At 63.0% G+C, this 114,423-nt stretch carries 107 protein-coding genes and 2 pseudogenes (1 of these 109 only partly in view); 74 read left to right on the forward strand and 35 right to left on the reverse strand.

Annotation, left to right across the window (positions count from 1 at the left end; genetic code table 11):
- The 11 genes and pseudogenes from JQ586_RS09915 to pyc form a co-directional block, all read left to right on the forward strand.
- Positions 1-113, forward strand: a pseudogene (locus tag JQ586_RS09915) (carbohydrate ABC transporter permease); the annotation flags it as partial.
- Positions 110-307 (forward strand): hypothetical protein, encoded by a 198-nt coding sequence (locus JQ586_RS09920; protein ID WP_212394354.1) that lies wholly within the window; start codon positions 110-112, stop codon positions 305-307. The pseudogene JQ586_RS09915 and the gene JQ586_RS09920, both read left to right, overlap by 4 nt.
- A gap of 6 nt (positions 308-313) precedes the next feature.
- A complete protein-coding gene (locus JQ586_RS09925) occupies positions 314-1,411 on the forward strand; it encodes an ABC transporter ATP-binding protein (RefSeq protein WP_212394355.1) in 1,098 nt (365 codons plus the stop codon).
- Positions 1,404-2,426 carry an ABC transporter ATP-binding protein gene (locus JQ586_RS09930; protein WP_212394356.1) on the forward strand — a complete coding sequence of 341 codons (1,023 nt, stop codon included), beginning with the start codon at positions 1,404-1,406 and terminating at the stop codon, positions 2,424-2,426. Before JQ586_RS09925 ends, JQ586_RS09930 begins: the two co-directional genes overlap by 8 nt.
- Before the next feature lie 13 nt (positions 2,427-2,439).
- Entirely contained in the window at positions 2,440-3,063 is a 624-nt protein-coding gene (gene dhaL, locus JQ586_RS09935; RefSeq protein WP_212394357.1) for a dihydroxyacetone kinase subunit DhaL, read from the forward strand.
- A complete protein-coding gene (gene dhaM / locus JQ586_RS09940; protein WP_212394358.1) occupies positions 3,060-3,452 on the forward strand; it encodes a dihydroxyacetone kinase phosphoryl donor subunit DhaM in 393 nt (130 codons plus the stop codon). Before dhaL ends, dhaM begins: the two co-directional genes overlap by 4 nt.
- A 30-nt stretch (positions 3,453-3,482) precedes the next feature.
- The gene (locus tag JQ586_RS09945) at positions 3,483-3,791 is read left to right on the forward strand and encodes an HPr family phosphocarrier protein (protein WP_249147451.1); all 309 of its coding nucleotides are present in this window, start codon (positions 3,483-3,485) and stop codon (positions 3,789-3,791) included.
- Position 3,792: 1 nt separating this feature from the next.
- On the forward strand, positions 3,793-5,412 hold the full coding sequence (ptsP, locus tag JQ586_RS09950; protein WP_212394360.1) for a phosphoenolpyruvate--protein phosphotransferase: 1,620 nt from the start codon (positions 3,793-3,795) through the stop codon (positions 5,410-5,412).
- A complete protein-coding gene (locus tag JQ586_RS09955; protein WP_212394361.1) occupies positions 5,405-5,827 on the forward strand; it encodes a hypothetical protein in 423 nt (140 codons plus the stop codon). Before ptsP ends, JQ586_RS09955 begins: the two co-directional genes overlap by 8 nt.
- Before the next feature lie 21 nt (positions 5,828-5,848).
- A complete protein-coding gene (dhaK, locus tag JQ586_RS09960) occupies positions 5,849-6,832 on the forward strand; it encodes a dihydroxyacetone kinase subunit DhaK (protein WP_212394362.1) in 984 nt (327 codons plus the stop codon).
- Positions 6,833-7,009: 177 nt separating this feature from the next.
- Positions 7,010-10,471 (forward strand): pyruvate carboxylase, encoded by a 3,462-nt coding sequence (gene pyc / locus JQ586_RS09965; protein ID WP_212394363.1) that lies wholly within the window; start codon positions 7,010-7,012, stop codon positions 10,469-10,471.
- 172 nt (positions 10,472-10,643) lie between these two features.
- On the opposite strand, the gene JQ586_RS09970 is transcribed toward pyc, so the two are convergent.
- Positions 10,644-11,300 (reverse strand): CGNR zinc finger domain-containing protein, encoded by a 657-nt coding sequence (locus JQ586_RS09970; RefSeq protein WP_212394364.1) that lies wholly within the window; start codon positions 11,298-11,300, stop codon positions 10,644-10,646.
- 180 nt (positions 11,301-11,480) lie between these two features.
- Between JQ586_RS09970 and JQ586_RS09975 the strand changes: the two genes are divergently transcribed.
- Entirely contained in the window at positions 11,481-12,644 is a 1,164-nt protein-coding gene (locus tag JQ586_RS09975; protein WP_212394365.1) for a branched-chain amino acid ABC transporter substrate-binding protein, read from the forward strand.
- Positions 12,645-13,083: 439 nt separating this feature from the next.
- A complete protein-coding gene (locus tag JQ586_RS09980; protein WP_212394366.1) occupies positions 13,084-17,910 on the forward strand; it encodes an NAD-glutamate dehydrogenase in 4,827 nt (1,608 codons plus the stop codon).
- Between the two features lie 103 nt (positions 17,911-18,013).
- Here the strand turns inward: JQ586_RS09980 and JQ586_RS09985 are convergent, their stop codons facing one another.
- Positions 18,014-18,640: a TetR/AcrR family transcriptional regulator gene (locus tag JQ586_RS09985; protein ID WP_212394367.1), complete on the reverse strand. Its 627-nt coding sequence runs from the start codon at positions 18,638-18,640 to the stop codon at positions 18,014-18,016.
- A gap of 701 nt (positions 18,641-19,341) precedes the next feature.
- Here JQ586_RS09985 and JQ586_RS09990 point away from each other — a divergent pair.
- From JQ586_RS09990 to JQ586_RS10030, 9 genes are all read left to right on the forward strand, one after another.
- The gene (locus tag JQ586_RS09990; protein ID WP_212394368.1) at positions 19,342-19,725 is read left to right on the forward strand and encodes a poly(R)-hydroxyalkanoic acid synthase subunit PhaE; all 384 of its coding nucleotides are present in this window, start codon (positions 19,342-19,344) and stop codon (positions 19,723-19,725) included.
- A 10-nt stretch (positions 19,726-19,735) separates the two neighbouring features.
- A complete protein-coding gene (locus JQ586_RS09995; protein ID WP_212394369.1) occupies positions 19,736-20,815 on the forward strand; it encodes an alpha/beta hydrolase in 1,080 nt (359 codons plus the stop codon).
- On the forward strand, positions 20,812-21,402 hold the full coding sequence (locus JQ586_RS10000; protein ID WP_212394370.1) for a GNAT family N-acetyltransferase: 591 nt from the start codon (positions 20,812-20,814) through the stop codon (positions 21,400-21,402). The genes JQ586_RS09995 and JQ586_RS10000 overlap by 4 nt, the downstream gene beginning before the upstream one ends.
- 17 nt (positions 21,403-21,419) lie before the next feature.
- Positions 21,420-23,066 (forward strand): fatty acid--CoA ligase, encoded by a 1,647-nt coding sequence (locus tag JQ586_RS10005; RefSeq protein ID WP_212394371.1) that lies wholly within the window; start codon positions 21,420-21,422, stop codon positions 23,064-23,066.
- 71 nt (positions 23,067-23,137) lie between these two features.
- Positions 23,138-23,536 carry a phasin family protein gene (locus JQ586_RS10010; RefSeq protein WP_212394372.1) on the forward strand — a complete coding sequence of 133 codons (399 nt, stop codon included), beginning with the start codon at positions 23,138-23,140 and terminating at the stop codon, positions 23,534-23,536.
- 157 nt (positions 23,537-23,693) lie between these two features.
- Positions 23,694-24,455, forward strand: a complete 762-nt coding sequence (locus tag JQ586_RS10015) for an acetoacetate decarboxylase (protein ID WP_212394373.1) — start codon at positions 23,694-23,696, stop codon at positions 24,453-24,455.
- Between the two features lie 8 nt (positions 24,456-24,463).
- Positions 24,464-25,426, forward strand: a complete 963-nt coding sequence (locus tag JQ586_RS10020) for a 3-hydroxyacyl-CoA dehydrogenase NAD-binding domain-containing protein (protein ID WP_212394374.1) — start codon at positions 24,464-24,466, stop codon at positions 25,424-25,426.
- Positions 25,427-25,478: 52 nt separating this feature from the next.
- The gene (locus tag JQ586_RS10025; protein ID WP_212394375.1) at positions 25,479-26,681 is read left to right on the forward strand and encodes a CaiB/BaiF CoA-transferase family protein; all 1,203 of its coding nucleotides are present in this window, start codon (positions 25,479-25,481) and stop codon (positions 26,679-26,681) included.
- Positions 26,682-26,724: 43 nt separating this feature from the next.
- Entirely contained in the window at positions 26,725-27,501 is a 777-nt protein-coding gene (locus JQ586_RS10030; RefSeq protein ID WP_249147452.1) for an SDR family oxidoreductase, read from the forward strand.
- Between the two features lie 178 nt (positions 27,502-27,679).
- On the opposite strand, the gene JQ586_RS10035 is transcribed toward JQ586_RS10030, so the two are convergent.
- Complete coding sequence (locus JQ586_RS10035) at positions 27,680-29,020, reverse strand: MFS transporter (RefSeq protein WP_249147453.1); 1,341 nt, start codon at positions 29,018-29,020, stop codon at positions 27,680-27,682.
- Between the two features lie 1,300 nt (positions 29,021-30,320).
- Here JQ586_RS10035 and JQ586_RS41090 point away from each other — a divergent pair.
- From JQ586_RS41090 to JQ586_RS10090, 12 genes are all read left to right on the forward strand, one after another.
- The gene (locus JQ586_RS41090; RefSeq protein WP_283815431.1) at positions 30,321-30,449 is read left to right on the forward strand and encodes a hypothetical protein; all 129 of its coding nucleotides are present in this window, start codon (positions 30,321-30,323) and stop codon (positions 30,447-30,449) included.
- A gap of 156 nt (positions 30,450-30,605) precedes the next feature.
- Positions 30,606-30,926: a hypothetical protein gene (locus JQ586_RS10040; RefSeq protein WP_212394376.1), complete on the forward strand. Its 321-nt coding sequence runs from the start codon at positions 30,606-30,608 to the stop codon at positions 30,924-30,926.
- Positions 30,927-30,961: 35 nt separating this feature from the next.
- Positions 30,962-32,158 (forward strand): radical SAM protein, encoded by a 1,197-nt coding sequence (locus JQ586_RS10045; protein ID WP_212394377.1) that lies wholly within the window; start codon positions 30,962-30,964, stop codon positions 32,156-32,158.
- 183 nt (positions 32,159-32,341) lie between these two features.
- Positions 32,342-32,596 (forward strand): hypothetical protein, encoded by a 255-nt coding sequence (locus tag JQ586_RS10050; RefSeq protein WP_212394378.1) that lies wholly within the window; start codon positions 32,342-32,344, stop codon positions 32,594-32,596.
- 71 nt (positions 32,597-32,667) lie between these two features.
- Positions 32,668-33,951, forward strand: coding sequence for an ABC transporter substrate-binding protein (locus JQ586_RS10055; protein WP_212394379.1), 1,284 nt, complete (start codon positions 32,668-32,670; stop codon positions 33,949-33,951).
- A 58-nt stretch (positions 33,952-34,009) separates the two neighbouring features.
- Positions 34,010-34,876 (forward strand): ABC transporter permease subunit, encoded by an 867-nt coding sequence (locus tag JQ586_RS10060; RefSeq protein ID WP_212394380.1) that lies wholly within the window; start codon positions 34,010-34,012, stop codon positions 34,874-34,876.
- A 98-nt stretch (positions 34,877-34,974) separates the two neighbouring features.
- Positions 34,975-36,792, forward strand: a complete 1,818-nt coding sequence (locus tag JQ586_RS10065; RefSeq protein WP_212394381.1) for an ABC transporter permease subunit — start codon at positions 34,975-34,977, stop codon at positions 36,790-36,792.
- Entirely contained in the window at positions 36,785-37,483 is a 699-nt protein-coding gene (locus JQ586_RS10070) for an ABC transporter ATP-binding protein (protein WP_212394382.1), read from the forward strand. Before JQ586_RS10065 ends, JQ586_RS10070 begins: the two co-directional genes overlap by 8 nt.
- Positions 37,484-37,485: 2 nt before the next feature.
- Positions 37,486-37,644 carry a hypothetical protein gene (locus tag JQ586_RS10075; RefSeq protein ID WP_212394383.1) on the forward strand — a complete coding sequence of 53 codons (159 nt, stop codon included), beginning with the start codon at positions 37,486-37,488 and terminating at the stop codon, positions 37,642-37,644.
- Between the two features lie 2 nt (positions 37,645-37,646).
- Positions 37,647-38,996 (forward strand): amidase, encoded by a 1,350-nt coding sequence (locus tag JQ586_RS10080; protein WP_212394384.1) that lies wholly within the window; start codon positions 37,647-37,649, stop codon positions 38,994-38,996.
- 2 nt (positions 38,997-38,998) lie between these two features.
- On the forward strand, positions 38,999-40,120 hold the full coding sequence (locus tag JQ586_RS10085) for a transporter substrate-binding domain-containing protein (RefSeq protein ID WP_212394385.1): 1,122 nt from the start codon (positions 38,999-39,001) through the stop codon (positions 40,118-40,120).
- A gap of 8 nt (positions 40,121-40,128) precedes the next feature.
- Positions 40,129-40,728 (forward strand): ANTAR domain-containing response regulator, encoded by a 600-nt coding sequence (locus JQ586_RS10090; protein WP_212394386.1) that lies wholly within the window; start codon positions 40,129-40,131, stop codon positions 40,726-40,728.
- A gap of 99 nt (positions 40,729-40,827) precedes the next feature.
- Here JQ586_RS10090 and JQ586_RS10095 read toward each other — a convergent pair whose 3' ends face one another.
- Positions 40,828-41,328 carry a helix-turn-helix domain-containing protein gene (locus JQ586_RS10095; protein WP_212394387.1) on the reverse strand — a complete coding sequence of 167 codons (501 nt, stop codon included), beginning with the start codon at positions 41,326-41,328 and terminating at the stop codon, positions 40,828-40,830.
- A gap of 111 nt (positions 41,329-41,439) precedes the next feature.
- Here JQ586_RS10095 and JQ586_RS10100 point away from each other — a divergent pair, with 111 nt between their 5' ends.
- From JQ586_RS10100 to JQ586_RS10110, 3 genes are all read left to right on the forward strand, one after another.
- Positions 41,440-42,363 (forward strand): nitrilase family protein, encoded by a 924-nt coding sequence (locus JQ586_RS10100; protein WP_212394388.1) that lies wholly within the window; start codon positions 41,440-41,442, stop codon positions 42,361-42,363.
- Positions 42,364-42,451: 88 nt separating this feature from the next.
- Positions 42,452-42,844, forward strand: a complete 393-nt coding sequence (locus tag JQ586_RS10105; protein ID WP_212394389.1) for a tautomerase family protein — start codon at positions 42,452-42,454, stop codon at positions 42,842-42,844.
- Positions 42,831-44,198 (forward strand): amidase, encoded by a 1,368-nt coding sequence (locus tag JQ586_RS10110; protein WP_212394390.1) that lies wholly within the window; start codon positions 42,831-42,833, stop codon positions 44,196-44,198. The genes JQ586_RS10105 and JQ586_RS10110 overlap by 14 nt, the downstream gene beginning before the upstream one ends.
- A 53-nt stretch (positions 44,199-44,251) precedes the next feature.
- Here JQ586_RS10110 and pcaQ read toward each other — a convergent pair whose 3' ends face one another.
- Positions 44,252-45,229 (reverse strand): pca operon transcription factor PcaQ, encoded by a 978-nt coding sequence (gene pcaQ, locus JQ586_RS10115; protein ID WP_212394551.1) that lies wholly within the window; start codon positions 45,227-45,229, stop codon positions 44,252-44,254.
- Between the two features lie 88 nt (positions 45,230-45,317).
- On the opposite strand from pcaQ, the gene pcaC reads away from it, so the two are divergent.
- From pcaC to JQ586_RS10145, 6 genes are all read left to right on the forward strand, one after another.
- Positions 45,318-45,698, forward strand: a complete 381-nt coding sequence (gene pcaC / locus JQ586_RS10120) for a 4-carboxymuconolactone decarboxylase (protein WP_212394391.1) — start codon at positions 45,318-45,320, stop codon at positions 45,696-45,698.
- Positions 45,699-46,451 (forward strand): protocatechuate 3,4-dioxygenase subunit beta, encoded by a 753-nt coding sequence (pcaH, locus tag JQ586_RS10125; protein ID WP_212394392.1) that lies wholly within the window; start codon positions 45,699-45,701, stop codon positions 46,449-46,451. It begins immediately after the preceding gene.
- Positions 46,452-46,454: 3 nt separating this feature from the next.
- Positions 46,455-47,081: a protocatechuate 3,4-dioxygenase subunit alpha gene (gene pcaG / locus JQ586_RS10130; protein ID WP_212394393.1), complete on the forward strand. Its 627-nt coding sequence runs from the start codon at positions 46,455-46,457 to the stop codon at positions 47,079-47,081.
- Between the two features lie 50 nt (positions 47,082-47,131).
- Entirely contained in the window at positions 47,132-48,301 is a 1,170-nt protein-coding gene (pobA, locus tag JQ586_RS10135) for a 4-hydroxybenzoate 3-monooxygenase (protein ID WP_212394552.1), read from the forward strand.
- 49 nt (positions 48,302-48,350) lie between these two features.
- Positions 48,351-49,709: an MFS transporter gene (locus tag JQ586_RS10140; protein ID WP_212394394.1), complete on the forward strand. Its 1,359-nt coding sequence runs from the start codon at positions 48,351-48,353 to the stop codon at positions 49,707-49,709.
- Between the two features lie 63 nt (positions 49,710-49,772).
- A complete protein-coding gene (locus tag JQ586_RS10145; protein WP_212394395.1) occupies positions 49,773-50,600 on the forward strand; it encodes a 3-keto-5-aminohexanoate cleavage protein in 828 nt (275 codons plus the stop codon).
- A gap of 105 nt (positions 50,601-50,705) precedes the next feature.
- Here the strand turns inward: JQ586_RS10145 and JQ586_RS10150 are convergent, their stop codons facing one another.
- Complete coding sequence (locus JQ586_RS10150; RefSeq protein WP_212394396.1) at positions 50,706-51,233, reverse strand: YkgB family protein; 528 nt, start codon at positions 51,231-51,233, stop codon at positions 50,706-50,708.
- A gap of 437 nt (positions 51,234-51,670) precedes the next feature.
- Between JQ586_RS10150 and JQ586_RS10155 the strand changes: the two genes are divergently transcribed.
- Both JQ586_RS10155 and JQ586_RS10160 read left to right on the forward strand, forming a co-directional pair.
- Complete coding sequence (locus JQ586_RS10155; RefSeq protein ID WP_249147455.1) at positions 51,671-52,156, forward strand: response regulator transcription factor; 486 nt, start codon at positions 51,671-51,673, stop codon at positions 52,154-52,156.
- A 158-nt stretch (positions 52,157-52,314) separates the two neighbouring features.
- The gene (locus JQ586_RS10160; protein ID WP_212394397.1) at positions 52,315-52,800 is read left to right on the forward strand and encodes a sigma-70 family RNA polymerase sigma factor; all 486 of its coding nucleotides are present in this window, start codon (positions 52,315-52,317) and stop codon (positions 52,798-52,800) included.
- A gap of 75 nt (positions 52,801-52,875) precedes the next feature.
- Here JQ586_RS10160 and JQ586_RS10165 read toward each other — a convergent pair whose 3' ends face one another.
- The gene (locus JQ586_RS10165) at positions 52,876-53,601 is read right to left on the reverse strand and encodes an alpha/beta fold hydrolase (RefSeq protein WP_212394398.1); all 726 of its coding nucleotides are present in this window, start codon (positions 53,599-53,601) and stop codon (positions 52,876-52,878) included.
- A gap of 183 nt (positions 53,602-53,784) precedes the next feature.
- On the opposite strand from JQ586_RS10165, the gene JQ586_RS10170 reads away from it, so the two are divergent.
- From JQ586_RS10170 to JQ586_RS10195, 6 genes are all read left to right on the forward strand, one after another.
- Positions 53,785-54,444 (forward strand): ABATE domain-containing protein, encoded by a 660-nt coding sequence (locus JQ586_RS10170; protein WP_212394399.1) that lies wholly within the window; start codon positions 53,785-53,787, stop codon positions 54,442-54,444.
- Between the two features lie 492 nt (positions 54,445-54,936).
- Positions 54,937-56,580 carry an ATP-binding protein gene (locus JQ586_RS10175; protein WP_212394400.1) on the forward strand — a complete coding sequence of 548 codons (1,644 nt, stop codon included), beginning with the start codon at positions 54,937-54,939 and terminating at the stop codon, positions 56,578-56,580.
- A gap of 2 nt (positions 56,581-56,582) precedes the next feature.
- On the forward strand, positions 56,583-57,197 hold the full coding sequence (locus JQ586_RS10180; RefSeq protein ID WP_212394401.1) for a response regulator transcription factor: 615 nt from the start codon (positions 56,583-56,585) through the stop codon (positions 57,195-57,197).
- A gap of 207 nt (positions 57,198-57,404) precedes the next feature.
- Positions 57,405-58,391 carry a helix-turn-helix transcriptional regulator gene (locus tag JQ586_RS10185; RefSeq protein WP_249147456.1) on the forward strand — a complete coding sequence of 329 codons (987 nt, stop codon included), beginning with the start codon at positions 57,405-57,407 and terminating at the stop codon, positions 58,389-58,391.
- A gap of 186 nt (positions 58,392-58,577) precedes the next feature.
- Positions 58,578-59,438 carry an alpha/beta fold hydrolase gene (locus JQ586_RS10190; protein WP_212394402.1) on the forward strand — a complete coding sequence of 287 codons (861 nt, stop codon included), beginning with the start codon at positions 58,578-58,580 and terminating at the stop codon, positions 59,436-59,438.
- Positions 59,439-59,585: 147 nt separating this feature from the next.
- The gene (locus JQ586_RS10195) at positions 59,586-60,275 is read left to right on the forward strand and encodes a haloacid dehalogenase type II (protein ID WP_212394403.1); all 690 of its coding nucleotides are present in this window, start codon (positions 59,586-59,588) and stop codon (positions 60,273-60,275) included.
- Positions 60,276-60,325: 50 nt separating this feature from the next.
- Here JQ586_RS10195 and JQ586_RS10200 read toward each other — a convergent pair whose 3' ends face one another.
- Complete coding sequence (locus tag JQ586_RS10200; RefSeq protein WP_212394555.1) at positions 60,326-61,096, reverse strand: IclR family transcriptional regulator C-terminal domain-containing protein; 771 nt, start codon at positions 61,094-61,096, stop codon at positions 60,326-60,328.
- A 96-nt stretch (positions 61,097-61,192) separates the two neighbouring features.
- Here JQ586_RS10200 and JQ586_RS10205 point away from each other — a divergent pair, with 96 nt between their 5' ends.
- From JQ586_RS10205 to JQ586_RS10215, 3 genes are all read left to right on the forward strand, one after another.
- Positions 61,193-61,678 carry a MaoC family dehydratase N-terminal domain-containing protein gene (locus JQ586_RS10205; RefSeq protein WP_212394404.1) on the forward strand — a complete coding sequence of 162 codons (486 nt, stop codon included), beginning with the start codon at positions 61,193-61,195 and terminating at the stop codon, positions 61,676-61,678.
- Positions 61,679-61,691: 13 nt separating this feature from the next.
- Positions 61,692-62,141, forward strand: a complete 450-nt coding sequence (locus JQ586_RS10210) for a MaoC family dehydratase (protein ID WP_212394405.1) — start codon at positions 61,692-61,694, stop codon at positions 62,139-62,141.
- A gap of 912 nt (positions 62,142-63,053) precedes the next feature.
- Positions 63,054-64,622: a porin gene (locus tag JQ586_RS10215; protein ID WP_212394406.1), complete on the forward strand. Its 1,569-nt coding sequence runs from the start codon at positions 63,054-63,056 to the stop codon at positions 64,620-64,622.
- Between the two features lie 71 nt (positions 64,623-64,693).
- Here JQ586_RS10215 and JQ586_RS10220 read toward each other — a convergent pair whose 3' ends face one another.
- The 4 genes from JQ586_RS10220 to JQ586_RS10235 all read right to left on the reverse strand — a co-directional run bounded on the left by JQ586_RS10220 (position 64,694) and on the right by JQ586_RS10235 (position 68,321).
- Entirely contained in the window at positions 64,694-65,728 is a 1,035-nt protein-coding gene (locus tag JQ586_RS10220; RefSeq protein WP_212394407.1) for an LLM class flavin-dependent oxidoreductase, read from the reverse strand.
- Positions 65,729-65,935: 207 nt separating this feature from the next.
- A complete protein-coding gene (locus JQ586_RS10225) occupies positions 65,936-66,859 on the reverse strand; it encodes a glutathione S-transferase family protein (protein ID WP_212394408.1) in 924 nt (307 codons plus the stop codon).
- 101 nt (positions 66,860-66,960) lie between these two features.
- Positions 66,961-67,719, reverse strand: a complete 759-nt coding sequence (locus JQ586_RS10230) for an SDR family NAD(P)-dependent oxidoreductase (protein ID WP_212394409.1) — start codon at positions 67,717-67,719, stop codon at positions 66,961-66,963.
- A 38-nt stretch (positions 67,720-67,757) separates the two neighbouring features.
- Positions 67,758-68,321, reverse strand: a complete 564-nt coding sequence (locus JQ586_RS10235) for a TetR/AcrR family transcriptional regulator (RefSeq protein ID WP_212394410.1) — start codon at positions 68,319-68,321, stop codon at positions 67,758-67,760.
- A gap of 109 nt (positions 68,322-68,430) precedes the next feature.
- On the opposite strand from JQ586_RS10235, the gene JQ586_RS10240 reads away from it, so the two are divergent.
- Together JQ586_RS10240 and JQ586_RS10245 are read left to right on the forward strand one after the other, a co-directional pair.
- A complete protein-coding gene (locus JQ586_RS10240) occupies positions 68,431-69,219 on the forward strand; it encodes a crotonase/enoyl-CoA hydratase family protein (protein WP_212394411.1) in 789 nt (262 codons plus the stop codon).
- 172 nt (positions 69,220-69,391) lie between these two features.
- Positions 69,392-70,243: a division plane positioning ATPase MipZ gene (locus JQ586_RS10245; RefSeq protein ID WP_212394412.1), complete on the forward strand. Its 852-nt coding sequence runs from the start codon at positions 69,392-69,394 to the stop codon at positions 70,241-70,243.
- Positions 70,244-70,255: 12 nt separating this feature from the next.
- On the opposite strand, the gene JQ586_RS10250 is transcribed toward JQ586_RS10245, so the two are convergent.
- From JQ586_RS10250 to JQ586_RS10260, 3 genes are all read right to left on the reverse strand, one after another.
- Entirely contained in the window at positions 70,256-71,782 is a 1,527-nt protein-coding gene (locus JQ586_RS10250; RefSeq protein ID WP_312016947.1) for a hypothetical protein, read from the reverse strand.
- Positions 71,783-71,898: 116 nt separating this feature from the next.
- Positions 71,899-73,173 carry a SulP family inorganic anion transporter gene (locus JQ586_RS10255; RefSeq protein ID WP_212394413.1) on the reverse strand — a complete coding sequence of 425 codons (1,275 nt, stop codon included), beginning with the start codon at positions 73,171-73,173 and terminating at the stop codon, positions 71,899-71,901.
- Between the two features lie 120 nt (positions 73,174-73,293).
- Entirely contained in the window at positions 73,294-74,121 is an 828-nt protein-coding gene (locus tag JQ586_RS10260; RefSeq protein ID WP_212394414.1) for a CHAD domain-containing protein, read from the reverse strand.
- 373 nt (positions 74,122-74,494) lie between these two features.
- On the opposite strand from JQ586_RS10260, the gene JQ586_RS10265 reads away from it, so the two are divergent.
- The 3 genes from JQ586_RS10265 (at position 74,495) to JQ586_RS10275 (ending at position 76,682) form a co-directional block, all read left to right on the forward strand.
- A complete protein-coding gene (locus tag JQ586_RS10265; protein WP_212394415.1) occupies positions 74,495-74,929 on the forward strand; it encodes a MarR family winged helix-turn-helix transcriptional regulator in 435 nt (144 codons plus the stop codon).
- A 20-nt stretch (positions 74,930-74,949) separates the two neighbouring features.
- Positions 74,950-75,720: an enoyl-CoA hydratase-related protein gene (locus tag JQ586_RS10270; RefSeq protein WP_212394416.1), complete on the forward strand. Its 771-nt coding sequence runs from the start codon at positions 74,950-74,952 to the stop codon at positions 75,718-75,720.
- Between the two features lie 95 nt (positions 75,721-75,815).
- A complete protein-coding gene (locus tag JQ586_RS10275; RefSeq protein WP_212394417.1) occupies positions 75,816-76,682 on the forward strand; it encodes an aldose 1-epimerase family protein in 867 nt (288 codons plus the stop codon).
- Between the two features lie 39 nt (positions 76,683-76,721).
- On the opposite strand, the gene JQ586_RS10280 is transcribed toward JQ586_RS10275, so the two are convergent.
- The gene (locus tag JQ586_RS10280; RefSeq protein WP_212394418.1) at positions 76,722-76,925 is read right to left on the reverse strand and encodes a hypothetical protein; all 204 of its coding nucleotides are present in this window, start codon (positions 76,923-76,925) and stop codon (positions 76,722-76,724) included.
- A 101-nt stretch (positions 76,926-77,026) separates the two neighbouring features.
- Entirely contained in the window at positions 77,027-77,761 is a 735-nt protein-coding gene (locus JQ586_RS10285) for an SDR family NAD(P)-dependent oxidoreductase (protein ID WP_212394419.1), read from the reverse strand.
- A gap of 238 nt (positions 77,762-77,999) precedes the next feature.
- On the opposite strand from JQ586_RS10285, the gene JQ586_RS10290 reads away from it, so the two are divergent.
- The 3 genes from JQ586_RS10290 to JQ586_RS10300 all read left to right on the forward strand — a co-directional run bounded on the left by JQ586_RS10290 (position 78,000) and on the right by JQ586_RS10300 (position 80,625).
- A complete protein-coding gene (locus JQ586_RS10290; protein ID WP_212394420.1) occupies positions 78,000-78,413 on the forward strand; it encodes a DUF3830 family protein in 414 nt (137 codons plus the stop codon).
- A gap of 1 nt (position 78,414) precedes the next feature.
- The gene (gene puuE, locus JQ586_RS10295) at positions 78,415-79,353 is read left to right on the forward strand and encodes an allantoinase PuuE (protein ID WP_212394421.1); all 939 of its coding nucleotides are present in this window, start codon (positions 78,415-78,417) and stop codon (positions 79,351-79,353) included.
- A gap of 123 nt (positions 79,354-79,476) precedes the next feature.
- On the forward strand, positions 79,477-80,625 hold the full coding sequence (locus JQ586_RS10300) for a mechanosensitive ion channel family protein (RefSeq protein WP_212394422.1): 1,149 nt from the start codon (positions 79,477-79,479) through the stop codon (positions 80,623-80,625).
- A gap of 13 nt (positions 80,626-80,638) precedes the next feature.
- On the opposite strand, the gene JQ586_RS10305 is transcribed toward JQ586_RS10300, so the two are convergent.
- Genes JQ586_RS10305 through JQ586_RS10325 form a run of 5 tightly spaced genes read right to left on the reverse strand, consistent with a single transcriptional unit; the run spans position 80,639 to position 86,011 of the window.
- On the reverse strand, positions 80,639-82,171 hold the full coding sequence (locus JQ586_RS10305; protein ID WP_212394423.1) for an ABC transporter ATP-binding protein: 1,533 nt from the start codon (positions 82,169-82,171) through the stop codon (positions 80,639-80,641).
- Positions 82,168-82,851, reverse strand: a complete 684-nt coding sequence (locus JQ586_RS10310) for a cysteine hydrolase family protein (RefSeq protein WP_212394424.1) — start codon at positions 82,849-82,851, stop codon at positions 82,168-82,170. Before JQ586_RS10310 ends, JQ586_RS10305 begins: the two co-directional genes overlap by 4 nt.
- Positions 82,852-82,867: 16 nt before the next feature.
- On the reverse strand, positions 82,868-83,794 hold the full coding sequence (locus JQ586_RS10315) for an ABC transporter permease (protein WP_212394425.1): 927 nt from the start codon (positions 83,792-83,794) through the stop codon (positions 82,868-82,870).
- A 1-nt stretch (position 83,795) separates the two neighbouring features.
- Positions 83,796-84,881: an ABC transporter permease gene (locus tag JQ586_RS10320; protein ID WP_249147467.1), complete on the reverse strand. Its 1,086-nt coding sequence runs from the start codon at positions 84,879-84,881 to the stop codon at positions 83,796-83,798.
- Positions 84,882-84,901: 20 nt separating this feature from the next.
- Positions 84,902-86,011: a BMP family ABC transporter substrate-binding protein gene (locus JQ586_RS10325; protein WP_212394427.1), complete on the reverse strand. Its 1,110-nt coding sequence runs from the start codon at positions 86,009-86,011 to the stop codon at positions 84,902-84,904.
- Positions 86,012-86,407: 396 nt separating this feature from the next.
- Between JQ586_RS10325 and JQ586_RS10330 the strand changes: the two genes are divergently transcribed.
- From JQ586_RS10330 to JQ586_RS10345, 4 genes are all read left to right on the forward strand, one after another.
- Positions 86,408-87,673, forward strand: coding sequence for an allantoate amidohydrolase (locus tag JQ586_RS10330; RefSeq protein WP_212394557.1), 1,266 nt, complete (start codon positions 86,408-86,410; stop codon positions 87,671-87,673).
- Between the two features lie 213 nt (positions 87,674-87,886).
- Complete coding sequence (locus tag JQ586_RS10335; RefSeq protein ID WP_212394428.1) at positions 87,887-88,294, forward strand: hypothetical protein; 408 nt, start codon at positions 87,887-87,889, stop codon at positions 88,292-88,294.
- A 158-nt stretch (positions 88,295-88,452) separates the two neighbouring features.
- On the forward strand, positions 88,453-89,691 hold the full coding sequence (locus JQ586_RS10340) for a PAS domain-containing sensor histidine kinase (RefSeq protein ID WP_212394429.1): 1,239 nt from the start codon (positions 88,453-88,455) through the stop codon (positions 89,689-89,691).
- 148 nt (positions 89,692-89,839) lie between these two features.
- Positions 89,840-90,061, forward strand: a complete 222-nt coding sequence (locus JQ586_RS10345) for a hypothetical protein (protein WP_212394430.1) — start codon at positions 89,840-89,842, stop codon at positions 90,059-90,061.
- Here the strand turns inward: JQ586_RS10345 and JQ586_RS10350 are convergent.
- Positions 90,009-90,980, reverse strand: a complete 972-nt coding sequence (locus JQ586_RS10350; RefSeq protein ID WP_212394431.1) for a LysR family transcriptional regulator — start codon at positions 90,978-90,980, stop codon at positions 90,009-90,011. The two genes, JQ586_RS10345 and JQ586_RS10350, sit on opposite strands and share 53 nt — an antisense overlap.
- Before the next feature lie 86 nt (positions 90,981-91,066).
- On the opposite strand from JQ586_RS10350, the gene JQ586_RS10355 reads away from it, so the two are divergent.
- The 3 genes from JQ586_RS10355 (at position 91,067) to JQ586_RS10365 (ending at position 94,714) form a co-directional block, all read left to right on the forward strand.
- Positions 91,067-92,137: a putative sulfate exporter family transporter gene (locus JQ586_RS10355; RefSeq protein WP_212394432.1), complete on the forward strand. Its 1,071-nt coding sequence runs from the start codon at positions 91,067-91,069 to the stop codon at positions 92,135-92,137.
- A gap of 210 nt (positions 92,138-92,347) precedes the next feature.
- Positions 92,348-93,040 carry a cysteine hydrolase family protein gene (locus JQ586_RS10360; protein ID WP_212394433.1) on the forward strand — a complete coding sequence of 231 codons (693 nt, stop codon included), beginning with the start codon at positions 92,348-92,350 and terminating at the stop codon, positions 93,038-93,040.
- Positions 93,041-93,067: 27 nt separating this feature from the next.
- On the forward strand, positions 93,068-94,714 hold the full coding sequence (locus JQ586_RS10365) for a regulator (protein ID WP_212394434.1): 1,647 nt from the start codon (positions 93,068-93,070) through the stop codon (positions 94,712-94,714).
- A gap of 32 nt (positions 94,715-94,746) precedes the next feature.
- Here the strand turns inward: JQ586_RS10365 and kynU are convergent, their stop codons facing one another.
- Together kynU and kynA are read right to left on the reverse strand one after the other, a co-directional pair.
- On the reverse strand, positions 94,747-96,012 hold the full coding sequence (kynU, locus tag JQ586_RS10370) for a kynureninase (protein WP_212394435.1): 1,266 nt from the start codon (positions 96,010-96,012) through the stop codon (positions 94,747-94,749).
- 31 nt (positions 96,013-96,043) lie between these two features.
- Positions 96,044-96,880: a tryptophan 2,3-dioxygenase gene (gene kynA / locus JQ586_RS10375; protein WP_212394436.1), complete on the reverse strand. Its 837-nt coding sequence runs from the start codon at positions 96,878-96,880 to the stop codon at positions 96,044-96,046.
- Between the two features lie 262 nt (positions 96,881-97,142).
- On the opposite strand from kynA, the gene JQ586_RS10380 reads away from it, so the two are divergent.
- Positions 97,143-97,994, forward strand: coding sequence for an alpha/beta hydrolase (locus tag JQ586_RS10380; RefSeq protein ID WP_212394437.1), 852 nt, complete (start codon positions 97,143-97,145; stop codon positions 97,992-97,994).
- Between the two features lie 8 nt (positions 97,995-98,002).
- On the opposite strand, the gene JQ586_RS10385 is transcribed toward JQ586_RS10380, so the two are convergent.
- The 4 genes from JQ586_RS10385 to JQ586_RS10400 form a co-directional block, all read right to left on the reverse strand.
- Positions 98,003-98,827, reverse strand: coding sequence for a carbohydrate ABC transporter permease (locus tag JQ586_RS10385; protein ID WP_212394438.1), 825 nt, complete (start codon positions 98,825-98,827; stop codon positions 98,003-98,005).
- Positions 98,824-99,753 (reverse strand): carbohydrate ABC transporter permease, encoded by a 930-nt coding sequence (locus JQ586_RS10390; protein WP_409334484.1) that lies wholly within the window; start codon positions 99,751-99,753, stop codon positions 98,824-98,826. The genes JQ586_RS10385 and JQ586_RS10390 overlap by 4 nt, the downstream gene beginning before the upstream one ends.
- A 5-nt stretch (positions 99,754-99,758) precedes the next feature.
- On the reverse strand, positions 99,759-101,084 hold the full coding sequence (locus JQ586_RS10395; protein ID WP_212394440.1) for a sugar ABC transporter substrate-binding protein: 1,326 nt from the start codon (positions 101,082-101,084) through the stop codon (positions 99,759-99,761).
- Positions 101,085-101,290: 206 nt separating this feature from the next.
- Complete coding sequence (locus JQ586_RS10400; protein WP_212394441.1) at positions 101,291-102,145, reverse strand: VOC family protein; 855 nt, start codon at positions 102,143-102,145, stop codon at positions 101,291-101,293.
- Between the two features lie 73 nt (positions 102,146-102,218).
- On the opposite strand from JQ586_RS10400, the pseudogene JQ586_RS10405 reads away from it, so the two are divergent.
- Together JQ586_RS10405 and JQ586_RS10410 are read left to right on the forward strand one after the other, a co-directional pair.
- Positions 102,219-103,521, forward strand: a pseudogene (locus tag JQ586_RS10405) (NAD(P)/FAD-dependent oxidoreductase).
- A gap of 195 nt (positions 103,522-103,716) precedes the next feature.
- The gene (locus JQ586_RS10410; RefSeq protein WP_212394558.1) at positions 103,717-104,904 is read left to right on the forward strand and encodes a 6-phosphofructokinase; all 1,188 of its coding nucleotides are present in this window, start codon (positions 103,717-103,719) and stop codon (positions 104,902-104,904) included.
- 135 nt (positions 104,905-105,039) lie between these two features.
- On the opposite strand, the gene JQ586_RS10415 is transcribed toward JQ586_RS10410, so the two are convergent.
- The 4 genes from JQ586_RS10415 to JQ586_RS10430 all read right to left on the reverse strand — a co-directional run bounded on the left by JQ586_RS10415 (position 105,040) and on the right by JQ586_RS10430 (position 110,213).
- Positions 105,040-106,665, reverse strand: coding sequence for an ABC transporter ATP-binding protein (locus JQ586_RS10415; protein WP_212394442.1), 1,626 nt, complete (start codon positions 106,663-106,665; stop codon positions 105,040-105,042).
- Positions 106,662-107,492, reverse strand: coding sequence for an ABC transporter permease (locus tag JQ586_RS10420; RefSeq protein ID WP_212394443.1), 831 nt, complete (start codon positions 107,490-107,492; stop codon positions 106,662-106,664). The genes JQ586_RS10415 and JQ586_RS10420 overlap by 4 nt, the downstream gene beginning before the upstream one ends.
- On the reverse strand, positions 107,492-108,472 hold the full coding sequence (locus JQ586_RS10425; protein WP_212394444.1) for an ABC transporter permease: 981 nt from the start codon (positions 108,470-108,472) through the stop codon (positions 107,492-107,494). Before JQ586_RS10425 ends, JQ586_RS10420 begins: the two co-directional genes overlap by 1 nt.
- 127 nt (positions 108,473-108,599) lie before the next feature.
- Positions 108,600-110,213 carry an ABC transporter substrate-binding protein gene (locus JQ586_RS10430; RefSeq protein ID WP_212394445.1) on the reverse strand — a complete coding sequence of 538 codons (1,614 nt, stop codon included), beginning with the start codon at positions 110,211-110,213 and terminating at the stop codon, positions 108,600-108,602.
- A gap of 435 nt (positions 110,214-110,648) precedes the next feature.
- On the opposite strand from JQ586_RS10430, the gene JQ586_RS10435 reads away from it, so the two are divergent.
- The gene (locus tag JQ586_RS10435) at positions 110,649-110,948 is read left to right on the forward strand and encodes an HU family DNA-binding protein (RefSeq protein ID WP_066510502.1); all 300 of its coding nucleotides are present in this window, start codon (positions 110,649-110,651) and stop codon (positions 110,946-110,948) included.
- A 73-nt stretch (positions 110,949-111,021) separates the two neighbouring features.
- Here JQ586_RS10435 and JQ586_RS10440 read toward each other — a convergent pair whose 3' ends face one another.
- Both JQ586_RS10440 and JQ586_RS10445 read right to left on the reverse strand, forming a co-directional pair.
- A complete protein-coding gene (locus tag JQ586_RS10440; RefSeq protein WP_212394446.1) occupies positions 111,022-111,801 on the reverse strand; it encodes an SDR family oxidoreductase in 780 nt (259 codons plus the stop codon).
- Positions 111,802-112,089: 288 nt separating this feature from the next.
- Entirely contained in the window at positions 112,090-113,076 is a 987-nt protein-coding gene (locus tag JQ586_RS10445; protein WP_212394447.1) for an ABC transporter substrate-binding protein, read from the reverse strand.
- Positions 113,077-113,548: 472 nt separating this feature from the next.
- Here JQ586_RS10445 and JQ586_RS10450 point away from each other — a divergent pair, with 472 nt between their 5' ends.
- Positions 113,549-114,423 carry the 5' portion of an ABC transporter substrate-binding protein gene (locus tag JQ586_RS10450; RefSeq protein WP_212394448.1) on the forward strand. 220 nt of this gene lie beyond the right edge of the window, so 875 of the gene's 1,095 nt are visible here — the first part of the coding sequence; it begins with the start codon at positions 113,549-113,551; the stop codon falls past the right edge of the window.

Below are 114,423 nucleotides of genomic sequence, written 5' to 3' on the forward strand. Positions count from 1 at the left end.
GGCCGGCGGTTGCCGCCGCAACCACCCTGTTCGTCGTCCCGATCGTCATGTTCACCGTGCTGCTACGCAAGCATCTGCTGCGCGGCATCACATTCGGAGCTGTCCGCAAATGACCGACGTATCAATCCCCAGTGGGCTATCACGCTGGTTCCGTCGCGGCCGCTGGGAGGCGGTTGCCATGACCCTGATCGGGGGCGGCATCGTCATGCTGGTGCAGCCCTGGTCCATCGATCTGTACAGCTATTCCTTCGTCACGATTTTAGGCGGCACGCTGGGCTACACCGTCGTTAGCCATTTTCCGGAGTAGCGGTCGATGGCACAGATTCGCGTTGAAAACCTGCGGAAATCCTTCGACCAGTTTACAGCTGTCCAGGGCTCCAACTTCACCATCCCCGATGGTGCCTTTTTTGCGCTGCTGGGTCCGTCCGGCTGCGGCAAGACCACGACCTTGCGCATGATCGCCGGTCTCGAATTGCCGACCGAGGGCAAGATCCTGCTCGACGACGAGGACGTCACCTTTCGCCGTGCCGCCGCGCGCGACATCGCCTTCGTGTTTCAGCTCTTTGCGCTCTACCCCCATTTCAATGTCGCAGAGAACATCGCTTTCCCGCTGAAGTGCCAGGGCATGAGCCGACGGGAAATTGGCGAGCGGGTGCAGGAGACGGCCCGGATGTTGCGGATCGAGCACTTGCTGTCGAGCAAGACCTCGAAGCTCTCGGGTGGCGACCGCCAACGCGTCGCGCTTGGACGCGCCATGGTGCGGCGGCCGAAGGCTTTCCTGATGGACGAGCCACTCGGGGCGCTCGACGCCGAGTTTCGTCATCTGATGTGCGGCGAGCTGCGCGACCTGCATGATCGCATCAAGGCGACCACGGTCTACGTCACCCACGACCAGCTCGAGGCGATGTCGATGGCCGACCAGATCGCGATCATGAACAGGGGCCGCGTCGAGCAGATCGGCGCGCCGCAGGAGGTCTATGACCGGCCCGCCAGCATGTTCGTCGCTGATTTCATCGGCTCGCCTTCGATGAACTTCCTGCGCTTTGAGGGCGGTCTGCGATCCGGCGATCGTGCAATTCGACTCGAGGACGCGAATGTTGCGGTACCCGAGGTTCGCGAGGATCGCGCAAGTGGGCCGCTCGTGCTGGGGGTGCGTCCGGAGCACGTTCGCTTTTCCGACGGTGCACAGGTGCGCGGAAAAGTGTTCGGCGCGGAATATCTCGGCACCACCCAGATTGTCACGGTCGACACGGCGCATGGGCGGGTGGCGGCACGATTGCCGTCCGCTGCAACTGTGCGGATCGGCGAGGCGGTCGGCCTTGAGTTCCAGTCCGAAAGGCTGACGCTGTTCGATGCGGGCAGTGGACTGGCGATACGCAGCGCAAACGAAGGGACCGTCCGTCATGTCTGACGTCATGCTCCGCAACATCAGCAAGCGTTTCGGCGCGGTCGAAGCCGTTCGTGAGCTGTCGCTGGCCGTCAATGACGGTGAATTTCTGGTGCTGCTCGGGCCGAGCGGCGCCGGCAAGACCACGACACTGCGGCTGATCACCGGGCTTGAACGCCCCGATACCGGGTCGGTGATGATCAGTGGGCGCGACGTCACGCAGGACCCTCCCGGATCCAGGGACATCGCCTTTGTGTTTCAGCAATACTCGCTGTATCCGCATTTGACGGTCTTCGACAACCTGGCATTTCCGCTGCGCTCTCCGGCGCGGCGGGTGGCGGAGCCGATCATCCGCAAGCGCGTCGAGCAGACCGCGGAACTGCTGCACATCGCGGGCAAGTTGAACAATCGCGCCACCCGGCTGTCCGGTGGCGAAATGCAACGGGTAGCGATCGGTCGCGCGCTGGTGCGCGATCCCTCAATCTATTTGATGGACGAGCCGCTGTCGTCGCTGGACGCGAAGCTGCGGGCCGAGCTTCGGCTTGAGCTCAAGCGGATCCAGCTCGAGGTCGGTGCAACAATCCTCTACGTGACCCACGATCAGGTCGAGGCCATGACGATGGCCAGCCGCATCGGCGTGATGAAGGACGGTCGGCTCCTGCAGGTCGGCACGCCGCGGGAGATGTACGAGAATCCCTCCAGCAGCTACGTCGCCTCGCGGCTCGGCACGCCCCAGATCAATCTGCTTCCAGCCAGCCTTATGTCCGATATCCCGCTCCCGCGCGGGACCCAAACGGTGGGCATCCGCACCGAACACTTGCAGATCGCAGCCCGCAACGGCGGACGGTTGATCGGTCGCGTGAACCGGGTCGAGCATTTGGGTGAGCAGAATCATGTCCACCTGGACTACAGGGGCCAGATGCTCGTGACGCTGGCAGATCCGCACCAACCGTTGCAGTCCGGACAGGAAGTCGAAATGCGGCTGACCAATCCGCTGTATTTCGACGCTGCGGGACAACGTTTGGACGCGATGGTTTAGAGAGGATAGTTCGATGTCGCTGCATCCCGAGACATTCAAGACGTTGCTGAGGTCTGCTGCAGAGCAGGTCATCGCCAGCGCGCCGGAGCTGACGAGCCTGGATCAGGCGATCGGTGACGGCGACCACGGGACCAACATGAAGCGTGGCTTCGAAGCCGTGCTCGGCAAGCTCGATGCCATCTCGGCGCAGCCGCTCGACGCGGCGCTGAAGATGATCGGCAAGACCTTGGTGATGACCGTCGGTGGCGCATCCGGTCCGCTCTATGGCAGCTTCTTTCTCGCGGCCGGCGAGGCAGCGTCTCACCATGGGCAATTGCCGCACGATCTTGCTGACATCTTCGACAGCGGCGTAAGCGCCGTGAGCGCGCGAGGCCGGTCGCGGGCCGGAGAGAAGACGATGCTCGATGTGCTGATCCCGGTGCTGGAGACTTTGAGGACGGCAGCGGGCCAGGCCGATCTGATCGATCGGGTACGCGCGATCGCCGCAGAGGCTGCCGAGCGGACCGCGCCGATGCGGGCGACCAAGGGTCGGGCCTCATTCCTCGGTGAGCGCAGCGTTGGACATGTCGATCCAGGCGCGCGGTCGAGCTGCGTGCTGGTACAGGCGGTATGTGCGGGCCTGGAGGGACAACAATGACCGATACGGTTGGAATCGTGATCGTCTCGCATTCGGCTGACATCGCCAAGGGGACTGCCGACATGGTGCGGCAGATGGTCGGCAGCGAGGTCGAGGTTGCTTTCTGCGGCGGCAATTCTGATGGCGGACTCGGCACCAACGTGCCGCTGATCATCGACGCGATCAACAGCGTCTGGTCCTCAAAGGGCGTCGCTATTCTGGTCGATCTCGGCGGCGCCGAGACGAACAGCGAGATGGCGGTCGAGATGCTCGAGCCTGAAAGGCAGGATCTCGTCGTTGTCTGCAACGCGCCCATCGTGGAAGGCGCAGTGATGGCGGCGACCGAGGCGGCGGGCGGAAGCTCGCTCGCACAGGTGAAGGCCGTGGCCGAGGAACTCTCCGCCGGCTGACGTTCGACGAAGGTGTGATGGAAAATGACTATGCTGGAAACTTCTCAAGCTGACGAACAGACATTCGCAGGCAGCGTGCGCTTGGTGCATGCCGTGGGCATGCACGCGCGTCCCGCAGTCAAGTTGACAAAGTTGGCCAAGAAGTTCCAGGCCCAGGTTTCGGTGCGTGTGGCGGATGCGCCCGAATGGATCAACGCCAAGAGCGTTGCCAAGATCATGGCGATGCGTGCGGCGCACGGCAGCACGATCGAAATCAAGGCATCGGGCAGTGACGCCGAGGCGGCCGTCGCGGCGCTGGTCGATCTGATCGCGACCGATTTTCCGGACGGGAATTCGTAACATGCGGAACGGCATTGCAGGATCGTCCTACCGCGGCAGGACTGCTTCAATCGGATTCGCTCATGGACCGTTTGTCCGTGTCGATCAGCTTGCCAGCACCGACCGGGTGGCCGGCAGCCTGGTGGACGAAGCGCTGGCTCTGCGAAGCGCCGTCGACACAGCCAGCCGGCAGATCGCAGACCTTGCCGCGATCGCCGGAGGAGAGGCCGCGCAAATTCTGGAATTTCAAGTCGCGCTCCTTGAGGACGAAGACTTCATAGCCGCGATCTTTGCTTCGATCGGCGAAGGGGCACGGGCGGACGCGGCGTGGCGTTCGGCGCTCGACGAGCAAATCACGGACTATAGCTCTGCGCCGGATGAATACTTGAGAGCTCGTTCGTCGGATCTGGCCGACCTTCGCGATCGTGTGATCCGGGCCCTGCAAGGCGACCAATGCGCGACCCTGGGAATACCCAGTGGAGCCGTGGTCTGCGCGGACGACCTTCCGCCTTCTCAATTTCTCGAGATCGACTGGTCGGGTGGAGGCGGACTTGCTCTTTTGCGCGGCAGTCCCACCAGCCATGTTGCGATGCTGGCCCGGGCGCGTGGGGTTCCGATGGTTGTGCAACTGGGGACTTTCCCCGCAACCGGCTCGACAGCGCTGCTCGATGGCGAGGGCGCAACGCTCGAGCTTGATCCCAGTGCCGAGCAGATCGGCTTGTTTGAGGCCCGGCGCGAGGTCCACCGCAAGAGCCGAGCCGCTGCCCGGGCGATTCTTCGCCGTCCCGCAGCGTCCTGGCGTGGTGAACGGATCAAGCTTTTCATCAATATTCAGCATGTCGGCGATCTCGATCACGCAGACGCGCAATTCGCCGATGGCGTCGGCCTGATGCGTACCGAGTTCTTGCTGACGGACGACGGAGGCCTGCCCGACGAGGAAACGCAGTTTCAGGCCTATGATGCCGTTCTTCGTTGGGCCGGACAACGTCCGGTGACCATTCGTACCTTTGATGCCGGCGGTGACAAGCCGGTATTGGGGTTCACGCATGACGGAGAAGCTAACCCGTTTCTCGGAGTCCGGGGCCTGCGTCTCTGTTTGGCCCAACCTGAGATTTTTGCCGTTCAGCTGCGTGCTCTTGCCAGGGCTGCGGTACGCGGCAATCTCAAGGTGATGTTCCCGATGGTCACGTCGGCCGAGGAGCTCGAAGCAGGACGCAAGCTGTTCGCCCATGTCGTAGCCGAATTGCAGGCTAACGGCATCGCGGCAGCACTCCCTGAACTTGGGATCATGGTCGAGGTGCCAGCTGCCGCGCTCGCAATCGCGAATTTCAAGGCCTCGTTCTTCTCGATCGGCTCGAATGATCTTGCACAATACGTCCTTGCGTGTGATCGATCGAACGGGGCGCTTGCCAATCTGTTGGACCCGCTGCATCCCGCGGTCATCGAATTGATCAAACGGACGGCCGAGCACGGCCGGCTCACTGGAACCAGCGTGAGTCTGTGTGGTGACATGGCGGGCGATCCGCGCTGCACGTCCACACTGCTGGAATGCGGTTTGCGAGAATTGTCAGTGAATGCATCGACACTCGCTCCGATCAAGCAAGCCGTCGATCGTTTGAGCGGCGGAGGAACTCATGGCTGATGCGGCGACGGACGAGGAGGCGGATGCCGGCGCGGTCGCCATTTACAAACGCATCTTCAAGGAAGTGTTGGACAGGCGTCCCTCGGGGATGCGATTGCGGCTTGCCCACGCGATGGGAAAGAATCGCAGTTTTGTCAGCCAGATCTCCAATCCGACCTATCCGGTTCCGATACCGGTGCAGCACCTCAACACGATCTTCGACGTCTGCCATTTTTCTCCCCAAGCCAAGGCAGCCTTCCTCCGCGCTTACGCGCGCGCTCATCCGCGCCGGACCAGCAGGCTCACGGAAGGGCCTCATGAGCGAACCCTGACGCTTCACCTGCCCGATCTCGGCAGCACAAAGCGAAATGGTCAACTTGACGCGCTGTTTCAGGAGTTCGCACGGCGCCTGATCGTCCTCGTGCAAGACAAGTAAGTTCGATTGGATATGGCGAAGATGAAGAAGCTCATAAATTCGGTTGAGACGGTGCTCCAGGAAAGTCTGGACGGTCTCGCGGCAGCCCACGCCGACATCGTGGCGCTCGGTCCAGAGCGGAAGTTTGTTCATCGCCGCGAGCTCAACCGGAACAAGGTTGCGCTCGTGTCGGGCGGTGGCAGCGGCCATGAACCGTTGCATACCGGCTTTGTCGGTTACGGCATGCTCGATGCTGCCTGTCCCGGACAGGTGTTCACCTCGCCGACGCCGGACCAGATCGTCGAGGCGGCACAAGCGATCGCGGGAGACGCCGGCGTTCTTTTTATCGTCAAGAACTATGCCGGCGACCGAATGAATTTCGAGATGGCCGCCGAGATCGCGGAATGTCGGACGGCCACCGTGATCACCGATGACGACGTCGCCGTGGAAAGCTCTACCCATAGCATTGGGCGCCGTGGCGTGGCAGGCACGCTGATCGTCGAAAAGATCGTCGGCGCCGCGGCCGAGAAGGGGGCCGATCTCGCCGCCTGCGTCGCGCTCGGCGAGCGGGTCAATGCGCGGACGCGTTCGATGGGTGTGGCGCTGACGAGCTGCACCGTCCCGGCCGCGGGCACGCCGACGTTTACGCTCGGTGAGGACGAGATGGAGATGGGCGTCGGTATCCACGGCGAGCCGGGACGCCGCCGTGTCAAGCGCGCGGAGGCAGATGCGATCGCAGCCGAGATGATCACCGCCATCGCGGACGATCTTGCCGCGCGCGCAGGCTCCCAGGCCTTGTTGCTGGTCAATGGCTTCGGCGGCACGCCCACGATCGAACTCTATCTGATGTACAACGCTGCGCGGAGAATGCTCGAGGGGCGCGGCGTACGCATCGCCCGCTCGCTGGTCGGCAGCTACGTGACTTCGCTCGACATGGCCGGCTGCTCGATCACCGTCAGCTTGCTGGATGCGGAGACCGCCGCGCTCTGGGATCATCCCGTGCACACCGCCGCGCTCAGATGGTGAGCATCGGTTCCCTTCTCGATGTTTTATTGGATTCCGCGCGAGCGGAGCACAGGCCTGGGTGTGAATCCACTCATGCACCGGGATCTCCCGGTTTTCCTCCCTGAAGCCTTGCCGTGCCCTCGGGCACGGCTTTTTTCTATCAAGCCGGCGCGCACCGGGATGAGGCGGGAGTAAACGGTGAATTCGAAGACGCTCAACAGGCCGATACGGCGGCTCCTGGTCGCCAATCGTTCCGAGATTGCCATCCGGATATTTCGTGCGGCGACGGAGTTGGGGATCCGAACGTTCGCCGTCTACGCAAAGGAAGACAGGCTTTCGTTGCATCGCTTCAAGGCTGACGAGGCCTATCAGATCGGCAAGGGCAAGGGAGCATTGGAGGCATATCTCTCGATCGACGAGATCATCGGGATTGCCCGGGACCACCAGATTGACGCCATCCATCCGGGCTACGGCTTCCTCTCGGAGAGCCCGGAACTGGCGGAGGCATGCGAACGCGAAGGAATTGCGTTTGTCGGTCCCTCGCCACAAACGATGCGAACCCTCGGCAACAAGGTTGCCGCACGCAATCTCGCGATCTCCTGCAATGTTCCGGTGATGCCGGCGAGCGATCCCCTTCCGGACGACGCAGCGTCGATTGTCGCAGCGGCCGACGCGATCGGGTATCCGGTCATGATCAAGGCTTCATGGGGAGGCGGCGGCCGGGGCATGCGGCCCATCGAGAGCCCTGATCGTCTGGTCGACGCGGTGATGAGTGCACGACGAGAGGCAAAATCAGCCTTCGGCAAGGATGAGGTCTATCTCGAAAAGCTGGTGCGTCGCGCGCGGCATGTTGAAGTCCAGATTCTCGGTGACAAGCATGGCAACCAGGTGCATTTGTTCGAACGCGATTGTTCGATTCAGCGGCGTCATCAGAAACTGATCGAGCGGGCTCCTGCGCCCTATCTGGAGCCGACGACGCGCGAGGCATTGTGCCAATCGGCACTCAGGATTGCGCGCGCAACGGACTATGTCGGTGCGGGCACAGTCGAATTCCTGATGGATGCAGAGCGCGGTCAGTTCTACTTCATCGAGGTCAACCCCCGGATCCAGGTCGAGCACACGGTGACCGAATCCGTCTCGGGGCTCGACATCGTCAAGGCTCAGATCAGGATCGCCGGCGCCGGTCGCATCGGTGACGTTGCTGAAACAGGCATCCCCGCTCAGTCAGAGATTCGTTTGTCGGGGCACGCTCTGCAGTGCCGGATAACGACCGAGGACCCGCAGAACAACTTCATCCCCGACTATGGCCGGATTACCGCCTATCGGGGGGCGATGGGATTTGGCATCCGGATTGACGGCGGAACAGCCTATTCCGGCGCGGTCGTGACGCGGTTCTACGATCCCTTGCTGGAGAAGGTAACCGCATGGGCACCGACCTCGGACGAGGTCATCGACCGCATGGCACGGGCGCTGACCGAATATCGCATTCGGGGCGTGGCAACCAACCTGCCATTCCTGCACAACGTGATCACCCAACCGCAATTCCGCGCCAATGACTACACCACCCGGTTCATCGATGAGACGCCGGCTCTGTTCGATTTCAGTGAGCGCCAGGACCGTGCCACAAAACTTCTGAAGTGGATCGCGGACGTCACGGTCAACGGTCATCCGGACACCAAGGGACGGGCTCGACCGGCGACCAACGCGCTTATTCCGGAACCGCCCGGATTCGATGCCGCTCCAGTCGATGGAACGCGACAAATCTTCGAACGGCTGGGTCCGAAGGGTTTCGCAAGCTGGATGAAGGACCAGGCGCGCGTCCTCGTCACGGATACGACGATGCGCGATGCGCATCAGTCACTGCTTGCGACGCGCGTCAGGACCAGGGACATCGTCGCGGTTGCTCCATCGTATGCGGAAGGCCTGCCGCAATTGCTGTCGATGGAGTGCTGGGGTGGCGCAACCTTCGACGTCGCCATGCGGTTCCTGTCGGAAGACCCGTGGGAACGGTTGAGGCTCATTCGTGAGAAAGTGCCGAATATCCTCACCCAAATGCTGCTTCGTGGCGCCAACGGCGTTGGCTACGCGAATTATCCCGACAATGTGGTTCGCTACTTCGTCCAGCGGGCGGCGGAAGCCGGAATGGATATCTTCCGGATTTTCGACTGCCTGAACTGGGTCGAGAACATGCGGGTATCGATCGACGCAGTGCTGGAATGCGGCAAGCTCGCCGAGGGGGCGATCTGCTATACCGGCGACATTCTCGATCCGTCACGTGCGAAGTATTCACTGAAGTATTACACCGCCCTGGCAAGGGAGCTTGCAGCGACAGGTGTCCATGTCCTCGGGCTAAAGGACATGGCGGGTGTGCTGAAGCCGGAAGCGGCTCGCGTCCTGATCAAGGCGATCAAGGACGCAACCGACCTTCCGATCCATTTCCACACCCATGACACATCGGGCATCGCCGGGGCGACGATCCTGGCCGCGATCGAAGCCGGCGTCGATGCCATCGACGCTTCGATGGATGCCATGAGCGGAACGACGTCGCAGCCTGCACTCGGTTCAATCGTCGAGGCGCTTGTGCGCGGCGCGCGCGACACCACGCTTGATCCCGACGCAATTCGTCGCATCAGCCTCTACTGGCAGGCGGTGAGGGCCCAATACGCGGCGTTCGAGAGCGACATGAGGGCCGGCGCTTCCGAAGTCTATCTGCACGAGATGCCGGGAGGACAATTCACCAACCTGAAGGAGCAGGCCAGGTCGCTGGGGCTTGAAGGGCGCTGGCACGAGGTGGCCAAGGCCTATCGCGCCGCCAACGACCTGTTTGGAGACATTGTCAAAGTGACCCCTTCCTCCAAGGTCGTCGGGGACATGGCATTGATGATGGTGTCCCAAGGACTGACGCCCGGAGATATCCTCGATCCGGCGCGCGAGATTGCATTTCCGGCCTCGGTCGTCGACATGCTGCGCGGGGATCTCGGTCAGCCTCCGGGCGGGTGGCCGAAGGCGCTGCAGGACAAGGCCGTGAAGGGCGAGGCGACGATCGACGCGCGTCCGGGCTCGCTGCTCGGGACTGCCGACTTGTCATCGCTTCGGCTGGAGGCGGCAAAGGCAAGCGGACGCGCAGTGGATGATCTCGAGTTTGCTGCCTATCTGATGTATCCGAAGGTCTTTGCCGAATTCAGTGCCATTCAGCGCAAGTTTGGCCCCGTATCGGTTCTGCCGACCCTCGCCTTCTTCTATGGCATGAAGGTCGGCGAGGAGTTGATGCTGGAAATCGAGGACGGGAAATCGCTCATCGTCGTCCTGACGGCTATCGGCGATGTTCGTGACGAGGGGCAGGTCGAACTCTTCTTTGAACTCAATGGTCAACCCCGTGTCATCGCCGTGCCCGACCGCTCTGCAGTGTCGGCCGTCAAGACGCGCCCAAAATCCGAGGATGGCAACGTCCGGCATATTGCCGCGCCGATGCCCGGTGTGATCTCGACCATCAGCGTCGCCGGGGATCAATCGGTGAAAGCAGGCGACGTTCTCATGACGCTCGAGGCGATGAAGATGGAAACGGTCCTTCACGCGCCGCATGACGGTGTCGTCGCGAAGATTTGGGTGGAGCGGGGAACCCAGGTCGACGCGAAGGATCTGCTGATCGAGTTGCGATAGCTGGCGGGCGGTGCTGTCCAGGACAGCACCTGGCGGGCCAGAGGAGCAAAGTAGGGCAATTGAAGGGAGCGATCACGCCGTTCGCCAGCCTGGACGATGCCCGTTCCTACAAATCTCCATGCCACTTCTCGGCGCGACATCACGGGGACAGAGCCGGGGTGGTGTGCTTTGATCAACCATTTCGCGTGCGTCTCTCCCTGTCGCGGGCGGCCCGCACCTTGGCACGATTGCCGCAAACGCGCATTTCGCACCAGCGGCGGCCATTGTTCTTGGTCGTGTCGAAGAACAGCCAGCCGCATTCTAGGCCTGCACAGCGCCTGGTGCGCAAGAGGTCCTTTTCCATGAGCAGTGTCAGGGCGGACAGTGTGATCGGACCCAGGATCGCCGCTTCGATGTCGCGACGCGGATCAAAGACCCAGATGTAGCTGCCGAGACGCATCCGCATCTCGGCATGGCGCAAATTCTCGGCGTGCGCGGCCGAGAGCAGGTCGAGCAGTCTGGTCGAGACCGGCCGCTGTTCGGCAAGCGCGGTGCCGATCGTCCAGATCAACTCGCGCAACTCGATCGCGCGTTCGAAGACGAGCCGCGCCCGGCGCGGATGGCCTGATAGCGTGGAGCGTATGTGGGCGCAGTCGGACGGCGGCATGACGCGGGCGTGTTCGACCCACTGCATCAGCGTGTCGAAATCCCTCAAATGCTCCTGGTGGACTGGCAATCCGCGAGCCGACGATGTGTTGGTGAAATCCCACGCCAGTTCCCCGCCAACCAGATCGAGGCTGCCGGCGCGCGAGGTCGGGAGGACGGCTTTGGTCCGGCTGTGGGCGCTCATGTGTAACCATCAAACTGCATATTGCCTGGCCTTGGCTGATCCGCAGCGCGACAAAGTAGCTTCATCTGAGGCGTTTTCGTGCCGCGGCGCAAGAGGAAAACTGTAACCATCTATCCGTTATTGACTGGTGTTGAGCTGCGTGACAGCCTGTGACCTGCAAAACGCAATTTGGAGGTTACCATGACCCGTTGTCGCGGCGCTCTCCCTCTGCTTGTCTCCGTCCTCGCCCTGGCGGTCGCGGCCCCCGCCGCCGCGCAATTGGCCGGCAAGGAAGTCAAGATCGGCATTGGCGGGCCGCTCACGACGACCTCGGCCGGTTTTGGCGTCGAGATGAAACAGGCCGTCGACCTCGCCGTGGACGAGCGTAACGCCGCCGGCGGCATCGCCGGCGCCAAGGTTTTGGCCGTAGCGGTCGACGACCAGGCCGACCCCGAGGCCGGAAAGGCGGTGGCCAAGCGCTTTTGCGATGATCCGGGCATTCTCGGCGTGGTCGGCCACGTCAACAGCGGCGTTGCCATCGCGACGGGGCAGATCTACGCCGACTGCTCGCTTGCGGTGATCACGCCGATGGCGTCGAACCCGAAGGTGACCGACAGCGGCTTTGCCACCATCTTCCGCCTGACCAACCGCGACGACAGGAAGGGGCCGGGTCTGGCGCACTATCTCATCGAGAAGATGGGCAAGAAGCGCGCGCTCGTGGTCGACGACGGCACGGCCTATGGCGTCGGACTGGCCGATCAGTTCGTCGCCGGATTTGGCAGCGGCGGCACGGTGGTGGCGCGCAAATCAGTGAAGGTGGGCGAGCGGGATTTTGCCGATTTTGTGAAGTCGTGGCCAAAGGATTTTGACGTGGTGTTCTTCGCCGGCATTCGCGAAGGCGCCCTGATCGTGAAAGAAATGCGCGCAGAAGGATTGGCGCAACTGTTCACCTGCGGCGACGGCTGCTGGGATACCAAGGCATTCATTCAGGCATCCGAAGGCGCCGCCACGGCAGCGGAAGGTGTTCGCATTCTCTCGGCCGCGCCCGCGATCGGGACCGTTCCCGGCAGCGCCGACTTCGGCGCGAAATACACGGCAAAGTACGGACCGATCAACAACTATGCGGCAAGCTCCTACGATTCGGCGCGCGTGCTGATGGTCGCGATCGCTGACGCCGCAAAGGCAAAGGCAGGTGTGCCGACGCGTGCCGATGTCGTGGCAGCGCTTCGCAAGCTGACGTTCCAGGGCATCGCCTATGCGAAGCCGGTGCAATGGAACGAGAAGGGCGACAACAAGTCCGCCGTGATCTTCGTCAATGCGGTCGAGGGCGACCATTTCAAGCCGATCGATCAGATCGGCGAATAAGGATCGTTGCCGCGCCGGAGCTGCGCTTGCCATGAGCCGGATCGTGCTCGACGTCCTGCAAAAGAAGCAGACTGACACGGATCAATCACGAGACCGGGCTTGTCGCAGCGAGCCCTGGATCGAGAGAACGTCAGCAAGGACCCCGGTCGCTGGTTGTCGAGCGACATCGTTCAGGACACACCTGCGAACTCGTACACGATTGAAATTACTTGTGGTTTTTGAACCGTCCCCGGTTCGATTTCGGTCGACGCCGATCCCGGTTTGATGCGCTGCCGCGAGGATTTTTCGGCCAACCTCGCTTCGGCATCGTAGTATTGTCATCGGGAGCTGTCGGAGCTTCGAGACCGAGGATGTCGCGTACGCACGCCATCGCGGCGCTCGAAGAGATGCACTCCAGAATCAAGCTGATGACCGTGACAGCGGTCGGACGGCGCGGCGTATGGAGGACATTATGGCGTGGCGTGACGACAAGGCCCGGGCAACCCTGATCCGTGATGCCGCGGGCAGCGTGCAACCGGGCAAGAGCCCCCAGGCCTTTGCCGAGCCCTTGTTCGGCTACACCAATATCGAGGACCTCGCCAAATACGACGCCGCCTCGCTTGCCCTCCTCGCGGAGCAGGCCTGGGAACACGTGCAGCGGCGCACCGCAGGCCGCGCCGATATCCGCGTCGTCAATCCGACGTTGCCGGACGGGCGCGAGATTTCCGTGCTCGAGATCCTCAACGACAACATGCCCTTCCTGTTCGACTCCACCATGGCGGAGCTCGCCGAGCAGGGTATCGAAGTCACCCTTGTCGCTCACCCGATCATCGCCGTGGAGCGGGATGACCAGGGCAAGCTCGTGCGCTTCTACGGTGAAGCGCTCCCGGAGGGAGCCAAGGGAACGCGCGAAAGCCTGATTCACTTCCACATCGCACGCCTGGACGCCGATGCCGATCGCCAGAAACTGATCGACGGCCTCACCAGGACGCTGGACGACGTCCGCGCCTGCGTTACCGACTGGCGCGCGATGCGCGACCGCGTCGAGGAAGCGATCAAGGTTTTCTCTTCCAATCCGCCGCCGCTGCCGATCGACGAGGTCGCGGAGGCCAACCAGTTCCTGCAATGGCTCTGCGCGGACAATTTCACCTTCCTCGGCGTGCGCGAATATCGCTTCTCGCCCGACAGCGATGCCTCCGACGACATCATGACCCGCGACGGTCTCGGCATCCTGCGCAATTCCGACGTGAAGGTCCTGCGCCGCGGCAGCGAGATGGTTGTCATGACGCCGGAAATCCGCGAGTTCATGCACGAGCCGACGCTCCTGATCGTCATCAAGGCCAACGTCTCCAGCCGCGTTCATCGCCGCATCCGGATGGATTATGTGGGCATCAAGCTCTATTCGCCCGACGGCCGGCTCGAGGGCGAATTGCGCGTCGTCGGCCTGTTCACTTCAGGCGCGTACACGCGCTCGGTGCGACAGATCCCGTATGTCCGCCACAAGGTTGCGCGGGCGCACCAGCGCGCCGGCTTCGATCCGGCCGGCCATTCCGGCAAGGCGCTCATGCATATTCTCGAGGAATATCCGCGTGACGAACTGTTCCAGATCGACGTCGACACCCTCTACAATTTCGTCATCGAGATCCTGATCCTCTACGAGCGCCCGCGCGTCCGCGCGCTGGCGCGGGTCGACAAGTTCGATCGCTTCGTCTCCATCCTTACCTTCATTCCGCGCGACAAATACGATACCGATGTCCGCATGCGCGTCGGCGCCTTCCTGGCGCAGGTCTACAAGGGGACCCTGTCCGCCTCCTACGTATCATTCCCCGAAGGCGCGCTGGCGCGCGTCCACTACATCATCGGGCGCTATGAAGGCAAAACCCCGGTCGTCGAGCGCGCCACGCTCGAAAATGGGATCAGCGCCATTGCCGCGACCTGGGCCGACAAGCTGAAGGCCGCGCTTGCTGCGTCGACCGATGGCATGCGGGCGCGCATGCTCGCCAACCGTTACGCCCAATCCTTCACCGGCGGCTACACCGAGGTTTTCACGGCGGACCAGGCGATCGCCGATATCGCGACCATCGAAAGGCTGAACCCGGCCCGCCCGGTGACGATTTCGGTTCACCGCGACGCGGGCGAGGACGATCCCACGCGCTTCGGCCTGAAGGTGTTCTCCGACGCCGCACCGCTATCGCTGTCCTATCGCGTCCCGGTGATCGAAAATCACGGCTTGCGCGTGGTCAACGAACGCACCTATCAGATCGTTCCCGGCAACCGGCCGGAGCCGGTCTGGCTGCACGACATGACGATCGAGACCAGTGACCGCCAGCCGATCGAGATCAATCCGGAATTCAGCCGCCGCCTGGAAGCCTCGATCATGGCGGTGGTCACCGATCGCGCAGAATCCGACGGATATAACGGCCTGATCCTTCGCACCGCCCTGGGCTGGCGCGAAGTCTCGACCATCCGGGCACTGTCGCGCTACCTGCACCAGATCCGCGCACCGTTCACCCAGGATTACATGTGGGAGACGGCGCGGAAGAACCCTGCGATCACGGCCAGCCTCGTCGCACTGTTCCAGACCCGCCTCGATCCGCGCCTCGCCTCCACCGATGCCGAGCGTTCGGCACGCGAGACGGCGCTGCTCGCCGAAATCGAGGAGCAGCTCAAATCCGTCGCCTCGCTCGACGAGGACCGCATCCTGCGTCGCTTCACCAATCTGGTGCAGGCCACCATCCGCACCAATCTGTGGCAGATCGGCGAGAATGGACATCCGCGTCCGGTGATCTCCTTCAAGTTCGACGCGCACCGGATCGACGACCTGCCGGCTCCGCGACCTCAGTACGAGATCTTCGTCTATTCGCCGCGTGTCGAAGGCATTCATCTGCGGTTCGGCAAGGTCGCACGCGGTGGCTTGCGCTGGTCCGACCGGCCGCAGGATTTCCGCACCGAGATCCTCGGTTTGGTCAAGGCGCAGCAGGTGAAGAACGCCGTGATCGTGCCGGTCGGCGCCAAGGGCGGCTTCGTGCCCAAGCGCCTGCCGCCGCCCTCCAATCGCGACGCCTGGCTCGCGGAAGGCACCGAAGCCTATCGCATCTTCGTTCGCTCGCTGCTCGAGCTAACCGACAATCTCGACGGCGACACGGTCGTGCCGCCCGACTCCACCGTGCGGCATGACGGCGATGATCCTTACCTCGTCGTCGCCGCCGACAAGGGCACTGCCACGTTTTCCGACGTCGCCAACGCCATCTCGGCCGAGAAGAACCACTGGCTCGGCGATGCCTTCGCTTCCGGCGGGAGCCAGGGTTACGACCACAAGAAGATGGGGATCACGGCGCGCGGCGCCTGGGAGGCGGTCAAGCGGCATTTCCGCGAACTCGGCACCGACATTCAGACCACGCCGTTCACCGCGGTCGGCGTCGGCGACATGTCCGGCGACGTCTTCGGAAATGGCATGCTGCTTTCGCCGGCGACCAAACTCGTCGCAGCTTTCGATCACCGCGATATCTTCATCGACCCTTCGCCTGATCCCACGATCAGCCACGCCGAACGCCTGCGCATGTTCAACCTGCCGCGATCGAGCTGGCAGGACTACAACAAGGCGCTGATCTCGCAAGGCGGAGGCGTGTTCTCGCGCTCGCTCAAGGCGATCCCGCTTGGTCCGGAAGTTCGGGCATTGCTCGATATCGACAAGCCGCAGGCCACACCTTTCGAGGTGATAACGGCAATCCTGAAGGCGCGCGCGGACCTCTTGTGGTTCGGCGGCATCGGCACCTATGTCCGCGCATCCTCGGAAAGCGACGATCAGGCCGGTGACCGCGCCAACGATCCGGTCCGCATTACCGGCGCCGATGTCCGCGCCCGCGTGATCGGCGAAGGCGCCAATCTCGGCGTCACCCAGCGCGGCCGCATCGAGGCCGCGCAGCAGGGCGTCAAGCTCAACACCGACGCGATCGACAATTCGGCCGGCGTGAACACGTCCGACGTCGAGGTCAACATCAAGATCGCGCTGGCGCGCCTCGAGCGCGAGGGACGTCTGAGCCCCGCCGACCGCAACAGCCTGCTTGCCGCCATGACCGACGAGGTCGGCACACTGGTCCTGCGCAACAATTATCTGCAATCGTTGGCGCTGTCGCTCGCCGAACGCAAGGGCGTGGCCGAAACCGGTTTCCTCACCCGCTTGATGCAATCGCTCGAGCAGCGCGGCCTGCTCAGCCGCGCAGTGGAGTTCTTGCCCGACGACGCAGCACTCACCGAGCGCACACGGCGCGGCCAGTCCCTCGCGCGACCCGAGCTTGCCGTGTTGCTCGCCTACGCCAAGCTGACACTCTACGAAGACCTGCTCGTCACCAGCGTGCCGGATGATCCCTATCTTGCGCGCGAACTGTCCCAGTATTTTCCGCGCGAGCTTCAGGACCAATTCCCGACCGCGGTCGAATTCCACCGCCTGCGGCGCGAGATCATCGCGACCAGCCTTGTCAATGCGGTGATCAACCGCGGCGGCCCGGCCTGCGTCGTGCGCCTGATCGACGAGACGGATGCCGATATCCCGACCATCGTCATGGCCTATGTGGCGGTCGATGAGTGCTACGGGCTGAAATGGCTCAATGACGCGATCGACGCGCTCGACACCTGCATCGACGGGCAGGTGCAGCTGTCGCTCTACGCGTCGGTGCAGGACCTGCTGCTCTCCCGCATGGTCTGGTATGTGCGCAATGTCGATTTCAAGGACGGACTGGAGGCCGTTGTGGCGCGCTTCGGCCCGGCGATCCGCCAGATCGTCGCCGGATTGGATACCACGCTGCCGCCGGACCTGCAGGCCGCGCGCACCAAGCGGCGGCAGCAACTTGCCGAGGCTGGTGTCCCGGCTGGCCTCGCGGGCGAACTCGCCGACCTCGACGCCGTGGTCTCGGCACCCGATATCGTGACGGTTGCCGAGCGCAGCGCACGCCCGATCGGCGATGCGGCTGCGACCTTCTTCGCCGCGGAAGCCAATTTCCGTCTCGACCGCATCGTCGCGGCCGCGCGCGGCGTGCCGGCAAACGATTATTTCGAACGTATCGCCATCGATCGAGCCGTCGAGCAGATCGCTGCCGCCGAGAGGAGATTGGCGACGGATATGCTGGCAACCGGCCAGTCCGGGCAGCAGGCGGTCGAGACCTGGCTCGCGGCTCACCCCGAAGCGACGCGCATCCGTCGCTCGGTCGAGGAGATCGCCGCCAGCGGCCTGACGCTCGCCAAACTGACGGTCGCGGCGAACCTGCTGGGGGACCTGGTCAAGGCCTGAGGCACGCCACGGTTAACGTTTCGGGCGGGGCCGCTTGCGGTGGCGTAAGGCCAGTGACGGCGCGATATCAATCGACGCGCCGGCCGTTGCGGCCAGCGGCCGATCACTTTCGGGGGCGCTCAAGCGCGGCGCCGCGCACCATGAGTGCGATCTGGCGGCCGACGTCGTCGACGCTGAGCCTCCCGCCTGCGCTGAACCAGAACACGGTCCAGTTCATGGCACCGAGCATCGACAGGCGGAAGGCGTGCCGGTCGCAGTCCGCCTTCAGCGGAAGGTCGTCGATCAGCCGCGCAAATATCCGCTCATACTCGTCACGCTGGCGGACCAGCTTCCGGACGCCCTGCAGATTGTAGTAGCGCGGCGGGGTCAGGATGGCGCGGGTGACACTGCCGCCGAGCAGGATGCGGCAGTGCGCGACGATCGCCTCTTCGAGCCGCGCCCACGGTTCGGTCACATCGGCGATCGCGGCCTCGACCTCGCGGCGCATCGCCGTCAGGCTCTCCTGATGGACCGTGAACAGCAGGTCTTCCTTGGACGGGAAGTGGTAATACAGCGAGCCCGAAAGGACGCCGGACGCCGCAGCGATCTCGCGGATCGAGGTGCCTTCAAATCCCTTGCGGGCGAACAATTGCGAGGCCGCAGCGACGATCTGGCGGCGGCGGTCAGGACCTCTTCGCAGCAATTTCGGCTTCTCGTCGCTGCCCTTCTTGCGCCCTTTGGGCTTCGCCATTCTCTTTTCAGCCGTCAACGGAAACAACCAGCCTTGAGGCAAACCCATCCCGCCATGCCCACCGGCCCCCTCGGTGGCGGGCATCGCGAAAACCGCCGCTATCGATTGGCGTCCGTCTACACTTTTGCACCTGAATTGTCGAGAACCGGCCGCCGATCGATGCTGTTGATAGGGATGCGAAAACGCCGCCGGCATCGTCGCCCGAGCCCGGACCTCGGACGGCGCGGCCCGCACTCGCCGGCAACCGGCCGTGCGCCGTCCTCGAAAAGTTTCCGTCGCTTGCTCCACGACAGTCCCAAGGCTCAAATGCTGCTGACGAGGTGGAGCAGCGGGCTGGCATCGACCGTCGCGGCGCTGGGGCAGGGCGCCGTCGCCGGATCCGATTGAGTACGTGGGAGCGCGGCCGACGCCAGGCCAAAGCATTGCAAGCGAGGAGCAACGATCGCGCCTCGCTGTCAGGTCGATCCGATCGCAAATGGATCAGGCGTGTCGACCGAACCGGATCCCACCCGTCGTCTCACTCCTCTCTTCTCATCCTCGCCACGTTTAAGTGACGGACCCGTTCCGTCTTGCTATTCAATCAAGCGAACGATAGAATAAGAAAAATGGCTTCGTAGCTGCGGCCCCGGGCCCGAGCGGCCAAGTGGCTCACAGCGAAACAATCGGCAGGACGACAATCTGCCGAAACCGGGAGGGGCGCCGTGAGCGGAGCCAATTTGGATGTCTTGGACATCTGGCGCGACGTGTTGCGCCAATGGGAGGCGGTGGGCAATTCGCTCGGCGGCGACGCCATGATGACCGCCGAATTCAGCCAGGCGATGAACCAGGCTGCCAACGTCTCCATGGCGGCACAGGGCCTGTTTGCGCAGACCTTCTCGAAATACCTTGCCGCCATGAATCTGCCGACGCGGGTCGACGTTTCGGCTTTGGCCGATCGGCTCGGCGCGATCGAAGCCCGCCTCGACGAGATTCACCTGATGCTGGACGGCCGGCAGTCCGGAGAGGCGCCTTCCGAGCGCCGCGGCAAGCCGACCCGCAATCGTCGCCCGCCGTCGGCCGGCGACGTCGCGCCCGAACGGCCGTGAGATCATCGTCATGACCGCAGTACAGGTCGCCGAGCAGACGTTCGTCCAACGGATCCGGAGCGAGGTCGATCGCGCGATCCAGCGCAACATCAAGGGACTGGAATATCTGTCGTCGCCCGCGCCCGCGGTCGGGTTGACGCCGAAAGACATTATCTATCGCCGCGGCACACTCAATCTCTATCACTACCGGCCGTTATGCGAAGACGTCTACCGCGTGCCGCTGTTGCTGGTCATGGCGACCACCAACAAGGCCTATGTCTTCGACCTGGCGCCGGGCCAGAGCCTGATCGAGTTTCTGCTGCGCCGCGGCTACGACGTCTTCGTCATCGATTGGGATGCGCCGCGGCTTGACGAAAAGGGATTGCGGTTCGAGGATTACGTACTCGACTTCATCCCGAACTGCATCCGCCGCGTGCAGGAACGTTCGGACACCGAGGACGTCACGCTGATCGGCTATTGCATGGGCGGCGTGCTCTCGACGATGTATGCGGCGCTGCACCCGGATGGCCCGGTCAGGAATCTCGGCCTGTTCACCACGCCGATCAACTGGTCGCAGATGAAACTGATTCGGAACTGGACCGACCGCCGTTACTTCGACGTCGACCGGCTGGTTGACACGCTCGGGGTCATTCCGGCCGACGTGATCGCGGCAGGCTTCGACATGCAGCGGCCGACGCAGCGTGTTGCCGGCACGATCCGGCTGTGGGACAACATGTGGAACGACGAATTCGTGAAGTCCTACCGGATGTTCGACCGCTGGGGAAACGACACGCTGCCGCTTGCCGGCGAATATTTCCGTCAGACCATCAAAGAGCTGTTGTGGGAGAACCGCCTGATGAACGGCGGCCTGAGCATCGGTGGCAAGGACGTCGATCTTGCGAACATCAAGGTTCCCGTGCTGCACGTCGTCGCCGAGCACGACCATCTGATACCCTACGATTGCGCCAGGGAGTTGATCGCCAGGATCGGCTCGGAGAGCAAGGAAGAGGTGATGCTGAAAGGCGGTCACGTCAGCGTCGTCGCCGGCCCGAACGCGGTCAGGCGCATGTGGCCAAAACTCGATCAATGGCTCGGAGCACGCAGTACATGACCGACAACCCGCATGTCTATCCGCGTAGAGTCGATTGCGCGGGCGTTCCAATCGATCTGGCGATGATGAGGCCGCAGGACGACGCAAAAGTCGTCACCTTCGCACGTGAACTGCCGGAGAAGGACCTGTTGTTCATGCGTCGCGACATCCGCCAGCCGAAGGTGGTTGCGGCCTGGACCGACCTCATCGCGCAGGGCCGGCTCGCGAGCCTTCTCGCGCGGAACGGTGATGACGTGGTCGGCTGTGCCGCGCTGATCGTCGATCCGCTGTCATGGTCGCCGCATGTCGGCGAGTTGCGCATCGTGGTCAGTCCAAAGATGCGCGGCGTCGGGCTCGGCCGTCTCCTGATCGAGGAGGCGTTCATCATCGCCTTGTCGAGGGGACTTGAGAAACTGGTGGCGCAGATGACCGTCGACCAGCAGGGCGCGATCGCTGTGTTCGAGCAACTCGGCTTCCGCGGCGAGGCGCTGATGCGCGATCACGTCAAGGGGGCCGACGGCCGCAAGCACGACATCGTCCTGCTCAGCCATGATGTCGCGAGGGTCCAGTCGCAAATGGAGGCTTACGGGCTCGCCGACGTCTTCTAGATCTCCGGGAGAACATCATGTCCGATTTCCTGATCGAGCATACGCCATCGGCCTACAGGTACCCGCTGTTGATCAAGCACCTGCTCCACGCCCCGATGACCCAGGCGGCGGATCAGGAGATCGTCTATCGCGACATCGGCCGCTACACCTATCGCGACCTCCGGGAGCGCATCGGCCGGTTGGCCAGCGCGCTGACGGCGCAGGGAATCGTGCGCGGCGATGTCGTCGGCGTGCTGGACTGGGACAGCCACCGCTATCTGGAGTGCTATTTCGCGATCCCGATGCTCGGCGCGACCTTGCAGACCGTCAATATCCGCCTGTCGCCCGAGCAGGTGCTCTTCACGCTCAACCATGCGCGACCCAAGCTGCTGCTCGTCAATGTCGAGTTTCTGCCGCTCGTCGAGCAATTGCGTGACAAGCTCGAGTCGGTCGAGGGGATCATCCTGATATCCGATGACGGCACCTTCCCCGCCAGCATTGGCAAGACGGCCGGTCGCTACGAGGAACTGCTGGCAAAGGCGTCGCCCGACTTCGAGTTTCAGGATTTCGACGAGAATACCCGGGCCACGATGTTCTACACGACCGGTACGACGGGCGTTCCGAAAGGCGTCTACTTCAGCCACCGTCAGCTTGTGCTGCACACGCTGATCGACCTGGTCGGGTTTGGCTCGCCGGCCCGGCAGGGCCGCTTCCACCGCGAAGACGTCTACATGCCGATCACCCCGATGTTCCATGTCCATGGCTGGGGACTGCCCTATGCCGCGACCGCGGCAGGCGTGAAGCAGGTGTATCCGGGGCGATATCAGCCCGACTTGCTGCTCGATCTCATCAAGACCGAGGGTGTGACGTTCAGCCATTGCGTGCCGACCATTCTGCAGATGCTGCTTTCGGCGCCCAACAGCAACGCCGTCGACCTGTCGAAGTTGAAGATGGTGATCGGCGGTTCGGCGCTGTCGAAATCGCTGGCGAAGGCCGCGATGCAGCGCGGCATCGACATTTTCGCCGGTTACGGCATGTCGGAATCCGGCCCGATCCTCACGATTGCGCAACTGCGCGAGCCTGAATTGACGGGCAATCCCGACGAGGAGGTCGAACTGCGGACCAGGACGGGCACGCCGGTTCCGCTGGTCGATCTACGTGTGGTCGACGACGCGATGAACGACGTCCCTCATGACGGAAAGACCTCGGGCGAAATCGTGGTCCGCGCACCCTGGTTGACCATGGGGTATCTTGGCAATGCGTCCGCCTCCGAGAAGCTCTGGCAGGGTGGCTATCTCCACACCGGTGACATCGGTACCATGACGGCTCATGGCATGGTGCAGATCACCGACCGCATGAAGGACGTCATCAAGACCGGCGGCGAATGGATTTCGTCGATCGAACTGGAGGACATCCTGATGCACATGCCCGGCCTCAAGGAGGCTGCAATCATTGGCGTGGCCGACGCGAAATGGGGCGAGCGGCCGCTGGCGATTCTCGTCACCGCGTCTGGCGACGCTATCGACAAGGAGGCGGTGCAGTCACACGTCAAAGGTTATGCCGACAAGGGCGTGATCTCCCGCTTCGCGATTCCGGACCGTATCAAGTTCGTCGATGCGCTCGACAAGACCAGCGTCGGCAAGATCGACAAGAAGGCGCTACGCGCGAAATATGGCGACGGCTGACATCGGCCTGACGCAACGACCACGATGCGGATCGCAAGGAGGAAAAAATGGCCGAGAAGACGATCATCGATATGTTCGCCGACATGGGCAAGCAGTTCAACCTGCCGAAGATCGATTACGACGTCCTGCTCGACACCCATCGCAAGAATATCGAGGCGCTGCAGAAATCAGCGCTCGCGCTCTCGCAGGACGGTCGCGCGCTCTTGACTCGGCAGCAGGAAGTGCTCGCCGACGTGATGCGTCAGAGCCGCGAGTTGATTGCCGAATTCAAGCCGCAGGGGTCGCCGGCGGAGATTGCAGGCAAGCAGGCCGAGTTGGCTCGACGTGCCTTCGAGGCAGTGGCTGAGAACACGAGGGACATTGTCGAACTCGTGCAGAAGTCGGGCGGGGAGGCGTCGTCTGTCATCATGGACCGGGTTCGTGAAAGCATTGCCGAGGCGCGTGCGGCGCTCGAGGCGAAGAAGACCTGATCCGGTGGTTTTCGTGGTCACGGGCCATGAAAAGGCGCGAAGCGGGTACGGGATGGACGCAGTAAATCTGGTCGAGTCCGGTACTTGAGATGTAGGATCGGAGATCCGGGGCGCGCCCAACGACGTCCCGATACGCCGGAACTCAGGAGGGGACACCATGAAAAAAGAAGATGTTCTCAGGCAATATACGACACCGACCGGTGCGCCGGCATTCGTGCCCGGCCCCCATCGTTTCACGTCGCGCGAATACCTCAACATCACCTATCGCACCGACCGCGAGGCACTGGTGAAGCAGGTGCCAGAGCCGCTCGAAGTCGACGAGCCGCTGGTCCGCTTCGAGGTGATGAACATGCCGGATACCACCGGCTATGGTTCCTATGTCGAATGCGGCCAGGCCGCCGTGGTGCGCCACGGCGAGGAGAAGGGCGAGTACCTCATCGGCATGTATCTCGACAATCTGCCGGCGATCGCCGCTGGCCGCGAACTCAGCGCTTTTCCAAAAAAGCTCGGCACTGCAAAACTGTTCGTCGATTCAGACACGCTGGTCGGTACGCTGGACTACGGGGTGCTGAGCGTGGCGCGCGCCACCATGGGCTACAAGCACAAGCCCTATGACCTGGAGAAAGCGCGGGAGGAGATCTGCGTTCCGACCTACATGCTGAAGATACTGCCGAGCTACACCAAGCGACCGCGCATCTGCGAACTGGTTCGCACGCAGATTACCAACATCGAGGTCAAGGGAGCGTGGCGAGGGCCCGCGCGCTTGCAGCTGTTCGAGCATGTGCTGGCGCCGCTGGCGGACCTGCCGGTGCGCGAGATCATCTCTGCCACCCACATTCTCACCGATCTCACCTTGTCGCCCGCCACAGTCATCTACGACTATTTGACCGACACCGCGCCGCTCGCGGAAAAGAGATGAGGCGCGCCATGTCCCCAGCCCAGCCTGACATCCTCAATCGCTACCGCAAGACGGCCGTCATCGGCGCCGGCGTCATCGGCGCGTCCTGGACGGCGCTGTTCCTGGCGCACGGCCTCGAGGTCGTCGTCAACGATCCACGCCCCGACGTCGAAGCGTTGGTCCGCGACTACATCCGCAACAATCTGTCGACCCTCGAGGCGCTCGGACTTCCGACCGAAAACCTCGAGGCGAAGCTGCGTTTCGAGGCCGACCTCGAACGTGCGGTCGCCGGCGCCGACCTCGTGCAGGAGAATGGCCCGGAACGGATCGAGTTCAAGCAGGATTTGTGGGCCCGCATAGGCAAGGTGGTCAGCGACAACGTGCTGATGCTGTCATCGAGTTCGGCCAAGACCGCGACGGAACAGGCGCTGAAGTGCTCGCGGCCCGAGCGGCTGCTGGTCGGCCACCCCTTCAATCCGCCGCACCTGATTCCGCTGGTCGAGGTCGTGCCCGGGGAACTGACCGGCGAGAATGCCGTCACCGACGCCGTCGCCTTCTACGCCGCACTCGGCAAGGTGCCGCGCGTCGTGCGCAAGGAAATGCCGGGCTTCGTTGCGAATCGCCTGCAGCGCGCGATATTCCGCGAGTGCTGCTATCTCGTGATCCAGGGCGTCGTGAAGGTCGACGAGCTCGACGACATCGTCACCAGTTCGATCGGCCTGCGCTGGGCGGCGGACGGCCCGTTCCGATCGTTCCATCTCGGCGGCGGCGCCGGCGGCTTCACATCCTTCTTCAAGCAGTTCGGCCCTGGCCTCAATGAGGCCTGGAAGAACATGGCGCCGGTGGATCTCAACGAGGCGGCCCAGGACAAGATCATCGCGCAGGCGGAAGCGTCCTTTGCTGCGCGCCCGGCCGAGCAGCTGGAACGCGAGCGCGACGCCAAGCAGCTTGCGATCATCCGGGCACTGAAGGCGGTCAGGGCCGACCAATAGACCGGAGCGCAATCGCGTAACCGGCAGGCCCGTGATAGAAAGGGAGAACGATATGGGACTTTTGTTCGAAGGCCTCAAGGTGATCGATTGCGGCAGCTTCATTGCCGCACCAGTGGCGGCGACGGTCCTGTCCGATTTCGGCGCCGACGTCATCAAGATCGAACCGCCCGGTGCGGGCGATCCCTACCGCCATCTCACCAAGCTGCCCGGCCATCCCAAGAGCGATCAGAACTACGCATGGATGCTGGGCTCGCGCAACAAGCGCAGCCTCGCCGTCGACATGGGCAAGCCCGAGGGCCGCGCCGTGGTCCAGCGCCTTGCCTCCCAGGCCGACGTCTTCATCACCAATTATCCTGCCTCCGTCCGCAGGAAGCTCGGCATCGGCTACGAGGCGCTGGCGGCGCTCAACGACCGGCTGATCTACGCCTCGTTTTCCGGATATGGCGAGAACGGCGCAGAGGCGACCAAGCCCGGCTTCGATGTCACCGCCTGGTGGGCACGCTCCGGCCTGATGGATACTGTGCGCGCCTCATCGCAATCCGTGCCGGTGCGGCCGGCGAACGGCATGGGCGATCATTCCGCGGGCTTCACGCTGTTCTCGGGCATCATGATGGCATTGTACCAGCGCCAGCTCACCGGCAAGGGCACGGAGGTCAGCTCCTCCCTTGTCGCCAACGGATTGTGGGCAAACGGCTACAACGCGCAAGCCGCGCTGTGCGGCGCGACCTTCACCGATCGCCCGGCACGCGAGGTCGCCTTCAACGCGCTGACGAACTACTACAAGTGCCGCGACGGCCGCTGGTTGATCCTCACCATCCTCAACGAAGAGAAGCAGTGGCCGGACTTCATGAGATGTTTCGACCGCGAGGATCTGATCGAAGACCCGCGGTTTGCCAAGAAGATGGATCGCCTGGCGCGCTCGAAGGAGCTGATCGCGCTGCTCGACAAGGAGTTCGAGAAGCATGATCGCGACGAGTTCCGCAAGCGCCTGACGGCCGCCGGCATCGTGTTCGACGTGGTGGCGACACCCGAGGACATTCCGACCGATCAGCAATTGCTCGACAACGACATCCTGGTGCCTTTTGCCGGAAGCGAGACCCGCACCATCAACAGTCCGATCGCGTTGCGCGGGGTGGACAAGGTGCAGCCCCGGATGCCGCCCTCGGTCGGGCAGCACACTGACGACGTGCTGAAGGAAGCCGGATTCGATGCCGCGGAGATCTCGCAAATGCGAGGGGCAGGCGCCGTCGGCTGACGATTTTCAGGCCCAGGGATATCTCAGTTTTCAGGAGCGATACATGAAGATCGAAGATCTGTTTTCCGTGAGGGGCAAGATCGCGGTGGTGACCGGCGGCAGCCGCGGTCTTGGCGAGATGATCGCCCGCGCCTATGTCGAGAATGGCGCCAAGGTATACATCACAGCGCGCAAGGCCGATGCCTGCATGGCGTTGGCCGAAGAATTGTCGAAGCAGGGCGAATGCATCGCTGTTCCGGCCGATCTGTCGCGGATGGACGAGATCGAGCGGTTTGCGGCCGAACTGGGCAAGCGCGAGAAGCGGATCGACATCCTGGTCAACAATGCCGGCGCGAGCTGGGGCGCGCAATTCCATGAATTTCCGGAGAACGGCTGGGACAAGGTCATGGACCTCAACGTCAAGTCGGTGTTCTTCCTGACGCAGAAGCTCCTCGGTCTGCTGGAGGCGGCGGGGTCGGAACAAGCCTATTCGCGGGTCATCAATATCGGCTCGATCGAGGGCATCCGCACCACGCATCTCGAGGCCTATTCGTACGCAGCGTCGAAGGCGGGGGTCAATCACCTGACCCGCATCATGGCCAAGTTCCTGGCGCCCAGGCACATCGCGGTCAACGCGATCGCGCCTGGCTACTTTCCCTCGAAGATGACCGACGCGATCGACGAGCACGGCTCCCGCCAGGTCGTCGACGACGCGCCGATGAAGCGCATGGGGGCGCCCGACGATATGGCGGGGATCGCGCTATATCTCGCCTCGCGCGCCAGCAGCTTTGTCTGTGGCGCTGTCATTCCGGTCGATGGCGGGTTGGCCACGACGGCATAGCTTGTGCTTGCCGGCATGCTCGTCGAGACGGCATCTGCCGCCTCGGCGCCATCCGATGCCTCGAATCCTTTGTGAACCTCCCAGGAAACTGGCGCAGCAGACATCCGGCGCCATTTTTCTCGTCCGGTGATGTGTCGATTGCCTGGAGCGGACGCCGTTATGGGTGCGCCCGCTTCATTCAGGATTTGGCGTCGTTCGGATCGGCTACCTTGACGATGGTCAGCAACAGCAGACCCGAAAGGATATAGGCCGCCATGATGAGGTAGGTGCTGTAGAGCGAACTGCCCGTCGTCGCCGTGATGTAACCTGTCACCGACGGAGCTACAGCCGGACCGAGATTTCCGAGGCTGCTGATCAGGGCGATGCCGCCTGCGGCGCTGGCCCTGGACAGGTATTCGGTGGTCGTGGTGAAGAACAGCGGCGTCGCCGAGACGAAGCCGAGACCCGCCAAGGTCAAGCCAATCACCGAGGCCAGCAGGTTGCCGTGGGAGAAGCTGATGATGATGAGTCCGATGCTCGCAACGACGACGCAGGTGACGTAATGCCAGCGCCGCTCGCGGGTCTTGTCGGAGTGACGGCCCATCAGCACGGTGCCGATAATGCCTGCGATCTGGGGCAGGGTCGCCAGCAGGCCGACGTGGAGCAGGTCGGCGACGCCCCAGCTCTTGATCAACGTCGGGATCCAGAACACCATCGTGTAGGTGGCGCCCAGCAACAGGAAATAGGTGAACGACAGTCCGTACACCTTCGGGTCCTGGATCATCTGCCAGAAATTGGCATGGGACGAAGCTTCGACGTCCTTGTGGTCATGTTCGAGCTGGTAGCGCAGGGCTGTCTTCTCGTCCGCGGTCAGCCACGTCGCGTCCTCGGGCTTGTCCTGGAGATAGAAGAAGGCGACAAGGCCAAGGATCGAGGCCGGTATGCCCTGCGAGATGAACAGCCACTGCCAGCCATGCCAGCCTCGGATGTCGTTGAGATACTGCATTGTTCCGCCGGATAGCGGGCCGGCGAGCACTGAAGCGATGGCGGTCGCGGTCATGAACATCGCGATGATCTGGCCGCGGCGGGCCGAGGGATACCAGTAGGTCAGGTAAAGGATGATGCCTGGGAAGAAGCCTGCTTCGAGCACGCCGAGCAGGAAGCGCAGGACGTAGAACTGCGTCGGCGTCTGCACAAAGGCCATGGCAACGGCGGCGATGCCCCACAGGAACATGATCCGGAGCAGTGTCTTGCGGACGCCGATGCGCTCCAGCAGCAGGTTGCTCGGCACCTCGAACAGGAAGTAGCCGACGAAGAAAATGCCGGCCCCGAAACCATAAGTCGCATCGCTGAAGGTCAGCGTCTGCTTCATCTGGAGCTGGGCGTAGCCGATGTTGATGCGGTCCAGAAATGCGACGACGTAGCACAGCATCAGAAATGGCAGGATACGCCAGCCGACTTTGGAATAGAGTTGCGCGGCAACCCGGTCGTCGCCCTCGTCGGTGGAGATGGTCGAAGCGCTCGTCATGTGTACGGACATTCTCACCCCCTTGTTGGCATTTGCCCGGAGTCTGCGCTCCAGTTGAGAATCGCCCAGGAGGCGCGGTGCCCGTCCCGGGGCATCGCGCCGCGCAAATGCGCGCTGCCGTGCAGCGGGATTATTCTATCAGTCGCTTGATTGATTAGCAATCGTGATGAAGGGGGCGGCAAGACGAGCGACATCGCCACGCGGAAGACCTGCGGGGACGACGGCTTCTGACACGGCGATGGCGAGTGGCCGGTATCCACTCTGTCGATCTCGCTCGGTGATCCAATCGCCCGACGACCCCGGCAAGAACACGCCATTTTCGAGAGCGCGCCGGATGGGTAGGGCGCAACGAAACCCATCAATTCGAGAACTCGCGGTGAGATGATTGCTGCGCTCCACCGATCCGTGGCTACGATGCCTCTCGTCGTGGCAATGCGTGTTGCCCATTCGACACGTCGGGCAAATCAACGGAATTCTGTCAAGCCGTCATCGGCGAAATAATTCCGTTTATCGTAATACCAAATCAGTGTATAGCTTTCCCCGTCTCACCCGCTCGAGGGGCGCTCGCGATCGTCACGAACGTGGTGTGGGATGCGGTGGACGCCGAGCGTGCGACTGACGAGGACACGCAAGGCGGACGGCGAAATCGTGCAGGCCTGACGCCCTAGTGGCAGGTGTCTCCCGCGAGATGCGAAAGCATCTTCGCGAGACGGTGACAATAAAGCCCAGTCTCGCCGGGGCGAGCACGTATAAGCCGTAACCCATCGCGCAGGGAAAGCCGGGTTGTTTCCGGTTACACCTGTGGTCCTACCCCCGTGCTTTCTACATTGCACGGGGCCCATGGGTGCGATCGGCACTCGGCTTTCCCTGCGCCCTCTGCATTCAGAGCGGCGAAAGGAAGGGCAAAAGCTCGGACAAATCATGTCGCGAGAACGAGAAGGCGTGTCCTGCATCATTGCGAACGAAGCGAAGCAATCCGTTGCACGGCATATGCGGGCCGATGAATTGCTTCGTCACTATCGCTCCTCGCAACGACGGCTGACAGCTCGCGGCGCGTGCCACATTTGGTGTCGTCTGTCACGACCATGAGTGCCAATCGTTATCTTCCCTTCGCGGGCCGTCGACCGGTTCAGGACGTTCGTCGCCGAGGTGAACATCTCCTATTGCGGGGCTGCTGTTTCGCGCCGCCTTCATCCGTCTGAAAGGAGGTGCCCCGGTGCGGGATGGTAAGACCCACTTAGCAATTAGGGATTATACTCTGGTCGAATCTTCTGTTGCCGCTATTCCCGTATGAAAATGGGGACTTCTTACGTTGTCCGCACACAATTCGACGGATGAGGTGCAGCACGTGGACCGTATCGAGCAGACCTACATCGGCTTGGCGGCGGCGTTCTTCGTCGTATTTGCCGTCGTCGGCCTGTGTGCGCTCTTCATGGGGTGATGAGCGTCAGTTACCGAAACCGGGACGGTTCGGTCATTACAAAACTGTCAGCATTATTGTCCTAACTGAATGCTCCGCTTCGGCACGTTGCCCGCCCGATCATAAGCCTATAGTGTTTGTCCTACTCATCCTCCGCGAGAAGAGGGACTGGAACTGATGTCTATTCTGACGCTGAAGATTTTTGCAGGCCTTCTGCAATTGCATGGGCCAGGTGCGACCATTCAGAGTGATCATCCGGGCATTGATGCGTTGCTGCCCGACATGCAAGACCAGAACGCGAAGCAGGGTGCCTTGTCCGACCAGAACGGCTCGGGCGTGACGGCTTCCGACGAATTCCTGTCGGACAAGCCGCTGGTGACGGAGGCCTATTTCAGGCGCGGCTTTGTTCGCGGTGCGCCGTATCATGGCGGCGCGTTTCGTCGAGGTGCTGCGGTGCCGTACGGCGGATTCCGCCGCGGATTTGCCCGCGGTTACTAGCATCCCTGGAGCTTTCCGCTTGGTTCGGTGTCCGCATGTCGGCTGACGCGGCAGATGCTGTCGACTTCACCAGTCAACCGATCGCGCAGCTGTTGGTGAAGGTTGCCACGCGCTGCAATATCGATTGCTCTTACTGCTACTGGTTTCGCGACGCCGCCGTCTACGACAAGCCAAAGCTGATGAGTGCCGCGGTGCTGCGTCAGCTTTTGTTGCGCATCGAAGAGCACGTTTGCGAACATGGTCTGCCCGATTTGCCCATTGTCCTGCATGGCGGGGAGCCGCTGTTGTGGGGCGTAGACAATTTCAACCATTTTGCCGAAGCCTGTGCCGCCATCACGGCACGAACGGGTAGTGTCATCCCGATCGCGGTCACCACCAACGGCGTCCTGATCGACGATCGTTGGCTGGACTGTTTCGAGCGGCATCAAATTTCCGTGGCGATCAGCCTCGACGGGCCCGCGCATATTCACGACCTGCACCGCAAGACGTTTCAGGGCGGCGGCACCCATGAAGCCGTGGTGCGCGCTGCGCGCCTGCTGGTGTCGCGTGACATCCGCACCAGTGCGCTGGCGGTCTGCAACCCGGCCTACGCGCCGCGCGACTACGTCGAGTTCTTCGCCGATTGCGGCATCACCCATTACGACATCATGATTCCGGATGCCACGGTCGACGAGAAGCCGCCCGCGATCGCCGGATTCTACAACGGGCTGTTCGATCTCTGGTTCGAAGCCAACCGCAACCGGCCAGCCGTGAACATCCGCATCGTTACCGACATGGTCACCGCGCTGCTCGGCAACAACTCGCCGACCGAAGGTGTCGGTTACAATCCAGTGGAGCTGTGCACGGTGATGACCGACGGTTCGGTCGAGGCGCATGATGTGCTCAGGATCGCGGGCAACGGCTTTACGCAGACCACATTCAACATCTTCGATCACGCACTCGATGAGATCCGCAACGAACCGCGCTGGCGAGCTGCGCGCGACGCCTCGATCAATCTCGCTGCCAAATGTCAGAGATGCAAGTTCCTGAATGTCTGCGGAGGCGGCTATCTTCCGCATCGCTTCTCAAAAGCGAACGGCTACGACAACCCGTCGGTTTATTGCGACGATCTCTACGCAATGTTCGAGAACATGCAGAATGTGCTGGAGCAGCACCTTTATGTCCGGAAGCCCGGCGGCGGTCGGGTCGCCATGCGCGATGCGCTGAAGGGTGGGCATCGCGGAGAGCGATGACCCGGAGCTATTTCCGCGTTGACAATTCGGCCCGCGCTGTTTAGACCAAGCTCCGTGCGAGGACACGCACGCAAAATTCCAACGACGTAGCTGGGCATGTAGTCTTGGCACGTCGTTTTTGTGTTTCTGAAGCAATCATTCGTCCCAGGCTGGTGCTCGGCTCAATATACGGAGCGGAACACCATGAGACGCGCTTATCTAAGTGTCTGCCTGTTGGCAGCGCTTGCGGTGCTGCCCGGCGCTGCACAGGGCAAGCCCCCGACGAAGATCGCAGCCCTCGGCCTGACCGGCCTCCTGAACATCGACGGTATCCAGCACAACGCTGCCTTCGGGCCGGCGGTCGACAGCGTCAACGGTAACAGCGGCGCGGTCGAGAAGCCGATCGAGACGGATGCCGATGCTCCGCGGTCGGAGCCGCGCGCCTTTCCGGTTCGATAATAAGACTAGACAGCCTTCGTCAATTGGTTCTATGATAGAACCATCAAAAATCATGTGCCAGGGAGGATTGAATGACGTTGCCTCGTAGATTTTCGTTTTCCGAAACGGCTCCGCGGATCAGCAATCTGGGATCTTGGGCCAGGTTGTTGCGCGCAGGCGCCTTGACGCTGGCCGGCACGCTTTGTCTCGCGGGCGGCCCGGTACAGGCCGATGGTGGAATCAAGATCGGTTCGATCTTCGACCTCACTGGCGGTCTGAACATCTACGGCATCCAGCAAAACAATGCCCTGAAGCTGGCCGTCGACGCTCTCAACGCCAAAGGGGGCGTGCTTGGGAAGCCGATCGAGGTTGTCAGCTACGATGCGCAATCGGAGCTGAGCAAGTATACCCAGTACGCGAACACGGTGATCCTGCGGGATCGCGTGAGCGCGCTGTTCGCCGGCCTCACCAGTTCATCGCGCGAGGCGATCCGGCCAATCGTCCGCAAGGCCAATATCCCTTACTTCTATGGATCGCTCTACGAAGGCGGCGCCTGCGACAAGCAGACCTTCGTTACAGGTCCTTCCGCCTCACAGCAATTGTCGGTGCTCATCGATTGGGCCGTGAAGAAATACGGCAAACGGATCTACATCATGGCGCCCGACTACAATTTCGGGACTATCTCGGCGCACTGGGTCAAGGACTATGCGAAGAAGGCCGGTGCGGAAGTCGTGGGTGAGGATTTCCTGGCACTCACGGTCACCGACTATGCGCCGACCATTCAGAAGATCCAGTCGGTCAAGCCGGACTTCGTCGTCGCGCTGCCGGTCGGTGCCAACCAGACCGGTTTCCTGGAGCAGTTCGCCGCTGCCGGCCTCAAGGACAAGATCGGCGTCGTCTCGACGAACTACGGCTCGGGCAACCAGCAGGTCGTCGTGTCGCCGGCAGCCGGCAAGGGCCTCATCGCCGACCAGGGTTACTTTCAGGTCGTCGACGGCCCGGCCAATACCGAGTTTGTGAAATTGTGGAGCGCAAAATACGGCAGCGACACGCCGATCATCTCGGAAGCGGTCGACATCTGGAATGCCGTGCATCTGTGGGCGGCGGCGGTCGACAAGGCTGGGACGGTCCAGGCCGCTCCGGTTATTGCGGCGCTCGAAAGCGGTCTGAGCTTCGATGCACCGAACGGCACCGTGACGCTCGAGCCGAAGTCGCACCATTTGCGTCAGAACATCTACATCGTCGAAGGCGACGACAGGCATGGCTTCAAGGTCGTCGAGACCTTCAAGGATGTCGCGCCAAGTTACGAAAACGAGAAGTGCGATCTGAAGGCAAACCCCACGCTCGCGCAGCACTTCGCACCGGACGGCAAATAGCGACCGAGCGGGCGCGCCCGATCAACGGGCGCGCCTCATCTTCGCGGAAGGAGCGATCATGGAACTCGACTATCTGGCGACGGTGCTGCTCTCCTCCCTGTCAAGCGCCTCGATCCTCTTGATTGCGACGATCGGCCTTGCGGTCGTCTTCGGCCTGATGGGCGTCATCAATCTCGCACATGGTGAGTTCCTGATGATCGGGGCTTACGCAGCTCTGACGGCCACCCAATACGGCATTCCCTTTGTCATTGCGATTCCGATTGCCATTGCCGTCACGATGACGATCGGCGCGGTTGTCGAGGTCCTGATTATTCGACGCCTCTATGGCCGCCTGTTCGACACGATGCTCGCGACCTGGGGTCTCAGTATCGCGTTCTATCAGCTTGCCGTGCTGATCTTCGGTACAGTCACGCCCGGCATCGGCATGCCTCAGTTCAACCTGAGGATCGGCAACTACAGTCTCGCCGGCTATCCGCTCCTGATGATCGCCGTTGCCGCGGTCGCGACGGTTTTCGTCTACGTGCTTATGACGCGGACGGTCTACGGAATGAAGGCGCGCGCCGCGATTCAGATGCCGGAGATGGCGCGCGCAATCGGCATCGAGTCGGCCCGCGTCAATACCCTGACCTTTGCGATCGGATGCGGGCTGGCGGGCTTCGCCGGCGCGGTCCTGTTGCCGATCGTGCCGGCGACGCCCTCCATGGGCTTCGCCTTCGTCATCAAGGCGTTTCTCACAGTCGTGGTTGCCGGGCCGGTGACGTTGACCGGCAGCGCGCTGACGGCGGTCGGCCTCGGCGGTGGCGCCTCCGTGACGGCGAGCTTCCTGACCTCGGTTGCGGGCGACGCTTTCTTCTTTCTGATCACTGCATTCCTCCTCTGGCTCTATCCGCTCGGGATTACGGCCAAGTGGCGCACCAAGATGTGAGACGTGCCATGAACTTGCCTGCAAAGGATCACCGGATTTCTGCTCTGGCCATACCCGTTCAAGATCGCGGCCTGGTGGCGCAGGATGTGAGGCGCGCCATGAACCTGAGTGAAAAGCTCTACCAGCGCGCCGGCCTGATTTTCCCGATTCTGGCAACGGGCGGAGCGCTTGCGGCGGCAAGCTTTATCGATCCCTATCTTGCATACGTCGCCACATCCTGGGTCATCTTTGGATTGCTCGGGCTCAGCCTCGATCTCGTCTGGGGACGAGGCGGCCTGCTGTCCCTCGGACAAACGGCATTCTATGGCCTCGGCGGCTATTTCGGCAGCATCGTTGCCATCAACATGGCGCCACTGACGGGCAACACGCTGCTCTGGAGCCTTCCGGCTGGCGCGGCCTTCGGCGCTACCAGCGCGGCTGCACTCGGCGCGATCATCTTCCTTGCGCGGATGGGACCGTTACAAGCGACGATCCTTTCCTACACCTTTACGCTGCTGTTGTGGTCGCTGACGCAATCCTTCACGGCGACGGTCGGGCAGGCGGTGGTCGGCGGCGACAATGGCCTGTCGAACATCCCGGGTGTAGTCGTGGGATTCGGGCAAGGTGCGGAAGCACTCGGGCCGGTCGAAGTATTCGTCACGGTCGTCATCGTGTCGGCCGCCACTTATTTCCTGTGCTGGTGGTTGATGCGCGGCACGTTCGGTCGGGTGATCGACTGCATCCGCATTGACGCGCAGAAAGCGGAGCTTCTCGGCTACGATATCCGCAAATACCAGATCGCCAATTTTTCGCTCGCAGGAGCGATCGCCGGGCTTGCGGGTGCGATGTTCGCGGGCTGGGCGAATTACCTCAACCCCTCGATTTTCTCGGTTCAGGAGGCGCTCCTTGTGCCGATCTACGTCCTGGTCGGCGGTCTTGGAACGCTGGCGGGTGCCTTTGTCGGTGCGTTCGCAATCGGCGGCCTGTCCTTCTACCTGGGTGGCGGCGCCGTCGGCGGCCAGACGACGCTGATCCTCGGTATTGTCCTGATCTTGCTTGTTCTCTTCCTGAAGAACGGTCTGGTAGGCGCAATGGGTGAGCTCTGGCGGAGGACGCTGCCGGATCCGAATGCAGCGGCACGCGATGCCGGCGCCGTCTCGATCGATCCCGAGGTGCTGGAAGGTATTCTTGTTGAAGCTGCGCAGCAGGCGGGTCCGGCGAAGCGCCTTGCGACCGTCGATCTCTACAAGCGCTTCGGTGGCGTCATCCCGGTCAACAAGATATCGCGCACCTTCGAACCCGGTCGGCCTTATTCGCTGATTGGGCCCAATGGAGCGGGAAAAAGCTCGTATCTGAAGGCCTGCGTCGGCATCTACATGCCCGAGGCGGGCTCCGTGACGGTCGGCCAGACCGATGCGACCAACGCGCCAATTTTCGAGCGCGTTCACCAGGGTGTCGGCGTGAAGAACCAGAAGCCGCAGATATTCGGCGAGCTGACAGTGGTCGAAAACCTATCGATCGCGGCCTACGCGCGCACCGGTGACAAGCCGGCAGCGGCCGGTATCAGCCGCCAGATCCTCGCCATGTTGGGTTTCGAGCGGCAGGCGAAGGTCCAGGCCTCGGCGCTCTCGCATGGGCAGCAGCAATGGCTCGACATCGGCATGGTGCTGTGCCTCGCCCCCCGCGTCGTACTGCTGGACGAGCCGGCGGCGGGCATGACGAATGAGGAAACACGAGAGCTGTCGGCTCTCGTTCGTACCCTGGCGCGGCATACGACTGTGATCGTCGTGGAGCACGATATGGAGTTCGTCAGGACACTCGAAGGTCACGTGACAGTGCTTCACCAGGGCCAGGTCTTTGCCGAAGGCGACATTGCCGCACTGCGCGCAGACGATCGCGTCCTCGACATTTATCTCGGGAGGCGGGAGCATGTTTAGGATTGTCAATGCGACCGGCGGATACGGGAAAACCGTCATCATCCGGGACGTGTCGATCGCGGTGGACAAGGCAGAGATCGTGGCGCTGCTGGGACGCAACGGCGTCGGGAAATCCACGCTGATGCGTTTCGCCATGGCCTTGATCCCGGCACTTTCCGGCCATGTCGAGATCGATGGCCGCAACGCACCCGAAGCGCCCGCCAAACGCGCGAAGGCGGGCGTCGGCTATGTGCCCCAGGGCCGGTATGTCTTTCCCCGGATGACGGTCACCGAGAATATCGGGGTCGCGGCCGAAACGAATGGCCACAGCGGTCGATTGGCGGTGGAAACTGCCCTGCGAGAGTTTCCCATGCTCCGCCCGAAGGCAGATGATCTCGCCGGTGGCCTGTCCGGCGGGCAGCAACAGGTGCTTGCTCTTGCCCGGGCCTTGGCGACAAAGCCTAAGATTCTGCTCCTCGATGAGCCAACCGAGGGGGTCCAGCCGTCCATCATAGACGAGATGGCCGGTATCCTGAAGCGTATCAACCGCGAGCGCGGCGTCGCCATTCTGGTCGCAGAACAGGATCTCGATTTCTGCCTGTCGATCGCTACACGTGCCTACGTCATGGAGAAGGGCAGCGTGCAGCTCGAGACTGATCGCGAGAGTCTGCGGACCGATAAGAAATTGCAGCAGCAGTTGCTCGGAGTCTGATCATGCACAAAATGCCTGACCCTTCTGGATTGAGCGAGGAACAGCTGAAGGAAATCGCTGCGACCCTGAAGCGCATCCGCGAAGGTCTTGAATGCGCGGATCGCCTGGTCGCGTCCGAACCGTCCCATGTCTTCGCTCCCAAGATCCAGGATGCGATCTAGTCGTGACGCAGACCCTTACCCAGCAGATCGATGCACTTGCGTCTGGCGTCAATTCGTCATCGGAACTCGCCGCCCGTGCCCTCGAGCTGGCTGCACGCCACGCCGATATCAACGCTTTCGTGGCTTTGGATCCTGACCATGTGATGCGGCAAGCAGCAGCGGCAGACGAGCGGCGGCGACGAGGCAGGGTCATGAGCCCGATCGATGGAGTGCCGATCGCTATAAAGGATAACTACTTGACGGAAGACTACCCGACGACAGCATGCTCCGGTGCATTGCCGCTCGAGCGACAGGGGCAGGACGCCACGATCGTTGCAAATCTTCGCAAGGCGGGGGCGGTTATCTTCGCGAAGACCAACATGCATGAATGGGCATATGGCGCGACAAACTCGACCTCCAGTTTTGGTGCGACCCGGAATCCTTGCAACCCCGGTCGCATTACCGGTGGTAGTAGCGGCGGTTCCGGTGCCGCAGTCGCGGCCGGCATCGTTGCAGCCGCGCTCGGAAGCGATACCGGCGGTTCGATTCGAATCCCGTCCAGTGCCTGTGGCGTCTACGGCTTCAAGCCGAGCTACGGTCGTGCCTCACGCCATGGCGTCCTTCCGCTCAGTTGGTCGCTCGACGCCCCTGGGCCGATTACTGCAGCGCTCGACGACATCATTCACCTGATGCCGTTCATCTGCGGAGACGATCGGAACGATCCTGCTACTTTTCACTCTCCGGCTTTCGGACAGATCGGGCTCGTCGACAGACCACGGTTGATCAATCTGGTTGGTGAAGGTCTGGAGCGCTCGGATGACGTCGATGCAGGGGTCTTGTCGGCGCTTCGACGCTCGGGCGCGGACGTTGCGCATCGCGGTTTGGACGGAATGTCGGCCTATTTCGCGGCATGGGAAGCGATTTTGCATTGCGAAGCCTCGTCATACCACGCTGAACTGCTCGCCCGGAATCCATCAGGGTTCACGGCCCTCACTCGCGCGCATCTCGAGGCCGGAACCCGGATATCGGGCGTCGAACTGTTGAAAGCACAACGAATTCGTGGCCAACTGACCCGGCAACTGAACGGACTCGGTGACCGGGATGCGCTCGTACTTCCGACTTTGCCGGTCGTCGCTCCGCGGATCGGAGATGACTGGCAAAGCTTTGGCGGCCGGCAAGTTACGACACAGGACAGCATGACCTGGTTCTGCTGGCTGGGAAACCTGGCTGGGCTTCCATGCATTTCCATCCCGTGTGGAAGATCGCCTGAAGGCCTTCCCATCGGCATGATGCTGATGGGTCGGCATGGTCAGGACGAACATCTTCTGGCCGTTGCACGCTGGATGGATCGACGGATCAACGCGGATGCATGACGATGGATAGAGGGACAGTCAAACTCGGCGTTCTGTTCTCGCAAACCGGGCCGATGGCTGTGACGGAGAAGGCGCATATCGAAGGCGTTCTCATCGCCTGCGACGAGATCAACAGAAAGGGTGGAATCGACGGACGGCCTCTCGAGCCGGTGATTGCCGATCCCGCGGGCGAAGACCGACGATACGAGGAACTGGCAACTGATCTCCTGCTTCGTCAGCGCGTCAGTGCGATCGTCGGATGCTGCCTGTCGACCAGCCGAAAGAGGGTCGTGCCCGTGGTCGAGCGCTACAATGGCGTTCTGCTCTATCCATCCGTCTACGAGGGCTTCGAATATTCCCCGAATGTGCTTTATGGAGGGGCCGTTCCGAACCAGGTGATTGTCCCGCTACTCGAGTATCTGTTCACCCATCGCGGGAAGGACATCGGACTTATCGGATCCGACACGCTGTATGCGCGCGAGATCAACCGTCTGGTCAAGGAGTTTCTCGCCGAGAGCGGCGGCAAGATCGTCGGTGAGATTTACCTTCCCTTTGCGACCACGCGCGATCGTTTCAGGCCATCCCTCGAGCACCTCGTCGCAAGGCAGCCGCACGCGATCATTTCGACGGTCGTCGGCGAGGACACGGTGTCCCTCTACGAGGCTTTCAGCATGGTTCAAAAAGGAGGCGGCGTTCCGATCGCGTCGCTGACCACAACGGAATCGGAACTGAGCCGCATGTCGCCCGGGGCCCGTGCGGGGCATCTTTCAGCCTTGACCTATTTCGGCTCGCTTGACGCTCCGCAGAACCCGGAATTCGTCGCCGCCTATCAAAAGCGATATGGCCAGGACAAAATGCCCGGAGTCTACACCGAGGTCTGCTATGTGCTCGTCCACATGTTTGCTGATGCGGTGCGGCAGGCCGGAGATTCCGACAGCGATTGTATCCTGCCGATCCTCTCGGGCACGGTGTTCAAGGGCCCTTCGGGAGACAAGGCGATCGACCTCGACAATAACCACTTCCTGCTGCGGCCGATGATCGGCCAGGCCTCCGAGAGGGGTGACTTCGAGATTGTGTGGAAGAGCCCGGGGGTCGTTCGACCGGATCCTTATCTGGTTTCGTACGACCGTTCCCTGGTCGCGTGAGGCCCAGGATGAGCGAGCGCATTTCGGTGAAGGACGAAGATCTGCTTCGGCGCCTGCGTCGGATGCGGGTTCTCGTCATCCATCCGGACGACGAGGAGCGCACATTGTTTCTCGCGCATGTCAAACGGATCGGTTGCCAGGTCGAGGGCGCCTGGCCTGCGCCCGAGACATTGCCCTCTTATGTGGACGTCGTCCTGTTCCTGGTGAACCCGAGCCGCGACAACAAGACCCCGGGCTGGATGACGACTTGCGATGCCGTCGCCCGGATCGGCATCATCGCATTCGAGACACCGGAGATCCTCAGCGAACTTCATAGCCTGAACGTTCACGGCGTAATCTCCAAGCCGATCCGCATCTTCGGCATCCTGGCGGCGCTCACCACGGCGGTCAGCCTCGCCAGCCATGAGGCACGCCTGAAACAACGGATCAAGTCGCTGGATGAGACTCTGAAATCGCGGCGAAAGATCGAGCGGGCCGTCGAGATCCTCGCCGCCACACGCAATATCTCGGAAGAAGAGGCCTATCGTCGACTGCGGGAGAAGGCGATGAACTCGAACACGACGATCGGGTCCGTGGCAGAGGCGATCATCGCGTCGAGCGATATCTAGGAGTTTGTCGATTACGCGCCAGCGCCCCGGTGGTTGCGCGCACCATCGTCCCTGAGCGTTCGCGCGCCGCCCCGCCCCCGGGACATGCTTTCGGTCTGATCAGCGCTGTGCAGCCCGGCGCACTCTGGACGTCCGTGGTGCGCGGGAGTCGTCGAGGTCAACCGCCTTGCGGACGAAAGTCATGGACGAGTCGAGCTCCTTGCCGTCGCGTCCTTGCAGCGCAAGCCTCGGGACACGCTTCCCGCTCGCCTTCTCCGTCAGGATCGAATGACGTTCGGTCTTGCCGAAGCAGTGGCTCTCGGCCCACTGCCGCAAGCTCACGGTGACCAGAAAGAGGTCGCGCCCTTTTTCCGTCAGCACATACTCCTGATAGCCGCCTTCCTCGGAGACGGGAGCCGTCTCCAGAACGTCGATCGCGACCAGATGTTTGAGGCGCGCGGTCAGAATCCCTTTCGAGATGCCAAGGCTCTTCTGGAATTCGCTGAACCTCCGGATCCCATCGAAAGCGTCCCGGATGATCAGCAGGGACCACCAGTCGCCGATTTCATCCAAAGCCCTCGCCACTGGACACTCCACGCGCCCCAGACTCGTTCTCTTCATGCTCGCTCCCGCTGCAAAGCCAAACTGGTACTAAAATAAGACTAGACAAGCGCTCGCGCAAGTAGTTCGATAATAGAACCAAATAAGCCAAATGCACCGGAGTAACGACATATGACGACTGCAACTGCCAGGGCTGCCGAACCGGGGGCCAAAAAGCGCAAGAGTGCCGCACGTGTAGCGGTGGTCCAGTTCAACCCACAGGTCGGCCTGGAAAATCTGGAGGCGAACGAGGCTGCCGTTCGCAAGCGCCTGCAGCAGGCAGTCTCGGATGGCGCAAACCTGATCGTGCTGCCGGAATTGGCGACGACAGGCTACTGCTTTGATTCGCGCGCGGAGGCCTTTGCTCATGCGGAGCCGGTGCCAGAGGGGCGGACAATTCGCGGCTGGGAGGCTTTCGCCAAACAGCATCAGGTCTACGTCGTCGGCTGCCTGCCGGAACTGGAGGGCAATCAACTGTTCGATACGTCGGTGCTGGTGGGACCCGAGGGGTACATCGGCAAGTACCGCAAGACCCATCTCTGGAACGAGGAAAAGCTGTTCTTCACGCCAGGCAATCTGGGTTTTCCGGTCTTCGAGACGCGGATCGGCCGGATTGGGCTCCTGATATGCTGGGATATCTGGTTTCCGGAAACTGCGCGCATCGTCAGCCAGCTTGGCGCTGATATTATTTGCATTCCTACCGGCTGGGTGTGGACGCCGCCGCCGCTCTACGATGCGAGCGGTACCTGCATGGCGGCGTATCTCACCATGACCGCAGCACATGCAAACAACGTCTTCATCGCTACCGCGGACCGGATCGGTGTCGAACGCGGTGCGGGGTTTATGGGAAACTCTCTCATTGCAGGCACCAATGGCTGGCCAATTGGCCGGATCGCAGGGCCTGACGAGGATACGATTTTGTACGCTGATATCGATGTCGTCGAGGCGAGGACGGCGCCGGTATGGAACAAGCTCAACGACTTGATGCGGGACCGCCGTACCGATCTCTACGATCAATTGCTCGGCTTCCGCGGAGCCCCGGCGCTACCTCGATAGCGGAGGATGCGAGCGGGGCGCGCGAACAACGCATGCGTGCCCCGGTTCTCGACTCCTTGCGTCTCGCCAGAACCCGATGAGGTGAACGATGCCCTACCTGCAAATCGACGTGCCGATCCGTTACCCGGCGGAGCAGAAACAGCGCCTGGCCAGGCGCTTTGGCGAAATCTATGCCGATATCATGCACGCCAACATCCGGCGGATCTCCGTGGCTGTTCGCGAACTCCACGATGGCGGAATTTGGCGATGCACGGAAGGAGAACCCTACGAGGCAGCCCTTCTGATGTGTGACATTCGGAAAGGGCGTCCGCCTGAACAACGGGAGCGGCTCGCACGCGCGCTTGTCCATGCGTGTGTGGAAATACTGCAGCTGCGGATCGATCAGGTGAACGTCGAGTTCACACAGCATTCCGGCGATGAAATGTTCCACCCGCTGCTTGGCGGCCTCAGCGAGGATTGGTCGGCCAATGAAGCGCGCTGAGCAACTCGACAGGTTGGCGCCCGGTTCGTCGGAAATTCGGGCACTGGCGGCTGCACTGTCCGAGGGACGGGCGAGAAGTGGAGACCTCTTGGACGATTGCCTTCGCCGCATCAAGGATCCGGCAGGCGAGGGTACAAGGACATTCATCAAGGTCTGGGAGCAGGAGGCGCAGCTTGCCGCGGCCGCCTTTGACGGCGCGGAACGGTCTGGCGAGGCCCGCTCGCCGATCGCCGGACTCCCAATTTCGGTGAAGGATCTGTTCGATGTCAAAGGCGAGGTCACGCTGGCCGGCTCCGTGGCAAGGGACGATTCGCCGCCGGCTGCGTGCGATGCCCCTGTAGTCAATAGACTCAAATCGGCGGGCGCAGTGTTGATCGGGCGCACGAACATGACGCAGTTTGCCTATTCGGCGGTCGGATTGAACCCGCATTTTGGTACCCCCGGCAATCCGTGGGACCGCACGCGCACGCCCGGCGGATCTTCATCTGGAGCTGCGGTTTCGGTCGCCGATCGTATGGCCGTGGCGTCGATCGGCTCGGATACCGTCGGATCAATTCGCGTTCCGGCTGCTCTTTGTGGAGTGGTCGGCTTCAGGCCCACCCAGCGTCGCGTACCTCGCGAGGGGGCGATTCCGCTGTCGGCGACCCTGGACACGATCGGTCCGCTGGCCCGCTCGGTCGAGGACTGCGCGTTGGTTTTCGGCGTTATCGCCGCGGAAGAGCTGCGGCCCACGGACGGCTGTGATCTCTCCAGCCTCCGTCTCGCAATTCCCAAAGGAAGGACACTGGAGGCACTCGATCCTGAAGTTGCAGGCGCCTTCACGCGCGCCTGCAACATGGCATCCCGTGCGGGTGCCAGGATTGTCGAGATCGATGTGGAGCCGCTCGAGGCATTCTATGCACTAAATCCAAACGCAACGATCCAGGCGGTCGAGGCGATGGCCTGGCACCGCGACCTGATCAGCCGAAGGGGCGCCGCGTACGATCCGAATGTGAAGGCGCGCATCGAGGCCGGCGACCGGATCGCGGCGACCGCATACCTTGATTGTCTGATGCGTCGCGGGCCCCTGACGCACGAACTCGATCATCTCACGGCGTGCTTCGATGCCCTGATCATGCCGACTGTCCCGATCATCGCGCCGCCGATTGCAACTTGCGAGCGCGACGAAGGCAGTGTCCGCGCCCAGCTCATCAGGAATACGTCCCCGTTCAATTACTTCGATCGTCCTGCGATAAGCATCCCGATTCACGAGCCGGGTAGCGCCCCGGTCGGCCTGATGCTCGTTGGTGGGCGTGACGAGGACTGGAAGCTGCTGGCGATAGCTCGTGCCTTCGAAACTGCGAGGAACGCGTGAGCGGGCATGCACAATGCCGTCCTTCCGAGTACAGGTGAAAAACTGCAAGTGAATCAAGTGCCGCCCGTACTGATCGACTGACCAGGCAGCGCCAGGCCGATCTCGATGGTTACGGCATGTATCGCGTCCCTGATGATCTGGATGGGCAGTGTCGGTGCTGCGTCGGCGCGCATGGTCAGGCCGACCGGTCCGGTGACCACATCAACGTCGATCGGGAGTTCGATGAGCTCTCCCGATTGCAGATCGTCGGCGACCACGCCGCGCGAAATGATCCAGATCGCGTCCGATAGCCGCAGATACGCACGTCCGAACGTCGGCGACGTCGTCTCGATGACGTCGGATAATTCGGAAAGCCCTCGGCTGCGCAAGAGCGTATCGACCGTCGGCCGGATGATCGAACCGGTCTCGGGCAGCACAACCGTGTAGTTCTTGATCACGCCCAACGGCGCATGCTGTCGATCCGCAAGCGGATGGCCCGCGCGTCCGACAATGGTGATTTGCTCGGAATAGAGATGCTCGAAGACGAGGCCGCGCATCAGCGCGCTGTCGGCAAAGCGGCCGACCACGAGATCGAGCTCTTTTGCCTTCAACAATCCGAGCAAAACGTCGTTGGTCCCGGGGGCAAGATAGACGGTCGCGCTCAAACCTCGCTCCTTGGCCCGCTTGATCGCACGGGGCATGACGGCAGCAGCGACCGTGGGCAGCACGCCGATCGCGACGCGGAGCGCGCCGCCGGCCTGCGCGCTCACAAGGCTTTCGACACCTTGTCGCAACGCAGCGACGCTCGCTCCGGCGTGTCGTCGAAACACCTCTCCGTAGGCGGTCAAATGGACGCCGCGTCGGCTGCGTTCGAGCAGGACGACGCCGAGAGCCTCCTCAAGCTCCGCAATGGTCTTCGAAACCGCAGGTTGCGTGGTGTGTAGCGCCTCGGCGGCGCGGACGAAGCTGCGCCGCTCAGCCACTTCCAGGAAACAGCTCACCTGGCGGTATTTGATCCGGCCGGCGATGGGCGAGCTCGTTTTGATATCCATTTCGATATGTAAGCATGGAAAACGGCAATTTTCAATTGCGTAATAAACATGAGACCGTTCTCCCAGGGAACGAACAAGGAGAAATTGCATGTCAGCCAGCCGGCTTGAAACCGGGCTGAAAGTCCGTCGCGCGGTCCTGGGCGATGCGCATGTCGACCGGGCGGAGGCCGCGAAGACGCCGTTCGACGGCGCTTTCCAGCAACTGATCAACGAGGGGGCGTGGGGCAGCGTCTGGGCGCGGCCGAACTGGACGCTGCGGGAGCGTTCGATCGTTACGATGGCCCTTCTGGCGGCGCTTGGTCATCACGACGAACTCGCCATGCATGTGCGCGCCACCCGCAACACCGGTGCCACTCCGGAGGATGTGAGCGAGGCGATGTTGCACGTCGCCGTCTATGCCGGCGTTCCCGCCGCCAATCACGCCGTCAAGATCGCCAAGGCCGTACTCGGCGAAGAGGGGAGGATTTGAATGTCATCCCCAGCAGGTGCGCATCCGGCGCAGGCCAGCGCGGAATTCTTCCAGCGCGACCGGTCGATTCATCCGCCGGCCTACACCCCCGGATACAAGACGAGCGTCACGCGCTCGCCAAGACAGGCGCTGCTGTCGCTGCAGAACTCGCTGTCGGAGATTACCGGGCCCGTGTTCGGTCATGACGACCTCGGCCCGCTCGACAACGATCTGATCCGAAACTACGCGAAGACCGGTGACCCGATCGGTGAGCGCATCATCGTGCACGGCCGGGTGCTGGACGAGAGCGGGCGACCGATCCCGAACACCCTCGTCGAGTTCTGGCAGGCCAATGCGGGTGGCCGCTATCGGCACAAGAAGGACACCTATCTTGCTCCGATCGATCCGAATTTCGGCGGCTGCGGACGCGCGCTGACGGACACCGACGGGAGATACTTCTTCCGAACCGTCAAGCCCGGTCCCTATCCGTGGCGCAACTACGTCAATAGCTGGCGTCCTGCCCATATCCATTTCTCGATCTTCGGATCCGGATTCGCGCAGCGCCTGATCACGCAGATGTATTTCGAAGGTGATCCGCTGATCAAGGCATGCGCGATCGTCAATGCGATCCCCGACCCTGACGCGGTCGATCGCCTGATCGCGCCGATCGACCTCAATGCCTCGATCCCGCTCGACACGCTCGCCTATCGCTTCGACATCGTTCTGCGCGGGAGGCGCTCGACGATGTTCGAGAACCGTCTGGAAGGAAACTAGGCCATGACCGACAAGCTGGGCTACCTCAAGGAGACGACCTCGCAGACGGCCGGCCCCTATGTCCATATCGGCCTGATCCCGCAACAGGCGGGATTCGACATCTTCGAAACGAATTTCGGCAACGTTGCGGTGGGTCCGAAGACTGCCGGACAACGCATCAGGATCGAAGGACGCGTGTTTGATGGCACGGAAACGCCGGTCCGCGATGTTCTGATCGAGACCTGGCAGGCCAATGCCGCCGGTCGCTACAATCATCCCGCCGATACCCAGGACAAGCCCCTCGATCCCGACTTTCGCGGCTGGGCGCGTGCGGGCTCCGATTTCAAGACGGGCATCTACACGATCGATACGATCAAGCCGGGTATCGTTCGTGGCCGCCGAGGCCGGCCGATGGCGCCCCACATCAATTTCTGGATCGCCGCGCGCGGAATAAACATCGGTCTGAACACGCGAATGTACTTTGCCGACGAGGGCGAAGCCAACGCCGTCGACCCGGTGCTGAACCTGATCGAACTCGACACGCGCCGGAAGACCTTGCTCGCCGAGCCTGTGACGCGTGATGGCATCGCCGTCTACCGCTTCGATATCCGCCTGCAAGGCGAGAACGAGACCGTATTCTTCGACATCTGAGCGACGGCGATGCCGCCGACATAAACCAAGGGAGGAAGCGCATGAAAACGATGAGAACGCAGGTCGCGATTATCGGCGCGGGCCCGTCCGGGCTGCTCCTTGGTCAATTGCTCCACCGCGCGGGTATCGAAACGATCATTCTCGAACAGCGATCGAAGGACTATGTGCTCGGCCGCATTCGCGCCGGGGTTCTGGAGCAGGGCACGGTCGAACTTCTCGATGAAGCCGGCTGCGGCTCGCGCATGCGCCAGGAAGGCCTGGTCCATGAGGGGATCGAAATCGCGTTCGGCGGCGCGCGCCATCGGATCGACCTCAAGGCGCTCACCGGCAAGACGGTTCTGGTCTACGGCCAGACGGAAGTCACTCGCGACCTGATGGAAGCTCGCGAAACGGCGGGCGCTCCGATCGTCTACGAAGCGCTCAGCGCGCGCATCAGCGACATCGAGACCGGCCATCCTCGCGTGCGATACCGCAAGGATGACGCGGAGTACGAGATCGAATGCGACTACGTTGCCGGCTGCGATGGGTTCCACGGGATTAGCCGGCAGTCCATTCCCGAGCAAGCCTTGCGCACCTACGAACGCGTGTACCCGTTCGGATGGCTAGGCATTCTGGTCGACAAGCCCCCGCTTGCCGACGAACTGATCTATGTCAATCATCCGCGCGGTTTCGCGCTGTGCTCGATGCGATCGGCGACGCGCAGTCGCTACTACCTGCAATGCCGGCTCGACGAGCAGGTCAGCGACTGGTCGGACGAAAGATTCTGGGACGAACTCGAGCGCCGTCTCGATCCGGAAGCGCGGAAGTCGCTGCAGCGCGGGCCGTCGATCGAGAAGAGCATCGCGCCGCTGCGCAGCTTCGTTGCGGAGCCGATGCGATTTGGCAATCTGTTTCTCGCGGGCGATGCGGCTCATATTGTGCCGCCGACCGGTGCGAAGGGCCTCAATCTCGCGGCGAGCGATGTCGCCTACCTCTCCCGCGCGCTTGCCTCGCGTTACCGCAGCAGTTCGACGGCAGAACTCGACGCATATCCGCAACGAGCATTGGCGCGTGTCTGGAAGGCCGTGCGGTTTTCCTGGTGGATGACGCAGATGCTGCACCGCTTCCCGGAGCCGAGCGGTTTCGACGAACGGATTCAGGCAGCGGAGCTCGAATATCTCTTCAGCTCCAAATTGGCCCAGGCGGCGCTCGCCGAGAATTACGTGGGGCTGCCGTACTGAACGGCGCGGCGATCCGATTAAAGCATAATCAACATTCGAGGATGGAAACATGAAGATGGAGCGGCGGATCGACGTTCAGGAGTTCCTGAACACGCATCGATTTTCGGGCTTTCAATGGCTCATTTTCGCACTTTGTTTCGTCATCGTGCTTCTGGACGGGTTTGACACCGCTGCGATCGGCTATATCGCGCCGTCGCTTGTCACCGAATGGGGATTGTCGAAGCTGGCGCTGGCGCCTGTCCTGAGTGCGGCGCTGTTCGGACTTGCAGGCGGCGCACTCTGCGCCGGCCCGTTGGCCGACCGGTTTGGCCGAAAGCTCGTTCTCGTCAATTCGGTCCTGCTGTTCGGTCTTGCCTGTCTCGGATCCTCGCAAGCCGGCGATCTCACATCGCTGACGGTGCTGCGCTTCGTCACGGGACTGGGGCTGGGTGCGGCCATGCCCAACGCGGTCACGTTGATGAGCGAATTCTGTCCGGACGGCAAGCGCGCCACCCTGACGAATGCGATGTTCTGCGGCTTTCCCCTGGGCGCCGCCTTCGGCGGTTTCCTGGCCGCCTGGATGATTCCGCTCTGGGGCTGGCGCAGCGTCCTGCTGCTCGGGGGCGTGGTTCCGCTCGCCCTCGTGGCGCTCATGATCATCGTCCTTCCGGAGTCGATCCGATACATGGTTGCAAAGCGGCAGGCGAGCGAGAAAATCCGCGCGGTGCTGATGCGCATCTCGCCTGAAGCCGCCGACGCCGCGTCCTTTGCAATGACCGAGCGTCTCGCGACGACCGCGGGGCAAAGCGGGGCCGCAGTCGTGGTTTCGAGATCTTACCTCGTCGGTTCCGTCATGCTGTGGGTCGCCTATTTCATGGGTCTCGTGATCTTCTATGCGCTCATCAACTGGATGCCCGTGCTGTTCAAGGAGGCCGGGATGGATCCGCGCGCGGCCACGTTGATCTCGGCCTTGTTTCCGCTCGGAGGCGTCGGTGCGATCTTTTTTGGCTGGTTGATGGATCGCTACAACCCGAACTGGATCATCGCCGTCGGATACGCGCTGACCGCACTGTCCGTATTTGCGATCGGTCAGGCGATCGGCTCGCCCGGGCTTCTGGTCGTGGTGGTGTTCGTGGCGGGGACGCTGATGAACACCGCGCAGTCGTCGATGCCGGCGTTGGCGGCCGCATATTATCCGACACAGGGACGCGCGACCGGCATTGCCTGGATGCTGGGTATCGGCCGGTTCGGAGGCATTGCCGGCTCCTACCTTGTGGCGGAACTCACGGCGCTAAAGCTGGGGTTTGCCGCGGTTTTCTCGATCGTGGCTATCGCCGGCCTCATCGCCGCGCTAGCCTTGATCTTCAAGCAATTCTCGCAACCTGGCCACGAATATGCGCCGAGCCAAGATGCGCATTTGGTGCACTGAACAAGTTCCGAAACCGGTTCACGTCCTGTTGTCGTGTTCCAACTGTCCCGAGGGAGTCACGTTATGAAGCCTGTCGTCATCGCCGTCGCGATCACCGGATCGGTTCCGCGCAAGCGTGACAATCCGGCGGTCCCGATCACGCCTGCCGAGCAGATCGAATCGACGCATGAGGCTTTCGAGGCCGGCGCCTCGCTGGTGCATATCCATGTCCGCAACGATGATGAAACGCCCTCATCGAGCCCGGAGCGGTTCGCCATGGTGCAGGAGGGTGTGCGTAAACACTGTCCGGGAATGATCGTCCAGTTCTCGACCGGCGGCCGCGGACGCGATCCGTCTCAGCGCGGCAGTTCGCTGTATCTGCGACCCGACATGGCGTCGCTCTCGACGGGCTCGGTCAACTTTCCCACAATCATCTACGAGAATTCGGCCGCTCTGGTCGACGAGCTTGCCGGCAAAATGCGTGAATTTTCCATCCGACCCGAAATCGAGATCTTCGACCTGTCGCACATTCATGGCGCGCGACGGCTGATCGATCAGGGGCTTATGCATGACAGTCCGCACGTGCAATTCGTCATGGGTGTCAAGAACGCGATGCCGGCGCAAGAACACCTTCTCGACCTTCTCCTTGCCGAGACCAGGCGTATCATTCCCAAGGCGACGTGGACCGCGGCAGGAATCGGGCGCAATCAGTCCGAGGTGATGCGCTGGGTCCTGAACCGGGGAGGCGACGGCGTGCGCACCGGACTCGAGGACAATGTGCGCATAACCAAGGACCGGCTGGCGCAAAGCAACGCGGAGTTGGTGCGTATGGCCGCCGCGCTTTGCGCTGAATTCGGCATGCAGGTGGCCCGTCCTTCGGAGGCGCGGGTCATGCTTGGTCTGCCATCCTGATCGCGACAGTGCTGCTTCTACCGGAGGGACCTCATTCCGCGGATTGTTCGAAGGGCTTCGATGACACGGAGATCGCCACTATTTGGCGATGACCGGGACGATTGTCTATCGCGCGGCTTGCCGTTGAATGGCGTCCGGCATCGGCAAGGGTTCGGCCCTGGTTGCACGCAGGATGTCCTGTTTGAGCAGATAGACCGAGGCTGAGAGCAGAACGATGTCTTTCATGAGAAAGAGATAGGGCAGCGTTGCGGCGGGAAAGCCGCCCGCCGGCGCCGCCCAGGCATCGGGAAAGAACGGGATGATCGTCACGGTTGCCACATAGGTTGCGCATGAACCGAGCGCGCCGATGACGCCGATCTTCTTGTTCCAGAACCCGAGGAAGAGAAGAAGGCCAAACAGCCATTCCGCGCTACCGAGGAAGAAGGCTTCGCCACGGATGCCGAAGAGCGGATAAAGCCAGAAGATCAACGGCCCGTTGCGAATGAAGGGAACGATGGCATGCGCCTCATAATCGAACCATTTCTGGCAACCGAAGACAATGAAGACGACGACCATGGTGGCGCGTACGAAATGATAGTCGAAGTCGCCTCTCACGATGTCGAGCTTCGATAGTTTCGAGATGAGCTGGTCCATGTTTCGCTCCTATCCGCCTGGATGCGACCGCCACGCGCAACGTCTCAATTGATGATCAGGCACGGGTTGGTGATGCCTTTGACGTAAGGTGACGCATAGCAACACCTCGATGCCGGCGCTGCACACCGGTTATCATCAGTTTCTCAATCTTGCGGATTTCGGCTGCCCGTTGGTCGACTGTGGAGGTCGGCTCATGCGGCTTCGGCCTTGCCTTGCCGGTTGCGCAGGAAAAACCTTGAAGATCAGCGTCCCGAAGCATTCTGCCGGCGCAATGCGGTGCCGGACGTCTGCGGAAACTGGGCATACCAAGGTATGGGCCGCGCCATCACTACAGAGAGGTTGTGAGTGCATGGCTTCGCCAGCAAGTTGCACATCGCACATCGAGACGTCATCCGGCCTCGGGCGGATTTCCTCGCCAAGGAGAGACGATGCCATGCTTGCTCGTCCCCGATCGCATCGCGGCATCCGACGCTTCGATCGAATCTTATGACAACAGACGGCGGGGCACCTCACCGAGGCTTCCCGCTGATTTGGGCACGGCGCGGGAGTTGGCTCCGGTGGCGGTTCCGCTTATCGCAGTTGTTGATGACGACGAGGCACTGTGCTCGTCGCTGGCCGATTTGATGCGCTCGATCGGATATCGCGCGACGCCGTTTCATTCGGCGGAGGCACTGCTCGAGTCGGCCGATTGCTTCAAGGCGGACTGTATCATCGCCGACATTCACATGTCGGGCATGGGAGGGCTCACCCTGCTTCGCGCGGTTCGCGAGCAGGGCATCGCGACCCCCGTCATCCTCGTTACTGCTTTGACTGACCAGACCCTCGACGCCGAAGCCGCGGCACGAGGCGCGTTGTGCCTGCTCAGAAAGCCGTTTGAAATGAGTTCCCTGCTTGATTACGTTGAGAGGAGCCTTAGCAAGTGAAAACCCTTCAGAACGACGGCGACGTCGGATCGACGCGCGTTGCGCCTGCACTCGCGCCGGGCGAGGGAGCTTTGACTGCATCTTGCTCGGGGGAGCCGCCTCGGGCGCGCGCGCAGGGGAACGGCTGGAACGTCCGGTCAGAGCGCTGGCGCTTCCTCATGATGAAGGCACAGACCGGAGACAGCCGGGCCTACGAACAATTGCTTCGGGAGCTGGACGCCTGGCTCAGCCGATACTACGCGCTTCGGCTGCCGCACGCCGCAGCCCAGGACGCGAGGCAGGATACATTGCTCGCGATCCACACCAAGCGGCACACCTACGCACCATCGAGATCATTCGGCGCCTGGGTCGTAGCCATCGCCCGCTACAAGTGGATTGACCGCATTCGAGACGCATCCCGATATGCGGCCCTTGAACTCGACGAGGACATCGCGGTCGAAGATCACGGCGGTGCCGCCTTGAGTGCGGCGGCCCTCGACAATCTGCTTGGCCGGCTGAAGCCCGCGCAGGAAAGTGTCATCCGCCTCGTCAAGCTGAAGGGACTGAGTATCGCTCGCGCGTCCGGCGCCACCGGCCAGTCGGCGGCTCTGGTCAAGGTCAATATCCATCGCGGACTCAAGAAGCTGGCCGCCCTGGTCTCCTGAGCCGGCCGCATCGATCCCATGCGGAGTTGCGCCCAACGCCGGCAAAAAGCGCGAGGTTGGACCGGCAGATGGACATCAGGATGAAATCGGCCCGCGTTGGTCCTGGCCGGACAGTCTGGCCGCCGCGGCGAGAAGGACGTCCGTGACCTTTTCGGGCGCTGTGGCGATCGGCGTGTGATCGACGTCCATGCGCCGGATCTCCGCCTTCATGCGCGTCGCCATGAACTCCTGGGTCTTCGGGCTGATCATGCGGTCCTGCTCGGCCAGCAGATACCAGGCCGGGACGCTCTTCCACAAAGGCCGGGGCGCTTTCTCCTGGATGCAGGCGACGTTGATGGGTCGTTGCACGGCTGCGAACAGGGCGTTGTCCGCTTTCGACGCGTGCTGTGCGAATGCCGACGGAAAGCCGGATTCCGGCATCCAGATGTATCCCTGCGAATCCGGTGCCAATTGCGGCGCCTGTGGATGCGGCGGCTCGCGATAGAATACGTCGGCCACGGTCTCACCCTCGTCGGGAGCCAAAGCCGAGACGAAGACCAACCCGCGCACACGGTCGCTCCTGGTCGACCCGATCACGGCGCCTGCATAGGCGTGGGCCGCCAGCATGACGGGCCCGTTGGTCCGCTCCAGGGTCCGATCAAGGGCGCGGACGTCGTCCGAGAGCGATGTGAGGGGAATTGGTGCTGCCAGGCATCTGATGTCATGGGCCTGAACGAGTCGGATGACCTGCGTCCAACTCGAGCCGTCGGCCCAGGCGCCGTGAACCATGACGACCGTCAGCTCCGCATTCGATCCGCTCATGGTGCACACTCCTGATGCTGGGGATGGTCGAATTTGCTCATTTGGCGCGCGCTTGCAGCCCGAGGCCGACTGCCGGACACGCGCGGATCAACGCCTCGGCCGCGACATCGGGTAGCTGGCCGTTAACTTGTGGACTGCGGGTTTACCGGTTACATTTTGGACCAGAGTATCCAGGTGAATCGCATGGCCGATCAACTTCCCGCGCCTGTCTTTGTCGCGGACTCTCCCGGTTTGGATTTTCTGAATACGATTGCAACTCCCGTCGATACCCAGGTCGAGTGGATTGGATCGGGGGAGGCCCTGATCTCGTGGCTCCTGCAGGCCGGCCTCGTTCCGCCCGAGGTCGTGGCCGACCTGCGCAAGAGGGCAGTGCCCGGCGAATTCGACAACGTTGCGGCCCAGGCGCGCAAGTTGCGGGAATGGTTCCGGGGCTTCGTAAAGGCGCACAAGGGGAAGCGTCTCAAGCCGAAGGCCCTTCAGGCGCTGGAGCCCTTGAACCGGGTGCTTGTGCGAGACGAGGAATTCAGCCAGGTCGTTGCGCGAGACGCGGGCGGCAAGGCATCGACGCAGGCCGACGAACCGCCGGTTTCCGGACTGGTCCGGCGGTCGCAGCGCCGATGGCGCTCTCCCGACGCGCTGCTGTTTCCGATCGCAAAAACAATGGCCCAGTTGGTGTGCGACGAGGACTTTGGGCGCGTGAAGGCCTGTGAGGGACAGAAATGTACCCTGATATTTCTGGATCGAACGCGCGCCAGCGCGCGGCGCTGGTGCTCGATGTCGGTGTGCGGCAATCGGGCGAAGCAGGCGGCTCATCGTCAACGGGCCTCGCGCGCACGCGGATGAGCCTCCTCGCCCGCTCGGTCGAGCAGGCAAGGAGCGCCAGGGCTTCGGCCAGCCTATCGAGGTGAAGGCTTCGCCCGGCCTCTCGCGATCAGCGTACGATTGTTCAATCATGCTCATTGGCTCGCTTCTCTCCGGCGCGCGGGAGATGCCCCTGTGCTGAAGACAGCCGTCAACCTGCCGGTCCTTCAGGCTTACGGGATATTCGCCGGTGCTGCGTGATTGGTTACACACCGCAAGATAATTTCGTTCACGAGTTCCCCGAGGGCATCCGGCGCCTCGCTGGGCCGGTTCCCCCGGCACTCTCGACATAGTAACTTGGCATGTAGCTCAATACCGGTTACATCATTTCGCCGGGAGTTGAACAATTTCGATCGCGGTAAGTCCTCCGCAGATTGCCCCGGGGTTTGGTGCTAATTGGATGTGTGAACTTCAGGCGCGCGGTCTCGGGTTCGGATATCTCTGCGACAGTGCGTCGGTGCGGGAAACCTCGCCATGAGCCCGGAGAATGAAGCGCCCGAGCTGGCGCTGATCGCCAAGGGACTTCGGACCATCTCGAAAGAGACGACCTATCAGGGTCTGGCCGAGGCGCTGCTGCGGGAAGCGCTGAGCTATTCCGCGGCCGATAGAGGCGGGATACTGCTCAGCGAAGGAAACGAGCTCCTTGCCAGGGCTGATGCGAGCTTCCCGCGCGAGAGAGCCAGCTTCTTCACGTCATCTCCCGCAGCTTCCGAGTTTCGGCTGCCGCCGGATCTCGATGACGCCGTTTTGCGTCGGCAGGAGACGGTCACGAGGCGAACGTGCCGCCAGATGTCGGCCCTGATGGGAACCGCCGAGCCGTCGCCACAAGTCATTACGCAATTGTGTCTGCCGCTGGTTCACCATGAGTGGACCATCGGCGTCCTGTATCTGGAGTCGACGCGCGAAGAGGCCTTCACGCCGCGATGTGTCCGGGTGATGTCCATGCTTGCTTCGCAGGCGGCTGTTTCCCTTGAATCCGTGCGACTGTTCGAAGCCCTGCGCGAAACCAACATGTGGATGGTGAGGGGACAGGAAATCGGCCGGATGGGCAGTTACCGCTGGAACACCCGTACGCTACTTTCTCGGGCCTCGCGCGAGTGCTATCGCATCTTCGACATCGACCTCGAGGTGAATCCGGTTCCGTTCGAGGTGTTCAAGAGCCGCATTTATCCCGACGACATCCCCGCTCTCGACCAAGCGCTGACGCGGGCGGTCAGCACCAAATCTCCGTTCAGCCACGAGTACAGGGTCGTCCACCGCGACGGTACGGTGCTGAATGTCATGGCGGAAGGACAGTTCGACCACGGGCCTGGCGGCGACGTTGAACTGGAGGGAATCATCACCGACGTCACGGGTCGAAGGGCTGCGGAGCGCGCGCTGGCGGATGCGCGACACGAGCTCGCACGCGCCGTGCGCCTGGCTTCGCTGGGCGAGCTTGCCGGATGGATCGTGCACGAGATCAGCCAGCCGTTGACCGGGATTACCATGAGTGCTGAAGCCTGCCTCAGGTGGCTCGCTCGAGACTCGCCGGATTCCAGCGAGGCCCGCCAGTCCGCGATGCGCGTGATCGAACAGGGGCGCCGGGCGCACGATGTGGTTGACGGCTTGAAGTCACTTGTTCGCGGCGCTCAGCTGAACTTCACTGCGGTCGATATCAATGAGGCGATCGAAGAGGTGCTCCTGCTGTCGAAAAGGGAGCTCGAACGCGCCGGCGTCACGCTCCATGCGGAATTCGGCAAATCATTGCCGCAAGTCCGCGCCGATCGGGTTCAGCTCCAGCAAGTCGTCTTCAACCTGGTGCGCAATGCCGTCGAGGCTATGGTCGATGTCGAGGGACGGAGCCGGGTTTTGACGGCGCGTTCCAGCATGAGCGACAATCACGTGGTCGTGGCGATCGCAGATACGGGCATGGGCGTCGATCGAGCGAACCGGGAACGCCTGTTCGATGCGCTCTATACCACCAAGGGAAACGGTCTGGGCCTTGGTCTTTCGATCTGTCGCAGAATTGTAGCAGTTCATGGAGGGCGTCTATGGGTGGAAGAAAACATGACGCACGGATCGACTTTCGCCTTTATCCTCCCGGTCTGCCAGGCAATGCAGATGTTGGGACCGAATTGAGCATGTCACCCGCCGCCTGCGTCCATATCATCGATGACGACAGCGGGGTTCGCGATGCGCTGGGCGACCTGCTTCGGTCGATGGATTATCAGGTCGCGCTTTACGCATCCGCCTCGGATTTTCTCAAGGTCGAATTGTCGGATGTGCCTGCCTGCCTCGTGGTCGACGTCAGATTGCCGGGTACCAGTGGGCTCGATCTGCAGGCCAACCTTGCCAGCCTCAACATCGGGATGCCTGTCATCCTGATGACCGGCTTCGGTGATATCCCCATGACCGTGAGGGCCATGAAGCTCGGCGCAGTCGATTTTCTCACCAAGCCGATCCGGGATCAGGATTTGCTCGACGCAGTCGCGACTGCGATCAGCAAGGACCGGGACAGGCGCGAAGATATCGCACATATCACCCAGTTGCGCGGGAAGTACGCGCTTCTGACCGGCCGCGAACGGCAAGTGATGGCTCTTGTCGCCTCTGGCCTGATGAACAAGCAAATCGCCCAGGAATTGTCGATCAGCGAAGTCACGGTCAAGATGCATCGGGGCAGCCTGATGCGAAAGTTGGGCGCCGGATCCGTGGCGATGCTCGCTCGGATGGCTGAGGCACTCGATATCGAGACGTGAGGCGCCGGCCCAGCGGGCGCGCCATCCCTTTGCGATGACGTTCTTGCCGGCCCATACCAAGGTATGGGCCGGGCCATCACAACCGAGAGATTGTTAGCGCGGGCAGCCGAACGCATGGTGCTGCTGCCTGTTGGTGTCGGCTGGTCCGGATCCCGAGGGCCGGGGGCACTGCGCCGCCGACACCATTCGCGATGAAACAAGAGGGTGATGGCGATGACGAACTGCGCGCATGACGTCAGCGATGGCGGGATGTCGTCCCAGGAGCTGATTCATCGCGTGGTCCTCGGTCTGCCGCAGGCCGTCGACACCGGCGCGCAGTCGTCACTCGGCACCATGACCGCTTATCCGACCGTGCAGGTAACACCTTTGGAATCCGTCAAGCGCCTCGGCACCGGTTGGCATTGGTGGTTTTCGGAAAGCGTGCACATCCCGATCGGCAGCAAGATCGAGTTCAGCTTCCGCGGCCCGAGGCATATGCTCGTCCTGTATCATGAGGGCGTGCGGGCACATGGCGAGACGTGGATCAACGATCAGCATTCATCGCGGCTCCGAAGCATTTCCCGCAGGCTGACTTTTGTTCCCGCGGGGTGCACCTACCGGGAGCGGCATGAGGCCAGTGCGCCCACCCGCGTCACGTTCCTTTACCTGAACCCCGATGCCTTCCGTAGGTCGGACGAGGGAGACGCTGGCCCGCGGGTCCATTTCGAGGATCCGCTGGTCTGGGAGACGGCTTCGAAACTGAAGAATGCGATCGAAGGCCGGCATGACAAATGCCTGCCTTACCTGGGCGCGCTGTCCGATGTGCTTGCACACGAACTGACACGCGGCGATCAGGAAATGGTCAGCGGGCCTGCCGTCAGTCGCGGCGGACTTGCCGGTTGGCAGAAGCGCGTGGTCGTCGATTATGTCGAAGCCCATATGGGCGAACGGATATGCCTGCCGAAACTCGCCGAGCTTGTCCGGCTCAGCCTTCATCACTTCTGCCGGGCTTTCAAGCAATCGTTCGGCGTGCCGGCGCACCAATATCAGGTACGACGGCGCATGGACGTCGCGAAGGTGATGCTTGCCGACCGCACCACATCGATCACGGATATCGCCCTCAATCTGGGTTACGCCCAGACCAGTTCGTTCAGCAGCACCTTCCGGAAGACCACCGGCTGGACGCCCACGGCCTATCGCAGGGAGTTCGAATGAGCCCGCCGACAGGTCCGTATCGGGAGGGGTCTTCGGACGGGACCGAGGTCACATCTTCGCGTGTCTGTAACCTGACCCGGACGTCCACGGACTTAGCAATGCGCGCGTGGATTGAACGCATCCTCCGCTGTGAGTGCTCGACGGCATGGGGACCGTCCGGCGGCCGATACCACGAGGGAACCTCTCATGACCAAGATCCGATATCGCAAGGCCGACGTCGACGGGTTCAATGTGTTCTACCGGGAAGCCGGTCCGGCCGGCGCGACGGCGTTGCTCCTGCTGCACGGGTTTCCGAGCGCCGGCCACATGTTTCGTGATCTGATCCCGGCGCTCTCGGATCGCTTTCGCGTCATCGCGCCTGACCTGCCGGGCTTCGGCCAGTCGGACATGCCGCCTCGCGACAAGTTCGCCTACACGTTTGCGGCAGTCGCCGAGGTCATCGAGCGCTTCACCGAAGTGATCGGCCTTGCGCGCTTTGCGATATACGTTTTCGACTATGGCGCGCCGACCGGGTTTCGGATGGCCGTCCGGCATCCCGAGCGCATCACTGCGATCATCTCCCAGAATGGCAATGCCTATGAAGAGGGATTGAGCGAGGGCTGGAATCCGATCCGCAGCTACTGGCAGGATCCATCGGAGGCCAACCGCGCAGCGCTGCGCGCCTTCCTGTCGCCGGAGACGACGATCTGGCAGTACACCCACGGCGTCACCGATACGTCTGTGGTTTCGCCGGACGGGTATTCGCTTGACAATTTCTACCTGGCGCGTCCCGGTGCCGACGAGGTGCAACTCGATCTGTTCGGCGACTACAAGAGCAACGTCTCCGTCTATCCGGAATTCCAGGCCTATTTCCGCAAGTATAAGCCGCCATTGCTCGCGGTCTGGGGCAGGAACGACCCCTTCTTCCTGCCGCCCGGCGCGGAGGCCTTCAAACGCGACATTCCCGGGGCGGATGTGCGCTTCTTCGATACCGGGCACTTCGCGCTTGAGACTCATTGCGAGGAGATCGCCGCGGCGATCCGGGATTTCCTTCCGCGAGCCAAATGAGAGCGGCGCGAACGAGCGCGCCCGATCGACGTCGGAACCCGGATCGCTCATGAGTCGAAAGGAAAGCACGAAGCCTGCCCAGCTTCGCATCGATGGCGGCGAGGTTCGCGCGATCCAGCCTCGGCACCACAAAACGGAGTCTGACCCATGTCCGCACTTCCTCTGATCGTCTTCGACGTGAACGAGACGCTTCTCGATCTTCAGACCATGGAGCCGATCTTCGAGCGAATTTTCGGCGACAAGAAAGACATGCGTCTCTGGTTCGCAAACTTCATCATGTATTCGGCGGCGCTGACCGTTGCCGGATGCTATGTCCCGTTCACGGATATCGGCGCCGCCGTGATGAAGATGATGGCTGATACGCAGGGCATCGAGATCTCGGAGGCCGACAAGCGGGAGCTCAAGGACAAGTTCTCGACCATGCCGCCGCATCAAGAGGTTCCGGCGGCATTGCGCAAGCTGCGCGCCGCGGGTTTTCGGCTCTTCACCCTCACGGACAATCTGCTCGAGGTGCAGACCCGTCAACTCGAGAACGGCGGCATCGTCGATCTGTTCGAAAGACGCTTCAGCGCCGACGGGGTGAAGCACCATAAACCGTCACGGCAGGCCTATGCCTATGTCGAGAAAGAGCTTGGGGCCGCTCCGTCGCAGTTCTGTCTGATCGCCTGCCACACCTGGGACACGCTCGGCGCAGTGGCCGCAGGCTGGGAAGCCGCATTGATCAAGCGCGTCGGCAACGATGTCCTTGGCGTAGGGCCGCAGCCGCAGATCGTCGGCAACGACCTGAACGACGTGGCCGATCAGATCATCGCGCGCCACGGCGCTGGGCACGGATGACTGAGCAGGCTCCGTCGTGGCAAATGGTTCGAGGCGCGGGCCGGCCAGGCCTATCGCGATGAGAGCATCTGGCTACGGATATCCTGCGCGGTCTTCCTCAGCGGGATCAGGAATTTCCGTCTTGCGCCGGCTTCGCTGATCGTACCTGAGATCGTGTTGACGCTGATGGCGGCCACTACCGTGCCGGCCTGGTCCCGAAGCGGAACGGCGATGCCGCAAATGGCCGGATCGAGTTCGCCGTCGATCCAGGCATACCCTTCCTGCTCGACCTCTCTGAGGATGGCGCCGAGCCGCATGGCATCAACGACGGTGCGGGGCGTCACGGCCTGGAGCTTGACGCTTCCAAGGTAGCTGGCACGCTGCTCGGCGGAAAGAGCGGCAAGCAGCACGCGCCCGAGCGAGACAAGATGCGCCGGAAGGCGACTGCCGATCCCCAGGTTCGAGGAAAGAATGCGTCGAGCCGGCAAGCGCAGCGCATAGACGATCTCCTGCTCGTCCAGCACCGCCAGTGCGCAGGACTCGCCGATCTCGTTGCGCAGATCCTCGAGCGCACGCTGCGCGTAGCCCCAATATGGCAGTGCATTGAGATAGGACAGTCCCAGCCCAAGCGCGCGGGGACGCAGCGAGAAATATCGCCCGTCGGCAGAGCAATATTTCAGGGCAACCAGCGTCGCAAGAATCCGCCGCGCGGTGGCCCGATTGAGATCGGCAAGCTCGGCGGCTTCGGTAAGCGTATGACGGCCCGGCGGTTTGCCGAGCGCTTCGACGATCGAGAAGCCGCGTGCGATGGAACGTACGAATTCGTCGCTGTCCTTGCCCACGAACGCTTCTCCAATCGCCCCTTGCGAGCCAGCGGACAGTAACGTAGTTCTGTTCGTTAGCCAAAATAAATGTTCGCCAGGCGAACGGAGGCGGAAATGACGCAAGCTGTGGGGTCGACCAGGTTCGAAACCGATTTTTGGAAGGACGCGAAGTCGCGCAAGGTCTGGGATGACATCGTGCCTGGCGAGCCGCGCGAGACCTTGCCGTATACGCTCACCCGGGAAGCGATAAGCCTGTTCTGCAAGGCGGTGGGTGAAACCAATCCGCTCTACATCGACGAGGCTGCGGCGAAAGCCGGACCTTATGGGGGCCTGGTCGCTCCCCCTTCGATCCACATCCTTCTGATGTTCTCCTGCACGCCGGCAGACGACTGGATGCGCAGTCCGGGCACCGTCAACGCCGGTCAATCCTGGAGTTACAACATTCCCGCGCGCCCTGGCGACGTCATCACGCTGCAGGCGCGTGCGCTCGACAAGTTCATCAGGCGTGAGCGGCTGTTCGTCGTCCACGACAACGTCTTCTTCAATCAGCATGGCGACGTGATCTGTTCGGGTCGCGGCCAGACCATTCGTCCAATGTGAGGAATTTTTCGCCATGGCAATCACATTCGATCAGATCGAGGCAGGGCTCGGCATCGAGGGTCCGAAGTTTGCGGTCTCGCGGGAGTCCATCCGCCTGTTCTGCGACGCCTCGCTTGACTACAACCCGCTGCATCTCGACGACGACTACATGAAGGGCGATTTCGGCAAGACGAATTTCGGCGGCATCATCATGCATGGCATGAACAATTTTGGCCTGATCACGCGGATGCTGACCGATTGGGCGCTGCCGGCCGGCGCAATCCACCGGCGTCTCGAGACCCGTTGGCTCAAGCCGGTGAAGCCGGGTGACACGATCATGCCGTCGGGCGTTGTGAAAGCGACGAGGGTGACCGAGAAGTCACGATGGGTCACCATCGAGGTGGTCGTCAATAACCAACGAGGTGAGCAGGTCGCGACAGGCGAGGCCATGGTCGAATTTCCCATGACGGCGAGTGCAAGCTAGAACTAACGGCCGCCGATTGCAGTCCTGGCGGGAATTGCTCGTTTGGCGGCTAAGGTCTTGAGATCATCCCGCCTCAAATCAGCGGATCGGTTTCTACGCGAAGCGATCGTCGGTCCAGGCCCCATCCTTAATGTTCCGCAGATTCCGATTCCGGATCTCGGCCCACCGAGAGAAGAATCGTTTCGTTGTGCGGGTTGCCGACGTAAGAAAACCGCCGACAGTGAAGATTCGTTGCTCAGCGCTCCGAAATTGGCGTGCGATTCTCCTGCCAATCGTCATCCGCGATGCGATGTTGGCCCGCTGCGCGCGCAATTTTTCGGATGTGGCAGCCCGGTCGCAGAGGCGTGGATTGGCCTTCGACGCGAGTCGAGCGGTATTCGCGGGTGGTATCGGCAAAAAATTCGCATCCCATTGAGATACAGACGTTTTTCGACTTGAGACCGCAACTGGGCGACAGAATTGGTGGTCTCGGCGAAGTCTATCGATTCCCGGGTTTTCCCGGGATGGGCGTGGTTTTGCACACCGTTCCGGCCGATGTTGCCCTATTTCGACCCGCTCAATGGCGACCCAAATATTATCAAGTTAAATCAATGGCTTGAGAGGTAACGACCACTCACATGCCCGTGATATTTGTGCAACATTTGCCCGAAAAGAGCCGTAACTGGCTCCAAACCAAGCGGTCTTTTGTTGCGTGATCGGGGGCCTTCTGTCTCTTATGGAACTGCGACGGAGGGGGGCATCCCAAGGTCGTCCCGTTCTAGGTGGTTCGCTTAAGTCCCTCGCGTTCATGCGGGTGTGTCCGAAGGCGCGAAGCGACTAAGCGGGTTTAAGGGACAAAGGGAACCAACCTGAGGGTGCTACACCCGGCGGATCCGGAACCTTCCCTGAGATAGAGCAACTTGGAGGTTTAACATGAAGATGGTTAAGAGCCTTATCCTCGGCTCGGCGGCGGCTCTCGTCGCGGTCGGCGGAGCTCAGGCAGCCGATCTTCCCGTCAAGGCCAAAGCGGTCGAGTACGTGAAGGTTTGCTCCCTGTATGGTCCCGGATTCTACTACATCCCGGGCACCGATACCTGCATCAAGCTCAGCGGCTACCTGCGCGCTGAGGTCGTGGCGAACTCGAACTCGGACTACTCTGGTCCGTTCACTGGCGCCGGCGGCGCACAGAACCGTTTCACGAACGGCTACACCTGGCGTTCTCGTGAAGACTTCGACATCGATACCCGCACCGCGACCGAGTACGGCGTGGTTCGCACCTACTTCGATGCGACCTTCAGCTGGACGACGGACAGCTACACCGGCAACGGCAACGGTTCGACCACTTACGCGATCGGTGCTCCGGGTAACGCGAGCGGCGGCAACGTCGCCGGCGGTTCGCTCGGTGTCTACCTTGCCTTCATCCAGTTCGCTGGGTTCACGATGGGTAAGGCGGTCTCGCAGTTCTCGGCTCCGTGGGTCAACTATCCGGGCAACAACTTCGACGGTCTCGTCGGTGGTGGCGGCACGGTCACTGGTGTGAACCAGTTCAGCTACACCGCTCAGTTCGGCAATGGCGTGTCGCTGACCTTGTCCGCTCAGGACCAGACGCAGTACACCCAGGCTGGCGTGAACAATCTGGGCAACCTGAACCTGCTGGCCAATCCGGGCGCTCCCGCCTTTGGCTCTCTCGGCCCCTATGGCGCGAGCGACTATGCCGGCACGATTGCTCCGGACCTGATCGCCATGCTGCGCGTCGACCAGGCTTGGGGTCTGTTCCAGGCGTCGTTCGCGGCGCATGACAACCACGTGGCCTACTACGGCGGTACCGAACTCTCCGGTCATCCGGATGACAAGTGGGGCTGGGCCGGTGCGTTGGCCTTGTCGATCAAGAACATCCCGACCGGACCTGGCGACACCATCAACATCCAGGGTGTGTATACCAACGGCGCAACCCGTTATAACCTCCAGGATCTGACGCAAGCTGGTGCAACCCAGATGTTCGGCAGCACCGGTGTCGCTGGCGCCTACCAGAGCCTTGGCATTGGTGTGGCTCCGGACAGCGTGTTCGTGACCGGCGGCGACCAGCAGCTGGTTTCGACTTGGGGTATGCGCGGTGCGTATGTCCACAACTGGAACCCCTACTGGAACACCAGCATCTACGGTGCTTACGCTGCGATTACCTACAACAGCACCGCCAAGACCTTCATCTGCGGCCCTGCGGGCAACGGTGTGGGTGGTACGTTCGGCATCGCCTTCGGCACTGCTGGCCTGACCTCGTGCAATCCTGACTACAACATTGCTCAGATCGGTACCCAGACCCAGTGGACCCCGGTCAAGAACCTGACCTTCACGGCAGACTTGATCTATCAGCACCTGGATCAGAAGTATGCTGGCACGATCGCCTTCCCGGGCAGCGCCGGCATCGGCAAGCCCGCTCAGGTGTACGAGCTGAAGGACCAGAACGGCGTCTCGCTGCTCCTCCGCGCTCAGCGCAACTGGTAAGTCCGGTTGATCTGATCACGATCTAACAGACCCCCGGCGGGAAACCGCCGGGGGTTCTGCTTTTTGCGGACTCACGAGGCCAGTAGGTCGCGAACGATCGGCACCACCTTGCGGCCATACAGCTCGATGCTCGTCATCAGCTTCTCATGCGGCAGGGGACCCGCCGAATATTTCAGCTGGAAGCGCGCCAGTCCGAGCGCCTTTACAGTCGCGGCGATCTTGCGGGCGACGGTTTCCGGCGAACCGACATAGAGCGAGCCGTGCTCGGCCTCCGCCACGAATTCGTCGCGCCCGATCGGCGGCCAGCCGCGCTCCTTGCCGATCCGGTCGCGCATGACCTTGTAGTCGGGCCACAGCTCTTCCCGTGCCAGGGCATCGGTCTCCGCGACATAGCCCGGCGAGTGCACGCCGATCGGCTGCGACGCGCGGCCGAACTGCTGGTAGGCGCGCTGGTGCAGGTCGACATAGGGCGCAAAGCGCCTGGGGTCGCCGCCGATGATGGCGAGCATCAGCGGCAGGTCGTAATGCGCCGCGCGCACCACCGATTCGGGGCTGCCGCCGACGCCGATCCAGGCCTTCAGCCGGCCGTGCTCGACCGGTGGATAGACCGACTGGTTGTTGAGCGGTGGCCGCAGCTTGCCCTGCCAGGTCACCGGCTCCTGCTTCAGCAGCGCGGTAAACAGATCGAGCTTCTCCTCGAACAACTCGTTGTATTGCCGCAGGTCGAAGCCGAACAGCGGGAACGACTCGGTGAACGAGCCACGGCCGAGAATCACCTCGGCGCGGCCGTTCGAGACTGCGTCGACGGTGGCAAATCGCTGGAACACGCGGATCGGATCGTCCGAACTCAGCACGGTGACCGCCGAGCCGAGACGGATCTTGCCGGTGCGCGCGGCGATCGCCGCCAGCACGGACTCGGGCGAGGAGATCGCGAAATCGGCCCGGTGGTGCTCGCCGAGCCCGATGAAGTCGATTCCGAGCTGGTCGGCTAGCACGGCCTCGTCGACGACGTTGCGGATCACCTGGGCATGCGGCAGCGGCACGCCCGAGGCGTCGCGGGTAACGTCGCCGAACGTATCGAGCCCGAATTCGAGAGAAGTGGTCATGGGTCAATCCAGTGGTCGGCGTGGCGGCGAACGCGCCACGCGCCTCCAGTCTGCGCAAACAGCTGTGACGGCCCTGCGGTAAACAGGCCCGCAAGCCCTTGCTGCGGAGGCTTTGGTTGGGATCACGGCCACGTAATGGCTGTTCGTGGCTGGGCAAGACCGCCCCGTGAAACGCTGGGTTTCCTGGTCTGCCCGGCCCGCGAACCGTCAGTCCGGTACGACCAGAAAGCCTGCGCGCGGGAAGTGCACCACGACCTCGCCGGCGCGCGGATCACTGCGACGGATGGCGATGTGCTGCGCCGACAGCGATACGATCTCGCCGCGAACAGGGACCTTGCCGTAGTCATCGGGCAGTACGCCGACTCGATCGCCAGGCTTGCGGCCATTCGGATCCGCCGGGTCGCCAAACACCGGCGATTGCGGCGTCGACCTCGCTGCGATCTCCAGAGCCTCGGTCGACGACATCTCGGTGCGCGTGCCATGCCCGACGGCGCGCATGCGCGCCTCCCAGGCGACGAGGCGCGGGAAATGCGCCAGGATCTCGTCGATGCTGGCGACGCTCTGCCGCGCGTACCACACGTTCATGTAGGCGCTGACGTCAGCGAGGCTGAACTCGCCGAGCAGCCACGGTTTTCCGTCACCGAGTTGCGCCTCGATCCAGTCGGCATGGGCGCGAAACTGGTCACGCATCTGCGGCAATGCCGCCGTCATCGCAGCGATGTCGAACTTCGCACCGCGGAGCTTCTCGCGATCCTCGATGAACTCCCGCGGCACCTTGTCGCCGATGAAACCGAACACGAGATTGACCGTGTTCTGAAAGAACGGACGGTCCGTCCACATGCCGAGCGCCGCCGGCATGCCGGCATGGCCGCCGGGAAACAGGCTCGGCGTCGGGTATCTCCGCTCGAGCTCGCGGATAATGATCTGGGTGTCGCAATAGATGTCGGCGCCGATCTGCATGGTCGGGGTCCGCCGATAGCCTCCGGTCATCGGCATCAGGTCCGGACGGGGCATGATGCGGGAGATCCGCACCGAGCTCCAGGCGAGCTTCTTGAACCCGAAGATGATGCGGATCTTCTCCGAGAACGGTGACTGATCGAAGTGATGCAGGATCGGCGTCGGCTGCGACACGGGCTCCTCCCGGGCTTGGGGCGCGCTTCACAGCCTGACAAGATTCCGGGAGATCGCAACTCATTTCCGGCGCGGCCGTCGAAGTCGCTCGGCCCGGCGGCTCAGAACGACTCCGCCCACGGCCGCAGATCGAGTTCCAGCGTCCAGGCGCTGCGATGCTGGTGATGCAGCACCCAATAGGCATCCGCGATCGCTGCGATGTTGAGCAGGCCGTCCGGGCCGCGGTCGTCCTTCAATTGCGGTCGTATGTTGAGCAGCCGGTCGCCCTCGATGCCGCCGTCGACGACGACATGGCCCACGTGAATGCCCTGCGGCCCGAACTCGCGCGCCACGCTCTGCGCCAGCGCCCGGAGTGCTGCCTTGGCCGCCGCGAACGGCGCGTAATTGGCCTTGCCGCGCAGCGAGCCGGAGGCACCCGTGAACACCAACGTGCCGCCGCCGCGCTTGAGCAGCGCAGGAATTGCAGCCTGCGCCAGGTGGAAGCCGCCGAGCGCATGCTCGCGCCAATGCTCCTCGAAGCGCTGCTCGCTGACCTTGAGGAACGGAGCCGGCCGGTTCGAGCCGGCATTGTGCACGGCCATCGCTAGCGGAGCGAGCCTCTCGGCCGCCTCGACGAAGCGCGCCGTATCAACCGCTGTCGAGGCATCGCCGACCACATGGGCGACCTTCGTTCCATCAGCGGCAAGCTCGGCGGCGGTGGCTGCAAGCTTCTCGGCATTGCGGCCCGCGATCGCGATGGGATAACCGCCCGCGGCAAAGCGGCGCGCAATCGCAGCGCCAAGCCCGTTCGACGCGCCGACGCCGGCGATCAAGATGCTACCCTGCACGGCGTGCGACTCGAGAATGGATCGATCGTTCATGGTTCGCTCCGTCAAACTGACCCGCGCGGCGGGCTAAATCACTCATCCGATGCCATCGCGACAACACCGTCGCGGACCGTGCGTAGCACCGCATCGGAGCGCTTCGGGTCGGTGACGACGCGCGAGATCGCAAGCGCGCCGATCATTGCGCTGACCGCAATGATCGCCCGGGCGTCGTCACCGAGTACATGCGCAACCTTGGCGATGAATGCCTCGATGTGCGGCTCCATCACTGCGCGGCACTGTACGTCCGCGCGCCCGACGTCAGAGATCAGCGCCGATATCGCGCAGCCCGTTTTTCGCGAATCGCGATGGGTGCGGCTGAGATAGCTCCGCGCGAGCGAATTCATGCTGACGGGCTTGTCGGGATCGCGTGAAGCGCGCGCCGCGGCTTCGCCGGCGGCCAGCGCCTGCTGCAGAGCTTCCGCAATCAGGTCGGAGCGGGAGGCGAAGTGCCCGTAGAATCCGCCATGGGTGAGGTTCACCCGCTGCATCAGGCCGCCGATGCTGACGGCATCCAGCCCCTTGTCGCGGATCTCGGTCGCCGCCTCGTTCAGGATGCGCTCGCGGTTCCTGGCCTTGTCGGCCTGGGAATGGCCCATGTCGTGAAATCCCCGCTGACGTTTGACTCTTGCTCAGGATTATGACCATCATCCATCTAGATGACAAGTATCATCCAGAATATGTCAGTCACAAAGATGGGAGAAGCAGATGTCCGGCAGCGCCAGCGAGGGGCGGGTCCGTCACGAACGGCATGACCACATCCTGAAGATCGTCATCGACAATCCCGCGAAGAAGAACGCCTTCAGCCCGGAGATGATGGCGCAACTATCGGACGCGCTGACGCTGCTCGAGAAGGATGGTGGCCTCTGGGTCGGTGTCGTCTGCGCCGAAGGCGACAACTTCACCGCAGGTCTCGACATGCCGAAGTTCTTCGGTCCGACAGCGACACGCAAGCCGCTGCCTGAGGGCAATATCGATCCATTTGGACTTGCCAATCGCTGCAAAAAGCCTGTTGTCACCGCAGTGCAGGGCATCGTGTTCACCGTCGGCATCGAGATGATGCTGGCCGGCGATATCGTGGTCGCGGCTGACGATTGCCGCTTCTGCCAGATGGAAGCGAAGCGCGGCATCGCGCCGCTGGGCGGCGCGCATTTCCGCTACGTCAGTCGCGCCGGATGGGGCGATGCGATGTATCATCTGCTCTTGTGCGACGAGTTCTCGGCCGCCGAAGCGCACCGGATCGGTCTCGTGCAGGAGGTTGTGCCCGCAGGACGGCAGGTCGAGCGAGCGATGGCGCTGGCCGAGATCATCGCGCGCAACGCCCCGCTCGGCATCCAGGTGACGAAGGAGGCGGGTCGCAAGTTCATCGAAGCCGGCGAGCAGGCGGCGATTGCGATCATTCCGCAGATCCGCGAACGCGTGCTCAACACCGCGGACGCGGCGGAGGGCATCAAGTCGTTCGTGGAACGCCGAGCCGCCGTGTTCCAGGGGCGATAATCACCGTATTGAGCATAGCGGCAGGCGGTTGTGACATTGATGTCGCAGCCGCCTGAGATAAATCATGACAGAGTCAAGACGACTCTTGTCGAGATTCGACGAATCAACGAGATTCGTTCCTGCCGAATTCAATTTCATCCTGCCTCAGCTCAAGCGTCCGACAAGGAATCGCATGACAAACGCACGAGTGATTGTCGTAGGGAACAACAAGGGCGGATCAGGCAAATCGACTGTTGCCATGCATGTCGCCATCGCGCTGATCAAAGCAGGTCAGCGCGTCGCCACCATCGATCTCGACAACAAGCAGAAGACCCTCACCCATTACGTCGACTATCGGCGCGACTGGGCGCGGGAATCATCGCTCAAGCTCGAGGTCCCGACCCATATGTGCTTCGAGACGGTGGGAGGCAGGACCAGCGAGGTCGAGACACTGGGGCGCAATGCGCTCGCCGAGATCGTCGAATGGCTTAGCCGCTCGCATGATTTCGTCGTCATCGATGGTCCTGGACACGACACCTATTTGGCTTCGTTCGCACATTCGCTTGCGAATACGCTGATCACGCCGCTGAACGACAGCTTCCTTGATTTCGACGTGCTGGGCACGATCGACGCCCGGTCCTTCAAGGTGACCGGCATCAGCCACTACGCGAAGATGGTGGAGGAGGCGCGGCGTCAACGCAGCGTCCTCGATCAGCCTGCCTTGGATTGGGTGGTGCTTCGCAACCGCCTGTCGACGCTCGGCTCGCGCAACAAGCGTCTGGTCGGCGAGGCCCTGAGCGAGCTGTCGACAACGCTGAATTTCCGGCTGGTCGACGGTCTTGCCGAGCGGGTGATTTTCCGGGAATTCTACCCGCGTGGATTGACGGCAATCGACGATGTCGATCAGCTTGCGCTCGGCGCGCGCCCGACCATGTCGCACGTCACCGCCCGGCTCGAGATGGAGCGGTTGATGACCGCAATCATGCTGGGTCATCTGGTGGCGCAGCCGCCTGTGTCGTCCGAGGTCGGCCGCGACGCGGCATGAGGGATCGGGTTGCTACCTGCACGTGGCGTTCCCGGCTTCGGCAACGGTGAGGAAGCTGATCGTTGCCGGCGCAATGGTGATCATCCCCGCCGCGAGCGCTTCGCCCGTGAGAGATGGCAGCCGACCGGCGACGTCCAGCGCGAGTGTCGTTCCGTTGAGCCGGACCGCGCTGCCGGTGAGCTTGTCACCCGACAACGTGTAGCGATGTGACGCGGCCGGCAGCGCCAGCCGCCGCGACGTCTCGCGGTCATTGTTGATGACAAGCAGGGCAACACCGCCGGGGATGTCGCGTGCACAATGCGCGTAGATGTGGAGACCCGGCTCCGGCGTGATGGCGGCATCGAGCACCGTCGTGCCCATCAGTCGCCGCCACAACAACGCGCTCCAGTAGTTGGGGCGCGGCAAATGGGTCCGCTCGTCGAGCAGCCCGTAATCGCTCGCGGCCAGAGTGTTGTGCATCACGACCTGAATGCCGGCTTTGGCCAGCCGTCCGAGCTGATCGAGGTAGCGGAAGGTGTCGGCGAAGCTGGCCGCCCAGCGGTTGCCGCCGCATGCGGTCTCTGCCGTCTCGGTCAGCCAGATAGGCTTGCCTGGGGCGAGCCGATCGCGCAGTGACTGATGGAAGGCGAGCGCCCGGTCGGTTCGCGCCAGCCATTCGTCCGACAATGCGGACTCCGGCGTGCGGTCGCCGGCGCAACGGGCGGAGAGCGCGCCATAATGATGATAGGAGATCGCGTCGACGTCGCGCGCCGTTGCCGCAAAAAGGGCTGCGGCATCCGTGCCCGTGCCGATCACGCCCGGGCCGAGGATCGTTATGTCGGGCGCGGCTTGCTTGATAAAGGCGCGGAAGGTTGCGAAGTCCCGGCCATAGGCTGCCGCGTCGTAGCCATCAGGGGCACCCCCGATCGACGGCAGATCGGGCTCGTTCATGAATTCGGCGGCTGCGATATGGCCGCCGGCGGACCGGGTGAAGGCCAGAAGGTGCCGGGCCTGATCCGGCGTCCAGCGCCCGTCGGCGTCGCGTGTGCCGGCGCTGATCGCAAATGATGTGACGATTGGTGCATCGACGGCGCGCGAGAAATCGATCACGCCGCGCCATTGCCGCCGCGTCAGGATTCCCTCGAAGCCCGAGGGCGGCGTCGATGGCGGGGTGTCGGAATCCGCGAAGAAGGTGCTGTTTGCCCAAGTCCCGCTGACGCGGAGATAGGCGGGAGACAGTGCCGCCGCGAGCATGCGCAGTCGCTTGTCGCCGAGATCGATCGCGGGTCGTTCCGCGAACCGCTCCGTCGTGGCGTCCACCTGCATGCCGGTTGCGGCATTCGGCTTCCAGAAGCGTCCTCCGGTCACCTCGACCATCTCGATGTTGTAGGACTGGAAGCGTGGGTCGATGTTCGCGACGCGGGGCATGTTCGCGATGTCCAATCTGAGATCGGCCGCCAGCGCGTTTGTGGCGACAAAGGCAGCCGCGACCGAGGCGATGACACGGTCAAGGCGTCGAGGCGATCGGATCGCGCCATGGCTGCGCAAGGATTCTCCCACGTGCTGCATTCCCGGTGGCGTCAGGATGCCGCCGCGGGTCCCCGGAATCAACGTGATCCCCAGCGTAATGCCGGCAGTGAAATGGCGACAATGGCTGGAGCGTCTGCGAGCGAGGTCTAGCCGTTCGCCCTCCAGCGGTCGAAGCCGGCGAGCAGCGCGGCGATCAGGCATCCCGAGATGATGCCGAGCGACAGGTCCTCGAACACTGTGAGGGCAAAGGTCGGGATCAGCACCACGGCGCCACGCCAATCCGTGGCGAGGTGCAGGAACGCCTCCTTCTCCGCCATGTACCAGCACACCACGACGAGGACGCCGGCGAGCGCCGGGAGCGGGATGTAGCTCGCGAGCGGCGCGGCGATCACCATGAACGACAGCAGGAACGCCGAATGCAGCATGCCCGAGAGCGGGCTGCGGGCGCCGGCGCGAATGTTGGTCGCGGTGCGTGCGATGGTGCCGGTGACGCTGATTCCCCCGAACAGGGCGGAGGCGATGTTGGCGATACCCTGCGCCACCAGTTCCATGTTGGAGCGGTGCTTGCGTCCGGTCATGCCGTCGGCGACCTTTGCCGAGAGCAGGCTTTCGACGCCGCCGAGCAGCGTGAAGGACAGCGCAGCCGGAAGGATCTGCAGCAACAGACCCGAAGGGATGTCGGGCAGATGCGGCACCGGCAGGCCGCGGGGAATGGCGCCGAAACGGCTGCCGATGGTCTCGACCGGCAAATGCAGCAGCAGCGCTGCGATCGCGGCCAGCACGATCGCGATCAGCATCGCCGGCCATGCAGGTCGCCACGCGCGCAGTGCGAAGATCAGCGCAGCCGATCCTGCGCCGATGGCGAGCGCCGACCAGTTCAGGGTCGGAAGCGCATGAGCAAGTGCCAGGAGCTTCGGCACAAACGGTCCGGGCTCGGCGCCGGCCAGCGTCAGGCCACCGAGATCGCGCAACTGGCTTGCCAGGATGGTGACCGATATGCCGCAGGTGAAGCCGACGGTGACAGGGTGCGGAATGTAGCGGATCAGCGATCCCAGCCCCGACGCGCCGATCAGCGTCAGCATCATGCCGGAAACCAGGACCGTTAGCAGAAGACCTTCGATCCCGAACTGAGCCACGGTTGCGGCGACCAGCACGATGAACGCTCCGGCCGGACCGCCGATCTGAAACCGGCTGCCGCCCAGCGCGGACACCAGGAAACCACCGATGATGGCCGTGAACAGTCCGCGCTCCGGCGTCACGCCGGAGGCCACCGCGATTGCCATCGACAGCGGCAGAGCCACCACCGCCACCGTCAATCCGGCCATCACGTCATGCCGGAGCGCCGCGAGGCCGTAGCCTTCGGTCAGCGTGGTCACGAGCTTGGGGCGATAGAGATGGGCCGTCGAAGAACCGTCAGGCATGTTTTTGACCGTGTGAAGGGGATTTCGGAATCAGGCAACCAGAGCCAACGAAGGCGAGAATCTTGCGAAGGATCGCCCATGCGGACGGGACGACGGGGCGAGGCGAGGGCGCGACGATGGTCATCCCGAGATCTTCCGGTAGACGGCGGCAGCGCGGCGCAGCAATTGGCTCTTGCGCTTGCGCTCGCGCGTCCTCCCATGTTTGGCCTTCCGCTTGATGGCTTCCTGCTGCTGATCACAAGCGCTTTCGACAAGCGCGCGGCGCACGTCGGCGTCGTTCAGTTCGCCGAGAATCTGCTGCCCCTTGCGCAGATGCTTCAGGACGTCGCGCCACGGCGCGTAATCCTCCTCCGGCAGTCCTCCCTCGGTGAACTCGATGGCATAGCGCAAGCGCTTGCTTGCCAGCCGCACGCGATGCCGTTTGGTCTTGCCCATGCCTTGCAGGCCGCGGCTCTTGTGCGCGAGCTTGTCGTGCCACTGCGCGAGCCTGCGGGCATGAAAGACCGAGACCGGGACTGCCCGGCGCTGCGCGGCGCGGCGATCCTGCTTCGCTGTCCATGGGCCGCTGCCGACCCAATCCCACATGGCTTCGAACCATTGCCGGTAGCGTTCGCTCTCCAGTGCCTCCTGGAGACGGTCGAGGGCGCCGGTCCGTGCGGCCCTGAACATCCGTTCCTCGGGCCGGCCCTTGCTGTTCTCGATCGCGACGTCGAGATCGCGTGTCGCGCCGAGAAGAGCGCTCAGCCACTTCAACTCGGATCGCAGCCGCATCCACTCGGTGTCGGCCACCATCTGTTCATAGAAGGCGATCGTGGCCTTCAGTCGCGTCAGAGCGATGCGGGTGTGGTGCAGCGCCGTGGCATCGCCGGCGAGAACAGCGTCGTGACTGGTTGCGACCTCCTCGAGGCATTCCGACAGGATCAGGCGGAACGCGGTCTCACAACGCATGGTTTGGCTCAGATGGCGTGGCCGTTTCGGGCGGGTAGCGCGCTCCTTGGCCGGACTTGCCGATAACGTCATTGACTCTCTCGCGACCGGACCCGACCCGCAACGCGACGGGCGCCACCCTAACCCAAAGCTTTCCGGGTTGCTTGATTTCGATCAAGCTCTTTCTGAGCAGGAGCCGGTCCAACGACGCTGCATAGCGGAAAAATGTTGCACGCACGCAACTGGGGCGCGTGATAGCGGCGTCCGATCCCCGACTGCGCGAGCGTTTATTGGCGTCCGGAGACGGATTTGCACGATTTCGTGCGAAGCGGGCTTGATATTTCGCGCGCGAAATATACGATATACTTCGTATGCGAAATATATCGTACCAACCATGAAGGCAGAACATCGCCTGATCTTTCTTCTGACCGTGGCGTATCGGCGGCTGCAGCGCGCGATCGAGCAGGAGACGGCGGCGCATGATCTGACGTCGGCGCAGGCGGGCGTGCTGTTCTATCTCGGGCGCAATGACGAAGCGCTGATCGGCGACGTCTCGCAGGCGCTCGACATCGTGCCGTCGGCGATGACCGGGCTGGCGGACCGCATGGAGCGTGCCGGCCTCATCAAGCGCAGGCGCGACGGCGCCGATGGCCGGAGCCAACGGCTTCATCTGACCGCGGCCGGCCACGAGCTTGGCAAGCGCGCCGCGACGCGGACGCGGGTGATCAACAGCAGGCTGATGGACGGGTTTTCGGAGGCCGAGATCGACGTGGTGTCGCGCTGGCTGACCAGCCTGCAGGATAAGTTTCCGAAAGATAAAGACGGCTAGCAAGCAAAGAGGAGTGAAAGATGAGCGAATTGGTCGACGTGGCGCTGGAGGGCAGTGTCCTCACCGTGACGATGGCGCGCCCGGACAAGAAGAATGCCATCACCAACGCGATGTATGGCGCGATGGCCGATGCGCTTGAGCGTGCCGAAGGCGATACCGCGATCCGCGCGGTGCTGATCCAGGGCGACGGCGACAGCTTCACGGCGGGCAACGACCTCGCCGATTTTGCTGCGGTCTCGCAGGGCGCACGCGGCGAACGTCACGTAACGCGCTTCCTCAAATCCCTTGCCGTTGCGAGCCGGCCGCTGGTGGCCGCCGTGCAGGGCAATGCGGTTGGCATCGGCACCACCATGCTGCTGCACTGCGACCTCGTTTATCTCGCATCCAACGCCCGGCTGATCACGCCGTTCGTCAACCTTGCGCTGGTGCCGGAGGCGGCCTCGACCTGGCTGATGCCGCAGCGCATCGGCCATGCGCGGGCTTACGCGATGTTCGCGCTCGGCGAGCCGGTCGAAGCCGAGACCGCAGTCTCGATCGGCCTTGCCAATGCGGTGGTGCCGCCCGATGCGCTGCGCGCCAGGGCGCGGGCCGCAGCAGAGGCGCTGGCCAAACGTCCGCTCGGATCGCTCCAGCACACCAAGTTGCTGATGCGTGATACCGCGAGGATCAGTGCGCAGATGGCGCGCGAGGGCGAGATCTTCCAGGAGCGATTGATGAGCGCGGAAGCGCGCGAAGCGTTTGCGGCGTTTGCCGAACGCCGCCAGCCGGACTTTTCGAAGGTCGCCGGGTAGCGCCCGAAATTCGCGGCGACGCGCGTCAATGGGGTTGACGGCGCCGCCGCGATCCAACATCTCGTTCTGCGGCAGGATGCACGGCGAGGCGGGATATGAGCGACAGTCACACGTTGCGCGGCGAGATCGCCGCGACCATTTCGGCGCGGGGCGCGGAACTGACCTCGCTCAAGGCTGCCAGCGGCGCCGAACTGCTCTGGCAGGCCGGTCCGCAATGGCCGCGCCACGCGCCGCTGCTGTTCCCGATTGTAGGAAAGCTGACAAACGACGCGCTGCGCCACGGCGGCAACACCTATCCGATGACGCAACACGGATTCGCGCGCGACCGACGGTTCGAATGGCTGGAGCAGGGGCCGCGCTCATGCAAGCTCGTGTTGTCTGATGATGCGGAGACGAGAGCGCGTTACCCTTTCGCCTTCAGGCTGGAGGTGACCTACACCCTTGAAGGCGCTGATCTCGACGTTGCGTTCGACATCACCAACACCGGCGACGGGACGCTGCCGGCCTCGCTCGGCGGGCATCCCGCCTTCAACTGGCCGCTCCTGCCGGAACTGCGGAAGGAGGACTATGCGCTGACCTTTGCAAAGGATGAACCCGCGCCGATCCGACGGCTCGCTGGCGGGTTGATGCGGTCACAAGTGGAACCCACGCCGGTCAAGGGCAACGCGCTCGCGCTGTCCGAGCACCTGTTCGATGACGACGCGATGATCCTCGACCAACTCGCGAGTGCGTCGGTCCGCTTCGCCGCCGATCGCGGCCCGGCGATCGAGGTATCGTGGCGCGGCTTTCGCGAACTCGGCATCTGGTCGAAGCCGGGCGGTGCGCCGTTCCTGTGCATCGAACCCTGGCGCGGCTTTGCCAGCCCTGTCGAGTTCGACGGCGAATTCGCCGACAAGCCCGGCCTGATGCACATCGCTCCCGGCGCGCGAAAGTCGCTGGGCTACCATATCCGCGTCAGTTGAACGCCGCGCCTGCCGAGACAAGAATTGGCGAGACAAGAACTAACGCGCGCTGCGCGTCGCGAGCACGCTCGTGATCCCGCCCACCGACGGCGGGTTCTCGTGCGCCCACGTCTCATGCGCGGCCAGATCGCGATAATGGTCGGCCATGCGCAGCAGCCGTTCTCGGATGCCCTGATTTTCCTCACCCTTGGCCTGGTCGGCCAGTTGCGCGGCGCGTTCGAGAAGCGTTTTCGGATCGATCACGACAAGCTCCACATCCGGTTTCGCCCTGCAATCAACGGCGACAAGCAAGCACAGTTCCTGCCATGATTTGATGACAGCAAACGGAATCGATCGCCGGAGGGTCAGTTGAACGCCATACCGCCGCTCATCGCGATCGTCTGCCCGGTCATGTAGGGATTGTTGACCAGCAGCATCACGGCCTGCGCGACCTCCTCCGGCGTGCCGAAACGGCCCACCGGGATCCGGCTGACGAGGCCGGTCTGCCCCGCCATCATGTCGGTCTCGATCAGCGACGGCGCGACGGCGTTCACCGTGATGCCGTCCTTGACCAACCGGGCGGCATAGCCGCGTGTCAGTCCTTCGATGCCGGCCTTCGAGGCATTGTAATGCGGCCCGATCGAGCCGCCGCCGCGCGCAGCGCCCGAGGAAATGTTGACAATGCGGCCCCATTTCCTGGTCCGCATCGTCGGCAGCACGGCTTGGGTGCACAGGAACACTGATTTGAGATTGACCATGATGGTACGGTCGAAGTCTTCTTCCGTGAGATCGTCGACACCCTTTACGATGGCGATGCCGGCGTTGTTGACGAGGATATCGACCGGGCCCAGCGCGGAATTGGCGCGCTCGACCATATTGGCGACGGCGGCTGTTTCCGACACGTCGGCAGCGATCGCGACGGCGCGGCCGCCCGCGGCGGTAATGCCTTTGACCAGTGCTTCCGCGTCGCTGGCGCGCTCGCGGTAGTTGACCGCGACCGCTGCGCCGGCCTCCGCGAGCATCCTGACGATGGCGGCACCGATGCCGCGTGAGCCTCCGGTCACAATCGCCACATGTCCGTGCAGGCTGTCGGTTGTCATTCGCATCATCCCTTCGTTTGCCACAAAGGCTCGCAAAACCGGCTGCGCGGCGCAATCCGCGTCCGGCAGCGGTCTGCTCACATCTGCGTTGCGGCCCGCCGGACCCAAAAGGGACCCGACAAAAACCGGCGAAAATGGCCTGAATCGGCCTTGCGTCCGCGGCTCACCGGCGGCAATGGTGAGGGTGTCATCCAAAAGCCCCAGGCAATGGTCTCGGTGGCATCACGAGAAGAGATCGATGAGCAAACTGATTGTCCGCGCCGGCGAGTTTACCTTTGACGCCCGCTTCGAGGAGCAACTCGCGCCGAAGACGGTTGCCGCCTTCCGCAAGGCGATGCCGTTCGAGAGCCAGGCGATCCATGTTCGCTGGAGTGGCGAGGGCGTCTGGATGCCGCTCGGCGATCTCGATTTCGGCGTCTCCTACGAGAACCACACCAGCTACCCGGCGCCGGGCCAGATCATTCTCTATCCCGGCGGCATCAGCGAGACCGAGATCCTGCTCGCCTATGGCGGCGTGCATTTCGCGAGCAAGATGGGGCAACTCGCCGGTAACCACTTCATCACGCTGACCTCGGGTCTGGAGAACCTGACTACTTTCGGCAAGACGGTGCTGTGGAAGGGTGCGCAGCAAATCCGTTTCGAGGAAATCTGATGTGAACGAGCCTCGTTATCCGCGCGACCTCCGCGGCTACGGCCGCAATCCACCCGACCCGAAATGGCCGGGACAGGCGCGCGTCGCCGTGCAGTTCGTCGTCAATTTCGAGGAAGGCGGCGAGAACAACATCCTGCATGGCGATCGCGCGTCGGAAGCGTTCCTGTCGGACGTGCTGGGCGCGCAGCCCTGGGTCGGCAAGCGCCACGCCAATATCGAATCGATGTTTGAATATGGCTCGCGCGCGGGCTTCTGGCGGCTGTGGCGGATGTTCACCGAGCGCAAGCTGCCGACCACCGTGTTCGGCGTCGCGATGGCGCTGAAGCGCAATCCCGATGTGGTTGCCGCGATGCAGGAGGCGGGCTGGGACATCGCCAGTCACAGCCTGCGTTGGGTCGAGCACAAGGACATGTCGGAGGCCGAGGAGCGCGAGGAGATCGCGCGCGCCATCGCCGTACACACCGAAGCCACCGGCGCGCGGCCGCTCGGCTGGTACACCGGCCGCTCCTCGATCAACACGCTGCGCCTGCTGATGGAGACGGGCGGCCTGCGCTACCTCTGCGACTCCTATGCCGACGATCTGCCGTACTGGATCAAGGCCGGCGCGAGCGAGCCGCATCTCGTGATTCCCTACACGCTCGATGCCAACGACATGCGCTTCATCAACACGCAGGGTTTTCCGGGCGGCGACGAGTTCTTCACCTATCTGAAGGACAGCTTCGATGTGCTCTACGCCGAAGGCGCGACGTCACCCAGGATGATGTCGATCGGCCTGCACTGCCGGGTGGTCGGCCGCCCCGGTCGCGCCGCCGCCCTGATGCGTTTTCTCGACTACGTCCAGGCGCATGAGCGCGTCTGGGTGCCGACGCGCCTTGCGATCGCCGAGCACTGGCACGCCAACCTGAAGCATCTCGCCGCAGACGCGTTCGAGATCGGCTAGCCCCGCATCAAGGTTCCATTACATCCTGAAATGCAGCAGATGAATTGCTGCATTGCATGGAGGACAGAAGCGACCGGAGACTCAAAGCGTTAGCGGCCTGCAGTGCTGGAGCAGGCGGGTCGCATGCAGGAGTTCCTTGCCGAGCTGGAACACACCTTTCGCTGGGTGCCGGATTGGGTGGTCGGATTCGGCCTGATCACGGGCGCGGTCATTATCGCGCTCGTCACTCACTCGATCGCATCGCGGCTGATGCGCCGCATGTTCGGCCCCAACAACACGGTCGCGCCGCTGCTGCTTGACCGGACATCCGGCCCGACGCGACTGGCGCTGTGTTTGGCCGCCGTTGCGCTGGTGTTGCCGCTGGCGCCACTCAATGACGTGCTGCGCCAGGCCCTCAGCCACTTCTTCGGGGTCGCCGTAATCGCGCTGATCGGCTGGATATCGATCCGCGTGGTCGACATGGTGTCCGCCAGGTATCTGGAGAAGTTTCGTCTCGATGTCGCCGAGAATTTCCTGGCCCGCAAGCACGTCACTCAGGTTCGCGTCTTCAAACGGGTCACCGACACGCTGATCGTCATCATCGCAGTCTCGACCGCGCTGATGACCTTCGATTCGGTCAGGCAATATGGCGTCAGCCTGTTTGCTTCCGCAGGCGCCGCCGGCTTGATCGTCGGTCTTGCGGCAAGGCCCTTGCTCAGTAATCTGATCGCCGGCGTGCAGATCGCCCTCACCCAGCCGATCCGGATCGAGGACGCTGTGATCATCGAGAACGAATGGGGCTGGGTCGAGGATATCGCCTCGACCTACGTCGTGATCCGGCTGTGGGATTGGCGGCGGATGGTGGTGCCGCTGTCCTATTTCATCGAGCGTCCATTCCAGAACTGGACGCGCGACGCGCAATCCCTGATCGGCGCGATCGCGCTGCATGTCGACTACAGCGCTGACGTGCCGCGGATCCGCAAGCGGCTGGAACAGGCCGCGAGCGAATCCAGGCTCTGGGATCGCGCAGTCGTGAATCTGCAGGTGATCGACACCCATCCGCGCACGATCGAGCTGCGCGCACTGGTCAGCGCACGGAACGCGCCGCAGTCCTGGGACCTGCGATGCGAAATCCGGGAGAAGCTGCTTGCGTTCATCCGCGACGAGATGCCCGAAGCGCTGCCGCGCGATCGGGCCATCCTGGCCTCCAATGACGATCTCGGCAGAAGGTTCTTGCGCGGTGGGTCGACCGGCAACGGCAGCAAAAGCGAAACTGCGCCATCTCCCGGCTGAGTTTCCGCGTGGCCTAATGCCCCGCCATGTGCCGGCCGATCTCGGTGAGATCGGCCTCGCTGGCCCGTGCCTCATGCACCAGCTCGCCGTGGAACATCACCACCAGCCGATCCGACAACTCCAGCAATTCGTCGAGATCCTCGCTGACCAAAAGCACCGCGGCGCCGCGGTTGCGCGCGGCCATGATCTCGGCATGGATCTGCGCCACTGCGGCGAAGTCGAGGCCGAAGCAGGGATTGGCGGCGATCAGCACTTCGACGTCGCCCGACAGTTCGCGCGCCAGCACGGCGCGCTGCACATTGCCGCCCGACAGTGCCGCGATCGGCGTCTCGGGCGAGCGGGTCTTGATCTTGTAGAGCCCGATCTTGCGTTGGGCATCCTTGTGGAAAGCGGCGCCGTTCAGCCACCAGCCGCCGCGCGCGAACGGGGCGCGGTCGAATTCGCGGAACGCAATGTTGTCGGCGACGCTCATGCCGCCGACACAGGCGTTCTTCAGCGGCTCCTCGGGCAACAGCGACATCCTGTGGCGCCGCATCTCCTCGCGGCTCGCCGAATAGACCTCGCCCTGGACGCGGATCACGCCGCTTTCGGCCTCGCGCTGGCCGGCCAGCACCTCGACCAGCTGCCGCTGGCCGTTGCCGGAGACGCCGGCGATGCCGACGATCTCGCCACTCTTCACCGTTAGCGACACGCCGTGCACGGCGATCGCGCCGGCATCGTCGCGCGCGGTGAGCTCGTCAAGCTCGAGCCGCGGCGCGCCGACATCTCCTGTGCGCGGCGGCTGCACGGTCAGCTGCTCGGCGCCGATCATGGTGCGCGCCATCTCGTCCGGCGTCAGCTCGGAGACCTTGCCGGTTCCGGCGAGCTTGCCGCGGCGCAGGATCGTCACGTCGTCGGCAAACGCCATCACCTCGCGGAATTTGTGTGTGATCATCAGGATGGTCAGCTCGCCCGCGACCACCATGGCACGCAGCATGCCGAGCACTTCGTCGGCCTCGCCGGGTGTCAGCACCGAGGTCGGCTCGTCCAGGATCAGGAAGCGGCGCTTCAGATAGAGCTGCTTGAGGATCTCGCATTTCTGCCGCTCGCCGGCGGAGATGTCAGAGACCTTGGCGTTCAGCGGCACCTTGAACGGCATCCGCGCCAGGAATGCTTCGAGCTCTCTCTTCTCCTTGCCCCAGTCGACCACGGCCGGGACGTCGTCGCGGGCCAGCACCAGATTTTCCGCAACCGTCATCGCGGGCACCAGCGTGAAATGCTGGTAGACCATGCCGAGGCCGCGCGCATGGGCGTCCTTCGGGTTGGCGATGCTCTGCTGACGGTCAGCGATGATGATGTCGCCCTGGGTGGCGTGGTAATAGCCCATGATGCATTTCACGAGCGTGCTTTTTCCTGCGCCGTTCTCGCCGAGCAGCGCATGAAACGAGCCGGGCCGCACCTTCAGCTCGACATTGTCAAGCGCAAGGAAGTCGCCGAACCGCATGGTCATCGCGATGGCATCGACGCCGAAAGTGCCCGTAGGGGCGGGCGGCTCGCCGATGATCACGACAGCGCTCCGATCAAATCGACCGATGTCGCCACTGCGCCGAACACACCGCCCTGCATCTTGATCATCTTCAGCGCATGGTCGTGATTGCTCCGGTCGGTCGCGCCGCAGCAATCCTCGATCAGCACGCATTCGAAGCCGCGGTCGTTGGCCTCGCGCATCGTAGTGTGGACGCAGACGTCGGTGGTGATGCCGGTCAGGACGATGTTGTCGATGCCGCGCAGCCGCAGCATCAATTCGAGGTCGGTGGCGCAGAACGAGCCCTTGCCGGGTTTGTCGATGATGGGCTCACCGGGCAGCGGCGCCAGATCGGGGATGATCTCCCACCCGGGTTCGCCGCGCACCAGGATGCGGCCGCACGGGCCGGGATCGCCGATGCCGGCGCCGATCTGGCGCGAGCGCCAGCGCTTGTTGGCAGGCAGGTCGGCGAGATCGGGCCGGTGGCCTTCGCGGGTGTGGATGATGTGGAAACCCTGCGCGCGCATCACCGCGAGCAGCTTTCTGATCGGCTCGATCGGTGCCCGCGTCAGCGACAGGTCGTAGCCCATCTTGTCGACATAGCCGCCGACGCCGCAGAAATCGGTCTGCATGTCGATGATGATGAGCGCGGTATTCTCCGGACGGAGATCCCCGTTGTAGGGCCAGGCGTAGGGTTCGGACTTGATGGTGCGCTCGGGCATCGGACGACCTCGGGAGTTATCTTGTAATCGACAGTTCGGCCGGCGCGCCGGTCAGGGTGCGCTTCGGCGAGCAGGTGATGATCATGATCGCCAGCGTCAGGATGTACGGTGCGGCGTTGAACAAATGATAGCCGGAGGTGATGCCGACCGATTGCAGCGCCGGCCCGAGCGCCGCGGCGCCTCCGAAGGCGAGCGAAGCCCAAAGGCACAGCATCGGATCCCAGCGCGCGAAGATCACCAGCGCGACCGCGGTGATGCCTTGTCCCGAGGAAAGCCCTTCGTTCCAGCTCCCGGGGTAGAACAGCGACAGGAACGAGCCGCCGATGCCGGCGAGGAAGCCGCCGACCATGGTGGCACGGAGCCGGATCAGCAGCACGGAGTGGCCCATTGCGCGAGCCGCATCTGCGCTTTCGCCGGCGGTCCGGATCAACAGGCCCCAGCGCGTGGTCTTGAATGCCCAGTAGAGCAATGGTGCGATTGCAACGCCGATCAGGAACAGCACGTTGATGCGCAGCGCCGCGCGCAGCTGCGGGATGTCGCTCCACCAGCCGAAATCGATTGCCGGCAATCTTGCGGCCGTCGGCTCGATCAGCGGCTTGCCGAGGAAGAAAGCAAGGCCGGTGCCGAGCAGCATCAGCGCGATGCCGACCGCGATGTCGTTGACCCGCGGCAGCGAGCAGATGCCGGCATGCAGCGCGCCGAACACGGCGCCAGTGATACCGGCGGCGAGCACGCCGAGCCATGGCGAGCCGGAGAGATAGGAGATGCCGTAGGCGCTCATCGCACCCATCACCAACGTGCCCTCGAGGCCGAGATTGATGCGGCCAGAACGTTCGGTGATGCATTCGCCGAGGCTGACGAACAGGAATGGCGTGGAGACGCGGATGGCGCCACCGAGCACGGCGAGCGGGACGGTCCAGAGTCCGATCGATGTGTCTGCCATGTCAGGACTTTCCCTTCAGGAAGCCGATCCGCCCATAAAGCGCGTCGCTCGCCAGCACGAAGACGAAGATGATGCCTTGCAGCACCAGCACGGAGGCGTCGGGCAGACCGAGCCGCCGCTGCAACAGGCCGCCCGAGGCGCTGATGCCGCCGAGCAGGATCGCCACCGGAATGATCGCGAGCGGGTTCTGTCGTGCCAGGAAGGCGACGAGGATGCCGGTGAAGCCGTAGCCGGCGGCGAGGTTGGCATTGGTGCGGCCCTGCACGGCCGCGACCTCGATCATGCCGGCGAGCCCGGCACAGCCGCCGGCGAGGAAGCAGATCGTCATGATCAGCCGGCCGACACCCAGCCCCACGATCTTTGCGGCGCGGACGTTGCCTCCGGCGACCCGCGCGGCGAAGCCGAAGGTGGTGTGATAGATCAGGACATAGGCCGCGACCGCGGCGACGAGACCGAACGCCAGACCCCAATGCACATCGGTGCCGGGAATGGTGCCGATCATGTTGGCGGCGCCGATCTCGCGGGTCGATGGCTTGTTGAGGCTCGCCGGATCGCGCATCGGCCCCTCGACCAGATGGTTGAGGATCGCGAGCGCGATATAGACCAGCAGCAGGCTCGAGATGGTCTCGTTGACGCCGCGATACTGCCGCAAGCCGCCGGACAGCGCGATCCAGAGGCCGCCGCCGATCACGCCCGCGATCACCATCGCGATCTGCACGATGATGGGAGCGGCGCCCTGCAGCGCCAGCGCGGCCGATGTCGCCGACAGCGCGCCGATCAGAAGCGCACCTTCGCCGCCGATGATCACCATGCCGAGCTGCGCCGGCAACGCCGTACACAGCGCGGTGAGGATCAATGGCGCGGCGCGGGTCAGCGTGTTCTGCCAGGAGAACCAGGTGCCGAATGCGCCGTAATACATGTAGAAATAGAGGTCGAGCGGGTTCTTGCCGTAGACCGCGACAAAGGCGCCGAACACCGCGAGCGCGCCGACCAGCGCCGCGCCAGGGATCAGGATGTATTCGATGCTGGCGCCGTAGCGCTGGAGGAATCCGGCATCGGCGGTCGCAGCAACGCCGACCGCCTCCATCGGTTCCGCCGTGTCCGTCGTCACGCGGTCGCTCCGATCACGCCGTCGACGAGGTAGTCCATCTTCTCGAGCTCGGGATCCTGCTGGCCACGGTCGGTGCCGGCGGCGATCACGGTCTTGCCCTTGTTGTCGACGATCGGTCCCTTGAAGATGGTGTAGTCGCCGGCCATGAACTTGGCCTTGACCTCGTCGGCATGCTTGCGCGCCTCTGCCGAGACCATCTCCCCATAGGGCGAGACCTTGACGATCTCTTCCTTCAGGCCGCCGCGATAGAAGTTCGGGATCGATTCACCCGACGTGATCATCTTGACGAACTTCGGATAGAGCGCCTCCCAGTTCCATTCGGCACCAGTGAGATAGGCCTTGGGCGCCAGTGGTGACTGGTTGACGTGATAGCCGCACACCATCGCGCCGCGTCGTGCGGCGTTCTCGACCATGGTCTTTGGACCGTCGACGTGGCAGGTGAGCACGTCCACACCCTGGTCGATCAGGCTGTTGGTGGCTTCGGCTTCCTTGACCGGCATTGACCAGTCGCCGGTGAAGATCACCTGCGTGGTCGCCTTCGGATTGGCGAGCTTGGCGCCGAGCGTGAAGGCGTTGATGTTGCGGAGCACCTGCGGGATCGGCTTGGCGGCGACGAAGCCGAGCTTGCCGCTCTTGGTCGAATAGCCCGCGACGATGCCGGAGATGTACTGCGCCTCGTCGATATAGCCGAAATAGCTGCCGGCGTTCTTCGGATCCTTGTCGGTCCACAGCCCGCCGCAATGCTCGAAGTGCAGCTTCGGAAATTTGGTCGCCATCTTGAGGACGTGCGGGTTGTAGTAGCCGAACGAGGTCGGAAACAGCAGCGTCGCGCCGTCGAGGTTGATCATGGATTCCATGGTCTTTTCGACCGCATCGGTCTCCGGCACCTTCTCTTCCTCGACCACCTTGATGCCGGGCAGCTTCTTCAACGCGGCCGCGCCCTGCGCATGGGCCTGGTTGTAGCCGTAGTCGTCGCGCGACCCGACATAGATGAAGCCGACCGTGGTCTCCGCCGCGGCTGCACCCCGCACGCCGAGCGTGCTGCCGAGCGCCAGCGCCGCGCTGCCCTGCAACAAATGCCGTCGTGAAATCCTGCCAAAATCCATAGCCTGCTCCCTCCGGCGGTCCGCCCGCCCATCGTTTTCGCAAGCCGCCAAGACGGCGGAGCTTGGAACGGATGTCGCAAGCTTCGTGCCAGAGCATCTTTGGCGATCACTTCAAATTAAGTGTATGAAAATACTTGATAATCATATCTGTTCTGGCGATGCCGAATGTTTGGTCAGAACCGATATGCATATAATTTAGGCTATCAATCGTCATTGTATGCAATGCAGTTAAGCAGGCTCTCACCCGCGGGGAGCGGCGCGGGTCGGGCAGCGCGGAGCAGGACGCGCGATTTGGCGGCTGATGAATCGGATAGCGCCTGCTACGAGTGGGACGGCGCCGCGGCCCGCCCGATCCGGATGCCCGGCGCGGCCCTGATATGGAAGAGCGTGAGCGAGATGGAAACCGCAGGTCAAACCAGGAAGTCGTCGCTCGGCGATCAGATCGTGGCGCGGATCAACCAGCTCGCCATGATCTCCGAGACGCCCGAGCACCTGGCACGGATTTTCCTCACGCCTGAGCATCAAAAGGCCGCCGATCTTATCCTGGCGTGGATGCGTGAAGCCGGCATGAGCGCGCATCTCGACGCGATTGGCAACGTCTGCGGCCGCTACGAGGGCGAAAGGGCCGGCGCGCCATGCCTGATGCTCGGCTCGCATTACGACACCGTCCGCGATGCCGGCAAATGGGACGGTCCGCTCGGTGTGATCACCGCGATCGTCTGCGTCGCGGACCTCAACCGCCGCGGCAGGCGGCTGCCGTTCGCGATCGAGATCGTGGGCTTCGCGGACGAGGAGGGCGTGCGCTTCGCCTCGACCCTGCTCGGCAGCCGCGCGGTCGCCGGCACCTTCGACGAGAGCGTGCTGGCCACGCGCGACCGCGGCGGCACCTCGATGCACGAGGCCATGGTCGGGTTCGGGCTCGATCCCGATCACATCGGCAGGGCGGCGCGCGCACGCCGCGAGCTGCTCGGCTATGTCGAGCTGCACATCGAGCAGGGACCGGTGCTGGAGGAAAGGGGATTGCCGGTCGGCGTGGTATCGGCGATTGCCGGGGCGACGCGGCTCGCCGCCAGTCTCACTGGCATGGCCGGCCATGCCGGCACTGTCCCGATGGTGCTGCGGCGCGATGCGCTCACGGGCGCCGCAGAATGCATCGTCGCCATCGAGGAGTTCTGCAGGACCGACGAGGTCGGTCTCGTCGGCACCGTCGGCTACATCACGGCGATGCCCGGCGCCACCAATGTGATCCCCGGGAAGGTCTCCTTCACGATGGACATCCGCTCGCAGAGCGACACGCATCGCAAGCGCGCGGTCGCCGATATCGTGCGGCGGGTCGAGGCGATCGCCAGGCGCCGCGAGCTGACGCTGCAGATCGACGTCACCCATGAGAACCGCAGCGTGCCCTGCGCGCCGTGGCTGACATCGCAGATCGCTGACGCCGTGGCGGCCGAGGGCTTCCAGGTCTTCGAGCTGCCGAGCGGAGCGGGGCATGACGGCATGGCGATGGTCGACATCGCCGATATCGGGATGATTTTCGTGCGTTGCCGTGGCGGCATCAGCCACAATCCGGCCGAGCATGTCGAGTTGGCCGACGCAGATACTGGCGCGCGAGTACTGCTACGCGTGATCGAGAATTTTAGGCCGCAGCAACCGGGCTCGTAAGGCGCTCGCTGCCCGCGACGGGCATCCTTACGCAGAGTGTTCGCCGATGTAACGCGCATGTGTCATTGTGCGCCGTCTCCCCATACAACGTTGTCATTTCGTTTTCCCCGGAGCGATGCGCGCACTGTCGCAGGCGTCATCATCCTTTAATGAAAGTGACAAATAACCTGACTGGTCCCTGCCGAATGGTATCGCGGATGCGGAGTTGATCTGATGGCCTGTCGCTTCCTGCCCCTCCTCATGCTTGCGTTGCTGCTGTTCGGCGGCCGAGCGTCGGCGCAGGTGCGGGTTGAAGGCAAGTCCGGGATCGTTCATCTCGAGGTCAACGATGCCTCGCTCGAGGAGGTGCTCGCCGCGCTGCGCGACAGGTATAATCTGAGCTACCGCTCCAACGACACGCTGGCGGTGCGCAGGACTGGCGTATTCAACGGCCCGTTGCTGCGCGTCGCCGCGCGCGTCCTAGAGGGGTACGACTACGTAATGACCATCACCCCTCAGGGGATCGATGTTCTGATCATGCGCCAGGCTGGAACTGGAGCGCCGGCCGTGGCCGCTCGTCCACCGCTTACGACCGCTGAGGCCAACAACGTCAAGCCCGAGAAGCCCGACCGTATCCGCTAGCGCGCGACCTTGAGTTATCAATGCGCCGTCGGGAGCGCGCCGTTCCACGCACAGCCGGTTTGTGCCGAATTTGAATGGATTTGGCATCGAAGACCGACCTATTTGGACTATTGCAACCAACGGTAAGGGGCCTAATCTTGCCTGGGTAGGGGGAAAGCATGAGGTCGTCCGCCCTTCATGACGTTCAGTTCCCGAAGCAACCGGCGCTGCAGTTGATCTATGACACGGCGCCGATCGGCCTTGCCTACCTTTCGCCCGACTGTCGCTATCTGCAGATCAACCAGCGCCTCACCGAAATCTGCGGCATTTCGGTGGAAGGCCATCTCGGGCGTAGTGTGCGTGATTGCGTGCCCGCGCTGGCTTCGGCCGTCGAGGATATCGTGCGTTCGATCATGGAGACCGGGCAACCCGTGACCGGCGTCGAGGTGTACGGCCAGCGCCCGGGTCACAATGACGAGCGCTGCTGGATAACCCATTGGCATCCACAGCGCGGGCCGAACGGAAGCATCGTCGGGGTCAATGTCGCGGCCGAAGAGATCACCGACCGCAAGCGCAGCGAACGCGAGATCCGCGCCGCCCGGGATGCGGCCGAGAAGGCATTGCACCATCTGCAGGAGACCCAGGCGTCCCTGATCGAGGCCGAAAAGCTGGCTGCGCTGGGTCGGCTCGTGGCTGGCGTCGCTCACGAGATCAACAGCCCGATCGGCACCAGCCTCACCGTCGCGTCGGTCCTGGAGCAAAAATGCGCCGACTTCGCTGCCGAGGCTGCGCGCGGCAAGTTGAAGCGATCGAGCCTGGCTGATTTCATCGAAGTGGTCGAAAGTGCGTCGTCACTGCTCGTCGGAAACCTCAAGCGCGCAGGCGAACTGGTGCAGTCGTTCAAGCAGGTGGCGGTCGATCGCAGCTACCTCGACCGGCGTCACTTCGATCTCGGCGCATATACCGAGCAGGTTCTCTCCAACCTGCGTCCGGCCTTGCCAAAGAACAACCTGACGCTCAATGTGGATGGCGCACCCGATCTCGCGATGAACAGCTTTCCCGGTCCTTACGGCCAGGTGCTGACCAATCTCTTTCTCAACTCGGTCGGACACGCATTTCCGGATGGCAAGGGCGGCGCGATCGCGATGCGGCTGCGCGGGGCGGGTGCTGAGCATGTAGAAATCCTGTTCGCCGACGATGGTTGCGGCATGAGTCACGACGTCCGACGGCAAGCCCTCGATCCGTTCTTCACCACCCGCCGCGACAATGGCCATATCGGGCTCGGCCTGCATATCGTCCATAACATCGTCACCAACCGGCTGGGCGGAGACCTCCGTCTCGAGAGTGCCCCGGGCATGGGGACCAGCGTCCTGATCACACTGCCACGCGCGGCGCCGCAGCGCGCGACCGACCATTGACGGCGACTGGTGCCCCGGGAAGAAAACACTCCTCTATGTGCGTGCCGAGAAAAGTTATTCCAAGCGGATGCCTCAAAAGGCATTCCGCGACCCTTGCGTCCGCGCCGGATGTCCTGACATCTTGGGGGTATTCCCAACGGTAGCCATCATGAGCCAATCCGCATTCGATCCCTTCGGTGAGCCGGTCCCAGCGATTGATCCTTCGATCGCAGGCGGGCGTGCGTCGACATGGCTGAAGAACGCGGGCACCAGCGTGTTCTGGGTGCTGGTGGTCGGCATCGTTCTGGCGCGCGCCGTCTACTTCGAGCCGGGCGTGTTCAGCTTCGAGCGCGCTGTCGCCTGGGCGCAGGGTCTGTTCGCCGCACTTTAGCCACCGGCTTGCGCGGGTTCGCTTGCGCGTCCTGCTTTTCCCTGATGATCCCCTCGAAAGCGACCGCGGCCGGCACGTCCAGCCGGCCGGACGATTTCAGTTGCCAGAGCATTCGCTCGATCCGGGTGCCCTTGATCGGAATCACCCTCAACTTCCCGAGCCTGACCTGATCATCGCTCGTCGCCGTCGACACGATGGCAACTCCGACGCCGGCCGCGACCGCCTGCTTGATCGCCTCGGTGCTGCCGATCTCGAGCGTCCGTTTGGGCTCGACGCCGTGGGCGGCCAGCGCCTGGGCCACCACCTCGCGCGTCCCCGAGCCGGGCTCGCGGACGATCAGGATCTCGTCCTCCAGCAGGTGGAAATCGATCGGACCTGACGCTGCAGCGAGGCGGTGATCGGGAGCGGCGATCAGGCCCATGACGTCGGTGCGCCAGGCCTGGCTGACCAGGTTCTCGTCCTCCACCGGTCCCTCGACCAGCGCGATCTCGATTTCATGCGCCAGCATCAGGGCAGCGATCTCGCTGGTGTTGGCGCTGACGACGTGCAGGTCGATGCCGGGAAAGGCGCGGTGGAAGATGCCGAGATACGCCGGAATCATATAGGTTGCGATCGTCGTGCTGGCGCCGATGCGCAGCGATCCGCTGTCGAGGTTGCGCAGCGCCTGCAATTCGTCCTCCGCCGCGCGCTCGGCCGCGAACAGCGTCTCGGCGTGACGCGCCAGCGCCGCGCCTTCCCGGGTCGGCCGCACCCCCTTTGGCGTCCGGTCGAGCAGGCGGCAGCCGACCTGGAGTTCGAAATCCCGCACACCCTTGGAGATCGCCGGCTGGCTGATATGCAGCAACTCGGCAGCGCGGGAGAAGCTTCCGGTCTTCGCCACGGCCGCGAACAGGCGCAGCAGATGCAGGTTGAGGGACATAACTTCTCTCTATTGGGGCAGTCCGAAAATATATTAGCCAATCGCCCAGGCTTCGCGCATAAAATCTTCTTCGAAGGGAAGATGTCATGCGGGTTGAGTCAAAAGGATCCGAGGTTCAGGAGCCCGCGCCGGGCGCGGTGATGCGCGCGCTCCAGCTCATTCCCGGCATCCTGCTTTGCGGGGCGGTCACGGTCGTCTCACTCGGCGTCCAGGCCGCCGAGGAACGCGCTTTTGACCACCCCTATATCGAGGCGCTCGTCGTCGCCATCCTGCTCGGGATGGCCGTGCGCACCGCCTGGCAGCCGTCGGAGCGTTGGCGCTCCGGCATCGCTTTCAGCGCCAAGCAGCTGCTCGAGGTCGCCGTGATGCTGCTCGGTGCCTCCATCAGCTTTGCTGCGATCGTGGCCTCCGGCTACCTCCTGATCGGCGCGATCGCGGTCACCGTCTTGATCATGCTCGCTGTGAGCTTCGGCCTCAGCAGGATGCTCGGGCTCAAGCCAAAGCTGTCGATCCTGATCGCCTGCGGCAATTCGATTTGCGGCAATTCGGCAATTGCCGCCGTGGCGCCGGTGATCGAGGCCGATGGCGACGACATCGCGTCGTCCATTTCTTTCACCGCCATTCTCGGCGTCTTGATGGTGCTCGGCCTGCCGCTCTTGATTCCGCTGCTGCAACTCTCGGCGACGCAATACGGCATCCTCGCGGGACTCACGGTCTATGCGGTACCGCAGGTGCTGGCGGCGACCGTGCCGGCCGGTATCGTCTCTACGCAGATCGGCACGCTGGTGAAGCTGGTGCGGGTCCTGATGCTGGGCCCGATCGTGCTCGGTCTGTCGCTGCTCGTCGCGCGCCGCCGCAAGCTTGGAGCCGGCGGGGCGAAGACCGTTTCGATCAGCCCGTTCAAGCTGGTGCCCTGGTTCATCATCGGCTTCCTGGCGCTGGCGGCGCTGCGCTCGCTCCAGCTCGTGCCTGATGTGGCGATCGCGCCCGTGACCAGGATCGCGGCTGTTCTCACCGTGGTCTCGATGGCGGCGCTCGGGCTCGGCGTCGACGTCCGCGTGCTGTCGACCGTCGGGGGCCGGGTGACGGCGGCCGTCACGCTGTCGCTCATGTTGCTGCTCGGGTTAAGCATCGGGCTGGTGCATTTCTTCAGGTGAGCCTGCTTGCTCACCGGTTGCCGGCGCTCAGCAAATGAGCAACTGCACGTCACGGCAGCGACGCCGAGCGGGCGCATCGTACGCTCGCAAAAATCCAACGACTTGATATGGCGTCGGATTTCGTCCCGCTCGCGCCCCGAATGGTATTGTACACAATGGCATGCGCCTTGCTTGAGTTCCGTTGAGGTTCTCTCGTTCGAGGCGCGCGTCATGACGAACTCAATCGGCACAATCGCCGCCGAGCCCGAGCCGGTCTCGCTCGAATGGGGCAGCACGGCGCTCGTCATCATCGACATGCAGCGCGATTTCATGGAGCCGGGCGGTTTCGGCGAGACGCTCGGCAACGACGTCAGCCAGCTTGCCCGCGCGGTGAAACCCATCGCCGCCGTGCTCGCGGCTGCGCGCGCCGGCGGGATGCTCGTGATTCACACCCGCGAAGGGCATCTGCCGGATCTCTCCGATGCGCCGCCGGCGAAGGTCGCGCGCGGTGCGCCATCGTTGCGTATCGGCGATCCCGGCCCGATGGGCCGCATCCTGATCCGCGGCGAGGCCGGCCACGACATCATTCCGGAGCTTTATCCGCTCGACAACGAGATCGTGATCGACAAGCCCGGCAAGGGCGCTTTCTACGCGACCGAGCTCGGCAGGATTCTGCAGAACTATGGCATCGAGAACCTCCTGGTGTGCGGCGTCACCACCGAAGTATGTGTCAACACCACGGTGCGCGAAGGCAATGACCGCGGCTACCGCTGCGTCGTGATCGGCGACGGCTGCGCGTCCTATTTCCCGGAATTTCACGAGATGGGCCTGAAGATGATCAAGGCCCAGGGCGGAATCTTCGGCTGGGTCACCAACTCGGCCGCGGTGCTGGAAGCAATGGAGACGTCGAAGAAATTGACCTAGAGGGGATTATTTATCGTGAGCACGAGCATGAGCGGTACGGCCGGCAAGTCCGAATTCAAGCCGGTCTTCTGGACACCCGGTGACTGGAACGCGTTCTTCGGCTTCGGCACCAACATCCTCGTCAACATGCTGGTGCTGACCGGTCTGTTGCGCTTCGTGCTGAAGATGCCCGACAGCCTGGTGTTCGGCCGCATCCTGCCGGCGCTCGGCCTCATGATGTGCCTTTCCACCTTCTATTACGCCTTCCTTGCCTATCGGCTGGCGCAGAAGACCGGCCGCAGCGACGTCTGTGCATTGCCGTCTGGCGTCAGCGTCCCGCACATGTTCATCGTCACCTTCGTGATCATGCTGCCGATCACGATCAAGACCGGCGATCCCATGAAGGGCTGGTCCGCCGGCCTGGTCTGGGTGTTCTTCCAGAGCTTCATCCTGATGATCGGCGGCTTCATCGCGCCGTTCATCCGCAGGATCACGCCGCGCGCGGCGCTGCTCGGCACGCTCGCCGGCGTATCGGTGACGTTCATCTCGATGCGGCCAGCACTCGAAATGTACATGACACCCCAGATCGGGCTGGTCTGCTTCGCCATCATCCTGGTGAGCTGGTTCGGCGGCGTGAAATATCCGAAAAGCATTCCAGCGGGCCTCGTCGCCATCGCGGTCGGCATGATCATCGCGTGGGGCTCGAACCTGTTTGGGCTCGGGCTCGGTGGCCTCAGCCTCAAGGGTGTCGGTGACGCCTTTGCCAATTTCGGGTTCTCGGTGCCGGTCCCCGCGGTCGGGCAGGTGTTCTCCGGCTTCGAATTCCTCGGCGTCATCCTGGTCACGGCGATCCCGTTCGGCATCTACGATCTCGTCGAAGCCATGGACAACGTCGAGAGCGCGGAAGCCGCCGGCGACGAATATCCGACCACGCGGGTCCTGACCGCGGACGGCATTGTCAGCTTGATCGGCTGCCTGATGGGCAATCCGTTCATCAACGCGGTCTATATCGGCCATCCCGGCTGGAAGGCGATGGGCGGCCGGATCGGGTATTCGGCTGCAACCGGCATCATGGTGGTGGCGCTGTCCTGGTTCGGCATCATTTCGGTGCTGCTTGCGCTGGTCCCTGTCGTCGCGATCTCGCCGATCCTGCTCTATATCGGCATGCTGATCGGCGCGCAGGTGTTCCAGACCACGCCGGTCAAGCACGCGCCGGCGATCGTGCTTGCGTTGACGCCGCATCTGGCGGCCTGGGCCAAGCTGCAGATCGACACTATGCTGGGCTCCACGTTAACCGCGGCGCAGGCCGTCGGCGGACTCCCTGCCGACAAGATTGGAGAGGTCAAGACCGCGGCCATCGCGGCATTGCCGCAACAGGGCGTGATCTACCACGGCCTCGAGGTGATGGGCGGCGGCTCGATCCTGGCCGGCTTGATCCTGGGCGCGATCGGCGTGTTCGTGATCGAGCGCGATTTCCTGAAGGCCTCGGCGTTCGCGCTTGCCGGTGCCGCCATGACCTATTTCGGCTTCATGCACGGCGAGGCGGTCGGTATCGGCGGTGGGCTCGGCGTGACGCCGGGAGTTGCGCTCGCCTATCTCGTGATGGCGGCCGGTTTCTATGCGCTCGGGCGCACGGCCGTCAGCGAGGCGTTTAGCGCGCATCCGGAGATGCCGGCTGCAGCACCTGCGGAGTGATCGGGCTTCATAGCGAAGGCACCGTGGCGGGCCTAAGCCACGATGTCACGCTCGTTCTCGAAAGCATCGTACGATCGGTCCATCATGATACGGCGGATGCGCTGGATGGCGTCCTCGACGTCCTGATAGGATGTGTAAAGAGCGATCGGCGCCAGCCGAATGATGTTCGGCTCGCGATAGTCGGGAACAATACCGGCAACCTTCATCGCCTTGACGATCCGCGCCGCGTCATTGTGCTGGACGCTGACGTGGCCGCCCCGGCGGTGATGTTCCCTTGGCGTGACCACCGTGAAATCGAATGGCGCCAGCACGAGGTCAATCTGTCGCATCAGATAATCGGTCAGTCGAAGCGACTTGGCCCGGATCTGCTCGATGCCGACGGCTTCCATGATCTCCAGCGATCCGAACAACGGCGCGCTGCTGAAGAGGTGCGGAGTGCCAATCTGGTACGCGCCCGCGTCCCCCGCAGGGGTGAGATGATCATCCATCGCGAACTGTTTGCCCTTGTCCGAGCCGAACCAGCCCGCCAGTCCCGGCATGCCCCCGAAATGGCGCTCATGCACGAAGAGGCCGCCGACGGCTCCGGGGCCGCCGTTCATGTATTTGTAGTTGCACCACACGGCAAAATCGACGCCCCAATCGTGCAGACGATGCGGCATGCAGCCGACAGAGTGAGCCAGATCGAGACCAACGAGGATGCCGCGCCGATGCGCTTCATCGGTCAGTCTGGCAACATCGAGCAATTGACCGCTGCGGTACAGCACGGTGGGCAGCCACAGCACGGCGACCTGATCGCTCATATTGGCGATGATATCGTCTTCGTCGATCAGGTGACCATCACGTGACGCCGTGCATAGCAGATGCCCTGCGACATCGAGATCGTGGAGGCGCAACTGACTCTGCAACGCGTAAAGGTCGGTCGGAAAGTTGAGAGTGTCGGCGAGGATGATGCTGCGCGCCGGTGTCGGTCGATAGAAACTCGACAACAGCTGATGAATATTGACTGATATCGATCCTGTCGCAACGACCTCGGCTGGCCTGGCGCCGACGAAAGGTGCCAGCCGCGCGCCCAGCGCCTCGGCATTGTAGAGCCATGGCCGTTGCCCATGGGACCAGCCATCTATGGCGTAGGTCTTCCATTCATCGAATGCTTCAAGAAGAACCCTCTCCGCAGTCTTTGATGCGAGGCCGAGGGAGTTGCCGTCGAGGTAGATCGCATCCTGGGGCAGATGGAATTGTTCGCGTACGTACGCAACAGGATCGCTTTGATCCAACTCCCATGCACGACCGTCATCCATCCGATGTCCCCTGTGAGGCGGCTCTATCGTCCTACATGTCCGTACGCACGCTCCACAGCTCGGGAAACAGGACGACCTCCAACATCTTGCGCAAATAGGCTACGCCGTTGGTACCGCCGGTTCCGGGCTTGAAGCCAATGACCCTTTCGACCGTGGTGACGTGATTGAAGCGCCAGCGGCGGAAATAATCCTCGAAATCGACGAGCTTTTCGCCAAGCTCATAAAGCTCCCAATGCTCGCCGGGGCTGGAATAAATGACTTTCCATGCGGCGCGCACTTCGTCGTTTGCGGCGCGCGGCAGGCGCCAGTCCACACGTTCTGCGTCGGGTCCGATATTGAGGCCGCGCCGCGCCAACAACTGCAGGGCTTCGTCGTACAGGCTTGGCGCCGCCAGAATTCCTTCCAGCGCCGCTATGTAGTCGGGGCGGTGTGAATGAGGGGCCAGCAAAGCCAGATTTCGGTTGCCGACGATGAATTCTATCATGCGATATTGCACCGATTGAAAGCCCGACGACTGCCCGAGGTTACCGCGAAACTGGGTGTATTCCGAAGGCGTCATCGTGCGCAGAACGTCCCACGCATTATTCAGCTGCTCGAAGATGCGAGCCACACGCGAGAGCATTTTGGCTGCCGGCTGCAACTGGTCTCGACGAATGCTTTGCATCGCCGAGCGCAATTCGTGGATGGCAAGCTTCATCCACAGCTCCGAAGTCTGATGCTGGATAATGAAGAGCAACTCGTCATGCGATTCGGACAAGGGTCTCTGCGAAGCCAGGACCGCGTCGAGCTGCAGATAGTCGCTGTAGGACATGAGGTCCCTGAAATGCGTTTGAGCGCCGTCGGGAATTGAGTCGCGGGACTGTTCCATCGCATTTCAATCCGGTTTCGGTTGGCCCCATCGGTCCGTTCGAAGGATCGTATGCGGCCGGCGCCACGGCCGTTCGACGCTAACCGTGCTTCGCAGGTCTGCGTTGCGGTAGCCGGCTGGGAGGCAGATATCAGGCTCGTCCGCACCGCCAACCCAGGCTGCGACAAATAACGCCGGACGTCAATTGCTTTAATTATAAAATATTATACCATTCGCTGCGCGATCTCCGCCGGAGACGTTCGAGAGCCAGAGGGAAGACGGGATGCCGCTGCATAGGATCGAAGACTGGGATGACGCCTATCGCAACGGCGCTCACATTCCCGGTGGCGCAGATTATCCGGAAAGATGGCTGCGTTCTGCGTCGGCCTTTCGCGAAAGCGCCGTCGCCGAAGGGAGGGCGTCACTGGATATCGCCTATGGCCGGCACGAGCGGCAACGTCTGGATCTGTTCCTCCCGAAGGGGACGCCAAAGGGTCTGGTCGTTTTTGTTCATGGCGGATTCTGGATGGCGTTCGACAAGAATTCGTGGTCGCATCTCGCCCGCGGCGCCGTCGAACTGGGTTACGCCGTTGCCCTGCCGAGTTATCGATTGGCACCGGAAGCGCGCATCGGTGAAATTGTATCTGATATTGCAGCAGCAATCGATCACGTGGCCGGCGAGGTGGGCGGACCCATTACCTTGACTGGTCATTCGGCGGGCGGACATCTCGTCACGCGACAAATGTGCGCGACGTCCACGTTGCAGGATAGCGTCGCTCAACGTGTTGGGCACGTGGTCTCGATATCGGGGCTGCACGACCTCAGACCATTGATGCGAACCGAGATGAATCGCGTGCTGCGAATCGATGATGCGGAGGCCGCGCGTGAAAGCCCCGCATTGCTGGAGCCCCGTCACGGGTTTGCTCTCAGCTGCTATGTAGGCGGGGCGGAGCGAAATGAATTCCTGCGCCAGAACAGTCTGCTGCAGAACATCTGGACGGGGTCTGGCATCGCCACCCAGGCCATCGTCGCGCCCGACCGGCATCACTTCAACGTTCTCGACGGGATGACTGATCCCGAGCACATGCTCACGCGGCTGCTTGTCGACACAAACCCTCGTGCCGCCCATCATTAAGCGTCGCGCTACCCGCCCTTGACCGCGCCTGCAGTCAGCCCCGCGACGATCTGCCGCTGCGCCATCACGGTGAGCAGCAGCACCGGCGCCGTCACGATGAGGGCGGCGGCGGCCAGCGGGCCCCAGCTCAGCTGGTCGAACGAGATCATGTTGTAGACGGCGACCGGCAGCGTGCGGGTCTCGCGCCCGGCCAGCACGATGCCGAAGACAAAGTTGTTCCAGGAGAAGATCACCGCGAGGATGAAGGCGACCGCAAGCCCCGGCTTGGCGATCGGTAGCGCGACATGGCGGAACACCTGCCAGCGCGTGGCGCCGTCGATCAGCGCGGCCTCCTCCAGCTCCAGCGGCGTGGTTTCGAAGTAGCCGATCATGATCCAGATCACGATCGGCACCGTCACCACGAGATGGATGATGACCTGCGGCACCAGGGTGCCGAGCAGGCCGAGCCACTGGAACAGCAGGAACAGCGGGATCAGGTAGGATAGTCCCGGCGTGATGCGCGCGATCAGGATCACCACCGCCGATTTGTGCGCGGCCATCCGAGCGATGCCGTAGCCGGCCGGCACGCCCACCAGCATCGCAAGGCCGGTCGCTGAACCGGTGACGATCACGCTGTTGACGAAGTAGGTCAGGAAGCGGTTGGAGGCGAGTACATCGGCGTAGTTCTTCCAGGCGAAGTTCTCCGGAATGAACACCGGCGGATAGGCGGCGTTGTCGACTTCGAACTTCAGCGACAGCGACGCCATCCACAGGAAGAACAGGATCGCCGGCGAGACGATTGTCAATACCGACAGCCACAACCCGACCCGGCCCAGGAGCTGACGCAGGTTCATGCGCCGGCTCCGAGCTCTGTCGTCCACAGCATGCGCTTGCGCAAATACAGCAATAGCGCGGCGAGGGCGATGATCAGGAGGAAGAACACCACCGCGATCGCCGAGCCGTAGCCGAGGTCGTAATAGACGAAGGCGACGCTGTAGAGATAGACGTTGATTGTCTCCGACGCCGAGCCCGGGCCGCCTTGCGTGATGGCGAAAATGATATCGAAGCTCTTCACCGCATCGATCATGCGGATCATGCCAGCGATGAACAGGAACGGCATGATCAGGGGCAGCGTGATGAAGCGGAACACCTGCCAGAAATTCGCGCCGTCGATCTGCGCGCTCTCGTAAGGCTCGGTCGGGATCGCCGCGAGCCCGCCGAGCACGATCAGCATGACCAGCGGCGTCCACTGCCAGGTCTCGACCAGCACCAACGAGGGGATCACTGTGGTCGGATTGAAAACCCAGAGTTGCGGCGGCAGGCCGACCAGGGACAGCAGATAGTTGAGCACGCCGAGCTGCGGATGGAACATCATGGTCCACACCAGCGCGATCGCGACAGGCGTCGCCATCATCGGCATGATGAAGATGCCGCGCAGGAAGCCGCGCGCGGCGAATTTCTGGTGGAACACGATCGCAGCCAGCGTGCCGAAGACCAGCGGCAGCAGCACCGAGAGCGCGGTGTAGAGCAGTGTGTGCTCGACCGCCTCGACGAAGCGCGGATCGGCCGGCAACCGCAGGTAGTTGGCGAGCCCGACGAAGGTGATCGGTGAGCCCACCTTCCATTCGTTCAGGCTCATCCAGATCGTGAACACCCACGGGAAGATGATCACGGCGAGCACCACGACGAGCGCCGGGATCACGAATGGCCAGTAGGACGGCGGACGCCATTCACGCTCCGGCGCAGCATCCCGTGCTGACGCCGCAGAAGCCTGTGTCACGACGCTCACGCTTTTTCGCTACGCTCCAGGATCGGGCGGAATTGCTCGTGCGCCTTCTTGAGCTCGGTTGCGGGATCTGCGCCCGACAGCGTCGACGTGATGGCAGCACCGACAATGTCGCGGAACTCGGCGACGGGGATGACGACGGGCAGGCCGAGCTTGGAGATCTTGGCGGAATCGATCACCGATTGCAGCCATTCCTTTGGCATCTTCACGCCCTGTTGGACCTCGGGATCGTTGAGGATCGAGTTGCGGAATGGAACGCCACCGCCGGCCTGCAACAACCGCGCACCCTGTTTCTTCGAGACCACCCACTGGCAGAGCAGATAGGCAGCTTCCTTGTTCTTGCTCGCCGCGGCAATCCCGATGCCGTCGCCATAGGTCGCTGAATATTGTCCCTTCGGCCCCGCCGGCACCACGGTGTAGCCGACCTTGCCGACTACGCGCGAAGCGGCCGGGTCCTCCAGCGGCGGCGCCCAGCCGACGCCGTCGATCCACATCGCCGAGCGTCCCTGCGTGAAGGAGGCCATCGACTCCATCCAGTTGAAGCCGGCGACGCCGGGCGGTGCGACCTTGGTCAGCAGCGCCTGATAGAGCTTGGTTGCTGCGATCGCCTCGGGCCCGTCGGTCAGGATGTTGCCCTTGTCGTCGAGGAATTCACCGCCGTAGTCGAGATAGAAGTTGGTCCACAACGTCATGTTGGCGTTGCGAAGGCCGCGCCCGACAAAACCGTAGATGCCGGCCTTGGTGTCGGTGAGCTTTTCCGCAGCTGTGACCATCTCGTCGAGGGTCTTCGGCACCGCGACGCCTTTCTTCTGGAACAGCTCCTTGTTGTAATAGAGGATGAAGTAGTCGACCGACCACGGCAGCGACAGCATCTGCCCCTTGTCGTTCTTGGCGTACTCCAGCCCGGCGGCCGAGAAGTCGCTCTCGACGAGATCGGGAGCGGTCAGCGTCGGATCCTTCATGTAGCCGGAGATGTCGGCGAGCCAGCCGGCCTTCTCGAACTGACGCTTCTGCACGTGGTAGCTCAAGTGAATGACGTCGAAGCTCGGCTTGCCCGACGCAAGCTCGATCACGGCTTTCTGGCGCTGCTGCTGCTCGGGGATCTGCTCGGACTCGACCTGGATGCCTGTGAGTTCGGTGAATTCCTTGATGTACTTCTGCAGATTGTCGCCGCGCGGCCCCTTGGCGAGGATCACCTCGAGCGTGGTGCCGGCATATTTCTTCCAGTTGACCTCGGCGTAGGCCGGAAATCCGGTCAACCCGACTGCGCCGGCGGCGGCCGTGCCGGCCAGCATCTGCCGGCGCGAGATCAGGTGATGCGACATGTCTCTCTCCCTTGGACGGTTCTTGTTTGGGAGAGATACTAGGGCATGATCGGGAAAAGTGGAAACCGGTTTTCCGATCAGATGAGAGAGGAGCGAGAACATTGATCCGATCTGCCATCGCATCAACGTTCAAGCGTGTGAAGTGGTCCTGCCTAGCCCCAAGCTGCGCGGCGCGCATGATTGCCGCGCCGCGCAAATCGCGGCGTCTATGCCTTGACGAAGGCGAGCAGGGTGCCATTGGCGGCGGCCGGCGGCACGCAGATGCTGCCGCCGCTGGATACTCCGGTCCCGCCGAGCGACTTTGCAGTGGCCGCAAGATCGGCCGCGATCACGAGGCCGGCGCCGCCGCGATCGGGCAGGCCGTCCAGCGGCACGCCGCCATAGCGCTTGCCGAGCTGCTCCCTGGTGAGGAACACGAAGTCTGCACGATCACCGCCCGAGGGCACGGCGACGGCGCCGTCGGTCTCGTTCCTCGGGGGGATATCGATCATCTTCGATAAGTGCGCTGCATCGGTTGCCGGGTCCGGGGAGACGATCAGCACCTGCCTGAGGCGTTTCGCCCCGTTGGCATGGGTCATCAATTCAGGGATCCACACCGTCTCGCGCGTCTTGTGCTGGCAGGCGAAGATGCGCACCCCGCCGGGCGCTTCCGCAGTCGGCCACTGGAAGGTGCGGAATTTTGCCGCAGAGATCGAGCCGTTCGGCAGCGTCACGGGCCGCTCGAAATCGGTCGGCCCGACCGGTGTATAGCCGCGCGCGCGAATCTCCTCCGCGCCTTCAGCCGAATCCACGGCGGTGAAGGCGATGCGCTCGATGCCTTCGCCGCTCCTGTCGAGGAAGGCGCGTGCCGGAGCATTGTGTTCCGTCGGCGTCAGCACGCCGAGCAATTCCATGTAATCGGGGTCGAACATGATGGTGTAATTGCCCGATCCCATGTGCGCGCTATGGGTGCCACGCGGCGACACGGTGAAGCCGAGCCGCTTGTAGTTTTCGGCGGCCTTGTCGAGGTCCTTGACCATGACCACGGCGTGATCGATTCCGACGACGTTCTTGAGTGCCACTTCTTGTCTTCCCGGCTGGAATAAGGGAGTAAAGCTAACCAGAACGATCGGGCGCCCGCAAGAAAGGATCATGATGAGCAGCAATGCCGTGCGCTGGCCCATTTCGCTGTGGGCCGCGGTGACACCGTCCGGCCCTGATTGCCCCGAACTGACCGGAGCGCAGCAGGCCGACGTCGTCATCATCGGCGGCGGCTTCACCGGGCTGTCGACGGCGCTGCATTTGCGTGAGGCCAATGTTGATGTCGCGATCGTCGAGGCCGCCGAGCCGGGCTGGGGCGCGTCTGGCCGCAACAACGGGCAGGTAATTCCGACGCTGTCGCGGCCGGATCCCGATGATATCATCGCCAAACATGGCGCGGCCGGCGAGCGCTTCGTCGCGATGTTGCGCGATAGCGCCTCCACGCTGTTCGATATCGTTGGGCGCTACGACATCGCGGCCGAACACGAGCAGTCTGGCTGGATACAGCCGGTGCATTCGCCCGGCCGCATCAAGATCGCGGAACGGCGGGTGCAGCAATGGTCGAAATTCGGCGCGCCGGTCGAGCTGTTGTCGCGCGATGAGGTCCGCGACATGCTCGGCTCGGACGCGTGGTTCGGCGGGTTCTGGAACAGGACCGGCGGCCATATCAATCCGCTGGCGCTTGCGCGCGGCCTGGCGCGTACCGTGCTCGGCCTCGGTGTACGAATCTATGCCCGCTCGCCTGCGACCAGCTTCGAGCGTCGCGGCGGCAAATGGGTGGTGAAGACGGAGAGGGGCGAGATCTCGGGCCGCGCGCTCGTAGTTGCGACCAATGCCTATAGCGGCGAGTTTTTCGACGTCGTTGGTGCCCGACATCGCCCATGAGGTGATGCCGGTACTGTCCTGGCAGATGGCAACCCAGCCGCTGTCGGACAACGTCCGCAAGACCATCATCCCCGGAAGGCTGGCGATGTCGGACACCCATGGTGAGCTGTATTTCGCGCGCTATGATGCTCGCAATCGCCTTGTCACCGGCGGTGCCGTGATCGGTCCTGGCGACAAGGCGGCGCGGCTGAAGGCGCGGGTGACGGAGCGATTGCAGCGGTTGTGGCCGCAGATCGGCGACATTTCCTTCGACTGCGTCTGGAACGGCTATGTCGGCATGACCTCGGATTTCCTGCCGCGCATCCACCGGCTCGGGCCGAACGCCTTCGGCTGGACCGGCTGCAACGGCCGTGCGGTTGCGCTGACGATGCCGCTCGGCCGCGAGCTCGCCAAGGCGGTGCAGGGCGTGCCAGAGAGCGAGCTCGCGCTGCCCTTCACCGAGCCGGTCACGATCCCGGCGCACGGCCTGATGCGCAAGCTCGCGCCGCTGATGCTCCTGGTCTATCGCCGCCGCGATGCGCGGGAGATGTAATGCAAGAAGGGGCCGGCAGCGTCGGGCGGGGTCCGTCCAGAGGACGTTGTGCTCCGAAGATGCTGGGCATTATCCTAACGAGATATCACCGGGCGCCGATGTCCGCCATCTTGAGGAGCCCGCCGCCGGCGGATAACCTAGGGAAACCCCGACCTGACGCAGGCGTTATTGCGAGATACCAATCGGGAGGTGGGCATGGCGAGGAAGCGCATAGGTATTCTCACGGGAGGCGGTGACGTCCCCGGCCTCAATGCTGTGATCAAGAGTGTGACTTATCGCGGCAGCGAGGACGACATTGAGGTTGTCGGTCTCCGCCGTGGTTGGGAGGCTCTCACGCACCTGAACCTCGACGACCCGGCCTGCAAGTCCCACTACATCATCCCGCTGAACCGCGAAAACACGCGCATCATCGACCGGCGCGGCGGCACCGTGCTGCACTCGAGCCGCACCAATCCCTCCAAAATGAAGAAGCTGCCCAATCATCTCGTGGGGCAGGACTTTCCAGTTTCCCAGAGCACCAGGGACGGCATCGCAACCAAGACTTGGGACCTCACGGGCCAGGTACTGGCAAACCTCGCGGGGCTCGGCATCGAGCACCTGATCGCTATCGGCGGCGACGATACGCTGAGCTATGCCGACAAGCTCAATGGACTCGGCGTCAAGATCATTGCCATCCCGAAGACGATGGACAACGATGTCCGCAACACCGAGTACTGCATCGGTTTCTCGACCGCGATCACCCGCGCCAGTGATGCCATCCAGCGGCAGCGCACCACTGTCGGCTCGCACGAGCGAATTGGCATTTTCCGCATCTTTGGCCGCGATGCCGGATTTACCGCGCTTTACACCGCCTACGCGACCTCGATCCGATGCGCCATACCGGAGTACAAGGTCAACCTCGACAAGTTGATCCAGCTTCTCGTTGAGGACAAGCACGGCAACCCAAGCAACTACGCGCTGATCGTGCTCAGCGAGGGCGCCGAGTGGGAGGGTTACAAGGTGCAGGAATACGGCGACCCTGACGCCTACGGGCACCGCAGGAAGGCGAGTGTGGCCGAAGCATTCGCCGACGAGATCAAGCGGCGCGCCGGCGAGGAGACCATCGTCTCTGACCTCACCTACGACCTGCGATCGGGCGATCCAGACTTCATCGACAAGCTTGTCGCACTGACGTTCGGCAACCTGGCCTACGATGCCATCCTGGAAGGCAAGACCGGGCTGATGTCGGCGCTGGTCGAGGGCCGCTACGACCTCGTGCCCATCCCGGACGCCAAGCTCGGACCGCGCAAATTGGACGTTGCCACCGCGTACAACGCTGAGCGCTATCGTCCCCTTTACTCCAACAAGCGGGGGCTGCCGATTTTTCTCAACCGCGCTTCATAAGTGAAGGGGCAACGCCACTGCCGACGAAGCCGCCAGCGCGGCAGGAGGATTGTTTCAAACCCAACGTCGCATCTGCGCAAGCTCGTGCCGCCGATGCTCCCGGTTCTATCGCCGCCGCGACACGCGGGAAATGGCCTAGACCAGCGCCGAATCGCGCTTGCGGGTGAAGTCGCCGCCGGGGATCGCTGACAGCAGCGCCTGCGTATAGGGGTGTTGCGGATTGCCGAACACCTCGGCCGTCGTTCCCTGCTCGACCACTGCGCCATCCTTCATCACGGCGACGAGATCGCAGATCTGGGCTGCGACGCGCAGATCGTGGGTGATGAAGACGATGGAAAGGCCGAGCTGCTGGCGCAACTCGGCGAGCAACCTCAGGACCTGCGCCTGTACCGAGACGTCCAGCGCCGAGACCGGTTCGTCGGCGACCAGCACATCCGGCTTCAGCGCGAGCGCGCGCGCGAGCCCGATGCGCTGGCGCTGGCCGCCGGAAAACTCATGCGGAAAGCGGTCGCCCGCGGACGGGTCGAGTCCGACCAGCTCGAACAGCCGTTTGGCTTCCGCGATTGCGACCGCGCGGTCCACGCCATGCACGATCGGTCCCTGCGCGACCAGCTCCGCCGCCTTGCGGCGCGGATTGAGCGAGGCGAAGGGATCCTGGAACACCATCTGGATGTGCCGGGTCTCGCGGCGGACCTGGTCCGGGGTGAGCTTGGCCCAGTCCTTGCCGTCGAGCAGGATCGACCCGGCGTCGGGATCGATCAGCCGCACGATGCAGCGGGCCAGCGTCGATTTGCCCGAGCCGGATTCGCCGACGATGCCGAGCGTCGCGCCGCGCGGCAGATGCAGCGAGACGCCCTTCACGGCTTCAGTGACCCGCGCGCCGCGGCCGAGAAAGCCGCCGGTGCGGTAGGTCTTGGAGACACGGTCGATGCTCAGCACGTCCTTGCCGGAGAGGCTGCGCGGCGGCGGTGCCTTGAGCGGCGGAACCGATGATATCAGCTGCCTCGTGTAGGCATGCTGCGGATCGTTCAGCACCCTGTCGGCCGCGCCCTGCTCGACGATCACGCCGTGCTGCATCACCACCACGCGATCGGCGATCTCGGCGACCACGCCGAAATCATGGGTGATGAACAGCACCGCAGTCTTCCTGCGCTGCTGCAGATCGCGGATCAGCCTCAGGATCTGCGCCTGCGTCGTGACGTCGAGCGCGGTGGTCGGCTCATCGGCGATCAAGAGCTTCGGGTCGAGCGCGAGCGCCATCGCGATCATGGCGCGCTGGCGCTGGCCGCCGGAGAGCTCGTGCGGATAGGCTTTTGCCGCGGCCGTGGAATCGGGAATTCGGACATCGTCGAGCAGCGCGATCACCCGCGCGTTGATCTCGACCTTCGATAATCTGGTGTGGATCGAGAACATCTCGCCGATCTGGTCGCCGATGGTGCGCAGCGGATTGAGCGCCGTCATCGGCTCCTGGAAGATCATCGCGATGCCGGCGCCGCGCACCTCGCGCATCGCGGCCGGGCTCGCCGTGCAGAGGTCGTGGCCGTCGAACATCATCCGGCCATCTTCGATCTCGACCTCGTTCGGCAGCAGCCGCATGATGGCGTTGGCCATCATCGACTTGCCGGAGCCGGATTCGCCGACCACGCAGAGGATCTCGTTGGACGCGATCGACAGCGAAACGTCGGACAGTGCATGCGACCGGTCCGCGCCTCGGGGCAGGCGCACAGTCAGGCCGTCGAGCGAGAGAACAGGATCGCTCATCGGCTCTTCAGCCTTGGATTGAGCGCATCATTGAGGCCCTGGCCGACCAGCGACACCGCGAGCACGGTGACGAGGATCGCAATGCCCGGGATGGCCGAGACGTACCATTGCACCCGGAGCACATCGCGGCCGAGACCGATCAGGTTGCCCCAGGAGGCGACATTGGGATCGGACAGCCTCAGGAAGGCGAGCGCGCTTTCCAGCAGGATCGCGACCGCCATCACCACGCTGGCGTAGACGATGACGGGCGGCAGCGCGTTGGGCAGGATTTCACCCAGGATCAGCCGGATGTCCCGCATCCCGAGCGTCTTGCCTGCCTGCACGAATTCGCGGTTGCGCAGCGACAGGAATTCGGCGCGGGTCAGCCGCGCCGGCGCCGGCCATGACACGACGCCGACGGCGATCGTCACCGTTGATAGCGTCGAGCCGAACACGGCGACCAGGACCAGCAGCAGCACGAAATTCGGCAGGGTCTGGAACGCCTCCGTGATCCGCATCAGCACATTGTCGATCCATCCGCCGTAATAGCCCGCGAAGGCGCCGACCAGGATGCCGATCAGGATCGCGATCAAGGTCGCGACGCCGCCGATCAGGAGCGAGATACGCGCGCCGTAGAAGATCTGCGCGGCGATATCCCGCCCCGAATTGTCGGTCCCGAGCAGGAAGCGCGGATTGGTGAACGGCCAGACCAGCGGCCGCCCTGCCAGCGCCAGCGGATCGCGCGGATAGAGCAAGCTTGCGCTGATCGCCATCGCGATCACGAGCAGAAGCAGGATCAGGCCGATCACGGCAGCGGGGCTGCGGAAGTAGCGTTTCACGGCGTCCATCACGAGCCCTCCGCCGCGATGCGCGGGTCGAGCCGCGCATAGAGCAGGTCGACGACGAAGTTCACGACAATGACGAGCAGTGCCGAGACAAACACGATGCCGAGCAGAGTGTTGAGGTCGCGCTGCACGACCGATTCATAAGCGAGGCGGCCGAGTCCGGGCAGCGAGAACACGCTCTCGACCACGACCGAGCCGCCGAGCATGGTGCCGGCCTGCAAGCCGATCAGCGTCACCATTGGCAGCAACGCGTTGCGCAGCACGTGACGGGTGATGACGTGGGTCTCGTCCAGCCCCTTGGCGCGGGCGGTCCGGATAAATTCGAGGTTCAGCACCTCCAGCATCGAGGCGCGCATGATGCGCAGGTACACCGCAAGGAAGATCAGCCCGAGCGTCAGCGTCGGCAGCACCAGATGGGCTGCGATGTCGAGCGCCCGCCAGATGCCGGTCTGCACCGTTCCGATATCCTCGAAGCCGCCCGGCGGCAGCCATTGCAGGTACACCGAGAACACCACGATCGCCATCAGGCCGAACCAGAACGAGGGCGTGGCGTAGAAGATCAGGCCGAAGGTCGAAATCACCGTATCCGGCCAGCGGTTGACGCCGCGTGCGGCGATCACGCCGAACACCAGGCCAAAAAAGAACGCGAACGACAGCGACGCCGTCATCAACAGGATGGTCGGCGGCAGCCGCTCCAGGATCACGGTTGCGACCGGCTTGCCGTAGATCGAGGAGAAGCCGAGATCGAGCCGCATCAGGTGCCACAGATAATTGGCAAGCTGCGCCGGAACCGAGAGGTCGAGGCCGTAGAATTTGCGCAGCTCGTGTGCGGTCGCGGCATCGCCGCCGCCCATCTGCGCCATCAGCGCGTCGACAGTGTCGCCCGGCGCGAGCTGCAGCAGCAGGAACACGCCGATCAGGATCAGGAACAGGGTCGGGATCGAGGCGGCAAGCCGCCGCCCCGCAAGGCTCAGGATACGCATCGGCTATCTATAGCGTTTTCGAGCGAAGTGGACACTGGTGTGCGGCGGCGGTGGCCTCTCGGTCACCTCGCCCCGCAAGAGCGGGGTGAGGGAGAAGTGGGCAGCGCTGCCCTGGATGCACGAAAGCTCACGCACTCAGCCAAAGATCGTGCCAGCTCGTCGAGCCCCAGCGCGGAGTGTTGGAGTGGTTGCGCGCTTTTGCCGTGATCACGGTGACGAAGATCTGCTCGATCGGCATCCAGACCGGCAGCTCGGTGTTCACCTCTTTGACGAACTCGGCATAGAGCGCCTTGCGCTTGACCGGATCGACTTCAGTGGCGGCATCGTCGATGGTCTTGTCGACAGCCTTGTCCTCCCAGCCCCACTGGTTGGTCCAGGGCGCGCCCTTGGGCTGGCCGGAGCGGTACCAGACTGTGGTCGAGACCGCGGGATCGTTGCGATACTGATGCCAGCCGGTGGCGAGATCGAAGGCATGATCGTCATAGACTTGTTTGAGGAAGCCGCCGCCATCATTACGCACGATATCGATCTGGATGCCGACCTCCGACAGCGACTGCTGGATGAAGGTCGACCACAGCGAGATGTCCTCGCCCCAGGGCGCCGGCAGCAGCTTCAGCGCGAACCGATTGCCGCCTGACGCCTTGAAGCCGGCTTCGTCCAGCAGCGCGATCGCCTTGGCCTTGTCGTAGGGATATTGCGGCGTGTCGGGGCCCGGATAGAAGTCAGTCGAGGTCGAGGGGATCGGCCCGGTGCCGAGCTTGGCGAAGTCGCCGAGGAAGTTGTCGATGAAGAACGGCACGTTGATCGCATGCGCGATGGCGCGGCGGACCCGGATGTCGGCGAGTTCCTTGCGGCGGAAGTTGAATTCGATGGTGTTGGTGCGGGCGTTGCCCTCATTGCCCTTGATCGAGACGATGAAGCGCTTGTCCTTGCCCAATCGCGCCATGTCGGAGATCGTCAACCCCGAGAACGGGCTGTAGTGCAACTCGCCGGCCTCCATCTGCGCGGCGGCGGCGGCGCGGTCGGTGATCACCTTCCAGACGATGCGGTCGAGATAGGGCGCGTTCGCCCGCCAATAATCCGGATTGCGGTCGGCGATGATGTATTGCCCGCGCTCGTATTTGACGAATTTGAACGGTCCGGTGCCGACCGGCGCCAGATTGACCGGGTTCTGCCTGATGTCGCCGCTCTCATAGAGATGCCTGGCCGAGACATAGCCGAGATCGGGCAGGGCACGAAGCAGCAGGTTCAGGGGCATCGGCCGCTCGTAGCGGAAGATCGCGGTCTGCGGATCGGGGGTGTCGACGGCGTTCAGGAACAGCTGCAAGGTCGATCCGTAGTTCAGGATCTTCTTCCACATGTTCATCGCGGTGAAGGCGACGTCGTCTGACGTGAACGGCTTGCCGTCGTGCCAGGTGATACCCTTGCGCAGCTTGAAGGTGACGGTCTTGCCATCAGGCGTCGCCTCCCAGCTCTCGGCGAGCACGCCGACCGGCTGGCCGTTGGCGTCGAGGTCGACCAGGTTCTCCTGGATCTTGCCGCCGATGATGTAGACCCCGGTCGAGGCCTGGATGCTCGGGTTGAGCTGGCGCTGCTCGGCGCCGTAATGGACGTTGAACACGCCGCCCTTGCGCGGGGTCTCCTGCGCGAAGGCCCGCATCGGATTGATGACGTTGGCCGCGATTGCGGCCGAGGTCAGAAGGGCCGTACGGCGGTTGATCTCGAGGCGGGACAAGTCCATTACGCGGGTCTCCAGGGCTCACATCAGGGGCATGCATTTGCCGGCCCGCGGGCAGGTCCCGGCGGGTCTCCCGGATGTTACGATGGAATGGCAACGCAGGCCATTTTGTAATGGATCGGGCTTTTGGAGGTTCATTTCCGAATCCAGAACTCGCATGTCGCAGGCATCATCAACGCGAAGCCGGACGGTCCGTTGGCATGGATCGACGGCTGAGAGAGGGCGAAGTGATTCTCCGCGAGGCGGGCTTGCAACCGCCTGAGCGAGCGCAAACCCTGTTATTTTAGGGGTCGGAAGCGCCTTGACTTGGAAAAACCCCGGAAAAATCGCTGATTCGGAGGCTGTCCACAGCGATATTGCTGTGGGGAGTGCAGAAAACCCTGTTTTTTTCGGTGTTTTCCGCCATATCGTGCCCACTCCAGAATCAATGGAGCAACCATGGCTACCCAATTGTCGAAGTCGCAAGTGATCGAGAAGATCGCGACCACCACCGAACTTTCCAAGCGCGACGTCAAGAACGTGTTGGACACGCTCGTCGATGTCGGCCACAAGGAGCTGAAGAAGGCCGGGGTGTTCCTCGTCCCCGGCTTCGCCAAGTTCGTCGTGGTCAAGAAGCCTGCGACCAAGGCGCGCAAGGGCACCAACCCCTTCACGGGCGAAGAGATGATGTTCAAGGCCAAGCCGGCCCGGAAGATCGTCCGCGCACGGCCGGTCAAGGCCGCCAAGGACGCGGTTTAAGGATAGAAAGGCCTCCGGTGACGGAGGCCTTTTGCTTTGGAGCCGATGTTTCCTGCTCCAGGTTGCCAGCGCTCTAAACCACCGGCGATCGGCCGCCATCGACATTGATGGCGGTGCCGGTGATGTAGGAGCCCTGCTCGGAGGCGAGGAAGCAGGCGAGGTTGGCGAACTCCTCCGCTGTCCCGATGCGTCCGAGCGGCGTGCCCTTGGCGAGGCCCTTGGCGAATTCCGCGAAATCCATGCTCGGTGATTGGGCGGCGTGACGCTTGACCCATTGATCGCTCATGATCAGGCCAACCAAGAGCGCATTCACCAGGATGTTGTGCTCGCCGCCTTCGTTGGCCATGACCTTGGTCAGCGCCATGCCGGCGGCGCGCGACACCGAGGTCGGCGCCGAGTGGCCGGCCGGCGCTTTCGCGAAGGTGTTGAGCACGTTGATGATGCGTCCCCACTTGCGCTGCTTCATGCCGCCCCAGACCAGCCGGCTGAAGCGGATCGCCGCGAACAGCTTCAGATCGAAATCCTCCTGCCAGGCTTCGTCGCTGATATCCTCAAATGCCAGCGTGCGCGCCGTTCCGGCATTATTGACGAGAACGTCGATCTTGCCGAAATCGGCGATGATCCGCTCATGGGCCCTGGTGATGTCGGCCGCCCTGGAGACGTCGCAGACGTAATCGCGGACCACGAGCCCGTCTTTCGCCAGCGCCTCGCGTGCCGCGGCGAGGTCAGCCGCGCCGCGGGCAAGAATCGCCACCCTGGCGCCGGACTCGGCAAACCGGCGCGCCACCGCGATCCCGATGCCCTTGCTGCCGCCCGTCACCACAGCGACGCGGTCCTTCATTGTGAGGTTCATTGCTGTTCTCCCTGGAATGGTCCCTGCGGGAGAAAGCTATCAAACCGCCAGAACGACCAACAAGGTCATGCAGAGCAGGTGTGCTGCGACGATCAGTAAGAGGTGGAGCGGGCCGGACATCGGATCTCCTATGCGTGCGTGCGGCCGGCAGGGCTCTTTGGCTCTCCCTGAAGGGGGCGGGGGTGGGGGTCATGCTGCAACGGCAGTGTCCGCGGAGACAGGATCCCCACCCGGCTTGCGCGGTCCGCGCAACCTTTCTTTTTGCAAGGGGAGGCGAAGACCGAGCGGTCAGTTCAAACTCGCGCTCGCCGTAAAACTGCGATCGACCGCCTTGCTCACGTCGAGCGTCTTCGACAGGATGCCGTAACGCGTGGCCCGGTCGGACGCTGCCTGCACCTCCTTCACCACGGCCTCGTCGATCGCAATCGGGCTGGTCTTCTGTGCGGTATAGGCGGCGAGCAGCACGTCTTCGGGCAGCCTTGTCAGCTCGGCCGTGCTTCTGGCGTAGTCGGCGAGATGGTCGAGCGACCACAGCCGCGCCTTGTTCAACCGCTGCACCAGATCCTGCACGGCGGCGCGCTTGCTCGCGATCGCGTTGTCGGAGGCGACGATGAAGGTGACGGTCGGCGTCAGGCCCTCGCCGTTGGCGACGACACGCGCGTTGTCCTTGAGCGTTGCGTAGGAGACGTAGGGCTCCCACACCGCCCAGGCATCGATCGATCCGGCAAGCAGCGCGATCTTGGCATCGACCGGGCCGAGCGGCGCGAAGGTCGCGTCCTCGATCCCGTTGCCGGCCTTCTCCAGCGTGGCATCGATCAGGAACTGGCCCCAGCCGCCGCGGGTGCCGGAAAGCCGCTTGCCCCTGAGATCGGCCGCGGTCTTGATCGGCGAATCCGCACGCACCAGGATCGCCTGCGTTTTTGCGTCGGCGCGGGTGCCGCCGATCGCCTTGATCGGCGCGCCGGCGGCATAGACCGAGAGGAAGGCGAGATCGCCAGTATAGCCGACGTCGAGCGCGCCGGCGTTCAGCGCTTCGAGGATCGGGGCGGCTGCCGGGAATTCCGACCATTCGATCTTGTAGGGCAAGTCTTTCGCGAGACCTGAAATCTCCAGCAGCGAGCGGTTGCCGCCCTTCTGGTCGCCGACTTTCAGCACGACCGCATCAGCGGCGAGGGCGGCGGCCGACATCGATAGCGTGATCGCCGCCGCGATCAACGCAGCCGCGGTGCGGCGGGTGAGGGAACGGGGAGTGCCCGAGCGGGTCAGTTTGCGCATGCCGATTTTCTTTCTCTTTCATTCGCCGATCGTCGGAAGCACGTCGGTGTTTGACCAAGTCTATGGGCAAGACGTCGGCGGTCAACGAAACGGAAAACTGAATTCACGGGCCGTACTGCAAGGATGATCTCGTCAAGCGGTGCGTTCGTAGAAAACGTCGTGCAGACCATGTCGAAACGCTCAAAGTTGATGCAATCGACAACTCGGCGTCAGGCCTCCAGACGGAAACAGCGGCAAAAATCCTTTCGTCGTTGCATGATGCGATCGTGGAGAGATCAGCTGTCCCGCCGACAACATTCGAAATTCCATTTCATTGACGACGACGCACTCGCACCGCATCATTTGCGCGTTGCTTTGAGGGCAATAGCGCCGGAGAAATCCGCTTTTCCCAGACCAAGGGCTTCGAACGTTCGATGCGCAAGCGATGACGGTTGCGTGAGCGGCGGAGCCTTGCAGAAATGCAGGAGTGATAATGTCGACGGACGACAAGAAGACGGCGATGAATCGCCGCACCTTGCTGCGCGCAGGCGCCGCCGCGGCGTTCGTGGCGCCCATCGGAGCGTTTGGCGCGCAGGCCTTCGCACCGCCCATGATTGCGCCCGCAATCGACCTCTCGGAATTCCCGATCTGCAAGACGGCATCCGATGCGCCGCCGCTGACGGGCGCTCCGCGCAAGCTGAAACTGTCGTGGAATGCAGGCGCGGTCTGCCTCGCGCCGCTGCCGGTCGCAATCGACTACGGCTTCTTCCACAGGCAGAACCTCGACGTCGAGTTGGTCAACTACTCCGGTTCGACTGACCAATTGCTGGAGGCGATCGCCACCGGCAAGAGCGACGCCGGGCTCGGAATGGCGCTGCGCTGGCTGAAGCCGCTGGAGCAGGGCTTTGACGTCAAGATCGCGGCCGGCACCCATGGCGGCTGCATGCGGGTGCTGACCCGCGAATGGTCCGGCGTCGACAAGCTCGCCGACCTCAAGGGCAAGATCGTTGCGGTCGGCGACCTCGCCGGACCCGACAAGAACTTCTTCTCGATCCAGCTTTCCAAGCTGGGCATCGATCCAGTCAGGGATGTCGACTGGCGCGCCTATCCGGGCAATCTGCTCAACGTCGCAGTCGAGAAGGGCGAGGTGCAGGCCTTCCTGTCGTCGGATCCGCTGGCCTATCTCTGGCTCAAGGATGTCAAGTACAAGGAGGTCGCCTCCAACCTCGATGGCGAATATCGCGACAAGAGCTGCTGCATCGTGGGCCTGCGCGGCAGCCTGGTGCGGGAGGAGCCGCAGGTCGCGCGCGCCATCACGCAGGCGCTGCTCGATGCGGCGATGTTCACCTCGCAGAACCCGGAAAAGGC

Source organism: Bradyrhizobium jicamae (genome assembly GCF_018130215.1).
Taxonomy (GTDB): Bacteria; Pseudomonadota; Alphaproteobacteria; order Rhizobiales; family Xanthobacteraceae; genus Bradyrhizobium; species Bradyrhizobium jicamae_A.

Bases quoted from the DNA above. Each gene is read 5' to 3' on its own strand.
- JQ586_RS10230 (WP_212394409.1), bottom strand. From the start codon at position 67,719: ATGAACGATCGATCCATTCTCGAGTCGCACGCCGTGCAGGGTAGCATC.
- JQ586_RS09930 (WP_212394356.1), top strand. From the start codon at position 1,404: ATGTCTGACGTCATGCTCCGCAACATCAGCAAGCGTTTCGGCGCGGTC.
- JQ586_RS10275 (WP_212394417.1), top strand. From the start codon at position 75,816: ATGAGCGACAGTCACACGTTGCGCGGCGAGATCGCCGCGACCATTTCG.
- dhaK (WP_212394362.1), top strand. From the start codon at position 5,849: ATGAAGAAGCTCATAAATTCGGTTGAGACGGTGCTCCAGGAAAGTCTG.
- JQ586_RS10215 (WP_212394406.1), top strand. From the start codon at position 63,054: ATGAAGATGGTTAAGAGCCTTATCCTCGGCTCGGCGGCGGCTCTCGTC.
- dhaL (WP_212394357.1), top strand. From the start codon at position 2,440: ATGTCGCTGCATCCCGAGACATTCAAGACGTTGCTGAGGTCTGCTGCA.
- JQ586_RS10070 (WP_212394382.1), top strand. From the start codon at position 36,785: ATGTTTAGGATTGTCAATGCGACCGGCGGATACGGGAAAACCGTCATC.
- JQ586_RS10425 (WP_212394444.1), bottom strand. From the start codon at position 108,472: ATGCGTATCCTGAGCCTTGCGGGGCGGCGGCTTGCCGCCTCGATCCCG.
- pcaH (WP_212394392.1), top strand. From the start codon at position 45,699: ATGTCATCCCCAGCAGGTGCGCATCCGGCGCAGGCCAGCGCGGAATTC.
- JQ586_RS10255 (WP_212394413.1), bottom strand. From the start codon at position 73,173: ATGCCTGACGGTTCTTCGACGGCCCATCTCTATCGCCCCAAGCTCGTG.
- JQ586_RS10010 (WP_212394372.1), top strand. From the start codon at position 23,138: ATGTTCGCCGACATGGGCAAGCAGTTCAACCTGCCGAAGATCGATTAC.
- JQ586_RS10035 (WP_249147453.1), bottom strand. From the start codon at position 29,020: ATGTCCGTACACATGACGAGCGCTTCGACCATCTCCACCGACGAGGGC.
- kynA (WP_212394436.1), bottom strand. From the start codon at position 96,880: ATGGAACAGTCCCGCGACTCAATTCCCGACGGCGCTCAAACGCATTTC.
- JQ586_RS09925 (WP_212394355.1), top strand. From the start codon at position 314: ATGGCACAGATTCGCGTTGAAAACCTGCGGAAATCCTTCGACCAGTTT.
- JQ586_RS10210 (WP_212394405.1), top strand. From the start codon at position 61,692: ATGGCAATCACATTCGATCAGATCGAGGCAGGGCTCGGCATCGAGGGT.
- pcaC (WP_212394391.1), top strand. From the start codon at position 45,318: ATGTCAGCCAGCCGGCTTGAAACCGGGCTGAAAGTCCGTCGCGCGGTC.
- JQ586_RS10315 (WP_212394425.1), bottom strand. From the start codon at position 83,794: ATGGCAGACACATCGATCGGACTCTGGACCGTCCCGCTCGCCGTGCTC.
- JQ586_RS10145 (WP_212394395.1), top strand. From the start codon at position 49,773: ATGAAGCCTGTCGTCATCGCCGTCGCGATCACCGGATCGGTTCCGCGC.
- JQ586_RS10030 (WP_249147452.1), top strand. From the start codon at position 26,725: ATGAAGATCGAAGATCTGTTTTCCGTGAGGGGCAAGATCGCGGTGGTG.
- JQ586_RS10235 (WP_212394410.1), bottom strand. From the start codon at position 68,321: ATGGGCCATTCCCAGGCCGACAAGGCCAGGAACCGCGAGCGCATCCTG.
- JQ586_RS10185 (WP_249147456.1), top strand. From the start codon at position 57,405: ATGGCGATGACGAACTGCGCGCATGACGTCAGCGATGGCGGGATGTCG.
- JQ586_RS10345 (WP_212394430.1), top strand. From the start codon at position 89,840: ATGAGCCAATCCGCATTCGATCCCTTCGGTGAGCCGGTCCCAGCGATT.
- JQ586_RS10300 (WP_212394422.1), top strand. From the start codon at position 79,477: ATGCAGGAGTTCCTTGCCGAGCTGGAACACACCTTTCGCTGGGTGCCG.
- JQ586_RS10415 (WP_212394442.1), bottom strand. From the start codon at position 106,665: ATGAGCGATCCTGTTCTCTCGCTCGACGGCCTGACTGTGCGCCTGCCC.
- JQ586_RS10445 (WP_212394447.1), bottom strand. From the start codon at position 113,076: ATGCGCAAACTGACCCGCTCGGGCACTCCCCGTTCCCTCACCCGCCGC.
- JQ586_RS10005 (WP_212394371.1), top strand. From the start codon at position 21,420: ATGTCCGATTTCCTGATCGAGCATACGCCATCGGCCTACAGGTACCCG.
- kynU (WP_212394435.1), bottom strand. From the start codon at position 96,012: ATGGATGACGGTCGTGCATGGGAGTTGGATCAAAGCGATCCTGTTGCG.
- JQ586_RS10325 (WP_212394427.1), bottom strand. From the start codon at position 86,011: ATGGATTTTGGCAGGATTTCACGACGGCATTTGTTGCAGGGCAGCGCG.
- JQ586_RS10040 (WP_212394376.1), top strand. From the start codon at position 30,606: ATGTCTATTCTGACGCTGAAGATTTTTGCAGGCCTTCTGCAATTGCAT.
- JQ586_RS10260 (WP_212394414.1), bottom strand. From the start codon at position 74,121: ATGCGTTGTGAGACCGCGTTCCGCCTGATCCTGTCGGAATGCCTCGAG.
- JQ586_RS10050 (WP_212394378.1), top strand. From the start codon at position 32,342: ATGAGACGCGCTTATCTAAGTGTCTGCCTGTTGGCAGCGCTTGCGGTG.
- JQ586_RS09985 (WP_212394367.1), bottom strand. From the start codon at position 18,640: ATGGCGAAGCCCAAAGGGCGCAAGAAGGGCAGCGACGAGAAGCCGAAA.
- JQ586_RS09995 (WP_212394369.1), top strand. From the start codon at position 19,736: ATGACCGCAGTACAGGTCGCCGAGCAGACGTTCGTCCAACGGATCCGG.
- JQ586_RS10335 (WP_212394428.1), top strand. From the start codon at position 87,887: ATGGCCTGTCGCTTCCTGCCCCTCCTCATGCTTGCGTTGCTGCTGTTC.
- JQ586_RS10150 (WP_212394396.1), bottom strand. From the start codon at position 51,233: ATGGACCAGCTCATCTCGAAACTATCGAAGCTCGACATCGTGAGAGGC.
- JQ586_RS10165 (WP_212394398.1), bottom strand. From the start codon at position 53,601: ATGAGCGGATCGAATGCGGAGCTGACGGTCGTCATGGTTCACGGCGCC.
- JQ586_RS10000 (WP_212394370.1), top strand. From the start codon at position 20,812: ATGACCGACAACCCGCATGTCTATCCGCGTAGAGTCGATTGCGCGGGC.
- JQ586_RS09955 (WP_212394361.1), top strand. From the start codon at position 5,405: ATGGCTGATGCGGCGACGGACGAGGAGGCGGATGCCGGCGCGGTCGCC.
- JQ586_RS10430 (WP_212394445.1), bottom strand. From the start codon at position 110,213: ATGGACTTGTCCCGCCTCGAGATCAACCGCCGTACGGCCCTTCTGACC.
- JQ586_RS10365 (WP_212394434.1), top strand. From the start codon at position 93,068: ATGAGCGGTACGGCCGGCAAGTCCGAATTCAAGCCGGTCTTCTGGACA.
- JQ586_RS10085 (WP_212394385.1), top strand. From the start codon at position 38,999: ATGGATAGAGGGACAGTCAAACTCGGCGTTCTGTTCTCGCAAACCGGG.
- JQ586_RS10240 (WP_212394411.1), top strand. From the start codon at position 68,431: ATGTCCGGCAGCGCCAGCGAGGGGCGGGTCCGTCACGAACGGCATGAC.
- JQ586_RS10395 (WP_212394440.1), bottom strand. From the start codon at position 101,084: ATGTCGCATCACCTGATCTCGCGCCGGCAGATGCTGGCCGGCACGGCC.
- JQ586_RS10285 (WP_212394419.1), bottom strand. From the start codon at position 77,761: ATGACAACCGACAGCCTGCACGGACATGTGGCGATTGTGACCGGAGGC.
- dhaM (WP_212394358.1), top strand. From the start codon at position 3,060: ATGACCGATACGGTTGGAATCGTGATCGTCTCGCATTCGGCTGACATC.
- JQ586_RS09975 (WP_212394365.1), top strand. From the start codon at position 11,481: ATGACCCGTTGTCGCGGCGCTCTCCCTCTGCTTGTCTCCGTCCTCGCC.
- JQ586_RS10065 (WP_212394381.1), top strand. From the start codon at position 34,975: ATGAACCTGAGTGAAAAGCTCTACCAGCGCGCCGGCCTGATTTTCCCG.
- JQ586_RS09945 (WP_249147451.1), top strand. From the start codon at position 3,483: ATGCTGGAAACTTCTCAAGCTGACGAACAGACATTCGCAGGCAGCGTG.
- JQ586_RS10160 (WP_212394397.1), top strand. From the start codon at position 52,315: ATGATGAAGGCACAGACCGGAGACAGCCGGGCCTACGAACAATTGCTT.
- JQ586_RS10270 (WP_212394416.1), top strand. From the start codon at position 74,950: ATGAGCGAATTGGTCGACGTGGCGCTGGAGGGCAGTGTCCTCACCGTG.
- JQ586_RS09970 (WP_212394364.1), bottom strand. From the start codon at position 11,300: ATGAGCGCCCACAGCCGGACCAAAGCCGTCCTCCCGACCTCGCGCGCC.
- JQ586_RS10110 (WP_212394390.1), top strand. From the start codon at position 42,831: ATGAAGCGCGCTGAGCAACTCGACAGGTTGGCGCCCGGTTCGTCGGAA.
- JQ586_RS10180 (WP_212394401.1), top strand. From the start codon at position 56,583: ATGTCACCCGCCGCCTGCGTCCATATCATCGATGACGACAGCGGGGTT.
- JQ586_RS09920 (WP_212394354.1), top strand. From the start codon at position 110: ATGACCGACGTATCAATCCCCAGTGGGCTATCACGCTGGTTCCGTCGC.
- JQ586_RS10100 (WP_212394388.1), top strand. From the start codon at position 41,440: ATGACGACTGCAACTGCCAGGGCTGCCGAACCGGGGGCCAAAAAGCGC.
- JQ586_RS09980 (WP_212394366.1), top strand. From the start codon at position 13,084: ATGGAGGACATTATGGCGTGGCGTGACGACAAGGCCCGGGCAACCCTG.
- JQ586_RS10025 (WP_212394375.1), top strand. From the start codon at position 25,479: ATGGGACTTTTGTTCGAAGGCCTCAAGGTGATCGATTGCGGCAGCTTC.
- JQ586_RS10075 (WP_212394383.1), top strand. From the start codon at position 37,486: ATGCACAAAATGCCTGACCCTTCTGGATTGAGCGAGGAACAGCTGAAG.
- JQ586_RS10320 (WP_249147467.1), bottom strand. From the start codon at position 84,881: ATGGAGGCGGTCGGCGTTGCTGCGACCGCCGATGCCGGATTCCTCCAG.
- pcaG (WP_212394393.1), top strand. From the start codon at position 46,455: ATGACCGACAAGCTGGGCTACCTCAAGGAGACGACCTCGCAGACGGCC.
- JQ586_RS10420 (WP_212394443.1), bottom strand. From the start codon at position 107,492: ATGGACGCCGTGAAACGCTACTTCCGCAGCCCCGCTGCCGTGATCGGC.
- JQ586_RS10090 (WP_212394386.1), top strand. From the start codon at position 40,129: ATGAGCGAGCGCATTTCGGTGAAGGACGAAGATCTGCTTCGGCGCCTG.
- JQ586_RS10190 (WP_212394402.1), top strand. From the start codon at position 58,578: ATGACCAAGATCCGATATCGCAAGGCCGACGTCGACGGGTTCAATGTG.
- ptsP (WP_212394360.1), top strand. From the start codon at position 3,793: ATGCGGAACGGCATTGCAGGATCGTCCTACCGCGGCAGGACTGCTTCA.
- JQ586_RS10290 (WP_212394420.1), top strand. From the start codon at position 78,000: ATGAGCAAACTGATTGTCCGCGCCGGCGAGTTTACCTTTGACGCCCGC.
- JQ586_RS10330 (WP_212394557.1), top strand. From the start codon at position 86,408: ATGGAAACCGCAGGTCAAACCAGGAAGTCGTCGCTCGGCGATCAGATC.
- JQ586_RS10350 (WP_212394431.1), bottom strand. From the start codon at position 90,980: ATGTCCCTCAACCTGCATCTGCTGCGCCTGTTCGCGGCCGTGGCGAAG.
- JQ586_RS10095 (WP_212394387.1), bottom strand. From the start codon at position 41,328: ATGAAGAGAACGAGTCTGGGGCGCGTGGAGTGTCCAGTGGCGAGGGCT.
- JQ586_RS10380 (WP_212394437.1), top strand. From the start codon at position 97,143: ATGCCGCTGCATAGGATCGAAGACTGGGATGACGCCTATCGCAACGGC.
- pobA (WP_212394552.1), top strand. From the start codon at position 47,132: ATGAGAACGCAGGTCGCGATTATCGGCGCGGGCCCGTCCGGGCTGCTC.
- JQ586_RS10195 (WP_212394403.1), top strand. From the start codon at position 59,586: ATGTCCGCACTTCCTCTGATCGTCTTCGACGTGAACGAGACGCTTCTC.
- JQ586_RS10020 (WP_212394374.1), top strand. From the start codon at position 24,464: ATGTCCCCAGCCCAGCCTGACATCCTCAATCGCTACCGCAAGACGGCC.
- JQ586_RS10410 (WP_212394558.1), top strand. From the start codon at position 103,717: ATGGCGAGGAAGCGCATAGGTATTCTCACGGGAGGCGGTGACGTCCCC.
- JQ586_RS10045 (WP_212394377.1), top strand. From the start codon at position 30,962: ATGTCGGCTGACGCGGCAGATGCTGTCGACTTCACCAGTCAACCGATC.
- JQ586_RS10340 (WP_212394429.1), top strand. From the start codon at position 88,453: ATGAGGTCGTCCGCCCTTCATGACGTTCAGTTCCCGAAGCAACCGGCG.
- JQ586_RS10360 (WP_212394433.1), top strand. From the start codon at position 92,348: ATGACGAACTCAATCGGCACAATCGCCGCCGAGCCCGAGCCGGTCTCG.
- pcaQ (WP_212394551.1), bottom strand. From the start codon at position 45,229: ATGGATATCAAAACGAGCTCGCCCATCGCCGGCCGGATCAAATACCGC.
- JQ586_RS10170 (WP_212394399.1), top strand. From the start codon at position 53,785: ATGGCCGATCAACTTCCCGCGCCTGTCTTTGTCGCGGACTCTCCCGGT.
- JQ586_RS10385 (WP_212394438.1), bottom strand. From the start codon at position 98,827: ATGAACCTGCGTCAGCTCCTGGGCCGGGTCGGGTTGTGGCTGTCGGTA.
- JQ586_RS10205 (WP_212394404.1), top strand. From the start codon at position 61,193: ATGACGCAAGCTGTGGGGTCGACCAGGTTCGAAACCGATTTTTGGAAG.
- JQ586_RS10015 (WP_212394373.1), top strand. From the start codon at position 23,694: ATGAAAAAAGAAGATGTTCTCAGGCAATATACGACACCGACCGGTGCG.
- JQ586_RS10055 (WP_212394379.1), top strand. From the start codon at position 32,668: ATGACGTTGCCTCGTAGATTTTCGTTTTCCGAAACGGCTCCGCGGATC.
- JQ586_RS10220 (WP_212394407.1), bottom strand. From the start codon at position 65,728: ATGACCACTTCTCTCGAATTCGGGCTCGATACGTTCGGCGACGTTACC.
- JQ586_RS10440 (WP_212394446.1), bottom strand. From the start codon at position 111,801: ATGAACCTCACAATGAAGGACCGCGTCGCTGTGGTGACGGGCGGCAGC.
- JQ586_RS10245 (WP_212394412.1), top strand. From the start codon at position 69,392: ATGACAAACGCACGAGTGATTGTCGTAGGGAACAACAAGGGCGGATCA.
- JQ586_RS10105 (WP_212394389.1), top strand. From the start codon at position 42,452: ATGCCCTACCTGCAAATCGACGTGCCGATCCGTTACCCGGCGGAGCAG.
- JQ586_RS10060 (WP_212394380.1), top strand. From the start codon at position 34,010: ATGGAACTCGACTATCTGGCGACGGTGCTGCTCTCCTCCCTGTCAAGC.
- JQ586_RS10355 (WP_212394432.1), top strand. From the start codon at position 91,067: ATGCGGGTTGAGTCAAAAGGATCCGAGGTTCAGGAGCCCGCGCCGGGC.
- JQ586_RS10265 (WP_212394415.1), top strand. From the start codon at position 74,495: ATGAAGGCAGAACATCGCCTGATCTTTCTTCTGACCGTGGCGTATCGG.
- JQ586_RS10435 (WP_066510502.1), top strand. From the start codon at position 110,649: ATGGCTACCCAATTGTCGAAGTCGCAAGTGATCGAGAAGATCGCGACC.
- JQ586_RS10310 (WP_212394424.1), bottom strand. From the start codon at position 82,851: ATGCCCGAGCGCACCATCAAGTCCGAACCCTACGCCTGGCCCTACAAC.
- JQ586_RS10175 (WP_212394400.1), top strand. From the start codon at position 54,937: ATGAGCCCGGAGAATGAAGCGCCCGAGCTGGCGCTGATCGCCAAGGGA.
- JQ586_RS10140 (WP_212394394.1), top strand. From the start codon at position 48,351: ATGAAGATGGAGCGGCGGATCGACGTTCAGGAGTTCCTGAACACGCAT.